Below are 90,914 nucleotides of genomic sequence, written 5' to 3'. Positions count from 1 at the left end.
ACCAAGCGGATGGCTTCCGCTTTTTCCTCAGATGTAACAACCCGATATCCCATGATGCGTCCTTAAATCGATGCTCCTACATCATGGTCCAAAAATGTTCGACCATTACACGGCAGCTCCTACAGGGTTTTTCGAACACCTGTAGGAGCTGCCGAAGGCTGCGATCTTTTGATCTTCAGCCCTTGTAGTGCTGCTGCCCCCAGGCCAGCAGCCCTTGCAGCAATTCCTTCAACACCACCCGCGTAGGCTCCGCCAGATCCGCCCGATAACGGAACGGCTCGAACTCTTCCATATAGGTGCACTGCCCGAGTTCCAGTTGCACAGCGTGGATGTTCTCGCCCGGGTTGCCGTAATGACGGGTGATGTGGCCGCCCTTGAAGCGTCCGTTCAACACATGGGTGTAGTTGTCGTGACGCGCGCAGATCGCTTCCAGCTGACTGGCCAACTGTGGATCGCAACTGGCGCCATTGAAGGTGCCGAGGTTGAAGTCCGGCAGCTTGCCGTCGAACAGATGCGGGATGATCGAGCGGATCGAGTGTGCGTCGAACAGCAGCGCGTAGCCGAACTCGGCCTTCAGTCGCGCCAGTTCCTGCTGCAGGGTGCTGTGGTACGGCGTCCAGATCTTTTCCAGATAGGTCGCACGCTCTTCTTTCGAGGGCTCCATGCCCTCGCGGAATAACGGTATGCCGTCGAACAGCGTGGCCGGATACAGGCCGGTGGTCGCGCCCACATACAGCGGCTTGTCGTCGGACGGACGGTTCAGGTCGATGACGAACCGCGAATACTCGGCAGCCAGGGTGCTGGCGCCCAATTCATTGGCGAAGTCATACAACTGCGGAATGTGCCAGTCGGTGTCCGGCAGGCTTTTCGCGTCGGGGATCAATCCAGCCTCGACCGCAGGCGTCAGACGTACGCCTGCGTGAGGCATGCTGATCAGCAGCGGTACGCGGCCTTGTTTGAAGTTAAGTACCTTATCCACAACGGCTCTCCTACAGATGTGTCTCGACGCCGTGGCGCACGACGCGTTTTTCCAGGTCGCCGCCCAGCCAGTACGACAGGTCGGCCGGACGATCGATTTGCCAGGCGACGAAATCCGCGACCTTGCCGGCTTCCAGCGAGCCGTGGGTATCGGCCATGCCCAGCGCGGTAGCGGCGTGAATCGTGGCACCCGCCAAGGCTTCTTCCGGGGTCATGCGGAAGCAGGTGCAGGCCATGTTCAGCATCAGGCGCAACGACAGTCCCGGTGAGGTGCCCGGGTTGAGGTCGCTGGCGATGGCGATTTTCACGCCGTGCTTGCGCAGGGCATCCATCGGCGGCAATTGGGTTTCGCGCAGGAAGTAAAAGGCCCCGGGCAATAACACCGCGACGGTACCGGACTCAGCCATGGCGATGGCGTCGTCTTCGGTCATGAACTCCAGGTGATCGGCGGACAACGCGTGGTAACGCGCCGCCAGGCTCGAGCCGTGCAGCGACGACAATTGTTCGGCGTGCAGCTTCACCGGCAAACCCAGTTCCCGGGCGGTGATGAATACGCGCTCGACCTGCGCCGGCGAGAACGCCAGGTATTCACAGAATGCATCCACCGCGTCGACCAGCCCTTCGGCCGCCAGGGCCGGGAGCATGTCAGCGCAGATGTGATCGATGTAGTCGTCGGCGCGATCGGTGTATTCAGGCGGCAAGGCGTGAGCGGCCAGACAAGTGCTGCGCACGCTGACGGGCAGTTCGGCGCCGAGGCGACGGGCCACACGCAGCATCTTGCGCTCGTTGGCCAGGTCCAGGCCGTAGCCGGACTTGATTTCGATGCTGGTGACGCCATCGCGCATCAGGCTTTTCAGGCGCTTGGCGGCACTGACGAACAGTTCGTCTTCGCTGGCCGCGCGGGTGGCGCGCACGGTGCTGGCGATGCCACCACCGCTGGCGGCGATTTCCGCGTAGCTCACGCCTTGCAGGCGCTTTTCGAATTCACCGCTGCGGTTACCGCCGAACACCGTGTGGGTGTGGCAGTCGATCAGTCCCGGGGTGACCCAGGCGCCTTCAAGATCGTTGACGGCCGGGTAATCCCCCGCCGGCAGTTCAGCGCGCGGGCCGATCCACTCAATGAGCGCGCCTGACGTCACGATGGCCGCATCCTCGATGATCGAGTAGACGCCTTGCGCCATGGTTGCGACGTGACAGTGTTGCCAGAGCGTTTTCATCCTTGGCCTCCGTTAGGTTATCGATGAGAAAAAGTCGGGTCCGGCGTCACCAGGGCAGCCTGGCCTGCCGCCGGTTTCACCCAGGTCAGGTAGGCCAGCACCAGCAGCACGATCCACACCACGCCGACCATCAGGGCCGCCTGGGTGTCCGGGAAGTAGCCCAACACGCCGAAGACGAACAGCATGAAGACAATTGCCGCTATCGGTGCATAAGGCCAGAACGGTACCGGGAATTTCAATTGTGCGACCTGCTCGGCGCTCATGGAACGACGCATGGCCACCTGGGTAAACAGAATCATCAGCCAGACCCAAACCGTGGCAAAGGTCGCGATGGAGGCGATCAGCAGAAACACGTTTTCCGGGATCAGGTAGTTCAGCAACACGCCCAGCAACAGCGCGGCGCTCATCACCACAACGGTCATCCATGGCACGCCGTTGCGCGACAACCGCGCGAAGCCCTTGGGTGCGTGGCCCTGCTGAGCCAGGCCGTACATCATGCGGCCAGCACCGAAGATGTCACTGTTGATGGCCGAGATCGCCGCCGAGATCACCACGATATTGAGGATGGTCGCCGCCGAGCTGATGCCCAGATTGTCGAAAATCTGCACGAACGGGCTGCCCTGGCTGCCGATCTGCTGCCATGGAAAGATCGACATCAGCACCAGCATCGTCAGGACGTAGAACAACAGGATGCGCAACGGCACGGCATTGATCGCCCGGGGCAGCACATGCTGCGGGTCTTTGGCTTCACCGGCGGTCACACCGATGATTTCAATCCCGCCGAACGCGAACATCACCACCGCGAACGAAGCGATCAGACCGCCCACGCCATTGGGCATGAAGCCGCCATGGTTCCAGAGATTGCTGATGTCGGTCGCCTGGGCGCCGGGCGCCGTGCTGATGCCGAACAACATGATGCCGAAGCCACCCAGGATCATCGCGACAATGGCCCCGACCTTGAGCAGCGACAGCCAGAACTCCATCTCACCGAAGACTTTGACGTTGCACAGGTTCAGGCCGCCTACCACCGAGACGATGCCCAGCACCCAGATCCAGCGGGAAACCTCCGGGAACCAGAAGCCCATGTAGATACCGAATGCAGTGACGTCGGCCATGCCGACGATGACCATTTCGAATGCGTAGGTCCAACCGAGGATGAAGCCCGCCATTGGCCCGAGATAGGTGCTGGCGTACTGGCCGAAAGAGCCGGCCACGGGATTGTGCACCGCCATCTCACCGAGGGCGCGCATGACCATGAACACCGCCGCGCCACCAATCAGGTACGCGAGCAGCACCGCAGGCCCGGCCATTTGAATGGCCGAGGCAGAACCGTAAAACAGCCCGGTGCCGATTGCCGACCCCAGCGCCATGAAGCGAATATGTCGGGCAGAGAGCCCGCGTTTCAAACCCTTTGCTGGCTGTTGCATTGCTCGTCCTTAATTGTTGTTATTCGACGCAAAATCGAATCGCTGGCAAGCCAGCTCCTACAGGTTCAAGGCGATCCATGTGGGAGCGGGCTTGCTCGCGAAGGGGCCCTTACAGGCTAGGCAGCAACTTCGCCGAAACCAGCTCGTTCAAGCAACGCGAGGCCAACAACTCGGTCGCGGCATTGATGTCCGGCGCAAAGAAGCGGTCCTTCTCATAGAACGGCACTTCGTTACGCAGGATGGCGCGGGCCTTTTCCAGCTTCGGCGAAGTCTTCAGGCCGTTGCGCAGGTCAAGGCCCTGAGCCGCGGCCAGCCATTCCACGGCGAGAATCCCGCGGGTGTTCTCGGCCATTTCCCACAGACGCTTGCCAGCCGCCGGCGCCATCGACACGTGGTCTTCCTGGTTGGCGGAGGTCGGCAGGCTGTCTACCGAATGCGGATGGGACAGCGCCTTGTTTTCGCTGGCCAGTGCCGCGGCGGTCACCTGGGCGATCATGAAGCCGGAGTTCACGCCGCCGTTGGCCACCAGGAACGGCGGCAGTTGCGACATGTGCTTGTCCATCATCAGCGAGATGCGGCGCTCGCTCAGGGAGCCGATTTCGGCGATGGCCAGGGCCATGTTGTCGGCGGCCATGGCCACCGGCTCGGCGTGGAAGTTGCCACCGGAGATCACGTCACCTTCGGCAGCGAACACCAGCGGGTTGTCGGAGACGGCGTTGGCCTCGATCGCCAGCACTTCGGCGGCCTGACGGAACTGGGTCAGGCAGGCGCCCATGACTTGTGGCTGGCAACGCAGGGAGTACGGGTCCTGGACCTTCTCGCAGTTCTCGTGGGAGTCGGAGACTTCGCTGCGCTCGCCCAGCAAATCGCGATAAGCGGCGGCCGCGTCGATCTGGCCTTTCTGGCCACGGGCCGCGTGGATGCGGGCGTCGAACGGCGAGCGAGAGCCCAGTACCGCTTCCACGGTCAGGCCGCCCAGTGCCAGGGCGCCGGCGAACAGGTCTTCACCTTCGAACAGGCCACGCAGGGCAAACGCGGTGGACACCTGAGTGCCATTGAGCAGCGCCAGGCCTTCTTTCGCGGCCAGGGTCAGTGGCGTCAGGCCGGCGACTTTCAGCGCTTCGGTGGCTTCCATCCACTCGCCCTTGTAGCGCGCCTTGCCTTCGCCCAGCAGCACCAGCGACATGTGGGCCAGAGGCGCGAGGTCACCGGAAGCACCGACCGAACCTTTCAGTGGAATGTGCGGGTACACCTCGGCGTTGATCAGGGCGATCAGCGCGTCGATCACCACGCGGCGGATGCCGGAGAAACCACGGCTCAGGCTGTTGACCTTGAGCACCATGATCAGGCGCACCAGCTCATCGCTGATCGGCTGGCCGACACCGGCGGCGTGGGACAGAACCAGCGAGCGCTGCAGGTTTTCCAGGTCTTCGCTGGCGATACGGGTCGAGGCCAGCAGGCCGAAACCGGTGTTGATGCCGTAGGCGGTGCGGTTCTCGGCGAGGATCTGCTCCACGCAGGCCACGCTGGCTTCGATCTGGGCTGCAGCGCTGTGATCGAGGGTGATTTTGACCGGTTGCTGATAGACATCACGCAGTTGGGCAAGGCTCAGTTGGCCGGGAATCAAATTAAGCGCAGTCATGTTCATTCTCCTTTTGAGAGTTTGTTGTTAACTACCAGACGCTCCGGAAATATCCGTTGTCCGTCGCTTCCCCCTTCTTGAGGGGGCTGGCGCCTTGGCACGCTGGTCTTGTTTGGAAATCAGTTCAAGTTCGGTAAGGTTTTTTGCAGCAAAGCAGGGTCTTTCAGAACGCCGGCAGCAGCAGCGATGTCCGGTGCCAGCCAGCGATCCTGGTCATAGGCAGGAACGTGCTCACGCAGCAGACGCCAAGCGGCATCGGTGCCCGCGCCGAAGCGTTGCTCTTTCAAGAATTCGAACGCCTGGGCCGCCAACAGGTACTCGATGGCGAGGATCTGCGTGCAGTTTTCCAGTGCGCGATGCAGCTTCAGCGCAGCGTTGGTGCCCAGGCTCAGGTGGTCTTCCTGCAAGCCCGACGTCACGTAGTTATCCAGCACCGCCGGTTGTGCCAGCTGACGGTTTTCCGCACACAGGGACGCGGCCACGTATTGCACGATCATCATCCCGGAGTTCACCCCCGGGTTGGCCACCAGGAACGCCGGCAAGCCGCTGACGTGCGGGTTGATCAAGCGGTCCAGGCGACGTTCGGCAATGGAGCCGATTTCCGCCATGGCAATCGCCAGCAGGTCCGCGGCCATGGCCACGGACTGGCCGTGGGGGTTGGCCTGGGATACCACGCGATAGTTGTCCGCAGTGCCCAGCACCAGCGGGTTGTCGGTGGCGCCGTTGAGTTCGGTTTCGATCTGTTTGGTCGCGTGCACCAGTTGATCGCGCGCAGCGCCGTGGACTTGCGGGATCGAGCGAATGCTCAGGGCGTCTTGCGTGCGAATGCCTTTGCTCTGGGCAATCACTTCGCTGCCGTCGAGCAAGGCACGCAGGTTGATCCCGACCTGTTGCATGCCAGGGTGCGGCTTGAGCGCGATGATCTCGGCATCGAACGCGTCGATCTGCCCGCGCTGGGCTTCGAAGCTCATGGCGCCGATCACGTCGGCCCATTCCAGCAGGCGCGTAGCGTCGGCAATGGCCAGGCAGCTCAGCCCGGTCATGCACGGCGTGCCGTTGACCAGGCACAAACCGTCCTTGGCGCCAAGCTTGACCGGCTGCAGGCCTTCTTCGGCCAGCGCCTTTTGCGCGGCAACGATCTGCCCGCGATAGCTGACATTGCCCACGCCCAGCAGCGCAATGCCGATGTGGGCCATGTGGGTCAGGTAGCCCACGGACCCCTGGGACGGCACCTGCGGGGTGATGCCGCGGTTGAGCAGCGCCAGCAGCGCTTCGACGACCTGACGGTGCAAGCCGGATTTGCCGTGGCTGTAGTTGACGATGGCGGCGCACATGATCGAACGAGTCTGCTCGTCGGCCAGTGGTGCACCCACACCACAGGCATGGCTGAGCAAGGTATTGCGCGATAATTGGCTGAGTTGTTCGTCCTGCAGCGAGACGTTGCACAGCGCGCCCAGGCCGGTGTTGATGCCGTAGGCACGTTCGCCGCTGGTGACGATGCGCTGGACGATGGCCTGGGCGTTTTCGATGCGCGCCCAGATCGGCGCCGACAGCTCAAGCTGCGCGCCATGACGAGCGACGGCGACCACATCCTGCCAAGTGACCTGCGCTTCGGTGATAACGATTTTTTCAGCCTGGGACATCTTCAACCTCTGCGTACAACCTGAATATTGATACAGCTTCACTGACGCCTTCGCGGGCAAGCCCGCTCCCACAGGGTTTTGTGAACACCGGAGATCCACTGTGGGAGCGGGCTTGCCCGCGAAGGGGCCCGCCCAGCCACCACAAACCTCTTAAACCACCGCCGCCCGACGCTGCACAAAGCGGTCGACATACTCATCCGCCGGCGAGTGCAGGATCTCTCTCGGCGTGCCGACCTGGATCAGGCGGCCGTCCTTGAGGATCGCGATGCGGTTGCCGATGCGCACGGCCTCGTCAAGGTCGTGGGTGATGAAGACGATGGTCTTGTGCAGGGTCTTTTGCAGTTCCAGCAACTGGTCCTGCATCTCCGCACGAATCAGCGGGTCGAGGGCACTGAAGGCTTCGTCCATCAGGATGATGTCGGTGTCCGCCGCCAGGGCGCGGGCCAGGCCCACACGCTGGCGCATGCCGCCGGAAAGCTGATGCGGGTATTTGTTTTCGTAGCCCTTGAGGCCCACGGTGTTGATCCAGTGCAGCGCACGCTCGGCGCACATGGCTTTGCTTTCGCCACGGATTTTCAGGCCGTAGGCGACGTTGTCCAGCACGCTCTTGTGCGGCAACAGGCCGAAGCTCTGGAACACCATGCTGATCTTGCGCCGGCGAAATTCGCGCAGGGCTTCCATGTCGTATTGCAGGATGTCCACGCCGTCCACCAGGATCGCGCCGCTGGTCGGGTCGATCAGGCGGTTGAAGTGGCGTACCAGGGTCGACTTGCCGGAGCCCGACAGGCCCATGATCACGAAAATCTCGCCGCTGCCGATGCTCAACGACAGGTCGTTCACGCCGACCACGCAGCCGGTTTCGGCCAGCACCTGATCCTTGGTCTTGCCCTGGCCGACCATGGCCAGCGCGTCCTTGGCACGGTTGCCGAAAATCTTGAAGACGTTCTTGACTTCGATCTTGCTCACGGTTGCGTTGTTCATTTGCTCACCTCATGCCGTGCACGACCGTACGCCTGTGTAATGCGGTCGATCACCACAGCCAGAATCACGATCGCCAGACCGGCTTCGAGGCCACGTCCGACGTTCAGGGTCTGAATCCCCACCAGCACGTCTTCACCCAAGCCACGGGCACCGATCATCGAGGCGATCACGACCATCGACAGGGCCATCATGGTGGTCTGGTTGATGCCCGCCATGATGCTCGGCAGGGCCAGCGGCAGTTGCACGCCGAACAGTTGCTGCCAGCGGTTCGCACCGAAGGCGTTGATCGCTTCCATCACCTCGCCGTCGACCTGGCGAATGCCCAGATCGGTGAGGCGGATCAGCGGCGGCGCGGCGTAGATCACGGTGGCGAAAATCGCCGGGACCTTGCCCAGGCCAAACAGCATCAGCACCGGGATCAGGTACACGAAGCTCGGCATGGTCTGCATGATGTCCAGCAACGGCATCAGCACCGAACGCAGGCGATTGCTGCGTGCCGAGAGAATGCCCAGCGGAATGCCGATCAACACCGAAATGATCGTCGCCACCATCATCAGCGCCAGGGTCTGCATCAGCTTGTCCCAGAGGCCGACCGCACCCACCAGGAACAGCAGGCCGACGATCACTGACGTGGTCACGACTTTACGGGTCGCGTGCCAGGCCACGCCCGCCACGATCGCCAGCATCAGCCACCAGGGCGCTGCACGCAGCAGGCTTTCAAGATTGACGATGGCCCACAGCAGCGTATCGGAGATGTGCCGGAACACGTCGCCGTAGTTGGTGACCAGCGAATCGACCCAACCGTTGACCCAGTCGGCGATGGAAAAGGTAAAGCTTTCGGGAAACATAAGAGACTCTCAATCAAGGGGTTGCGATCAAGCGTCCGACTGCCGTTGCCGGCAGCCGGAGAAGCCCAACCTACAAGGCCGCGTCGATTTTCTTGGCTGCGTCTTCGCTCACCCACGCGTGCCAGACTTCAGGATGTTCCTTCAAGAAGATCTTGGCCAGTTTTGGCGACTCGATCCGCTCTTTGGTCATGCGTCCCAGGTTCTGGTTCAGCAGGTCGATCGGCACGTTGACCTTTTCCAGCACGGCCACCAGTTCCGGGGCTTCGTCGTGGAAGGTCTTGGACAGGCCGACCTTGATGGTCACCGTCTTGTTCACGCCTGGTTTCTCTTCGAGTTTCACCACGTCGACCTGGCCCATCAGCGGGGTTGGCGACCAGTAGTAGAACAGGATCGGCTCGCCACGCTTGTAGCTCGACAGCACGGCGGCATCCAGCGCCGGGCCGGTGCCTGGGCGGAAGTTGGTGTAGGTGCTTTCCAGGCCGTAGCTCTTCAGCATTTCGCTGTTGTCGAGTTCACAGGTCCAACCGGCCGGGCAGTTGTAGAAACGCCCCTTGGACGGCTCTTCGGCGTCCTTGAAGATCGCCGAATATTTGCCCAGGTCAGCAATGTTCTTCAGGTCCGGCGCCTTGGCTTCCAGCTTGCGCTTGGCGTCGCCTTCGATCACGTAGCGCGGCACGTACCAGCCTTCGATCGCACCCACCACTGGCGCGCCGACACCGACGACCTTGCCGGCCTTCTCAGCCTTGTTCCAGACTTCGCTACGGCCGACCCATTCTTCGGCAAACACTTGAATATCGTTGCTGCTCAGGGCGTTTTCCATGGTGATGGAGTTGCCCGGCAGGCTGTCAGTCTTGCAGTCGTAGCCTTTCTCCAACACGACTTGCATCACGTCGGTCAGCAGCATGGCGCTTTCCCAGTTCAAACCGGCGAATTTCACCGGTTTGCCCGACTCGCACCAACCCGCCGCCTGAGTGGCGCCAGCGCTGGCCAGCAGGCCCATGGAAAGCAATGTGGTCAGCAGGGTCTTGTTCGATTTCATTGTTGTGACGCTCCTAATCATGAATTGGCTTACGGCAGTCAAGAGGCATCCAGCCCTGTCCACGTCCAATCAGGCCTGCGCCGCAGCGCGACCGACATTCAGCTTTTGTTCGGTGATCGCGTCCTGCTCGACCGGCAGGATCAAACGATCAGGCACTGTGCCGTGCCATTTTTTCGCACACAGGTAATACAGGGCTGCGGGAATCACCAGACCGATGATCCAGGAAATATCCACATCACCCAGGGCCGCCACCAGCGGACCGGTATAGAACTTGGTGGAGATGAACGGCAGTTGCACCAACACGCCGAACACATAGACGCTGATACCGAGAAGATTCCAACGACCGTAGCGACCTTTCGGATCGGCCAGCGCCGGCACGTCATAGCGCTCGCGAGTGATGCAGTAGTAGTCCACCAGGTTGATCGCACTCCATGGCGTGAAGAATGCCAGCAGGAACAGGATGAAGGACTTGAACGCACCGAGGAACGAGTGCTGGCCGAGCAATGCCATCAGGGTCGCAGCACCGACGATGACCAGCACGAAGACCAGACGCTGCAAGCGCGTGACCTTCAGGTCTCCACGGAAACCGCTGATGATGGTCGCGATGCACATGAAGCTGCCATAGGAGTTCAGTGTGGAAATGGTGACCTTGCCGAACGCGATGCTGAAGTACAGCAGCGCAGCGGTGACACCGGTACCACCCAGACCCACGATGTACGCCACTTCGTGGCCGGCGAATTGCCCGTTGGCCGAAGCGGCAGCGAACACGCCGAGGACCATCGCCACCTGTGCACCAATGACCGAACCTGCACCTGCGGCAAAAAAGGTTTTCACCGAGGAAATCTTGCTCGGCAGGTAGCGAGAATAGTCAGCCACATAAGGGCCGAAGGCGATCTGCCAGGACGCCGCGAGCGACACCGCGAGCAAGAAGCTGCTCCAGCTGAAATGGCGGATTTGCAACAGAGCGCCAACGTCAACCTGGCTCATCAGACGGCTGAACAGATAAACAAAGGCAATCACACCAATGACGCTGGCCACACGGCCGATCCAATGGATCACCCGATAACCGAGCACCGTGACCAGCACGATGACACTGGCGAAAAGGAGGATACCGACGGTGTCGCTGACGCCAAACAACTGGCCCAGCGCCTGGCCGGATAACACGGTTCCCGTTGCGGTGAAGCCCAGGTACATCAAGCAGACCAGTACGATCGGGATGGCCGCGCCGTACACGCCGAACTGTACCCGGCTGGAAATCATCTGCGGCAGGCCAAGCTTGGGGCCTTGCGCCGCATGCAACGCCATCACACCGCCACCGAGCAATTGCCCGATCAGCAGGCCGATCAGCGACCAGAACACATCACCGCCCAGCACCACGGCGAGCGCCCCGGTGACAATCGCGGTGATTTGCAGGTTGGCACCCATCCACAGGGTGAATTGGCTAAACAGACGACCGTGTCTTTCCGCTTCCGGGATGTAGTCGATCGAGCGTTTCTCGATCAACGGTTTACTGCCTGCACGCTCGCTGTTGACAGCCATGGTTCAACCTCTATGGATTGTTATTCTTGTTAACTCAATCCCTGTAGGAGCTGTCGAGTGAAACGAGGCTGCGATCTCTTGTTTTTAAAAGATCAAGATCAAAAGATCGCAGCCTTCGGCAGCTCCTACAGGGAAAGCATTATTTACCGGTAATCATCGGCAGGTTCAGACCTTGTTCCTTGGCGCAATCGATGGCGATCTGGTAACCGGCATCGGCATGACGCATAACGCCAGTGGCCGGGTCGTTGTGCAGCACGCGAGCGATACGCTCGGCCGCTTCGTCGGTACCGTCGCAGACGATCACCATGCCCGAGTGCTGGGAGAAGCCCATGCCGACGCCGCCGCCGTGGTGCAGGGACACCCAGGTCGCACCGCTCGCGGTGTTGAGCAGGGCGTTGAGCAGTGGCCAGTCGGACACGGCGTCGGAACCGTCTTGCATCGATTCGGTTTCGCGGTTCGGGCTCGATACCGAGCCGGAGTCCAGGTGGTCACGACCGATCACGATCGGCGCCGACAGTTCACCGCTGCGCACCATTTCGTTGAACGCCAGGCCCAGCTTGGCGCGCAGGCCCAGGCCAACCCAGCAGATACGTGCCGGCAGGCCCTGGAAGCTGATGCGCTCGCGCGCCATGTCCAGCCAGTTGTGCAGGTGGGCGTCGTCCGGGATCAGCTCTTTGACTTTAGCGTCGGTCTTGTAGATGTCTTCTGCGTTGCCCGACAGCGCAGCCCAACGGAACGGGCCAATACCGCGGCAGAACAGCGGACGGATGTAGGCCGGTACGAAGCCAGGGAAGTCGAATGCGTTTTCCACGCCTTCTTCCTGGGCCATCTGACGGATGTTGTTGCCATAGTCGAAGGTTGGCACGCCCATTTTCTGGAAGTCCAGCATCGCTTTGACGTGCACGGCCATCGATTGCTTGGCGGCCTTGATCACAGCGGCAGGTTCAGTCTTGGCACGAGCGCGGTACTGGTCCCAGGTCCAGCCGGCCGGCAGGTAACCGTTGAGCGGGTCGTGGGCGCTGGTCTGGTCGGTGACCATGTCCGGACGCACACCGCGCTTGACCAGTTCCGGCAGGATTTCAGCCGCGTTACCCAGCAGCGCGATGGAGATCGCCTTGCCTTCTTTGGTGTACTTGTCGATACGCGCCAGCGCGTCGTCGAGGTCTTTGGCTTGCTCATCGACATAGCGGCTTTTCAGACGGAAATCGATGCTGACCTGCTGGCATTCGATGTTCAGCGAGCAGGCACCGGCCAGGGTTGCCGCCAGAGGCTGGGCACCGCCCATGCCGCCCAGACCAGCGGTCAGGACCCACTTGCCCTTGAGGTTGTCGTTGTAGTGCTGGCGACCGGCTTCGACGAAGGTTTCGTAGGTGCCCTGGACGATGCCCTGGCTGCCGATGTAGATCCAGCTGCCGGCGGTCATCTGGCCGTACATGGCCAGGCCTTTGGCGTCGAGTTCGTTGAAGTGTTCCCAGCTCGCCCAGTGCGGTACGAGGTTGGAGTTGGCGATCAGCACGCGCGGGGCGTTGGCGTGGGTCTTGAACACGCCGACCGGCTTGCCGGATTGCACCAGCAGGGTTTCGTCTTCGTTGAGGTTGGTCAGGCTTTCGACGATCTTGTCGTAGCATTCCCAGTTACGGGCAGCGCGACCGATACCACCGTAAACCACCAGTTCCTTAGGGTTCTCGGCGACTTCCGGGTCGAGGTTGTTCATCAGCATGCGCAGCGGCGCTTCGGTCAGCCAGCTCTTGGCGGTCAGCTTGTTACCGCGGGCAGCGCGGATTTCAACGTCACGAAATTTAGTCACGAAAAGAACTCCTCAGCAATCAATCCAAAACCAACCCAGGCAGTGGGCGAGCAAGCCAATGGGCATCAGTGCACACCGGCGAATCAGTGGACGATGGTTGAGTCCTCGTGACTCATACGCATACGTCTTTACTTGTACATACAAGCATATGCAATCAAGCGGCCAACTTGTTGGATGAGCATTCAAGAAAAACTCTGAAACGGCTGGAGAGCTCTTGGAACAAGGGTTCTGGGGAAGATGAAATATTTTTCGGGGAGTTTTTGTGGCGAGGGGACTTTGTTACTTGAGCGGGGTTTTGCGCCACGCTGGGGCGTTCGGTAACACCTGATGCCCAATTAAGCGCATTCCAGAAACACCCTACAACATCATCAGAAACATCTGACTCCACCTCAATCAATCCTCGCCGACTTCACGAGCAAGCCCCCTGATGTCACTTCTGCGAGGAACCCGTAATGAAACAGTGGAAAGTCCAAACCCACCTGCTCCTGCTTGCCGGCATTCTCCTGAGCAGCCTGACCGGCATCGGCGCACTCGGCCTGTACGGAATGCGCGCTACGGTCCAGGGACTGGAGACGGTTTACCTGGACCGGGTCATTCCGCAACAGGACCTGAAGAAAATCTCCGAGCTGTATTCAGTCCGGATCGTCGACGCTATCCACAAGGCCCGCGATGGCATCCTCAGTGGCGTCGATGCAGCGCAGCAGATACGGCAAGCGATGCTTGAAATCGAACCGCTCTGGCGCACCTTCCTGTCGACCCGACTGGTTGATGAAGAGGTGCAACTGATCAACGAAATCACACCGCTGATGCAGGCGACCAAAGTACCGCTCCAGCGTTTGCAGGCGGCCTTGAACCGCAACAACGCCGCCAGTCAGAGCCTGGAGCAGTTCGCAACACACCAGCTTTACCCCTTGATCGACCCGCTGACCTCACTGTTCTCGCAGCTGACGGATGCTCAATTGAAAGAAGCCCGCCATCAGTTCGAGCACAGCCAGGCACTCTATGAGATCAATATGAGGCTGATGGCCGTGGTCCTGGCTCTGGCACTGTTGTTTGGCAGTCTTTATGCCCTGCTGTTCAGCGCCAGGCTGGCGCGATACCTGGGCGCCGAGCCTCACGAACTGGCCAGTATCAGCACAAAGATTGCCCAGGGCAGGCTCGGCGATCCGGTGAACAGTAACGCGAAGTCAACGGGTGTCATGCAATCGGTCGAGGCCATGCGGCGCAGCCTGGCCAGCATGATCGGCAAGGTGCGCGAGGCCTCGCAGCAAATCGAATCCTCTACCCTGAACCTGAGCATCTCGTCTGAACAAGGCCTGAAACAGGCGGCCGAGCAAAATGGCGCGGCCTCTTCCATTGCCGCCGCCGCGGAACAGATGTCAGCCAACATTACACACATCGCCGAGAACGCCGCGCAGGCGCACGACACCACCCTAAAGGCCGAACAGATCACCGCTTTCGGCATTGCCACCATGGAACGCTCTATCCTCGAGATGCAGCAGATCGCCCAACTGGTGACCCAGACGTCGGATGAAATCGACCAATTGACCCTGCACTCCAACGCCATCGGGAAAATTGTCGGCATGATCCACAGCATTGCCGAACAGACCAATCTGCTCGCACTCAATGCCACCATCGAAGCGGCGCGGGCCGGTGAACAAGGACGCGGGTTTGCCGTGGTGGCTGACGAAGTGCGGGAGCTGGCAACCCGCACGACCCGCTCTACCGCCGAGATTGTGGTGCTGGTGAGCGCCATTCAAAGCGGCATGAGAAAGGCCAACAGCAGCATGAACACTGGCCGCGAGCGCGTACTTCAGGGCCAACAATTGATCGACAGCGCCGGCGCGTCGATGAGTGATGTCAAGACCGCGCTCAGCGCGTCACTCAATGCAGTCAGCCAGATCTCCAATGCCTTGCAGGAACAGCGTGAAGCCAGCGAAGACGTGGCGCGCAATGTGGAAAGCGTGGCGCAGCGGGTCGAGGAGAATGTCGCGGCGCAACAAGAGGCGGTACAAACCATCCAGGCACTCAAGCAGATGTCGAGTGAGCTGGAGGCGACCGTTCGAGGTTTTACCCTCGAACGGGAATGACCGGGATCAGTCGCGCGAGGTCAGTTCGATCACGCAGCACAGCCCTTTGATGGCGACATCCAGTAATCCGGCATCAGCCTCCAATTGCAGGCAATCATGACGACCCAATTGCTGGTCGTTGTTATCGACCGACACCTCAACCTGCTCACTCATGCTGAACACCAACACCGTGCCCGCCGAACTGAAAAACCGCTGCTCGCCCGACAACCACTGCAACCGCGCGCTATAACGCTGCGGCGCGTAAATCAGGTTGAAATCGCGGATCGGACCACCGAGCAATATGCAGGACACCTTGCTTTCACCGCTGAAGGCAAACGGGTCCAGCGGTAACAGTGGCCGTGTGCTCTGGCCATCCACCGTCAGGGTCATGCCGTCGCCCTGCAACACGGTGATGATCCGCTCGTAACCGGCAAAAGTGGAAAACCCGCCCGACTCGCCAATGTCGGCAATCGACAGGCGCCAGCCGAAGCCATCCAGCCCAGTGCCAGCATCGCGGGTGATTTCTTCGGTGCTGCCGCCGCCGTTTTTCCACGGCATGCGCGGGTAATCCTTGGCGCGTAAAACCTTTGCGTTACTCATTTATGGCTCTCTATTTATGAAACCGACCTTCCAGGCGATGACGGGAACCAGGGTGGATCAAGCGAGCGGCGGTCACCGGCTGGCGGCCGGACCAGGTGCGGCGACGGATCAGCAGGCACGGCTCGCCTTTTTCAATCTGTAGCAATTTGCATTCGGACGGCTCGGCCAGGATCGCCTCGACCACGTGCTCGCCTTCGGTCAGCGGCGCGACCTGGTTCAGGTAGGCGTAGGGCGTTTGCAGGGTGAAGTCCTGCTTGAGGTAATCCGGCGCCACCAGCGCGTTGACGAAACGGTCTTCGATCTGCACCGGAATATCGTTTTCGAAATGCACGATCAGCGAATGGAACACCTTCTGCCCTTCGCGCATGTCCAGGGCCAGGGCGCGCTCGGAGCCGGCGGCCTCTTCTTCAAGGGTGATGACCTTGCAGGTGTGGCGATGACCGCGGGAAGCGATTTCGTCGGCGATGTTGTGCACTTCGAACAGCGCGGACTGGCTTTTCGGCTCGGCGACGAACGTACCGACGCCTTGCATGCGCACCAACAGGCCATCGGCGGTCATCTCGCGCAGGGCACGGTTGATGGTCATGCGGCTGAAGCCCAACTGGCTGACCAGCTCACTTTCCGACGGAACGCGGTAGTGCGGCGGCCAGTTTCCACTGTCGATTTGCTGGGTGATCATTTGTTTGACGCGGGCGTACAAGGGCGCCGGACTGTCGCCCATGTTCGCGGCCAACGGAGAGACTGGAGGCGGAGTCGGCACGGTTAATCCTTGGTCGTTTGGATAGGGTTGCTAGCTTGCCGGAGTTTACCGGGCAGGCAAACGTCTGTATATGTATATACAAATAACACACGATGGGGTGCTTAACCATGTCCGCCTTCTTTGCCGAACGCGCGCTGCTGCCTAGTGGATGGGCCAACAATGTACGTCTTGAGGTCAGCGCCGATGGCGTATTGACCCATATCCAGGCCGATTCTCATGCAGATGGCGCCGAGCGGTTGAGCGGTCCGCTGCTGCCTGGCATGCCGAACCTGCACTCCCACGCCTTCCAGCGGGCCATGGCCGGGCTGGCGGAAGTGGCGGGCAATCCGAACGACAGTTTCTGGACCTGGCGCGATCTGATGTACCGCCTCGTCGGAAAAATCAGCCCGGAGCAACTCGGCGTCATCGCCCGTCAGCTGTACATCGAAATGCTCAAGGCCGGTTACACCTCGGTCGCGGAATTTCATTACGTACACCACGACATCAGCGGCCAACCTTATGCCGACCCGGCTGAACTGGCCCTGCGTATCAGCCAGGCCGCAGGTTCCGCGGGCATCGGTTTGACCCTGTTGCCGGTGCTCTACAGCCACTCCGGTTTCGGCGGACAGACCCCGAACGAAGGCCAGCGCCGCTTCATCAACAGCACCGAAAACTACCTCAAGCTGCAATCGCGCCTGCAACCGGTCCTGACGCAGCAACCGGCGCAAGCCCTGGGCCTGTGTTTCCACTCGTTGCGCGCGGTCACGCCGCAGCAGATCAGTGAAGTGCTGGCAGCCAGCGACAAGCAGTGCCCGGTGCACATCCACATCGCCGAGCAGCAGAAAGAAGTCGACGACTGCCTGACCTGGAGTGGCCGTCGTCCGCTGCAATGGCTGTACGAGAACGTCGACGTCGATCAACGCTGGTGCCTGGTCCACGCGACCCACGCCAACCCGGAAGAAGTCACGTCGATGGCCAAGAGTCGCGCCATCGCCGGCCTGTGCCTGACCACCGAAGCCAACCTCGGCGACGGGATCTTCCCGGCGGTGGACTTCCTCGCTCAGGGCGGCCGCATGGGCATTGGTTCCGACAGCCATGTGTCATTGAGCGTGGTGGAAGAATTGCGCTGGCTGGAATACGGCCAGCGACTGCGTGACCAACGGCGTAATCGTTTGTATGGCGCGGAGCAGCCGATGGTCGGGCGCACCCTGTTTGATGCCGCGCTGGATGGCGGCGCCCAGGCACTGGGCCAGCCGATTGGCGCGCTGGAAGTCGGCAAGCGCGCCGACTGGCTGGTACTGGACGGCAACGATCCGTATCTGGCAACAGCCAGCGGCGACGGGATTCTCAACCGCTGGCTGTTTGCCGGTGGCGATCGTCAGGTGCGGGATGTGCTGGTGAACGGCCAGTGGGTAGTGCGTGACGGGCGCCATGCTGATGAAGAAGAAAGCAATCGCGCCTTCACCCAAGTCCTGCGCGAACTTTTAGGCTGACACTCAAAGAAAATGTGGGAGCGAGCCTGCTCGCGAAACCGGTGTATCAGTCAACAACTCAGTCAACTGACATACCCTCTTCGCGAGCAGGCTCGCTCCCACATTGGTTTTGCGTATTTGTCAGTTGGACGTCTTGGCCATCTGCTGTTCCGACGCCCGCCAGATCAACCGGGTGGTGTCATAACCCTGCTGACGCGCCTTGCTCAGCAGTTCCTCGCGCACCACTCCATTCACGGTCGGTGTGCGCGACAACAGCCACAAATATTTCCGGCTCGGATCACCGACGATGGCAGTCTTGTAGTCATCGCTGACGTACAGCACCCAGTAATCGCCCTTCGCCGTACCCGGGATCAGCCTGGAAAACCAGGTATCGAACTCGACCTTCAGCTTGTCGTTCTTGCCCGGCACCTCCGGATAAGCCGTGCCCTTGACCTCCTCCCATTGCCACTGCGCTGTCAGGCAGCGGTTCAATACCGCGACGTTGCCATCGGGTTTCAGCGTGTAATGGGCCTCGGATTGCGCGCAGTCTCGCTGGAAGTACATGGGCAGACGGGCCAACTCGTACCAGGTGCCCTGGTAGCGCTTGAGGTTGACGTTTTTGGCCGTCTTGGGCGCCAAAGGGTCCGGGCCAGACGTGGCACAGCCAGCCAACACCAGGCCGGCAAAAAGGATGATCAATAACCGCTTCATTATTTTTCTCCCGTGGGCGATCGCCCCGGTTTACTTCAGGCCTTGGCCGGAAAACATCAACACTTTGTCACCGGCGAACTGCACGCTGATAAAGCTGTTCTTGTCGCCCCAGGTGCAACTGGACATGCCGAGCGCGCCTGAACAATCGGCGGGTTTGCCCAACAGGGTCTCCACATCGGCCTTGGCCATGCCGGCGGAGAGCTTCGAGTAGTTTTCCTGATTGACCTTGCTGCAGGCAGCGAGCAATACGCAGAACGAAAGCAGGGCGATGGAACGCAGCGACATGGTGAAACTCCGGGGGGCGTAGGGGATTGGCATGGCTGCCAAGCTGAAGCTTAGAAGAGAAAACCCCTGTCTGGTTCCCTGCCCGGCAGGCTATTTATCGGGCCACTCGTCTGCCTTTTGCCGAAAATCAACCACTTTCCTCGTTCACCAAGCATTTCGTCGTTTTTCAGAATAATCCGCCTAATCTTTGGCGCCGTTCAGTCGACATAGATGCAATGCAATGCCACGTCGGTGGCATTTGCTCCCCCATTTTGTAGAACAGCCCCTCTGCGGTAGCTCATCCCATGACCAGAAACATGAAGTTCAGCCACAAGATCTTGCTGGCTGCCGCCCTCGTGGTGGCCGTCGCATTCGCTTGTTTCATCCTGTTCAACGACTATCGCCAGCGCGAAACCCTGCGCAACAGTACCGAAGCCTCGATGCAGGAACTCGGCAGCCTGACTACCAGCAACATCCAGACCTGGCTGGAAAGCCGCATGCAGTTGCTGCAATCGATGGCCCAACAGGTCAGCGCCGATGGCAATGCCCCCGCCGGTCTGAAACGGATCATCGACCTGCCCGCCTACACCGGCAACTTCCAGCTGAGCTACTTCGGTGGCGCCGACGGCGTGATGTTCTCGGTCCCGGCCGGCAACCGCTCGGCGGACTACGACCCACGTGCCCGTGGCTGGTACAAAGCGGCCAATAGTGCACAACAGACCATCGTCACCGAACCGTATATCGCTGCGTCCTCCGGCAAGCTGGTGATCACCGTGGCCACTCCGGTGCAACACCAGGGCCAGATGATCGGCGTCGCCGGCGCCGACATCGATCTGTCCAGCGTCAGCGCGATCATCAACTCGCTGAACTTCGGTGGCCACGGTCATGCGTTCATCGTCGGCGCCGACGGCAAGATCCTGATTCACCCGGACAGCAAGCTAGTGCTCAAGAGCCTGGCCGAGGCCTATCCGAGCGACACGCCGAAAGTCAGCCCAGGCCTGAAAGAAGTCGAGATCGACGGCAAACGCCAGTTCATCTCCTTCATCCACGTCAACGGCGTGCCATCGGCGGACTGGTACGTGGCACTGGTGCTCGACCAGGAAACGGCGTTCTCGATGCTCAGCGAATTCCGCACCTCGGCGATCATCGCCATGGTGATCGCCGTAGTGATCATCATCGCCCTGCTGGGCATGCTGATCAGCCTGCTGATGCAGCCGCTGCTGGCCATGGGCCGCGCCATGCACGACATCGCCGAAGGCGAAGGTGACCTGACCAAACGCCTGACTATTCACGGTCACGACGAATTCGGCGCGCTGGGGCTGTCGTTCAACCGCTTCGTCGAACGCATTCACACCTCGATCATCGAAGTGGCCTCGGCCACCGGGCAGGTCAACGAAGTAGCGCTACGTGTAGTGGCCGCGTCGAACTCGTCGATGTACAACTCCGACCAGCAAGCCTCGCGCACCAGCAGCGTGGCCGCGGCGATCAACCAGCTCGGCGCCGCCGCGCAGGAAATCGCGCAGAACGCCGCCCTCGCCTCGCAGCACTCCAGCGACGCCCGCAGCCTGGCCGAAGACGGCCAGCAGGTGGTGGATAAAACCATCGCGGCGATGCAGCAGTTGTCGGCGAAGATCAGCGACTCGTGCGGCAACATCGAAACCCTCAACAGCAACACGGTCAACATCGGGCAGATCCTGGAAGTGATCACCAGCATCTCCCAGCAGACCAACTTGCTGGCGCTCAATGCCGCCATCGAAGCGGCCCGCGCCGGTGAGGCCGGTCGCGGTTTTGCCGTGGTGGCCGATGAGGTACGCAACCTCGCTCACCGCACCCAGGACTCAGCGCAGCAAGTGCAGACGATGATCGAAGAGCTGCAAGTCGGCGCCCGCGCAGCGGTGGGCATCATGACCGACAGCCAGCGCCAGAGCGAAAGCAGCGTCGGCATCGCCAACCAGGCCGGCGAACGCCTGGGCAGCGTGACCCAGCGCATTGGTGAGATCGATGGCATGAACCAGTCGGTCGCCACCGCCACTGAAGAACAGACGGCCGTGGTGGAGTCGATCAACGTCGACATCACCGAAATCAACACGCTGAACCAGGAAGGCGTGGAGAACCTGCAGGCGACCTTGCGTGCGTGTGCCGATCTTGAGCAGCAGGCGGCGCGGTTGAAGCAGCTAGTCGGAAGCTTCAGGATCTAAGGCGCACTCACCGGCCCCTTCGCGGGCAAGCCCGCTCCCACAGGGATCTACGGCGGTCACAAGTTTTGTGTCCAACCAAATCAACTGTGGGAGCGGGCTTGCCCGCGAAGGCGACATCAGCCGCCATGAAGATCTAGAACCTCGACCCAGGCTTCGACAGAAACGCCAGTTCCTCAGCCGTACTCTCGCGCCCCAACACCGCATTCCTGTGCGGAAACCGACCGAATTGCGCAATCACTTTCTGATGCCTTTCGGCGAAATCCAGATAGTCGGCAAACAATGCCCGACCCTCTTCCGGCAACTGTGAAATCAGATTGATATAGCGCGAGACGCCTTCGTTCTGCACCGCCAGGTTCTCGCTGTGCTCGAACACCAGGTAGATGAACACCCGCTGAATCGGCTGCAACTGCCGGTCGAAATCCGCGGCAATGCCTTGCGCCACCAGTGCCTGAGCCCTGATGTCACCGGAAAAAGCCTTGGGAGAATCGCGAAAGATCATTCGCGGGAGTTGATCGAGCAACAGCACCAGGGCCAGCCAACCTTCGGGACGTTGCATCCACTCGGTCAATCCGCCGGCCAGTGCCTGCTCGACCCAGTCCCCGAAACGCTCACGCGCTTCGAGGTCCTGGCTGTCGCGCTTGCCGAACCATAACTTGCCCTTCTGCGCCGCCACTTCGCTCGCCGATCCGGAGCTTCCGAACCACCAATCAAGCAACGGCTGCCAGGGCGCGGTCATGGTTTATTCCTTGTGGTAAGCCGTGACGCGGGCCACTTCTTCTTTCGAACCGAGGAACACCGCCACACGCTGGTGCAGGCCTTCGGGCTGGATGTCGAGGATGCGCTGATGGCCGTCGGTGGACGCGCCGCCCGCCTGCTCCACCAGGAACGACATCGGGTTGGCTTCGTACATCAGGCGCAGCTTGCCCGGTTTGGACGGCTCGCGGCTGTCACGTGGGTACATGAACAGACCGCCGCGGGTCAGGATGCGGTGCACGTCGGCTACCATCGCGGCGACCCAACGCATGTTGTAGTTCTTTTTCAGCGGGCCTTCATCGCCGGCCAGCAATTCGCTGACGTAGCGCTGTACCGGTGCTTCCCAGTGACGCTGGTTGGACGCGTTGATGGCAAATTCCTGGGTACTTTCGGGAATGGTGATGTTCTCGTGGGTCAGTACGAAACTGCCCATTTCACGGTCCAGGGTGAAGCCTTTCACGCCGTCGCCCAGGGTCAGGATCAGCATGGTCTGTGGACCGTAGATCGCGTAACCGGCGGCCACTTGCTGGGTGCCTGGCTGCAGGAAGGCCTTTTCATTCAAAGGCTCGTTCTGGCTCAGGTACTCGTTCGGGCAACGCAGTACCGAGAAGATAGTGCCGACAGGGGCGTTGATGTCGATGTTCGACGAACCGTCCAGCGGGTCGAATACCAGCAGGTACGCGCCTTTCGGGTATTTGCCCGGGATCTGGTAGGCGTTGTCCATTTCTTCGGACGCCATGCCGGCCAGGTGACCGCCCCATTCGTTGGCTTCGAGCAGGATTTCGTTGGAGATCACGTCGAGCTTCTTCTGCACTTCGCCCTGGACGTTTTCAGTGCCCATGCTGCCCAGTACACCACCCAGGGCGCCTTTGGACACGGCGTGGTTGATCTCCTTGCAGGCACGCGCCACCACTTCGATCAGGAAGCGCAGATCGGCAGGAGTGTTGTTGCTGCGGGTCTGCTCAATCAAATAGCGACTCAAGGTAACGCGGGACATGGAAGGCTCCGGTGGAATGGGGGGCTAAAAACCCGCGCAGTTTAACGCGAGTCGGGGCGCATTTCCTCCTATCAGACGTGATCCGCCGAAGAGAGTTCATGCGCGGGGTTGAGCGTAGATGGAAATGGGCGGGGTGTGAGCCGGAAAGTAGCGCTCATCTCAGCATTTTTATTGACTGATATACCGCTATCGCGAGCAAGCCCGCTCCCACAGGAACAGCGCAATACCTGTGGGAGCGAGCTTGCTCGCGATTGGGTGCGCAGCACCCACGGTCAGGATTTGACAGAAGGCTTGCGCAGCAAACTGAAAGCCATCGCCGCCAGAAACACCACACAGAGCAGCAACACCGCCCACAACCCGAATTTCTTCCAGTGGCTGTCGACCGGCGCAGACGTGGCGCCAGCCGACGGCTGCGTCGCCACCGCCCCGACATCCACCAGGGCCCGACCCAGGGTCGCCAGCTTCTGCGGGCTGTAATCCGGAATCAGCGTCGACAGCGGCAAGTTCGCCGCCTTCGCCGCGGCATTCCCCACCACCAGCGTGTAAGGCCCCGGTCCACGTGCCAGAAACACCAGTTGCGTGGCGCGCATGGCAAACTTCAGCGTCGGCGCCTGATCACCCAGGCCGCCGCCGCGTTCGTCCACGGTCAGTTTCAATTGCTGGACGATTTGCCCAGACAACTGCAATTGGTTTTGCACCACGTCCTGACCATTCTGCGTCAGGCGATAGAGCAAACCGCTGCCCAACGGCTGCCATGGCAGGCTGCTGTCGCGCCGGCCGGCCAGGCTCACTGGCGCCAGGCTGTTGGGCTGGCTCAACTCGACCTGCACCCGCTCGACATTCAGCCCCATCGGCAACTGCCAGGTGTATTCACCCGCCTTCTCGGTGCTGCCGGCCAATGCCTGGGACCAGACCAACGGCAGCGGCAGGCTGCGGGTACTGGCGCTTTGCAGTTGCGCCGAAGTCAGTGTCGGCGCCGAATGCGGGGTGATCCACAGCAACCGCAGGTAACGCGCCGACTGGCCCGGCAGGTTGACCTCATGCTGTTCGACCCGCTCGTCGGAAAAGGTCAGGCGCGCTACCTGCCCTTCGCCCCAGGACTGCCAATGCTGCAGATCATCGCTGGCTTCGACGGTGAAACGCTGGAAGCCGTCGCGTTCGCTGGTCCAGTCGAGAATCAATTGCTGCAATGGCGCCTTGATAGCGGACGCGTCCAGCAACCAACCGCGCAACTCCTCCTCACCCGCCTCCAACTGACTGGAGGGCTGCACCTCGACCAAGGTGCCGTTGGTGCTCGATTGCACCCGCACACTCGGCGCCGTTTCAGTGGCGTCCACCGAGTTGTACAGCGGAAACCATTTCACCTCGGTCAAGGTACGCGTTTCATTGCTCCGCGCCGCCTCCCGGGCCAAGGCATAAGCCTGGACTTCACCCACGACGTTGAATACACGCACATCGCTCAGGTCAGCCTGCCGTGCATTCAGTTGTACGCTCAGGGGCAGTTCAAGGCGATACCAAGGTCCTTCGCCCGTTACCGACAAAGGCACTTGGGTGGTGAAGTCCGCCGGTTTTTCCTGGGCAACTGCCGACAACACCACACCCATGGCAACAATGCCCAGCCAACCCAGGTTCAGCTTCTGACTCAAGACGACACTCCTTGTGATTCCGGGACCGGTTTCCCGCTATCCGGCACGGCTTCGGCACGTTTGGGCGGTAGCGGAGCGAAATAACCCACCACCAGCAACAACACGCCAACACCAATAAACGACACGATCCGCGCCAGCCCGCCGCGATTGCTCAATTCGATAAAAAACAGCTTGGCCACGACCACGCCAATCAAGGCCGCACCGATCAGCCAGACTTCGCGACGGCGACGCAAATGGCCGCCGATCATCAGGCTCAGGGCCATCAAGGTCCAGACAATGGAAAGGCCGGCTTGTACCCGCATCGACTCCAGCAACAGATCCAGCTCGAACGGCACCGCGCTCCAATGGTGCGCCGTGCGCATCACCAACACCGTAAAGAACGCGAACAACGAGGCACCTGCGACCCCTTGCGTGGCGATGGCGGCGTAATCCTTGCGGACAGCCAGTTGGGGCATGGCGCTGCGCGACCAGACATAGACGCCGAACAACGCAAACAACAGGCCCAACTCCAGCGGGTTGATCAATGGCACGTAAGGCAGTGGCTCGGCGTTGCCCTCACTGGCGATATTTGCCAGCCAGAACCAGCCGAGCATCAGCAAGGCCAGCGGCGCAGCGGCGTACACGCGGTATTCCCGAGGATAGGCCGACACCGGCCAAGGCCATGCGCGAGGCGCTGCCATCAACACCAGATACAGGCTTGGCAGAATCGCCCAGCCCAACCAGCGCCAGGCGTTGTATTGCTCGGACAACACCAGCAAGGCGTAACGCAGTTCCAGCGCCAGCACGCCCATCAACAGCCAGCAACCGAGCACATGGGCGACGCTCAGTACGGGCGCTGGCAGCATGGGCGCCAGGCGTCGCAGGGAGATGAAATGCACGACGAACACGGCGGCCCACGCCAGCCAGCCGAAGTTGGCCGCCGGGTGATAACGCGAGTGCCAGGCCGCGAGCAGCACCAACGCCGCAGCGGGAATCAACACCGTGCCGAGTCCCCCCAGTGACGGCCATTTCAGGCGGAGCGCCAATACCGTCCACAGCGCAACACTCACGGCAGCGATGCCCAACAACAAAGTCGCCTGCATCGACTGCGGCGCAAAATGCAGCACTTCGATAACCCAGGCCAGCGCCCACCAGCCTGCACCCCACACCAGCAACGCCTGGGACAATCGCAACAGACTCAGCCCTGCGAACGCGGTGAACGAATGGCCGATCTGCAAACGCCAGGCCCCGACCATCGCGGCCAGCCCCAGCACCAGCGGCGCCCAGAACCCGCCATGGGCCAGGGGCTGCAGACCGTCACTGAACTGCGGCCCTGCCGTCAGGAACAGCGCGCCACCCAACAATTGCACAGCGAGCGCGGTGAATACGAACGTGCGCGATTGCAGGTACAAACCAACAAACAGCGTGAGCGCCCCGGCCAAGGCCCAACTGATCACCGTGCCGTGGCTGAAGAAAAACAAGGGTGCCAGCAAATAGAGAAACGCCAGCCCGAGACAAGCCAATACCGGCAGACCATTGAGCTCCCATGGCCTGATCTGCTGCGGCAAGGCTTTACGCAATTGGTAGAAGCTGAACAGCAACGCGACGCCCAGTAACAGCGCACCTAGCGGTACGCCGCCGAGCAGGCTGCTTTCACTGTCGTGCAGCTCGCTGAGAAACGCCAGCGCCGCCCCCAATTGCAGCAGCAAGGCAAAGGCCCGGCCCAGTGGCCTTTGTTGGCGCAGACCGAGCCAGAAGATCCCCGCGCCTTCCACCGCCCATGCGGCCGTCGTCCAGCGCGCATCGAGCCCCAGCGGTATCGCCAGGCTGGCGAAGATCACGCCCAGGGCCAGGCAGGTTTCCCCCAACAACAGCGTGCGCCCGACCATCAGCCAACGGGCAAGCCCCATGTAAATCATGCCCATTGCCAAGGCACTGAATGCAGCAGCGAATTCCAGATGCTGCACCAGCGCGAACTGCAAGCCGAAACCCGCCAGTGGCGGGCCGAACAGCAGCGTGCCGTCGACGTAGTCACCCTTGCGCGCCGACCAGCGCAGCAGTGCTTCGCGACTGTCGTCTGCGGGTGTATCGCCCATTTCCATCAATCTGCGCCGGGCGAACAGCAGACCAATGGCCAGGTACATCAGGAAAAACAAGATCAGAAACGGCTCGGTGCTCCACAACAGCTCCGGCGAGTAGGAGCGCAGGCCCCAGGCGAATCCGATGCCGAAGGTGCCGGTGAAGCCGATGACATTCAACAGACGCCAGGCCTTGAACCAGGCGATGGCGAAGATGCCGGCGTTGAGCAGGGTAAAGTAGCTGAACAGTGCGACATGGCTGCCGGCGCCGGTGGAGGCCAGGAGGGGCGCGGCGAATCCGCCCAGTGCGGCCGCGGCGGCCAGCCCCAGGGAATCCTGGGCAATGGCGAGAATCGCCGAACAGACCGTCACCGCCACCAGCAAGCCAAACCCCGCCGAGGGATCGAGCAACGGATGCAGGCGCATCGCGGCAAACACCGTCAGGTACATCACGGCGATCCCGGCACCCTGCAGGATCAACGCGTAACTGCTGTTGCGGGCCCTCAACCACCAACCCAGCCCGAGCAGCCCCAGTGCTGTGGCAGCCACGCCTGCGTAGCGCAACTCAACCGGCACCACCACGCCTTCAGTGGCATAGCGCAGCAGAAAGGCCAGGCCGAGGAACAGCAGCACCACGCCGACGCGCAACACGGTATTGCCGCCGAACAACCAGGCGCGGGCGCGACTGATGGCACGATCGATGAGATTAGGGCCACGCGGGGAGCCAGGCGATTGTGCTTCGCGAGCGGTCGGTTCTGGCTTCCAGGCATCGGCGGCCGGACGCCTGATTTCGCTGGCCGCTGCCTGGATCGGCTCGAGTTCGGGCGGCAGTTCCCAGATCAATTCCGTGGCTGCGGCAGGGGCTTCATCAAGGAAGGTTTCAGGTGAGACAAGCGGTTCGCGGGTTTCCGGCACCTTGACGCCCGATGCTTCGAGCAGCGTCAGCCGTTGCTCGACCGCCTGCAGGGCTGCCTGCGCCTGCTCCAGCAAACGCCGCTGCTCGACGGCCTGCGAGTCCATGCGCGCCAAGCGAAGGGCCTGGCCGATACCCAATCCGAGTAATGCGCCCAGCAGCGCATCGCTGAATGACTCGTCGAGTATCCAGCCGAGCACCAGCCCTATCAGCATGAACATCCATTGCATGGTCGATATCCCTAAGCGCATTGGCCAATCCGGAAAGATTAGCTCAGCCGTATCCATAAAGATCGCAGCCTTCGGCAGCTCCTACAGGATGGGTGTAGGAACTGCCGAAGGCTGCGATCTTTTCCGGCGCGCCAGTATATCCACCTGCCTGAAGACTTACTCCAGCGCCTTCCAGATTTCCGTGGCGTACTCGCGAATGGTCCGGTCCGACGAGAACCAGCCCATCCGCGCCGTGTTCAACACCGCTGAACGCCACCATTCCTTCGAGTCGTGCCAATGGGCTTCGACACGCATCTGCGCGTGCCAGTAGGAATCGAAGTCGGCGCAGACCAGGAAGCGATCGTAATCCACCAGCGAATCGATCAACCCGGTGTAACGCGACGGATCATCCGGCGAGAACACCCCGCCACGAATCGCTTGCAGCACATCGTTCAGGCGATGGGACGCGGCGATGTCCGGTACGGCACTGAACTCATGGTTCTGCTTGCGCGCCTCCACCTGCTGCGCGCTGAGGCCGAAGATGAACATGTGCTCGGCACCGATGCGGTCGCACATTTCCACGTTGGCCCCGTCCAGGGTGCCGATGGTCAGCGCGCCGTTCAGGCCGAACTTCATGTTGCTGGTGCCTGACGCTTCGAAACCGGCGGTGGAAATCTGCTCGGACAAATCCGCCGCCGGAATGATGCTCTCCGCCAGGCTGACGTTGTAGTTGGGCAGGAACACCACTTTGAGCAAGCCGCGCACGGTGGGGTCGTTGTTCACCACCCGGGCGATGTCGTTGGTCAGCTTGATGATCAGTTTGGCCTGGTGATAACTCGCGGCTGCCTTGCCGGCGAAGATTTTCACCCGTGGTACCCAGTCGATTTCAGGTTCGGCGCGGATCGCCTGGTACAACGCCACGGTGTGCATCAGGTTGAGCAATTGGCGTTTGTACTCATGGATGCGCTTGACCTGCACGTCGAACATCGCCGCCGGGTTGACCGCCACGCCCAACCGCTCATGAATCAGGTACGCCAGGGCTTTCTTGCTGTGCAGGCGTTGCTCGGCGAACGCCTTGCGGAACGCGCTTTTCTCGGCAAATGGCTCGAGGGCGAGCAAACGCTCTTCCGGGTTGTCCAGCACCTCGGGGCCCAGGGCATCGACCAGCATCGAGGTCAGCTCGGGGTTGGCCTGGTACAGCCAGCGGCGGAAGGTAATGCCATTGGTCTTGTTGTTGATTCGCTCCGGGTACAGCTTGTGCAGTTCGGAGAACACCGTCTTGCGCATCAGTTGCGTGTGCAAACCGGACACGCCGTTGACGCTGTGGGAGCCGAGAAACGCCAGGTTGCCCATGCGCACCCGGCGTCCATTGTCTTCCTCGATCAGCGACACCGCGCGCAGCACGTCGAAGTCGTGGATGCCTTTGGCCCGCAGGGAGTCGATGTGGTGGGCGTTGATCAGGTAAATGATCTGCATGTGCCGCGGCAACATGCGCTCCATCAAGCCGACCGGCCAAGTTTCCAGCGCTTCGGGCAGCAAGGTGTGGTTGGTGTAGGACAGCGTATCGACGGTGACCTGCCACGCTGCATCCCATGCCACGTCATAGACGTCGACCAGTTGCCGCATCAGTTCAGCCACGGCGATCGAGGGGTGAGTGTCGTTGAGCTGGATCGAAGCGTGATCGCCCAGGGTCAGCACCGAAGTGTGCATGTTGCGATGGCGGCGCAGCAGATCCTGCAACGAGGCGGCAACGAAGAAATACTCCTGGCGCAGGCGCAACTCCTGGCCGGCCTCGGTGCTGTCCGCCGGGTACAGCACCCGGGAGATGCTTTCGGCCCGGGCCACTTCGGCCACGGCGCCCAGGTGGTCACCGGCGTTGAAACGCTCCAGGTGCAGATCTTCCATGGCCCGGGCGCGCCACAGTCGCAACGTGTTGACGCTCGCCCCGCGCCAGCCGACCACCGGCGTGTCGTAGGCAATCGCCCGCACGGTTTCCGCCGGGGACCAGACTTGCCGGGATTTGCCGGTGTCGTCGGTCAAGGTCTCGACACTGCCGCCGAAACCGATGGTGTAGACCACTTCCGGCCGCTCGAACTCCCACGGGTTGCCGAAATCCAGCCAGTGTTCGGTCTGCTCCTGCTGCCAGCCATCGACAATCGCCTGGCGGAACAACCCGTGCTCATAGCGGATGCCATAGCCATGACCGGCGATGCCGAGGGTCGACATGCTTTCCAGGAAACACGCCGCCAGACGCCCGAGGCCGCCGTTGCCCAAGGCCGCATCGGGCTCCAGCAGACGGATGCGCTCAAGGTCGACGCCGAGTTCGGTCAGGGCTTCGCGCGCCACGTCGAGCAGGCCGAGGTTGCTCAGGCTGTCGAACAGCAGCCGGCCGATGAGGAATTCGAGGGAAAGGTAATAAACGCGCTTCTGGCCTTTGCGGTAGATCTGCCTCGTGTGGTCCATCCAGTGCTCGACCATGTGATCCCGCGCGGCCAGGGCAATGGCTTCGAACCAGTCATGGTCGAAGGCGTGATCCGGATCTTTACCCACTGCATAAGTGAGCTTGGTCAAGACGGCGTCGCGGAATGCGGCCACCTCTGCTTCGCGAACAAGTGGTTCTTGAGTCATCGATAGGACCTCGAGCGAGCTTGGAGTTGTCTGAGCCTAGACGGTCTGACAGGCGGTACAGGCTCTGGTTCGGCAGTTTTTCCTGTAAGTGCGAATCGGGTCGGCAATACATTGTCGAGTACCTGATTCAATGCAGGGGCCGTGCCGGATTAGCGGTTTATTGGCCGGCAGTGAAAAAATCTGGCGAAAGGTTGTTCAAAAATCCACCAGTCCCGGTATGATCGCGCGCCCTGATGCACACGCTGGTAACAAACGATGATGAAGCCGAACCTGATCGCTGCCGCAGAGATCGACCGCCTCGATACCTGGGCCAAGTACTCTGCCCCGATGTGCGGCTCGTGCATGTCCAGCTGCTGCACCCTGCCCGTCGAGGTCAAGATCAAGGACCTGATCCGCATCGGCGTGGTCGACGAGTTCGAGCTGGGCGATCCGCCGAAGAACATCGCCAAACGCCTGCAAAAGGAAGGTCTGGTCGAGCGTTTCAACCAGAAGTCGGGAATCTTTACCCTCCAGCGCATGAGCAACAACGATTGCCTGTATCTGGATCGTAAGAGCCGTCTGTGCACTATTTATGATAAGCGCCCGGATACTTGCCGCAACCACCCGAAAATCGGCCCGCGGCCGGGGTATTGCGCGTACAAGCCGAAGGAAGTGGAGCGCGAGCGGAATTCGCGCAGTATCGAGCGGTTCTGATATTTCCTGAGATTTTCGGTGGCTGATCGGCCGCCTTCGCGAGCAGGCTCGCTCCCACAGGGGTTCTGTGGTGTTCACACAATTTGTGGTTCACCTCGAACACTGTGGGAGCGAGCCTGCTCGCGATGAGGCCGGCACAATCACCACACAAACCCCAGACAAACAAAAACGCCCCCGGCCTTTCGACCGGGGGCGTTTTCGTTCAGCCGGGGCTAAATCTTATGCCTTGGCTTTCTTGGCAGCGCGGGTACGCTCGCTTTCGTCCAGGATCTTCTTGCGAAGACGGATGGACTTAGGCGTCACTTCACACAGCTCGTCGTCCTGGATGAATTCCAGAGCCTGTTCCAGGGTGAAGCGAACAGGTGGAACCAGAGCGATGGTTTCGTCTTTACCCGAAGCACGCATGTTGTCGAGCTTCTTGCCCTTGGTAGGGTTGACGCCCAGGTCGTTGTCACGGCTGTTCAGACCAACGATCTGACCGTTGTAGATTTCCTGACCGTGTTCAACGAACAGCTTGCCACGCGCCTGCAGGGTTTCCAGGGAGTAGGTCAGTGCCTTGCCGGTTTCAACCGAAACCAGAACGCCGTTCTGACGGCCGGACATGTCGCCGGACTTCATCACGTCGTAACGGTCGAAGATCGAGGTCAGGATGCCAGCGCCGTTGGTCAGGGTCAGGAACTGGTTACGGAAACCGATCAGACCACGAGCAGGGATGTTGTATTCCAGACGTACACGGCCCTTGCCATCCGGCACCATGTTGGTCAGGTCGCCCTTACGCAGGCCCATCTCTTCCATCACCTTGCCCTGGGATTCTTCCGGCAGGTCGATGGTGACGTTTTCGAACGGTTCGTGCTTCACGCCGTCAACCAGACGGATGATCACTTCCGGACGGCCTACAGCCATCTCGAAGCCTTCGCGACGCATGGTTTCGATCAGTACCGAGAGGTGCAGTTCGCCACGGCCGGAAACCTTGAACTTGTCAGCCGAGTCGCCTTCTTCAACGCGCAGTGCAACGTTGTACAGCAGCTCTTTGTCCAGACGTTCCTTGATGTTACGGGAAGTCACGAACTTGCCTTCTTTACCGCAGAATGGCGAGTCGTTTACCTGGAAGGTCATGGAAACGGTTGGCTCGTCGACGGTCAACGGCTTCATCGCTTCAACGGTGTCCGGGTGGCACAGGGTGTCGGAGATGAACAGCGAGTCCATACCGCTGATGCATACGATGTCGCCTGCAGCAGCTTCTTCAACGTCTACACGGTGCAGACCGTGGTGACCCATCAGCTTCAGGATACGACCGTTACGCTTCTTGCCGTCGGCGCCGATAGCCACAACCGGGGTGTTCGGCTTGACGCGACCGCGAGCGATACGGCCAACGCCGATAACACCCAGGAAGCTGTTGTAGTCCAGTGCGGAGATCTGCATCTGGAACGGACCGTCACGGTCGACTTTCGGCGCCGGTACGTTGTCGACGATCGACTGGTACAGCGGGGTCATGTCTTCAGCCATTTCGGTGTGGTCCAGACCGGCAATACCGTTCAGGGCCGAGGCGTAGACGACTTTGAAGTCCAGCTGTTCTTCGGTGGCGCCCAGGTTGTCGAACAGGTCGAAGATCTGGTCCAGAACCCAGTCCGGACGCGCGCCTGGACGGTCAACCTTGTTGATGCACACGATTGGACGCAGGCCGGCTTCGAAAGCCTTCTTGGTCACGAAACGGGTTTGCGGCATAGGGCCGTCTTGAGCGTCAACCAGCAGCAGAACGGAGTCGACCATCGACATTACGCGTTCAACTTCGCCGCCGAAGTCGGCGTGGCCCGGGGTGTCCACGATGTTGATGTGGTAACCGTTCCAGTTGATGGCGGTGTTTTTCGCCAGAATGGTAATACCGCGCTCTTTTTCCTGGTCGTTGGAGTCCATCACGCGCTCGTCGTTGAGCTCGTTGCGCTCCAGGGTGCCGGATTGACGCAGGAGTTTGTCTACCAGGGTGGTTTTACCATGGTCAACGTGGGCAATGATGGCGATGTTGCGTAGATTTTCGATCACTTGTGTATCTCGATCAGAGGATTCGGTGTGCTGACAAGTCTTGGCAGCGATTAACAGTAGCGTCCGTGAAAGCCGTTACAGCTTGACGGTGGCGTCGGGGGGCCGGTGACGCAGGCCACAGGCAAACAGCCCCGGGCACTTAGCTCGGTCGATAAACGCGCACATTGGCATGCCCCTCACTGAGCAAATGGTGGGCATGCAGGCGACTCATCACGCCTTTGTCGCAATACAGCAGGTACTGGCGAGTAGGGTCCAGTTCCTTGAAACGAGCGTTCACTGCATAAAACGGCATCGTTTGTACCTCGATGCCAGCAAGTTCCAGCGGGTCGTCTTCAGCGGCATCCGGGTGACGGATGTCGATGACGATCTGACCGGCCAGCGCTTCGCTGACTTCTTCAATCTGCAAGTCCTGGCCCAATTCGTCGATCACGCGATCGATCGGCACCAGCTTGGCGTTTTCGAGCGCACGCTCGAGCACCGCCATATCGAATTCTTTCTCTTCGTGCTCGACACGGTAGCGCTTGGCGGCGGTCTTCGGATTGACCGAAATGACCCCGCAGTACTCCGGCATGTGCCGGGCGAAATCGGCGGTGCCGATCTCGTTGGCCGTGTCGATGATGTCCTGCTTGTGCGCGACGATCAGTGGACGCAAGACCAGTTTGTCGGTCACGCAATCGATCACTGACAGGTTTGGCAGCGTCTGGCTCGACACCTGGGAGATCGCCTCACCGGTGACGAGGGCCTCGATGTGCAGTCGATCGGCAATCCGGGAGGAAGCGCGCAACATCATACGCTTCAATACTACGCCCATATGACTGTTATCGACTTTGCCGAGAATTTCGCCCAGCACTTCCTCGAATGGCACACTGACAAATAGCACGCGTTGGGAGCTGCCGTACTTCTTCCAGATGAAATGCGCGACTTCCATGACGCCCAGTTCGTGGGCACGTCCGCCCAGGTTGAAGAAGCAGAAATGCGCCATCAGGCCGCGGCGCATGATCTGGTAGGCCGCCACGGTGGAGTCGAAGCCGCCGGACATCAGCACCAGAGTCTGCTCCAGGGCGCCCAGCGGATATCCGCCGATGCCGTTGTGCTGGCTGTGGATCACGAACAACCGTTGGTCGCGAACTTCGATGCGGACTTCGATTTCAGGCTTTTTCAGGTCGATCCCGGCGGCACCGCACTGACGGCGCAACTGGCTGCCGACATATTTCTCGATATCGATCGAGCTGAACGGGTGCTTGCCGGCTCGCTTGCAGCGCACCGAGAAGATCTTGCCGGCCAGTGCATCACCGTAGTGCTGCTTGCACTTTTCAACGATGTCGTCGAAATCACCCAGCGGGTACTCGTCGATCTGCAGGAAGTGCGCGACGCCCGGCATGCAGCTCAGGCGCTCGCCCATCTCCTTCAGGGCCCTGGGGTCGCTGACGCGGGTTTCCAGCTCGAGGTTGTCCCACACACCGTTCACCACCACGGCCGGGTCCAGATCGCGGAGCACGGCACGGATGTTCTTGGCCAATTGGCGGATGAAACGCATCCGTACCGGGCGGCTCTTGATGGTGATCTCGGGGAAGACTTTTACGATTAATTTCATGGAAACAGCGCGCGCAGGGCCTGCCGAAAAAGGGGGGCGCGGATTATAGCGGAAATTGCTCAAGGTTTAACCAGTTAATGTGCAGAAGGTTTTGCGCGCACCAAAACGGGTCATTTATTCATTTTGACGCCACATTACGGGGCGGTATTTTCGCCTTTAAAGCGCATTAATGGCTGATAAGCGTGTTTTTGGGGCAAAAAACCCATGCTGGGGCACTGGCATGCAATTTGCTCCCTTGTGAGGCAGGTTGCCTTGGCAGAGTATTCGCGCCGGCATCACCCACATTTAAGGGCATCCACTACTAGCCCGAAGCCACCCGGAGGACACTATGTCGAAGTCGGTTCAACTCATCAAAGATCATGACGTCAAATGGATTGATCTGCGCTTCACGGACACCAAAGGCACTCAGCACCACGTGACCATGCCGGCTCGCGATGCGCTGGATGACGACTTCTTCGAAGTCGGCAAAATGTTCGACGGTTCCTCCATCGCTGGCTGGAAAGGCATCGAAGCCTCCGACATGATCCTGATGCCGGACGACTCCACCGCAGTTCTCGATCCGTTCACCGAAGAACCGACCCTGATCCTGGTCTGCGACATCATCGAGCCTTCGAGCATGCAAGGCTACGACCGCGACCCACGTGCGATCGCCAAGCGCGCCGAAGAGCACCTGAAAGCCACCGGTATCGGTGACACCGTATTCGCAGGTCCAGAGCCAGAGTTCTTCATCTTTGACCAGGTGAAGTTCAAGTCCGACATTTCCGGTTCCATGTTCAAGATCTACTCCGAACAAGGTTCCTGGATGTCCGACCAGGACATCGAAGGCGGCAACAAGGGCCACCGTCCAGGCGTCAAAGGCGGCTACTTCCCGGTTCCACCGTTCGACCACGACCACGAAATCCGTACCTCCATGTGCAACGCACTGGAAGAAATGGGCCTGACCGTCGAAGTTCACCACCACGAAGTGGCAACTGCCGGCCAGAACGAAATCGGCGTCAAGTTCAACACTCTGGTGAAGAAAGCCGACGAAACCCAAACCCTGAAGTACGTCGTGCACAACGTTGCCGATGCCTACGGCCGCACCGCGACCTTCATGCCTAAGCCTCTGTACGGCGACAACGGCTCGGGCATGCACGTGCACATGTCCATCTGGAAAGATGGCAAGAACACCTTCGCAGGCGAAGGCTATGCCGGCCTGTCGGACACCGCTCTGTACTTCATCGGCGGCATCATCAAGCACGGTAAGGCCCTGAACGGCTTCACCAACCCGGCGACCAACTCCTACAAGCGTCTGGTTCCAGGCTTCGAAGCACCAGTGATGCTGGCCTACTCGGCTCGCAACCGTTCCGCTTCGATCCGCATTCCTTACGTGTCGAGCCCTAAAGCTCGCCGTATCGAAGCACGCTTCCCGGATCCGGCTGCCAACCCGTACCTGTGCTTCGCCGCACTGTTGATGGCTGGCCTGGATGGCATCCAGAACAAGATCCACCCTGGCGACGCTGCTGACAAAAACCTGTACGACCTGCCGCCTGAAGAGGCGAAAGAGATTCCACAAGTTTGCGGCAGCCTGAAAGAAGCCCTGGAAGAGCTGGACAAAGGTCGTGCGTTCCTGACCAAAGGCGGCGTTTTCAGCGACGACTTCATCGACGCTTACATTGCTCTGAAAAGCGAAGAAGAAATCAAAGTACGTACCTTCGTACACCCACTGGAATACGAGCTGTACTACAGCTGCTGATCCGGTAGCGCTGCAGCACGCGGCGTGACAAAAAGAGGCCTCCTTCGGGAGGCCTTTTTATTGCCCGGATGTTTAGCAACTTGGGTTAACCGCCCTGCCTGACCTATGCTGCAACCCAACGCTTTCGCTTCCGGTCGATTCCATGGGTCGTGGTTTTCTGTTCATCCTGCTGCTGATCGCCCTGCCCGCCATGGCGCAGATCTACAAATACACAGACGCCAACGGCGCCACTGCGTACAGCAATCAACCGCCTGACGGCACCAGCGCCCAACCGGTCGACTTGCCACCCCTCAACAGCATTGAGCGTCAGCCTCCCGGTGAAGCCGCGCCTGTTGCTGAAGCCGCCGCGAATGAGCAACCCCAAAAGCCCTATGAAGTGCTGGAGCTGACCGGCCTGCCCAATACCGAAGCTCTGCGCGCCAACAATGGCACCTTCACGATAAACGTACTGATCAAGCCGCGCCTGCAAGCCCCCCACCTGATGCGCCTGCTGCTGGACGGCCAGCCCTACGGTCAGCCAGTCAATGTGCCGATCCTGCAACTGGTGAACATCGATCGCGGTGAGCATCGCCTCGCCGTGCAAGTGATCGATGGCGAAAACGTTGTGCAGCAGAGCCTCACCACAACCTTCAGCGTGCAACGAGTGCACATGCCTTGAAGGCCTGGCTACTGATCGCCTGCTTCATTGCGCTGCCCACGTCGGCGCAGGTCTTTACTTATATTGACCCCCAAGGCAATCGGGTTTTCACCGACCAGCCCGAACCCGGCAACGCCACGCGTATACCGCAGGTAAATAGCAATCGAATGGCCGCTAGCCCAACCCGTGCAGCACCGTCAAATGCAGAAGACAGTCCCGAAGTACAAGCGCCGTTCCACTATGACCTGTTGCGCATCCTGGTTCCGGAACCCGACGCGACCATCCGCAGCAACGTCGGTGAAATCATCGTCAGTGCCACCAACGAACCCACCCTGCAACCCGGTCACCGCTACCGTTTACTGCTCGACGGCCAGCCCACCGCTGAACCCGGCCTGAGCCCGGTGTTCCCGTTGAGCAACATCGATCGCGGCAGCCATACCCTGTCCGTGGAAATCCTCAATGAGCAGGGGCGCATCATCGAACGCACCGCCAGCCAACCCTTCCATATGCAGCGCACGTCTCTCGCCCAGAAGCGCAAGATCAAACCCTGCACCTTCGATGACTACGGCCAACGGCCGGAATGCCCGCCCGGCGACAAACCCGCCGAAGAAAAAAATCCTTTCCTGCGAATTTTTTAACCTCATTCAGGTTTGCGCACTATATTGGTGCAACCGCTTGCACCGTACTCACATTCCAACCCATTTTGGTTCGAAATTACCCGTGAACGCCGGCAGAACGCCATGCAAGCGAGCGTCATACGCCCGTTTCAGGCCTTTGGCGCTTCTTTTCGGAGCCTTGGTTTGGTTTTTGCATTTTCCCCGTATCAACGCTTGTTTCTTGCGCATGCTCCGCCCCAAAAGAGGTCCCGATGACCATTAGCGACGCACTCCACCGTTTGCTACTCGACAACCTCACCACCGCCACCATTCTGCTCGATGCCGAACTGCGCCTCGAGTACATGAACCCGGCGGCGGAGATGCTGCTGGCCATCAGCGGCCAGCGCAGCCATGGGCAGTTCATCAGTGAACTGTTTACCGAATCGACTGAAGCGCTGAACTCCTTGCGCCAGGCTGTCGAACAGGCCCACCCGTTCACCAAGCGCGAAGCCATGCTCACCGCCCTGACCGGCCAGACCCTGACCGTCGACTACGCGGTAACGCCGATTCTGAGCAACGGCGACACGATGCTGCTGCTTGAAGTCCACCCGCGTGACCGCTTGCTGCGGATCACCAAGGAAGAAGCACAGCTTTCCAAGCAGGAGACCAGCAAGATGCTGGTGCGCGGGCTCGCCCATGAAATCAAGAACCCCTTGGGCGGGATTCGTGGCGCGGCGCAATTGCTGGCCCGGGAACTGCCGGAAGAAAGCCTGCGCGACTACACCAACGTCATCATCGAAGAAGCCGACCGGCTGCGTAACCTGGTCGATCGCATGCTCGGCTCCAACAAGCTGCCGTCACTGGCCCTGTGCAATGTCCACGAAGTGCTGGAGCGCGTCTGCCAACTGGTGGAAGCCGAAAGCCAGGGTTGCATCACGCTGGTGCGCGACTACGACCCAAGCATTCCCGACGTATTGATCGACCGCGAACAGATGATTCAGGCCGTACTGAACATCGTGCGTAACGCGATGCAGGCCATCAGCAGCCAGAACGAGCTGCGCCTGGGCCGAATCAGCCTGCGCAGCCGTACCATGCGCCAGTTCACCATCGGCCATGTGCGCCATCGCCTGGTAACCAAGATCGAGATCATCGACAACGGTCCGGGCATCCCTGCGGAACTTCAGGAAACCATCTTCTTTCCCATGGTCAGCGGACGCCCGGACGGTACCGGGCTCGGCCTGGCCATTACCCAGAACATCATCAGCCAGCACCAGGGCCTGATCGAATGTGACAGCCACCCCGGCCACACCACTTTCTCGATCTTTCTGCCACTGGAACAAGGAGCCACATCGACATGAGCCGTAGTGAAACCGTGTGGATCGTCGATGACGACCGTTCTATCCGTTGGGTCCTGGAAAAAGCCTTGCAACAGGAGGGCATGACCACGCAGAGCTTCGACAGCGCCGATGGTGTGATGAGCCGCCTGGCGCGCCAGCAACCGGACGTGATCATTTCCGACATCCGCATGCCCGGCGCCAGCGGCCTGGACCTTCTGGCGCGGATTCGCGAGCAGCATCCACGGCTGCCGGTCATCATCATGACCGCTCACTCCGATCTGGACAGCGCTGTCGCGTCCTATCAGGGCGGCGCCTTCGAATACCTGCCCAAGCCGTTCGATGTCGATGAAGCGGTTTCCCTGGTCAAGCGCGCCAACCAGCACGCCCAGGAGCAGCAAGGCCTGGAAGTCGCCCCGACACTGACCCGCACCCCGGAAATCATCGGCGAGGCGCCGGCGATGCAGGAGGTGTTTCGCGCCATCGGCCGCCTGAGCCACTCCAACATCACCGTGCTGATCAATGGCGAATCTGGTACCGGTAAGGAGCTGGTGGCCCACGCCCTGCACCGTCACAGCCCGCGCGCCGCTTCGCCTTTCATCGCGCTGAACATGGCGGCGATCCCCAAGGACCTGATGGAATCCGAACTGTTCGGCCACGAGAAAGGCGCGTTCACCGGCGCGGCCAACCTGCGTCGCGGGCGTTTCGAACAGGCGGACGGCGGCACGCTGTTCCTCGATGAAATCGGCGACATGCCCGCCGACACCCAGACCCGCCTGCTGCGGGTGCTGGCCGATGGCGAGTTCTACCGCGTCGGCGGCCATGTGCCGGTGAAGGTCGATGTGCGCATCATCGCCGCGACTCACCAAAACCTGGAAACCCTGGTGCATGCCGGGAAATTCCGCGAGGACTTGTTCCATCGCCTCAACGTGATCCGCATTCATATCCCGCGCCTGTCGGATCGTCGCGAAGACATCCCGACCCTGGCCAAGCACTTCCTCAGCCGCGCAGCCCAGGAGCTGGCAGTCGAGCCCAAGCTGCTGAAAAGCGAAACCGAGGAATACCTGAAGAACCTGCCGTGGCCCGGCAACGTGCGCCAACTGGAGAACACCTGTCGCTGGATCACGGTCATGGCTTCGGGTCGCGAAGTGCACATCGGCGACCTGCCGCCGGAGTTGCTGAGCCTGCCGCAGGATTCGGCACCGGTCACCAACTGGGAGCAAGCCCTGCGCCAATGGGCCGACCAGGCGTTGGCCCGCGGTCAATCGAGCCTGCTCGACAGCGCCGTGCCGGCCTTCGAGCGGATCATGATCGAGACCGCCCTCAAACATACCGCCGGTCGCCGCCGCGATGCCGCCGTTTTGCTGGGTTGGGGGCGTAATACCCTGACACGCAAGATCAAGGAGTTGGGGATGAAGGTGGATGGCGGGGATGATGATGAGGGGGATGAAGGTTAAGTTCGGCTTCGGTATTTAGTCGTCAGTGAAAAGATCGCAGCCTTCGGCAGCTCCTACAGGTGCCGGAGGCTGCGATCTTTTTTTGCCCGGCGTGCACCGACTGGATGCACCGTGAACCGCAATCGCGCACGGCGACCGATTCCGAGTCCCGCCAACGTTCACAATCGAATCCCTATCGAAAAAACACGAAAGCCCCGGATTACGGGGCTTTCGACGTTTATACGTGGGTTTCTGTTTCAACTTGTTAAAACCTGGCACGCCCTCTGCAATAACCCTTTCAAGTGATTCAGATCACCGACCCGGTTTCGGGGACCTTGGTACAGGCAGGCCGGGGATTCCCCTCTTTACACCGGGCTCACACCGCAGCCGCGACGAGCCCAGCCGTTTTGGGGCCCTTGATACAGGCAGGTCAGGGGTTCCTTCTTTACACCAGGCTCACACCGCACTCGCGACGAGCCTCCCGTTTCGGGAACCTTGGTACAGGCAGGCCGGGGATTCCCTCTTTTATTGCTCCCGGAGATGGATCTCCAGCCGCCAGCGGTCATCGACCTCGCTACCGGCCCACTCGCCCTGCAAGGGCCGGGCCGCCACCAGCGTCAGCAGCAACCCTCCATCACTCAAACGTACCCGCCAGTTCACATCCTTGCCGCCAAGCTTGAGCTGGCCTTTCTGCGCCTGGCCCTCGGCGCCAAACAGCAGCGCGACACTGCCGTCGACGATTTCGCCATGGACCTTGGGTTCGTTGTTGAACCACACCACCAGCCCGTCGCCCGTCACCTCTACCTGCTGCAACTGACTCGGGTCTGGCGTGGTCAGGCGACCGATCATCAGGCCGATCATCATCCCGACGATCGCCAGCGAACCCATCACCTGCAGGAATAGTTTCGAATGCACGCCTGCTTGCGGCGTAGAATGCGCGTCATCTTTACCTTCGGAGCCGTGCATGTTTCACGTCATCCTTTTCCAACCAGAAATTCCGCCGAATACCGGCAACGTTATCAGGCTGTGCGCCAACAGTGGCTGCCACCTGCATTTGATCGAGCCGCTGGGCTTTGAGATGGACGACAAGCGCCTGCGCCGCGCCGGCCTCGACTACCACGAGTATGCCACCCTGCAACGTCACGCCGACCTCGCCAGCTGCCTGGAAAGCCTCGGTCATCCACGCCTGTTCGCCTTCACCACCAAGGGCTCGCGGCCATTCCACGATGCCAGCTTCGCCCCTGGCGATGCGTTCCTGTTCGGCCCGGAAAGCCGGGGCTTGCCCGCCGAGGTCCTGGACGCCCTGCCCCCTGAGCAACGCCTGCGCCTGCCAATGCGCGAAGGCTGCCGCAGCCTGAACCTGTCGAACACCGTGGCGGTGGCCGTGTACGAAGCCTGGCGCCAGAACGACTTCAAGTAACACCACGACCCAATGTAGGAGCTGCCGAAGGCTGCGATCTTTTGATCTTGATTTTTAAGATCAAAAGATCGCAGCCTTCGGCAGCTCCTACAGGGGGCAGTGCATCCAGCGGTTTCGTTTGCTCCATGAAAAAAGCGCCTTCAGAGGCGCTTTTTTCATGGAGCAAACGAAGCTTTTACTGAACGGTCGGCGTCTCGCCGGCAGCCTGCATGCGTTGCAGCTCTTGTGCGTACAGCGCATCGAAGTTCACCGGGGCCAGCATCAGTGCCGGGAACGAACCGCGGGTCACCAGGCTGTCCAGGGTTTCGCGAGCGTACGGGAACAGGATGTTCGGGCAGAACGCACCCAGGGTGTGGCTCATCGAAGCATCGTCCAGGTTCTTGATCAGGAAGATACCGGCCTGCTGCACTTCAGCGATGAACGCCACTTCGTCACCGTTTTTCACGGTAACCGACAGGGTCAGCACGACTTCGTGGAAGTCCGACTCCAGTGCCTTTTGGCGGGTGTTCAGATCCAGGGCGACGCTCGGCTCCCACTGCTGGCGGAAGATCGCCGGGCTTTTTGGAGCTTCGAAGGACAGGTCACGCACATAAATGCGCTGCAAGGAGAATTGCGGTGCAGTTTCTTCTTCGTTCGCAGCAGTGTTCTGTTGGTCAGTCATCGCAGATCCTTCTTGATCCAGGGTTCTTTTAGGTTTGCTTGTTTGGGGTATTGCCGTCAGGCCCTGAGCAGCGCGTCGAGCTTGCCGGCGCGCTCCAGGGCGAACAAATCATCACAACCGCCCACGTGGGTACTGCCGATCCAGATTTGCGGTACGGACGTACGTCCGGCCTTCTGGGCCATCGCAGCGCGCACCTGCGGCTTGCCATCGACCTTGATCTCTTCGAAGGCCACGCCTTTGTTCTCGAGCAAGTATTTGGCTCGCGAGCAGTAAGGGCAGTAATCGCTGGAATAGACGACGACGTTGCTCATATCACTTCACCAGCGGCAGATTGTCGGCTTTCCAGCTGGAGATACCGCCGGACAGCTTGGCGGCGGTGAAGCCGGATTTCATCAATTCGCGGGCGTGGGTGCCGGCGGTCTGGCCCATGGCATCGACCAGGATGATGGTCTTGGCCTTGTGCTTTTCCAGCTCGCCAACGCGGGCGATCAGTTTGTCCTGGGGAATGTTCAGCGCGCCGACAATGTGACCGGCGGCGAAATCCTTGGTTGGACGAATGTCGATCACCACGCCTGCGTCCTTGTTGACCAAACCGGTCAGTTCGCCAGTGCTCAGGCTACGGCCGCCGCCCTGCATTTGATAGGCAATCAGCAACGCCAGCAGTACGACGAAGATACCGACGAGAATGTAGTGGTTAGTGGCGAATTCAATCAGGTGAGCAACCATCGAAGGAGGTTCCAGGGCGTTAAAATGTCGGCCAGTATACACAGCCACTATGGTGGGCCAAACCCCGTCCGGCGGTGACGCGGCCGGAACTTCGCTTTAAACTGCGACTCCCTTTTCCATCGCCCCTTTTTACTTGAGCCAGAGCGAATTCCATGACTACCACGCCTAAACCTTTGGTCCTGATGATTCTCGACGGCTTCGGTCACAGCGACAACCCCGAATCCAATGCCATTTTCGCGGCGAAGAAGCCTGTACTGGATCGTCTGTGGGCCACCGTGCCAAACGGCCTGATCTCGGGCAGCGGCATGGACGTCGGTCTGCCGGACGGCCAGATGGGCAACTCCGAAGTCGGCCACATGAACCTGGGCGCCGGCCGCGTGGTGTACCAGGACTTCACTCGCGTCACCAAATCGATCCGCGACGGTGAATTCTTCGAGAACCCGACCATCTGCGCCGCCGTGGATAAAGCCGTCGCTGCCGGCAAAGCCGTGCATTTCATGGGCCTGCTGTCCGATGGCGGCGTGCATAGCCACCAGGATCACCTGGTCGCCATGGCCGAACTGGCCTTCAAGCGCGGTGCTCAAAACATCTATCTGCACGCCTTCCTCGACGGCCGCGATACCCCGCCGAAAAGCGCGCAGTCGTCGATCGAACTGCTCGACGCGACCTTCCAGGCCCTGGGCAAAGGCCGGATCGCCAGCCTGATCGGCCGTTACTACGCCATGGACCGCGACAACCGTTGGGACCGCGTGTCCCAGGCCTACAACCTGATTGTCGATGGCCAGGGCGAATTCAACGCCGCCACCGCCCAGGAAGGCCTGCAAGCAGCCTACGAGCGCGGCGAGAGCGACGAATTCGTCAAAGCCACCTCCATCGGTGAGCCGGTAAAAGTCGAAGACGGCGATGCCGTGGTGTTCATGAACTTCCGCGCCGACCGCGCCCGCGAGCTGACTCGTGTGTTCGTCGAAGACAACTTCAGTGAGTTCGAGCGTGCCCGCCAGCCGAAACTGGCCGGTTTCGTCATGCTGACCCAATACGCCGCGAGCATCCCTGCGCCGTCGGCCTTCGCTGCCGGCAGCCTGGAAAACGTGCTGGGCGACTACCTGGCGAAAAACGGCAAGACCCAGCTGCGCATCGCCGAAACCGAAAAATACGCCCACGTGACCTTCTTCTTCTCCGGCGGTCGCGAAGAACCGTTCCCGGGCGAAGAACGCATCCTGATTCCGTCGCCGAAAGTCGCCACCTATGACTTGCAGCCGGAAATGAGTGCGCCGGAAGTCACCGACCGCATCGTCGACGCCATCGAAAACCAGCGTTACGACGTGATCGTGGTCAACTACGCCAACGGCGACATGGTCGGCCACAGCGGCGTGTTCGAAGCGGCGGTCAAGGCGGTTGAATGCCTTGACCAGTGCGTGGGCCGCATCGTCGATGCCCTGGAAAAAGTCGGTGGCGAAGCCTTGATCACCGCCGACCACGGCAACGTCGAGCAAATGTCCGATGCAACCACCGGCCAGGCGCACACTGCGCACACCAGCGAGCCGGTGCCGTTCATCTATGTCGGCAAGCGCGACTTGAAAGTCCGCGAAGGTGGCGTGCTGGCGGACGTGGCGCCAACCATGCTGAAGTTGCTGGGCCTTGAGCAACCGGCGGAAATGACCGGGAGTTCGATTCTGGTATAACCGGGCCACTCAAACACCGCAAAACCAAAGTGGGAGCGGGCTTGCTCGCGAAGGCATTGTGCCAGTCGACATTAATGTTGCCTGACACGCCGCTTTCGCGAGCAAGCCCGCTCCCACATTGGTTTGGGGTGTTTTCAAGGGCAACTTCGCTCCAGTTATCACACAGTCAGAAATGGGCATTTTTTTTGCCGCCCATGGCGGGCATACTAGGCCGTCCCTTTCCCTGGTGCCGCCCGCCCCTATGCTTCGCGTCCTGATAGCCCTAGCCCTGACATGCCTGCTCCAACCGGCCTTTGCTGACGAGCGCGCAGACACCCAACAACAGTTGGACGCCACGCGTCAGGACATTGCCGAGCTGAAGAAGCTGCTGGGCAAGCTGCAGGAAGAAAAATCCGGCGTGCAGAAAGAGCTCAAGGGCACCGAAACCGAAATGGGCAAGCTCGAGAAGCAGGTCGAAGCCCTGCAAAAAGAGCTGAAGAAAAGCGAAGCCGAGCTGCAGCGACTCGATGCAGAGAAAAAAAAACTCCAGAGCGCGCGCATTGAACAGCAACGACTGATCGCCATTCAGGCCCGCGCGGCCTACCAGAACGGTCGCCAGGAATACCTCAAGCTGCTGCTCAACCAGCAGAATCCGGAAAGATTCGCCCGCACCCTCACCTATTACGACTACCTGAGCCAGGCTCGCCTGGAGCAGTTGAAGAACTTCAACGAAACCCTGCGCCAACTGTCCAATGTCGAGAAAGACATCGCCATGCAGCAGGCGCAACTGCTGGTGCAGCAAAGCAGCCTCGACACCCAGCGTGACGAGCTCGAGAAAGTCCGCAAGGAGCGCCAGCAAGTCCTGGCCAAGCTCAATGACGACGTAAAGGCTCGCGATCAGAAACTGGCGGCGCGCGAGCAGGATCAGGCAGACCTGTCTAAAGTCCTTAAAACCATTGAAGAAACCCTGGCCCGCCAGGCCCGTGAGGCAGAAGAAGCGCGACAGAAAGCGCTGATTGCCCAGCAGGAAGCCGAAAAAAAGCGTTTACGTGAGGCCCAGGCGCAGGCAGATGCCAGCGATGACGCCCCACGCAAACCGGTCAAATCGACTCCCGGCGCACTGGTTTCCAGTTCCGGCGAGACCTTTGGTGGCCCGTTTGCGTCAACCCGCGGCAAACTCCCCTGGCCTGTCGATGGTCGACTGCTGGCGCGCTACGGTGAAAGCCGTGGCGACGACGCCCGGACCAAGTGGGATGGCGTGATGATCGGCGCGTCTGCCGGCAGCACCGTGCATGCGGTGCATGGTGGTCGCGTAGTGTTTGCCGACTGGCTGCGAGGCGCCGGGTTGCTGGTGATCCTCGACCACGGCAACGGTTTTTTGAGTCTTTATGGTCACAACCAGACGCTGCTCAAGTCTGCGGGTGATGTGGTTAAAGCCGGCGAGTCCATCTCCACTGTCGGCAACAGTGGCGGGCAGGACACGCCAGCGCTGTATTTTGCTATTCGTCAGCAGGGTCACCCGAGTGATCCGGCGCAATGGTGCCGCGCGCAAGGATAAGCGCGTTACCTAATTCAGGAGTTTGTTAGACATGCTGCATTTGTCCCGCCTTACCTCGCTGGCCCTGACGATCGCCCTGGTGATCGGCGCGCCTCTGGCGTTTGCCGCTCAACCGGCCCCGGCGGTTGCGCCTGCGGGCACTGCTGCGACCACCAAGGCGCCACTGCCGCTGGATGAGTTGCGCACCTTTGCCGAGGTGATGGACCGGATCAAGGCCGCTTATGTCGAACCGGTGGACGACAAGACCCTGCTGGAAAACGCCATCAAGGGCATGCTCAGCAACCTCGACCCGCATTCGGCTTACCTCGGCCCTGAAGATTTCGCCGAGTTGCAGGAAAGCACCAGCGGCGAATTCGGCGGCCTGGGCATCGAAGTCGGCGCCGAAGACGGCTTCATCAAGGTGGTGTCGCCGATTGACGACACCCCGGCTTCCAAGGCCGGTATTCAGGCCGGCGACTTCATCGTCAAGATCAACGGCCAGCCCACCCGCGGCCAGAGCATGACCGAAGCCGTCGACAAGATGCGCGGCAAGATCGGCCAGAAAATCACCCTGACCCTGGTGCGCGACGGCGGCACGCCGTTCGACGTGACCCTGTCCCGCGCCGTCATCCAGGTCAAGAGCGTGAAGAGCCAGCTGCTGGAATCGGGCTACGGCTACATCCGCATCACCCAGTTCCAGGTCAAGACCGGTGAAGAGGTTTCCAAGGCGCTGGCCAAGTTGCGCAAGGAGAACGGCAAGAAGCTCAACGGCATCATCCTCGACCTGCGCAACAACCCGGGTGGCGTGCTGCAGGCGGCGGTGGAGGTGGTCGACCACTTCATCACCAAGGGCCTGATCGTCTACACCAAGGGCCGCATCGCCAACTCCGAGCTGCGTTTCTCGGCCACCGGCAAGGACGAAAGCGAAGCCGTGCCAATGGTCGTGCTGATCAACGGCGGCAGCGCCTCGGCATCGGAAATTGTCGCTGGCGCCCTGCAGGACCAGAAACGCGCCGTGGTGATGGGCACCACCAGTTTCGGCAAGGGCTCGGTGCAAACCGTGCTGCCGCTGAACAATGACCGCGCATTGAAGATCACCACGGCGCTGTATTACACGCCGAACGGCCGCTCCATCCAGGCCCAGGGCATCGTCCCGGACATCGAAGTGCGCAAGGCCAAGATCACCAGCGAGCAGGACAACGACTACTTCAAGGAAGCCGACTTGCAGGGTCACCTGGGCAACGGCAACGGCGGTGCGGACAAACCGACCGGCTCCAGCAAGGCCAAGCCGATGCCACAGGACGATGATTACCAACTGGCCCAGGCCCTGAGCCTGCTCAAAGGGCTGAGCATCACGTCCGGCCGTTGAGGATGCGCCTGCGGTACATTCTCGGTCTGCTTTGCTGTCTGGCGGGTGTTGTTCACGCAACACCCGCCGCGACCACCCCGCAAAAAGCCTACCTGACCCTGATCATCGATGACCTGGGGCAGAATCTGCCCCGGGATCGCCGCGTATTGGCCCTGCCCGGCCCGGTGACCACGGCTATCATGCCCGACACGCCTCACGCTACCGAATTCGCCCGCGAAGCCCATCGCGCCGGCAAGATCGTCATTCTGCACATGCCCATGGACCCGGCCACCGGACCGTTCGCCTGGCATCCCGAATTGCCTGTCGAAGAGCTGGAAAAGCGCCTGAACGCCGCCTTCAAAAGGGTCCCGTACACCAGCGGCATCAACAATCACATGGGCAGCCGCATGACCGCACAACCCGCGGCCATGGCCTGGTTGATGGCAGACTTGCAACAACGGCACAAATTCTTCGTCGACAGCCGCACCAGCGCCCGGACCGTGGCCGCGGCCGAAGCGCAAAAGATCGGTCTGGCCAGCGTTTCGCGGGATGTTTTTCTCGACGATGAACGGACCGAAGCAGCAATCTTCGGCCAGTTGCAGACAGCGATCAGCCTCGCGTGCAAGCAGGGTTCGGCGGTGATGATCGGGCATCCGTATCCACAGACGCTCGCGGTGCTGGAGCGGGAGTTGCCGAAGCTGAAGGCTCAGGGAATTGAGTGGATCGATATCAGGCAGATGATCAGTGTGCGCGGGAATCGGGCGACTGCGGCGCATGGGAAGGATGGGGTGTACCGCTAAAAGATCGCAGCCTGCGGCAGCTCCTACATGGAGCTGCCGAAGGCTGCGATCTTTTGATTTACCCTACAAATACCGCGCCATGATCTCGTCGACCTTGCCTTCCTTGCGCATCTGGTCCAGCGCCGTCTGGAGCTTGGCCACCGTCTCGTCCGGCACGTCCTTGTTCAGTGCCAGGTACAGCTCGGCACTGTTGAAACGCAGTACGGTTTTCAACCCGTTGACCCCTTCCTGACGCGCCAGGTAGCGCCCGGCCGGGTCACCGGTGGCCCACAGATCGATCTGCCCGTTGACCAGTTTTTTCGCGTTGTCCTGATCGCGCAGTACAACAATCGGATTGAGCCCCTGCTTGGCCAGCGTCTCGGCAATCGCGTCGCCCTTGTAGGCGCCGATCTTGTACTTGCGCGCGTCATTCAAGGTTTCGAGGGTGATCTTGCTGTCAGCCTTTGCCAGCATGATCCAGTCGTCCGGACCGATTGGACCGACCCATTTGAACAGCTTCTCGCGATCCGGCAACCGCGCCATGACGAACACGCCATAGCCGGGTTTTTCCAAGGTGAGCTTGTAGATTCGCTCCCAAGGGAAACGCAGCGTCAGGCTGTAGGTAATGTTGGCGCGCTTGAATATCTCGCGGACGATATCGGTGGCAATGCCATCGATGTTCTCGTCCTGAGCGAAGTTCTTGCCATTCTTCGCCATGTTGTAGGGCGGGAAGTTTTCAGTCAGCAACACCATGTCGGCATCGGGACTGTCTTTTGCGTGGGCTCCGCTGATGAACAACAGAGAAGCGCTGGCAAGGACGAGAAGAAAGCGTTTAAGCATGTCTGGCTACCGAAATCCATGGCGTACCCAAGAGTGCCTTGGGCACGCCATGATGTCCACTGGCCTGCATTGGTTTATTCAGCGCATCACAATTCCGCGATGGGCCATATAAGCCTTGGCTTCCTGCACGGTGTATTCGCCGAAGTGGAAAATACTCGCCGCCAGAACCGCGCTGGCGTGACCTTCGATAATGCCGTCGGCCAGGTGTTGCAGGTTGCCGACGCCACCGGAAGCAATCACCGGAATACCCAGCGCATCGCTGATGGCGCGGGTGACGCCCAGGTCGAAACCGTTTTTCATGCCGTCCTGGTCCATGCTGGTCAGCAGGATCTCGCCGGCACCCAGGCCTTCCATTTTTTTCGCCCACTCAACGGCGTCGAGGCCGGTTGGCTTGCGCCCGCCATGGGTGAAGATTTCCCAGCGCGGGGTTTCGCCCGGCCCGGAAACCTTCTTCGCGTCGATCGCAACCACGATGCATTGCGAACCGAAATGCTGCGCGGCTTCGCCGACGAACTCAGGGTTGAACACCGCAGCGGTGTTGATCGAAACCTTGTCCGCGCCGGCATTGAGCAGGTTGCGGATGTCCTGCACGGTGCGCACGCCACCGCCCACGGTCAGTGGGATGAACACCTGGCTGGCCATGCGCTCGACGGTGTGCAGCGTGGTGTCGCGGCCATCGACGCTGGCAGTGATGTCGAGAAAGGTAATCTCGTCGGCGCCCTGCTCGTCATAGCGACGGGCGATTTCCACCGGGTCGCCGGCGTCGCGGATGTTTTCGAATTTCACACCCTTGACCACCCGGCCGTTGTCCACGTCCAGGCAAGGGATGATGCGTTTGGCCAGCGCCATGATCAGTCCTCAGCCTTTGTACGAATCGCAGAAAGCTTGCGCTTCGGCGACATCAAGGGTGCCTTCGTAAATCGCACGGCCGGTAATGGCGCCGATAATGCCCGGCGCCTTGGCGTCGAGCAGGGTCTTGATGTCGCCCAGGTTGTGGATGCCGCCGGAAGCGATCACCGGGATCTTCGTTGCAGCAGCCAGCGCAGCGGTGAACGGTACGTTGCAGCCCTGCATCATGCCGTCTTTGGCGATGTCGGTATAAACGATCGCGGAAACGCCGTCGGCTTCGAACTGCTTGGCCAGGTCGATCACCTGAATGGTGCTGATTTCAGCCCAGCCATCGGTGGCGACGAAGCCGTCTTTGGCGTCCAGGCCGACAATCACCTTGCCCGGGAATGCGCGGCAGGCTTCGGCAACGAAGGCCGGATCTTTCACGGCCTTGGTGCCGATGATCACGTAGCTAACGCCCGCTTTCACGTAGTGCTCGATGGTTTCCAGGGAGCGGATACCGCCGCCGATCTGGATCGGCAGGTTCGGATAACGCTTGGCGATGGCGGTGACCACTTCGCCATTGACCGGCTGGCCTTCGAACGCGCCGTTCAGGTCGACCAGATGCAGACGGCGGCAACCGCCCTCCACCCACTTGGCAGCCATGCTCACCGGGTCATCGGAGAACACTGTGGAATCTTCCATGCGGCCCTGGCGCAGACGAACACAGGCACCGTCTTTAAGATCGATAGCGGGAATAATCAGCATCTGGCAAACCTTCAAATTTGAATGTTCAGCTTGGCTCGGAAATCAGTTTTTCTCGAGCGCCCACAGGTCGCTTTCGATGCTTTCGAACCTCTCTTTGAGGTGCGCCTGCACATCGAAAATCGCCCTGTTGTAATAGTGCGGAGCAATTTCACGGGTAAACAGCTCAAGAATCTCCGCCGCCTCGAACGAGCCGAGGTCGAGTTCAAAGCGGTCTTCCATGAAACGCTTGATCTTGCGATTGGCCTCGCTCTCCTGCTCGGGAGTGAGGGTCAGAATCGGCGGTTTCTTCTTGACGGCCATTTACCAGCGACCGTCCCACGCAGCGAAGTTCTGCAGCAACTGCAGGCCATGGGTATGGCTTTTCTCCGGGTGGAACTGCACGGCGAAACGCGAGCCTTCGGCCAGCGCCGCAGCGAAATCGACACCGTAGTGACCGCCACCCACCACCTGCCGCGCGTTGGCGGCGGCGATGTAGTAGCTGTGCACGAAGTAGAAACGCGCCAGGTCCGGAATGTCGTGCCACAGCGGGTGACTGACCTTCTGCTTCACTTCGTTCCAGCCCATGTGCGGGACTTTCAGGTGTTCGCCGTCTTCGACCAGATCCTTGCCGAAGAACTTCACCGCGCCCGGGAACAGGCCGATGCAGTCGACGCCATCGTTCTCTTCGCTGGTGTCGAGCAAGGCTTGCATGCCGACACAGATGCCGAGGAACGGACGGTCCTGGCTGACTTCACGCACCAGCGAATCGAAACCGAGACGACGGATCTCCGCCATGCAATCGCGAATCGCGCCAACGCCGGGGAAAACCACCCGGTCGGCTTCGCGAATAACGTTGGCATCGCTGGTGATCAGCACCTTGCCGGCACCGACGTGCTCAAGGGCCTTGGCCACCGAGTGCAGGTTGCCCATGCCGTAATCGATAACCGCGACTGTCTGCATTACAGGACGCCCTTGGTCGAAGGCATTTGCCCGGCCATGCGGTCATCAAGTTCGACGGCCATGCGCAGGGCGCGACCGAAAGCCTTGAACACGGTTTCGATCTGGTGGTGGGTGTTGTGCCCACGCAGATTGTCGATGTGCAAGGTGACGTTGGCGTGGTTGACGAAGCCCTGGAAGAATTCCTGGAACAGGTCAACGTCGAAGCCACCGACGGTGGCACGGGTGTAGGGAACATGCATCTGCAGGCCTGGACGGCCGGAGAAATCGATCACCACGCGCGACAGCGCTTCATCGAGCGGCACGTAGGCGTGACCGTAGCGACGGATGCCTTTCTTGTCGCCGATGGCTTTGGTGAAGGCCTGGCCGAGGGTGATACCGACGTCTTCCACCGTGTGGTGGTCATCGATATGCAGGTCGCCCTTGCTGACAATATCCAGGTCGATCAGCCCGTGACGGGCGATCTGGTCCAGCATGTGCTCAAGAAAAGGTACACCGATATCGAATCGGGCCTTTCCGGTGCCATCGAGGTTGATCGAGGCTTTGATCTGGGTTTCCAGAGTGTCGCGCTCGACAGACGCCTTACGTTCGGCCATCACCAGCTCCGCAAAATCATTGGGCGAAAAAGGCAGCCATTATAGGCGTGCGGGCGCCAAACAGAAACATCAGAGGTGATATGGCTGACGGAGTGAATCCAATGCAGCCGGGGGTGTACCTGTCATGACAAGCAAAAGATCGCAGCCTCCGGCAGCTCCTACAGGGCTATGTGTACACCTGTAGGAGCTGCCGAAGGCTGCGATCTTTTATGGCATGAGCCAATACTCTTAGTGGAACAGTACCGCTGTTTTCTGCAAGGTCACCCACACACCCCACGCCAACGGAATTCCCACCACCAGCCATGCCGCCACCGCCAGCGGCTTGCTGCCAGGCGCGGCTTTCCACTCCAGCACGGTGCTGCTGTCAGCGCCTTTGTCATGGCCCAGCGCCTGTTCGGCGGCCAGTTCGGCGTCGGTCATGAAGTACTTGTCGGCCACCGGGCGCACCAGCAGATTGCACAGGAAACCCAGCACCAGCAGGCCGGCGAGGATGTACAGCGTGATGTCGTACGCGGCTGCACGCTCGACACCGATGCTCAACTGATACTCACGCAGGTAGTTCACCAGCACGGGACCGAGCACACCGGCAGCCGCCCACGCCGTCAGCAGACGACCGTGAATCGCACCGACCATTTGCGTGCCGAACAGGTCCGCCAGATACGCAGGAACAGTCGCGAAACCACCGCCGTACATCGACAGGATGACGCAGAACGCCGCCACGAACAGCGCGATACTGCCCAGGTGGCCGAGGTTCGGAATCAGTCCGTACAGGGCAAAGCCCAAGGCGAAAAACACGAAGTAGGTGTTTTTGCGACCCAGGTAATCCGAGAACGAAGCCCAGAAGAAACGTCCGCCGATGTTGAACAGGCTCAGCAAACCGGTGAAACCGGCCGCGATGGCGGCGATCGAAGCCAGTTGCGAAGCGTCGAGTTGGCCGAACGCCAGGTCATTGCCCAACAACTTGCCACCGAACACCTCCTGCAGCAGCGGCGACGCCATGCCGAGGATGCCGATACCGGCCGATACGTTCAGGCACAGCACCAACCACACCAGACGGAACTGCGGCGTCTTCCAGGCCACATTCACGTGAACATGACGATGAGTAATCATTGCGTTCGAGGCTTTTTTCGCCGGGGCGGTCCAGCCTTCAGGCTTCCAGCCGGTTGGCGGGACGCGGTAGGACAATGCGCCACCGATCATGAACACGAAGTAGATCGCGGCCATGACCAGGAAGCTCTGCCACACGCCGACGCTGGTTGGCGAAGCGAAATGCCCCATCAGCGCTGCCGCCAGTGGAGCACCGACCATCGCACCACCGCCGAAGCCCATGATCGCCATGCCAGTGGCCATGCCACGCTTGTCCGGGAACCACTTGATCAGGGTCGACACCGGCGAGATGTAGCCCAAGCCCAGGCCGATACCACCAATGACCCCGGAGCCGATCCACATCAGCCAGATCTGGTGGGTATACACGCCCAGCGCCGAAATCAGCAGACCACCGCACCAGCACAGCGCCGATACAACCCCGGCCTTGCGTGGCCCGGCATGTTCCAGCCAGCCACCCCAGATGGCGGCCGAGCAACCCAGGAAGATGAAGAACAGGGTGTAGATCCAGCCGAGCATCGAGATCGGCCAGTCACACTGGGACGAAAAGACCTGCGCGATAAAACCCGTGTCCGCTGCGCAGGCCACTGGCGCCGTGATGCCCAGCGCCTTGGACAGCGGCAACCAGAACACCGAAAAGCCGTAGGCCATGCCGATGCACAAGTGAATGGCCAGCGCGGCCGGTGGCACCAGCCAACGGTTGAAACCAGGCTTGGCGATGATCCGCTCCTTGGACAGGAACGCGGGCTGGTCGGCGCCGAGGCCGTCCGCCGTGATGCTCGTGGTCATTGTATTTCCCCCAATTATTAGTAGGGTTCGCCAGCCACGGTTCACTCCCGGCCTTTATGCACGCAGACATGACCGTTTTTTGCTGGAGTGCCTTGTTGTGCGACAACAGGTCGCAGAAGGACGGACGAACGGGCAAAGGTTACCATCTGCCAGTGACAGAAAAACCAAACTGACATCACCTTTTGTACGTCGTCCGATCTCCATCGCTTCATGACCCCACAGGAATCACCATGCCGATCATTGTCGAGCCGCTCAACCAAGCCACGTCCCAGGATCGGCAGGATCTGCAGAAGATCTACCGCGACGCTCCAGACTGGTTGTTCGCCCCGTTTTCCGGCGAGGCGCAGTTGATCGAGGACTGTTTGCGCGACGGCACACTGATCGCCGGACGCTTCAACGATCGCCTGCTGGGCGCGGCCCGCTTGCAAAGGCACCAAGACGCTTGGCATTTGTCACAAATATGTGTGCGAAAAATTACCCGTCGCCGTGGTGTTGCCGAGCGACTGGTGGCCGAAGCGCAAAAAATGGCCGCTCAATCGGGCATGACGCTACGCCTGTTGGCGCCTGCCGGGCACCTGGAGGCGCAGGCGCTGGCCGCCAAGCTGAAACTGCCGCTGGATGTGCTGCCGGAGTGATCGCTGACCGGTCGTCCGTTCCGGAGCGCTATACTCCCCGGCTAAATTTTGAATTCGACTAATTACAAGGACTCGCCCATGAAAGCGTTCGGCAAAATCCTGGGTCTGGTACTTCTCGGGCTGTTGCTGATCATTGTGGCGCTGGGCTTTGCCCTGACCCACCTCTTCGATCCCAACGACTACAAAGACGAGATTCGCCAGATTGCCCGCGACAAAGCCCACATCGAGCTGACGCTCAATGGCGATATCGGCTGGAGTCTGTTCCCGTGGCTGGGCCTGGAGCTACACGACGCCAGTGTCGCGACCATGGTCAAACCGACCGAACCGTACGCCGACTTGCAGATGCTCGGCCTGTCGGTGCGCGTACTGCCGCTGCTGCGCCGTGAAGTGCAGATGAGCGACGTACGTGTCGAAGGCCTGAACCTGCGCCTGACCCGCGACAAGGAGGGTCATGGCAACTGGGAGGACATCGGCAAGCCGCCTGCAACGGCCGGCACCGACACGACCGGCACCCCGCCAGCCGCTACCGAACCCGCGCCCGAAACCGGCACCGTGGCGGAAAAACCGCCTCAGCCGATCCGCCTGGACATCGACAGCCTGACCGTGAACAACGCACGGGTTGAATACACCGACGAACGAACCGGCAAGACCTTCAGTGCCGAAAGCATTCAGTTGAGCACCGGCGCGGTCCACGACTCCGTCAACATTCCGCTCAAGCTCACGGCGTTCCTGTCAGCCAACCAGCCGGCACTGCGCGTGCGTACCGAACTCAACGGTGAGTTGCGCATCGCACGTGCACTGCAGCGCTATCAGTTCGAAGACATGAGGCTGTCGGGTGAAGTGACCGGCGACCCCTTGCAAGGCAAGGCCGTGACGTTCTCTGCCCAGGGCCAGTTGGTGCTGGACAAGGCCGCCAACGTGGCCGAGTGGACCGGCATCAAGGTTTCTGCCAACCAGTTGCGGGCACTGGGAGAACTGAAGGTCAACGATCTGGACAAGACTCCACAGGTCAGCGGCGGCATCTCGATTGCCCAGTTCGACCTGGCGAAATTCGTCGACAGCATCGGCCAGAAACTCCCGACCATGGCCGAAGGCAGCCTGAGCAAAGTCGAGCTGGTCAGCCGGTTGGCCGCGACCCCGACCAGCCTGGCGCTCGACGACCTCAACCTGAAAGTCGACGACAGCACCTTCAGCGGCCGCATCGCCGTCGAAGACTTCGCCAAGCAATCGCTGCGCGCCGTGCTCAAGGCCGACACCCTCAACGTCGACCGTTACCTGCCGCCGAAATCCGCCGAGGCCAATAGCGCGACACAAGTGCGTCAGGCCGAAGTCGCCAGCACCGAAGCCGATGCCATGGCCGGCGCCGGCAGCACGCCGTTGCCACCCGCGCCGACCAAGGACGCGTGGAGCAGCGAGCGCTTGTTGCCAGTGGAACGCTTGAGCAAGCTCGATGTGGACGCCGACTTGACCTTCGGTCAGTTGACCCTGCAAAAACTGCCGATCCATAACGCTGCGCTCAAGGCCACCGGCCAGGGCGGCCTGCTGACGCTGGCCAACCTGCGCGGCGACCTGTACGAGGGCAACTTCGAAACCACCGGCACGCTGGATGTGCGCCAGCCAGTGCCGGCGCTCAATCTGCAGACGAAGATCAGCCGGGTACCGGCGGAAAAAATCCTCGAAAGCCAGGGCAAGAATCCACCGGTCAAGGGCCTGGTCACGCTCAACAGCAACCTGACCGGCAACGGCAACAGCCAGAAGGCGCTGATCGAAACCCTCAACGGCAACGCCAGCCTCATCATCAACAATGGCGTGCTGCTCAACGCCAACCTCGAGCAACAGCTGTGCAAAGGCATCGCTACGCTCAACCGCAAAACCCTCAGCGGCGAGCCGCGCGGCAAGGACACTCCGTTCCAGGAGCTCAAGGGCAACCTGACCTTGCGTAACGGTGTCGCCAGCAACCCGGACCTGAAAGTGCGTATCCCGGGCATGACCGTCAACGGTGACGGTGACATCGATCTGCGCGTGCTGGGCATGGACTACCGCGTCGGCATCATCGTCGAAGGCGATACCAGCGCCATGCCAGACCCGGCCTGTCAGGTCGGCGACAAGTTTGTCGGCATCGAGTGGCCACTGCGCTGCCGCGGCCCACTGGAGCTGGGTGCCAAGGCCTGCCGTGTGGATAACGAACGCATGAGCCAGGTCGCGACCAAGTTGGCTGGCGACAGGATCAGCGAAAAAATCGATGAAAAATGGGGCGACAAAGTCGACCCGAAACTGAAAGACGCGCTCAAGGGGCTGTTCAAGCGATGAGAGCCGAGCAGTTTTCAACGGCGGTGCTGGACTGGTTCGACCGCCACGGCCGTCACGATTTACCCTGGCAGCAGGACATCACCCCGTATCGGGTATGGGTCTCGGAAATCATGCTGCAGCAGACCCAGGTCAGCACCGTGCTGAACTACTTCGACCGCTTCATGACCTCATTGCCAACGGTCGAAGCCCTGGCCGCGGCACCGGAAGACGAAGTGCTGCACCTATGGACCGGTCTGGGTTACTACACCCGCGCGCGCAATTTGCAGAAGACCGCGAAGATCGTCGTCGAGCAGTACGGCGGCGAATTTCCCCGGGACGTGGAAAAGCTCACGGATCTGCCGGGGATCGGCCTGTCCACCGCCGGCGCAATTGCCAGCATCAGCATGGGCCTGCGCGCACCGATCCTCGACGGCAACGTCAAGCGCGTCCTGGCGCGCTTTACCGCGCAAGAGGGCTACCCGGGCGAGCCGAAGGTCGCCAAGCAGCTCTGGGCCAACGCTGAGCGCTTTACGCCGCACGACCGGGTCAACGCCTACACCCAGGCGATGATGGACCTCGGAGCCACGCTCTGCACTCGCAGCAAACCGAGCTGCCTGCTGTGCCCGCTGGAAAAAGGCTGCGAGGCGCACATGCTCGGCCTGGAAACCCGTTACCCGATCCCCAAGCCGCGCAAGGCCATCCCACAGAAGCGTACGCTGATGCCGATGCTGGCCAACGCCGAAGGTGCCATCCTGCTTTACCGTCGCCCCTCTACGGGCCTCTGGGGCGGCTTGTGGAGCCTGCCGGAACTCGACGACCTCGAGGACCTGTCACACCTGGCCGCGCAGCACTCGCTGGAACTGGGCACCCAACAGGCATTGCCGAGCCTGGTGCACACCTTCAGCCATTTTCAGTTATCCATCGAACCCTGGCTGGTTCAGGTCCAGGAGACCGGCCATCACGTGGCCGAGGCCGACTGGCTCTGGTATAACCTCGCCACCCCGCCGCGCCTGGGCCTTGCCGCCCCGGTCAAGACCTTGCTCGAGCGCGCGGCCGCCGTATTGAACGCAGGAGAGTCGTCATGACCCGCACCATCATGTGCCGCAAGTACAAAGAAGAATTGCCAGGCCTGGAGCGCGCTCCCTTCCCGGGCGCCAAAGGCCAGGACATTTTTGACCACGTCTCGGCCAAGGCCTGGGCCGACTGGCAAAAACACCAGACCCTGCTGATCAATGAAAAACGCCTGAACATGATGAACGCCGAAGATCGCAAATATCTTCAGGGCGAAATGGACAAGTACTTCTCCGGCGAGGATTACGCCAAGGCCGAAGGCTACGTACCGCCGTCGGAATAACCCCGATTTATCGGGGGTCGGAACGTAAGCGACGGTAATAATTAAAATTTTTTTGAAAACTTGCTTGACGACCCCCTGAAAAACCCGTTTAATGCGCCCCGTTGCCCAGATAGCTCAGTCGGTAGAGCAGGGGATTGAAAATCCCCGTGTCGGCGGTTCGATTCCGTCTCTGGGCACCAAAATACCGAAAAACCCCAAGGAACAATGTGTCCTTGGGGTTTTTTATTGCCTGCGATTTTTATGGTCGCTGGACCATTTCTGGACCAAGACGCTTCGATAGAGTGATTGAACGTCATCCAAGGGTTTTACGGGACAGGAATCAAAACTGAATAGTTTTAAGCTGATTTAAATTGTCAGCTTGAGAGCCTCCCTCAGACAAACTGAGACGTCGGCAATACAGTCCGCCCCAGCGCAGCCCTTTCGTTCCCCCTGGCACGCCACAGGGCCTCTGAGCACTCTCGACCGCCTTTCACTCCAGACGCTTACAAGTCACGCGGTATGCGCGGCACGCATAAACCAGTCTCTTGAGTCGAACAGTAGGACAAAATACTGGACCTCCGATGCAACTGGGTAATTGCACGGACTTGCCCACCCATTTGCATTCAACTATTCAGTCATTTGCATCGGCTTTGACCAGTACCCTTCGTGGCCCCGACCGGCAGAGATCGGCCAGAACCGGACTGTCGGCCTGCTGCTCCCAGCTGCGCCGGGGCCAGACTGCGAGCCAGCGCGCATTGCGACAGATTTAATTCCCTAGCGCTTGGCACCAGCGTCGTGCTTTCGAGGGTTGCGACGGTTTTTAGAATTACTTCGAGGCTGACAAGAGCACCTGATTCCGGGTGCCCTCCGCGACAGTTTTTGTTCCATACGGTCAGAAAAGTTGCCGACATGGATTGCCCCATAGTATCGACAAAATTTGCACCATCGGTAATGCAACCGGGAAGTACACTCCCAATCTTTAACCGTTAAACTCAACTCTTTCTTGATGAAGTGAGCGCAGGGAATTGGTCAAATTCATCCAAAAAAACCGTGTTCAAGGCTATGCGTGTTTGTTTGTTCTTGCACTTGGGTTGCTTCAGACGCCTTACAATGTGCAGGCCGCTCAGGAGATTGCAACAACCCAGCAAATGGCCGAGCAGGGCTCCACCGAGGCGCAATTCGAGCTCGGGACCGACTACATCCAAGGCAATGGTGTCGCTAAGGATATGCCGCAGGCAGCTCTTTGGCTCCGCAAGGCCGCAGAACAGGGGCATTCCAATGCTCAGACTCTCCTTGGAAGCTTGTATGCCAACGGCGAAGGCGTCGAGAAGGATACGCAGCAGGCGGTCACATGGTTTCGCAAGGCCACTGAACAGGGAAGTGCCTTCGCCCAGCTCTCCTTAGGGCAAATGTATGAGAGCGGTGAAGGCGTCGAGAAGGACATGCAGCAGGCATTCAACTTGTACCGAAAGGCCGCCGAACAGGGTTTGTCAGATGCCCAGCTCAACCTAGGGTACATGTATGCCAACGGTGAGGGCGTCACTAAGGATATGAAACAGGCAGTTGCCTGGTATCGCAAGGCCGCCGAACAGGGCGTTGCCCAGGCCCAATTTCTCCTCGGGGGAAGCTATGAGTCTGGTGAAGGTATCCCACAAAACTCACAACAGGCAGTAGTCTGGTACCGCAAGGCTGCCGAGCAGGGATATGCCCCTGCACAGTTCAGCCTCGGGACCTACTACGAATTCGGTGCGGGCGTCACCAAAGATATGAAACAGGCTGCGACCTGGTACCGCAAGGCCGCCGAGCAAGGTGACAAGGGTGGCCAGTATGCCCTCGGGTACAGTTACGCCAACGGTGAGGGCGTCGCTCAGGATATGCAGCAAGCCCTCGTTTGGTACCGAAAGGCCGCAGAGCAAGGTAGTGCCGGTGCCCAGTTCGCCCTCGGGGAGGCTTATGAATCGGGCAAAGTTCTTGCGTTGGACTCACAGCAGGCGGTCTATTGGTATCGCAAAGCTGCCGAACAGGGTCACGCCAATGCCCAATACCGCCTCGGCCTCAGTTACACAACGGGTGAAGGTATCGAGAAGGACAGCCAGCAGGCATTAACTTGGTTCCGCAGAGCTGCCGAGCAGGGTCACGCCAAGGCCCAATTTCTCCTCGGGCTCAGTTACACAACTGGTGACGGTGTTACACAGGACGCCCAGCAGGCGATTGCCTGGTACCGAAAGGCCGCTATGCAGGGTGATGTCTCGGCCCAATACGCACTCGGGGCCATTTATTACTACGGCAAAGGTGTCGCGAAGGACATGAAGGAGGCCTTCACCTGGTATCGCAAAGCTGCCGAGCAAGGTGATGTCTCGGCCCAGCACAACATCGGGGTCATGTATGCCCAAGGCGTAGGTGTCATCAAGGACGTTAAGCAGGCGGTCATCTGGTACCGCAAGGCCGCAGAAATGGGCCATGCTAATGCCCAATTCAATCTTGGAGTGATGTATCTCTTGGGCGAGGGTGTCAAGCAGGACAACAGCAATGCTTATGTCTGGCTTTCCGTCGGTGTAGCAAATGGAAGTCCCGATCCACAGGCGCTTCGAGATTCCGTAGCCAAAAAACTATCCCAGCCGCAATTAGCCTCAGCGCAAAAGCTGGCAGGTCAATACTTTGAGAAATACCAATCGCGGAGCCGACGCCAGCCTTTGGTTGAGCCTACTTAAGATTTACAACAAGGCGTGATCGGGCAGGCCGTGCTGCCGTATATGCAGTGCGGCGGCCATCAACTAGTTATTCTAACCAGTCAGGGTCGCGCCGTGCTCGCGATGAACCTCAGCAAAAGTGGCCATATCGCTAGGGTCGCACGATGCCCCCTGCTCAACCTGGAGCCACGGCTCGGGCGACAAGGCTTCCGCCAAAGCCACAGCGCTTTTGCATTCGACCGGACCAGTCACTTGCATTCGTTCTGACCAGCGATTGCATCGGATTTGACCAACACACGTAGTAACCATGATAGGCAGAGAACGGCCAGAAGCGGACATACTCAGTGGTTGGCAAAAGAGAACTGTAGACCATGCCTTATGGAGCACAATATCGGGAAAGATGCCGGGGCTAATTGGGTGTGTTGCATTAGGATTATAGAACATCGAAAGTACTTCACCCCAATGTCAGCAACCACACCTGCTTCAGCGCGGTGTATAGCACACTACCTGTTTAATCACTATCCAAGCGTGATAAGTTAATAAAAGGTCGCTAGCAATAAAAACAGCGACCGTTATATTAACCCGAGACGCTTAAATATTTAAGGGATCACCGGGTGTTACGATTTTTCGTGCCGGATGCTGACTCTTGCTTATCATTAGAGTCACGTACAATAAAACTGACGGAACTTTCAAGTTTCAGCCCAGATCTAATTGACTCGGGCCATTCTTGCATGGCTTGTTGAGCTTTGATGACCTGCTGCGCCAATACACTTGACTTTTTCATGTTCCCCGCTCCGTATTCAGTCTGTTGATAGTTTAACATCCAGTTTCGCAAGAAGGTTTGGAATTTCACGACCGACTATCAGTTGTTCAAGCTGAAGGTAGGTGTCGATATACCGAACGATACGGGGCTGATGACCCATTTCCCGCCAGTCTATGGCCCTCCCATCGTCATCTTTACGCGGCCGACTCGGCTCGAAGATTTCTTGATACTGACGTGGGGCGATGCCTTGGAACGGCTCAAAATTCACCTGTGTTCTCGATGCGGTCGGGGCATCAATGCTAATCGAGTCCTGATGCAACTGCTTGGCTTTGCTCTTCGGATACGGCTCAATATAAACGACACGCTTGATACCACTCGCCACAATATGCCGAGCACACATATGGCAGGGAAATGTCGTGCAGTACAGCGTCGCTCCAGCGACGGACACCCCTAAGCGCGCGGCGGACATCAGCGCAGCCATTTCAGCGTGAACGCTCCTGCCAAACTCTAGGATATTCATTATCCTACTGTTTTTAAGTATTTTTTTGTCTGCCCCGGAAATCAAATTTTGTACCAGTGAGCTAATATCTTTTTCTGTTGCCTTGGCGGAGAGTAAGCCATTTGTATTTAGGCGCTCGAGCATTTCTCCCAAAACCTGTACTCGCTCGTCTGCCATTGAGTCGACACCTTTTTGGAAATCACGGGCGTCATCTTTATCCCCCGGCCAATACAAATCGCCTCCAGACTTAGGGACGTCGTTGCATCCTACCGCAATGATATCTCCCTCTGGTTTCAAGATAGCAGCGCCAACTTGTCGGTTTAGATCTGCTGACCGCAGCGCGGCAGATCTGGCGTGATATATGCCATGCTCGTCGCGTGAGGGTGTGAGGAAGGAATTGCCAAATATGAGTTGTAGAAAACGGCCTATCTGAAAATCTATAGTTGATTTGTTCCTCCCGTCGACAAAGAGGTCAGCTAAGGGAAAAGCATCTTTTACATCTTGGCCGAGAGGGATACTTTCTTCCTGTTCGTCCTTTTGAACTAACGCCTCGGCAATCGCACGTGGGTTAGTTCCCACGCCAAACTGGGATCTGCTTATTTTTTCAGATAAGGCGGTTACGCGGACATCGCGAGGTGAGTAGACCGAAATAAGAAAAAATCCTTTTCCATACACGGCCCGGAGCATTTCAACTTCTTTAGGATGCTTCAACGACCTCAAAATGAACGCGTGCCTTGAGGGCTTCCCACCGCTGTGGTCATCTCGAAGCTGCCGGATTGCTGCTAATCCCAACATCGCTACTGCGGCGCCCTCGTTGCCCTCAACCCTGAGTCTCGTTCCCGCGTCCATGAGCGCAGCTATGCGTTCAGCTTCAGGCTTCGAGTTGTGAGAAGTATCAAAAAAGCTTTCTATCTGTTCGCTGAGCCTCACGACAAGAGGAGTGTACTCGAGGCCATTAAGTTGGCTTTTCAATACTTCGATAACGGGGTCAAGGTTTACGCCAATCGGCCCTACTAACCCAAAGACCAGCTCGGGGTCTTTCTTGGGAGTTAAAGAGGAGAGCTCCACTTCGGCGGGCGAGTCCTGACCAGGTTTTCGCCGATTTCGGTTTCTGCCTTCTGTGGATTTTTCGGCCATCACATCACCAAATCCTTGGTTTTATCGGTCTGAAGGATGCGTCAAAGGAGAGCAGGATGCTCCTTATCGGTTTACGGCACCTGTGTCTCCAACCTTTACCTTAGCTAGTTTTTCTCAAATATCCTGTTTCCGGAAAGCGAATTACCATCGGCTGAGAGAATCTTTCGCTTCTGTTCTTCCAAACCTCGAAAGCGCTCAGTCATGAACGGCTGCTACCGGCCGATTCTGTTGAAAAAGTCGACCCGGCCTGGCTACCCATGCATTGAGCGGTGAAAACGCCTTTTTTGCACGCTGCTACGTGAAATCCGAGTCCGGAACCCTCTGCCAAAAGTAAAGATTTCAATCTCGGGCGCGTACTTTTCTGATGCGCAAACCATGACCGACTTTTTCAACAGAATCGGCCAGAAGCGGTCAGTCACGGTCGCCCACTACTTTTGTCGAGCCGAGGCTATCTTGCCAGCGCCAGGGCTCGGCCTGAACAACAATCGCCGAGAAAATAATAAATTTTAGAAGAGGTTTGAGAGTACAGCCAGAGTTAATATAAGACGATATTGGCTATGCATGGAGCGATACGGCCAGCCCAACACACGCGAACATATCTGCTAGTTATAGCGAATCGTGAATTCAGATCAGAAAACAATTCCACTTCGAAATAAAAATAACTTATTGTAGATACCTCTATAACCTGTGATAACTTACCTTTACACATTGCCCGAGAAATTGAAAAACCCAGCCTTTAATTTCACTGCGCCTTGCCCTACTTAATTCCATCGTCTAGGCTTCCCGGTGGTGTTCTTTTCAAGAGCCCGAAGATAATAAAAAGCATCACAAACGTAGTCAACATGAATAGCACTCACTGGAGACGTAATCTCATGAAGCTACTCACGCATGCCTTATTCCACTTCCAAGCAAATAAAATCATAGAAGTAAAAACGCCAGAAGAGCTTGCTCGCTGGGAGCAGTATATGCTTGAAGAGGTTGGAGTAAGACCGGAGCCAAAAGTATTATCAGGTGCAAAAATCTTAAGCTGTTGCGGAAAATACGGCGAAGATGATTGCGGTTACTCACCGATTTAATCTTTAATCACTGCCCCTGCTGGGGCAGTTCTCATCGAGAAAAAAATGAAGCCAATCGTAATTTTAACAACGAAAGACGATCTTCATGCACTCATTGTACAAAAAAGACTCCTTGATAAATATAACTCTCCTTGCTCGATAATAAACACTGATGATCTTTGTGGAAAAATCAAAGTTTCAATCGATGTAAATAAATCGAAATTCTCACATGCGCCAGATTCAACTTTAGACATCTCGAAAGTAGGAGCAGTTTGGTTTCGAAGAATCGGCAATAAACAAAGAGCATCTTTTGAAAATCCTGCACAATCCGATACCGCTTCTAACGATTGGAGATCAACAATACTAGGGGCGTTTCTCAGAGATTTTGAAGGGGCATGGGTCAGCCACCCGATTAGCACTTTCCTTGCGGAGAATAAAATAACTCAACTTTGCAAAGCTAAAGAAGCTGGCTTAACCATCCCAGACACACTAATCTCAAACTCCCCAGAAGAAATACGACGCTTTTTTAATATTAACCATGGAGGTGTGATTGCAAAACCTCTAGGCGGAACAAGGCTTGAGCAAATAGAAACGATAAACATTTCAGACGCCAACCTACTTAATGAGGAATCGATTCTGGCAGCCCCGATAATTTACCAGCAGTTAATTGAAGGAACAAAACATCTTCGCATCAACATTTTTGGTAGTAGATTTTTCACGTTCTTACTTGAATCACAAGATCTCGACTGGCGCTCTAACTACGACCTAAAATACAAACTCTACGACCTACCAAACAGTATCACTCAAAAATTAACAGACCTTCTTCATAGCTTAAACTTAAAAATGGGTATAGTTGACTGTAAGCTCGACAAGGATGGAAACATTTATTTCCTAGAAATCAATCCTCAAGGCCAATTTCTTTTTTTGGAACCTCTTGCTGGCACCCCCTTATCCGAACATTTTGCAGATTTTTTGTTTCACCAAGCAAACATATAACAACTTACACCACTCAAATTGCACTGGACGGCATAATGGCATACAGCACCATGGATGCAACCTGCCGAAATTAATAATCCGGTGGGGTGAGATGCTCCCTAAACACCAGATTACTAGCGCTGGTTAGCATATGTTAGATACTTTACTTTCTGCTGCCGGATTTTCTCCAGCCCATCGTGCAAACTGCCAGAATCTCTTGTTGCGAACGACGGCTTTGGGTCGACTGCTGCCTTTTCTTACGGGCAGAAATCGCCAAGGATCGGTCTTTGAGCGTCTACGAAACCAGGAGCATTCACACAGGTGCATGGTTTGAGTTCCAACGGCGGATCGAAGGCAATCCCGCCCATGTGGAGACGCTTATATGGACAGTCAACACCTAGGCGCCACCCATTCGGCATTCTATCTTTTAATTTCAAGCCTCCGAGGCTTGGGCCATAATCAAGATATTTCCTTTCAGCATCTGAGATATATACGACAGCCAAATTTTGTCTCATTTCGCGTGCCACATCTTTAATCGACCAGCCCTCCTTAAATAGTGCAACACCACAACGCAATAAGTACTTACGAGGAACTATATGCTCCCCCCAACCTGGGCCGTTCTTTCCGTACCCTTTAGGGATGAAATCCCCAGGGATCAAATTAATAAAACAATCGGTATTCTCAGGAGCCTCTCCTATAGAGACCCGTTGAATGAATCTAGCAAGTCGAATATAGCTTCTTTGAATTTTCGCCTCTAAATCCTTAACCTTCTCGTACCTCAGATCTTGCTCAGCACACAACGCCTCAAGTTCATCTTTGATATCCCCGTATTCCACAGCAGGGGAATAGTTTTCTAGTAGCCAACCTGCGAGGGCGTAAGCGGCACTGAACAGAGAAACATTGGGAGCGTCTTCAAGCACCTTAAATACAGCTTTGCGCTGCTTAACAGGCTCTCCTCTCGTGGGTCCGGCAGGCGAGAGAAGTGAAATCGCTTTTGTATTACCACCATTGTCTTCCTCGTGGCTCTCCCACAGAAAAAGCGTGGTCTCAAAAACAGATCGAATATATTTCTCACGATTGGACATCGCTGGGGAAGGCTCATCTTTCATTTTGTACTCTTGGGTAAGGGTGCGAAATTCGTTGTCATCAAGAGCACTGACCACTCCATTTTTCTCAAGTATGACCATTAAAGATCGGGCAGTACTGTAGCCTAGCTTGAGTCTTCGCTGTAACAACGAAATGGACACCGATTGCTCGGCAACGAGAGCTTCTACCGCCGCAGCCACGATGTCAGGGGAGTGATCTGTCAGGAGTTGACTCACTTATGACGCTCCTAGCGCGCAAATTCATAATGGGGAAACCTTGCGTTTCTGCTTGGCACCCAGCAACAGCCTCCACGCTCTTCTAACCTTTCACTTTTTGAAAATATTTTTCCCAGTTGCTCAGCAACTGGATCGAATCAACTTTTGTAGGCGTATTGAATGACTGCTTCTGGCCGATTCTGTTGAAAAATTCGATCATGGATTACGCACCAGAAAAGCACGCGTCCGAGATTGAAATCTTTACTTTTGGCAGAGGCTTCCGGACTCGGATTTCACGTAGCCGCGTGCAAAAAAAGACGCTTTCACCAGTCAATGATCAGGCAGTTTTAGCAGACCGACTTTTTCAACAGAATCGACCGCTCACTGCCGGTCAAGGTTACGAAGCGTGCTGGTCAAATCCGATTCAAACGGGTGGCCAAGTCAGTGCGATTACACAACCTGGCCTCAAAGCTCCACATCTGCTCAAATCATGGCTCACGAAGGCACGGAAGCCCCTGCACACTCCAATCTAGCGTCATTTAATTTATAGTTTTTAGCAATCAACAGTGAGGACGTCATGTTTCTATCCAATGGACAGTATCTGGACCAAATCCGTCAGTTAGTGGAGAACAGCCAGCAGTTAGCGATAGCTGTAGCGTTTTGGGGGGAGGGGTCGGAAGCCTTGTTTGACCATTGGCAGGGTAATGACCTTCGCATTATTTGTAACCTTGCTAGCGGAGGCACGAATCCATTCGTAATTCGCCGCTTGCAGCGGCTTGAAAACGTCGAACTACGTAGCCTGGAAAATCTGCATGCCAAGGTCATACGCGGAAACAGTGGTGCGGTTGTAGGATCGGCCAATTTTTCAAGTAATGGTCTTGGGCTCGAGGGTAGCGAATCACACCATTGGCTTGAGGCTGGCATTTTTACAGATGAGGTCACACAGATCCAAAGCATTGACGCCTGGTATAAAGAGGTTTGGAATAAGGCATTTGAAATCGATGAAAACGCCTTGTGCGCTGCAGAAAAGGACTGGCAAGCCCGTCGCAACGAGCGGCCGGCACATAAAGGTGATATCCGCTTTATCAATGCCCCAATCGAAGCACTGAAAGATCGGCACATTTACCTTGCCGTGTACTGGGAAAACTTAACAGAAGTGGCCGATGCGGCTTTGTCTGAGGTCCAAGAGACATTTAAGCTCACGGAGCAACAGCGTCGCCAGGCGTTCGATTGTTTTGAAGACTGGCCTGATGGGCAAGAAAACAGCTTGCCTATCGACAGGACGATCATCGTTGTCTACTACGGAAGTAGTGGTGCAATTAAAGTACAAAATGCATGGAGGCGCATCCCTAGACTAGATAAACCTAGAGTAAAAATGCTCCAAAGGGAAAATACAGTCGCTGACTGGTCGTTCTCTTCAGCCGACCAAAAAGAGTTCGCCAAGCGTCTTCGGCCTTGGCTTGAAGCTTTAGACATAGAGGACGCCTACTCAGAGGGAGCATTGTGCCGTCCTTTAAATGATTTCTTGGCCTGGCAAAGACAGAATGATCTACGCTCGCAATCATAGGAACGGCATTGGCCCTGTATAGCCTTCTCGCTTGAGTATGGTGTCCACTCAATTTGATTTGTCCCAAAAGTTTGGACACCATCGCCCTTAATGCTGGAATCAGGAAGGTGCATTTGGCAGACGCTTACCTTCCTTAGCCAAATAGTTAATTTGAACACACAAGTAGCCCTAGACAGTCCTCCAAGCGTTTCTTTCCTTTAACCACCTTGAACAATTGGTTAATTTTTGCGTGCTTTTGTGATTCATAGGTACGAATAGCCAACCGGGTTAGTTCTGGCAACTTTCTAGCTAACATTCGCCCCAAACTTCGGGCGCGTCGATTCTTTTCTTTGTCCGAAAATTCCGGAGAAGCAAAACAGTAAAAACTTGCGAACACGCTAACATTAGTGGCCTCGGGGTACATAAAAGCAATCGATTCCCGAATTATGTCCTCCACAGTAGCAAGGTCGAACGCATCACGAACCTTTGCGTTCACCAACTCATAAAGCATTGTCTTTTTCACTTCAAAGATCCTTTTTCAAAAATCAGCTTTTTTGTAAGCTCTCTATAGTTTTGTTCAAAAAAACCGACCTCTCAGGTTTCCCCTTGTATATCCAAGGGGAAACGCCTAACACCTGCTCGACCGTGGAAATCCTGGGCATAACCGTATTTGCGTCAAAAATACGTAGATATATTTATATGACCCCAACACTTCGTAGGGTGAATATTCAGGAGATACCTATGTGCACATGCAAAAACCCTTGGATTTCCAACACAGTCGACACCGCCCGAAAAATCCCTGATCCAAGAGTCCAGGTCGCAATTAGCGTCTACGACCTATTCTGCACGTTATGTCGCGAAAAATAGGCGGTTAAACAAGGTTAAGCCGAAAGCTTAAGTTATGCATGCGCGACAGCTTAACCACCGTTAACACCCTCAAATCTAAGCGATTAGAGTTCAATCGAACGATGTTTGTTAGTGCGATTACGGCGCAACTCTGCCTGACAGAAAGCGTTGACCTCTACACCCTTTGTGCCAACACACTACGGAAATAATATGAGCAGAACCAAAACTATCCAGCCCAGCTTTATGGATCTACTGGCGGTGAAGGAAGGGCAAGCCTCGAAACTGAGCTCGGGCTCCGAGGGAAAGATCACCTATCAACTAGCCCTTTCAGCTGACAAGAAACAGGTATTCATCGCACTGATCGACAGCGGTAGCCAGGGCTACTTCAGCCGTGAGTGGATCAACTCCGATACCATCCTTGAAATACTGGAAAATCTTGGCCAGCGCGCAGATGCATTCCCGAGCAAGGTACTGCTCCCAGTGTTTGTGGGGCGCTCCAGCAATAATGCTCCATTCCTTGCCGCTGCACTGCTGGCTGAAAAGCTACTGTGCAGGGATGGGAAACATGAATCTAAATTGCGAGTAGTCGGAGACGTTTCCAACTGGAAAAAAGCAGTACTTGGATTGAAAGGTAAACCCATCCGCGTTCGGCTCGATGGTAAGCCGATCATCTCAGCAGCGCAGGAGCGCAATTCTTCCTCTGAGCTAAACACGGAGCAAGGGAAAAAACAGGAGACAGAGCATGCTGCTGATTCGTCAGAGTGAAGCTACTGCCCAAATCCAGGACACTGATATGCGCCAATGGGTGGAGAACCAGTTCCGGGTTCTACAAGGTTACGGCACACAGTGGCAACCCGATGAACTCGGCTGGTTTGCCGTCTGGGGCGAAGGCGATGATCCCTACGACAAAGGGCTATTCCTTGGCGTTAGAAGCTTCCTACACAGCCCCTATGATCCGGCAGCCTCATTTGAAATTGTCGAGGACCACGGTCACTTCTATACCGCCGTCATCCTCCTGTCTGACCTGCTCTCGGTGGAAGTACTGATTCCGAAAGGACTCAATCTTCAATCAGAGATGAGCACGCGACTCGCGCAATGGAGTTCGCATTGACCGGCAGCACCACCGAAAGCACCGGAAATGAACCGGAGCGGCGGACGCAATCAACCGCGCCAAGTTAACCATCCCATTCACCCAACCCTACCGACCACTGATGATTTCCCTGGCTCAGCTTTCTGGGCTGACTCAGGGATAGTCCAAACTCGTGTCGAAAAAGGTGCCCTATGAGCAAGCTCATCCGCTTTTCCAAGCGTTTGATCGACGCACTACCACCGCAACCAACAGATGCCAAAGCCAGGGAGAGTGAATATTCAGATACCGAGGTTTCAGGCCTGAAACTGCTGATCAACAAACAAGGCCGCAAGTTCTTCTATCTGCGTTACCGACATGCCGGGCGACAGCGAAGCATGAAGCTGGGAAATTATGGTGAGCTGGAAATTGGCGATGCGCGCTTACTGGCCCTCAAACACCGGGCTCAGCTTTCAAACGGCATTGATCCACAAGAAACGATCATTGAATCAGGGATGACCTTTCGCCGTTTCATCGATGACCACTACCTGCCCCACGCCTATGCTAGCAAGCGCAGTGCAAACAGCGATGACTCAAAGTTCAAAACACACCTCTTCGAGATGTTTGGTGCTCGCCCACTGACCTCCATCAGCCGACAGGAGATCCAACGCTACCACGACGAACTCATCAGCCGTAGATCCCCAGCAACGGCAAACCGGCATCTCGCCCTTCTCAAACGGAGTTTCAACCTCGCCATCTTATGGGGTTACCTCGACACCAACCCGGCGACGGGTATCCGCATGCACACCGAGAACAACCAATCCCAGCGCTTCCTCAGCATCGATGAGGCGAAGCGGTTGTGGGCCGTACTCAGCACCGAGCAAAACCAGATCGCGGCAAAAGCCATCAAGCTGATGTTGCTCACCGGTGTACGGCGCGAAGAAGCGTTACAAGCCCGATGGGAGGACATTGACCAAGAACGGTTGCTTTGGAACCTCCCGATCACCAAGAGCGGTCGGCAACGCTTTGTGATGCTCAGCGAACCGGCATTGGCCGTCATCAACGAATTACCGGGCAAAGGTAGTGGCCATTATCTCTTCCCCGGCGCTAAACCCGGAAAGCCACTTAACAACGCCCGCAAATGCTTTCAACGCGCGTTAAAAGTCGCCGGACTGGCTCAACTACGCATTCACGACTTACGCCACACCTTCGCCTCATTGGCCATCAACAACGGGGCCAGCCTGTATGAAGTCCAGCACCTGCTGGGTCACGCCAGTAACAAAACCACTCAGCGCTATGCCCATCTGGCCTCCGAAAACCTCCGGCACGCCTCTAATCGCGTCAGTGATCTCGTGACGGCAACCACCTAGCCAATGCCCGTCATCACCTGTCGGGCAGCCTTGGCATCCTTTCAACACCATGACATTCAACAGTTCCTCAGGAGTTCACCATGCAAAAAATCGTTCTTGCTGCCGCCGTTACCACATCACTGCTATCGATCAGCGTTCAGTCCCACGCCAGTAGCCTGATGTCACTTTCAGGTATGCAGTACTTCGCCAAAACGTGCGAAAAGAAAGGCGGTACCAGCTATGTCAGCAACGACCAAGGCCGATCGATGCAGCCTTACAGCTATCGAGATATCGCCGCTACCCTGAAGCACTCAAAAACCACCGCATTGCTGGAAGCAAGCATGAATGGGCAACGCGCCTCAGAAGCGGAGCTCGACAAGTACCTGGTGCAAACTGAGAAAGCTGAAGCAAACAAGATGGAAAGCACCGGTACATTGCGATGCCAGCGCTAAAGCCATCAGAAACATGACGTCATAGACGGTATTGGAAAGGCTCAGCGATTGGCTGAGCTTTTTTCTTTTTTGATTCAAAAGTCACGCGGTGCGTGCGGTATAGCCCGCCCTTGTAAACCATACTTTTTCGCCGCAATTTCGGGACCGCATCCACAAAACAACAGTAAGACAAACTCGACAAGTATCTGAATGACAATCAGAAAAACGAAGCTAACAAAAATGGAAAGTTCAGGCACTCTACAATGTCGCCACTAGACTCAGCCGATCAAAATAGAAAGCAGATTAGAAGCCCAGCTAAACGCTGGACTTTTTCTTAAATCACTCAGCATGCGCATTAACTAGCAATTTTCTTAACTGAATTAACCGTCGCTCTTAAAAAAGCACTCATCATCTTCCGACCAATAGACACCATGATCCACCAGCCAATTTGTACGCAAATGATAATAGGGGTCTTTGCCCACCGTATTACGACCGGAGTCAGAACGCACAAGAAGCCCGTCCTCCTTCAGGCGCGAGCTGATAATCTCCACTCGACCGCTCCCTGGAAATATCTCTTCCAAACAATACTTGGAAACCATAAGGGTCGGCATACCATCAGACTCGTCCTTATGGCGGTATATATCAAGCCTTGATTTTGGAGAGCCGATAGCTATATGCGACTTGGATAACAGAAACCCCTCCAACACCTGTAGGTGATTCCACCGAGTTGTATACCAAAGCCATGTGCAGACTAAAACGCCGTGCATAAGAGTCTCTTCATTTACATGCTTACCACTAAACACATTATTTCTCAGCGCGACCTTACCCGCTAACGCAGACAGTGCAAATCGAACGACAACTCGCTTAGCCCCATCACGAGCGACATAGCTTGGTAAAATTTCAAGAATATCTGAGACCAATGCTTTAAGCTCACCGTCCCAAGCTTGGTTAGTCATTTCATCTAGCAGCGCTTTTATGAATGCTGGTGCAACTGTGCCGTATTGCTTTTGAATGCCTACAGAGACTGCACTCTTAATCGCGTCTGGAACAAAGGCAAAGTCCTCATCGTCTTGCCCCTCAAAACTGACATGCCCACCACCAATATTGATATCCACCCCCCTATCTAAAACCCCTTGGGGAGCATTACGAGTAATCAAAGAAATAATGGGTTTCTCACCAGAGGTCATGCCAAACAATGTTTTTGGCACTGACTCCTGAACGTCCCCCGAGCTGTTGAGTCGGGTACGATTGCTCCCGTTCCCCATTTCGTACACGAACGTGTCCAGATCTCCATAGCGGTTACTACCGATCTCATCCACCAATAAAGGGCCGAGAGAAAGCTGCTGGCCCTTGGCTTGAAGCGCTCGCTGCGTCGAACCGAACGTCTCAATCATGGATTTCCCGACACGGCCCACAGTACTTTGGCCTGGCGCGGCAGTGTTGCCATACAGACTGGCAACCGTTGAAAGTAGTAATGTTTTACCGCGACCTGCACCACCAAAGAAATTAAAAATGCATGATGAAATCCCAGGTAGAAAATCAACCATAGATGCCGCTAACCCAAGCTGCAAAGCGCCCGTAAGAATGGGGTTTTTACTTGCAGGAGCGAGCACCATATCGTTCCAACTATCAAGTGTCCCTAGCTGCGAAAGTCGAGGATAAACTATGTCTACAAAGAACTTATCTGACGCGACATTAGGAGCGCAAAACAATTTATCACCGACTGCACATACTTCGATATTCGATTTGTCATCGCGCTGCCAGCCCTCAGAGCGAACCCAGATGCGGGCCTCAAACTCATTGAAGGCATCGCGGAGCAAATGAGGAATAAACTGCCCCAAAGATTTCCTATCAACTACGCTGGGAGTAACCGACAGCACCCACTCAGTTAACACTTTTACGTCTTGAACATCACTATTTGGAATCGCTTTAGACACGACTCTATACTTCTTACCCGAACGACTAAGAATTTTAATCCGTGTAAAGACGAGCCCAGTTTCTGAATCACGCAACACCTGATCGACCCAGATGCTAGGAGCAATGTCCTTGACTACATCCTTTTTTCGAAACCGCACGGTATCAAGCGATAGTTCAAACCCCGGATAGTCTCGACCACCATACATCGACTCAAGCAAGCCGACATTTATGGCTTCAATTACGCGAAGGAAATCAAACGGGTCCGACTTAGGTTCTAAATCGTTGACAGGAACGATCCAAGAACCATGCTCTGTTGGCTCCTGAATGTTACCAACGCACATACCTATTTTTATGCGAGCGAGCGCTTCTTGAAAAAATCGCAGAACCTCTTCGCCTTCAAAATTTGACTTGACGAACGGGAAAAATATTTCCTTACTGGTACTGAATATTAAGAAATGCTTTTCTAGAGTTTTTATTAAAATCGAATAATCACGGTGAATCTTTGGAATAGAGAAGATAACCGTGGCCTCACCAAATTCAACGGACATAACACCCGTTAATTGTTTAGGATCACCGTCTAGTGCTTTGCCACCTGCGAAAAGCGCAGCGTCAACGATCTCAGCACCTAGTTCATTGGTCGAGAAAAACCGCTTCATGCCGAGACCTCCTGATCTGAACCCAGGAAGCACGAAACCGACTGGCTTGCCTTCAGTAAGTCCGAGGATGCCAGACTCGAATATTTTTCGGTCATGCGGATAGAGGAATGGCCGAGTAAGCCCTGAACGGTGTAAAGCGGAATTCCAGTCTTAACGCAAGCTGATGCAAAAACATGGCGAAGATCATGGAAGCGAAACGACTTCGGCAACCCGGCTGCTTTGCAGGCTTCTTTCCATGGGCGCACTGGGCGCGTCATATGGCAATTGTTGTATGACGATGGAAAAACCCAGCCATCATCTGGGAAATCCCCCGTAGCCAATGCTAGACATTCAAGTACGTCAAAGCACTTCTCGCTGATCGGCACATGCCGCATGCGACCCGTCTTGGTGATTCTTAAAGTAACGCGGCAAAGAGTCTGATCAAAGTCAGTCCACTTTAGACTCAATGCCTCACCTAACCTCATGCCAGTAAGAAGCAGAAATTCCACCAGACACGATGTAAGGGGATAACGAGGCTCAAGCCATTTGACAGCATAGTTAAGCCGATTAATGAGGTCAGCATTTACCTCATAGAGCTTAGCAGGTAGTTCACGCTTGAGCTTTAGTTTACGAGTCGGATCTTTGTCGCAATAACCAATATCCACCGAGAATCTAAAAAAAGAGCGAAGCATCGATAAATAACGATTTTTGGTTGCATCACTAAGTGTTGGACGCAACGAATCCATCACCTCCTGTATATGGGATAGCTTGATGCCCTTGATGTCTTTCCCATCTAGGATGGGTGCAACCACCGAGTCGTAACGCTTGCGTTCTCGCGACATCGAACGCTTACCGCTGTAATTGCCGGTTTTCTCGTACGCCTCAAAAGCCTTGTCGACGGTTACGATGGCCTGACAACCAGAGCTCATCATCTCGATTGCTTTTATGCGGGCATCTTGCAAAGTCAGCTCTTTGGATGTGCCTAACTTTATCCGGCGGCGGCCATAAGCTTGAGCACGAACGTAATACGTAGAATTACCCGACTTGGGATACTTAACGACAATCAGGCACTTATACGCCTGATCCCGGACTTCGACTTGTTTCGGCAACTTTATAACAGACATGACAATACGCCTCGCGAATACGTGAAAAAAATTGATTCATAAATTTTGACCTAATAGAAGTGGGACTAGCCCATAGAATATTAATAGAGAAGCTATTATAAAAACTTTCGAATATTAGTTTGAAGCTGACCGTCTATACTCAAGCGACTGACAAAAACTTACCTCAAGAAGGTCAACTTGTGAACCAAATTAAATTTCAAAAAATGCAGAGACACACTGATTAAGAGGTAATTACGAGTGCGTGAAACCTACCTAAAAACTGTTTTCCCAAGGACATCCTTGCCAGAATTACTTGAGCAAATTTCGTTCCAGCCCTTGGCGAAGCCTGACGAAAAACCCGACGAACGGTCATCCTTCTTCCCTGGGGTTAAAGGGAAAACCTATGCTTTTTACTAAGACACAGCGCTAGCAACACGTTACCTCCCGCTTGCCTGACAGCACCCAGTCAGTCACTGGGCGGGTTCGAGTCACCTTGATGACCACCTTCGATGAAGGAAACTGAATCGCCCAGGATTTTCTAGACACCTTGAAAACTCATTGAGTAACGCTTTTCAAACTATACCGGTGCAGCGATGATGATCGCTTACACTCCTACCCTAAAACCGTCCCACTCAAGGAAGAAAGTTTGAATAATTTGTTCATGTACGCCACCAAGGAACTCAGTACAGATGCTTTTCTAGCTTGGTTTTTTAAAGAATTAGAGATCAACTCAGACATCGCGAATTATCGCTCTCGAGTATTCCACGCTCTGGGACTCATTGCAGAAGGCGAAACGCCCGTAAAAATTGATCCGGTGCTCCAATCTGGCAATGTCGATTTGCTCTTGAACTTTGAAGTCAACGAAACGCCCCGCCGCATTCTCTTCGAGAACAAAACTTCATCGACCTTTCACTCTGATCAACTCAATCGGTACCGGGAGCGCTTTCCGAGCGACAAATACATTTATTTTAAGCTTGGCTACGTCGATACATGGGAACGGCAGAATCTACAGGGCTATCAGCTGATATCCGCCCATGATTTCCATCAGGCTGTCAGCTTTCTAGCACCACACCACCCAATTATTTACCAGTATTGTGAGTACCTGAAAAACGCTTGGATTTCCAAGGAAGAAAAGATCTTCAAGCGCTTGGCCATCTCCTGCCCAACAGCTTTTAAAAGTGCCATAGGTCAACGGCACCTCATCGGTGAGCTCTACGACCAGCTCAGGAATAGCGACCCCTCGTTGAAATTCAAGAGGGGCTCCAACATCAACGGGTCACCTTGGACGCAGTTAGATTTTTGCAGGCGTACGGAGTACTACCAGGGGAAAAACGAGACGTTATTTTGGCGAGTGGATTCCCGCGACGGTAGAACCTATCTACGAATCAACCAGTATGCTGCCATTCCCATGGATCGCCCTGAAATTGCTGCCCATAAAAAGCGACGCCTACAGGCTTTGCGTGAGTTAGCGTCCGGTATCAGTACCCAATACGACCTGAAACCCGGCAAACTATCGAACAAGGGTGTGAAAGAAAGCGAGGTCATCATTTATTTTTTTGACGAGAACCCTTACGGCGTTCTCAAAAAGCTGCTGCCAGAATTTACAACCAAGCTCCAGGCTCTGTACTACAAACTGGAATAGAACCTATGAACAGTTCACTTAGGTACGCTAATAGGAGACTCAGCATAAAATGAGCCTACTCAAAATATTAATGGACGCTAGCATAACATCCCCCATTGTTAGAAGACCAGACCAAGACAAAATTGACGCAGCGAAAAGAAGAACGAGACGAAGCTCTATCAACACAATTGTCGAGGAAATCTTTGGCTCTCAATGCACTCTACGTCCAGGGTGTATTGTGGCCTGCGACCTTGCCGGCGGACTTGATCACACTGGAATTTATATCGGAAGAAATCGAATTATTGAACGAAATGGAGACGGGTCGATAAAAAAAGTTTCAATAAAAGAGTTCATTAATTCATCATTACATAGAACCGGAGTGACGCTATACGTGGCTTGCGCGAATGGTAAAATCATTGCCAGTCCTGAAATTGCAAAACGTGCAAGGGATGCAGTCGGGACAGACTTCGGCTATCACTTGATCCGCAATAATTGCCATAAGCTAACAGCATATCTAGCAACCGGTAGACGCCATGATATCACCACATTTTCAGCGCTGGCTTCGATACTTGACACGAAACACCCAGGACTAGAGTGGAAATCCGCAATAGTTAGATACGACTAAAGAAACATCTGTTCGCAACCACTCGATTGTTACGCGACACGAACGATTTTGATGTATTGGTGGCTTTTCTTGCTTGCTCAAATGTCACGCGGTACGCGCGGTCCATCGAACAACTGCGGAAATGGCCCGCGCGCTTTCACACAGCCTAGACCCAAAACGATGCACAACTTAACATTCGCCCACGCCATCAACCTTGCGCCCGGAGTTGCAATGTCCGTTCCTACCTACGACCAGTTCATTGAACCGATACTTCGCTACCTGGCAGCTACACCCGAAGGTGCGATCGCTCGTGACGTTCATGAAGCCGCTGCTGGGGCGCTAAATCTGTCGGAAACACAACGTCAAGAGTTGATTGCGAGCGGCCAGGCCACCTACAAAAACCGTGCGGGTTGGGCCCACGATCGCCTCAAGCGCGCTGGCCTCTCCACTAGCGCTAAGCGGGGTTATTGGAAGCTAACTGACGCGGGGATTACCTACACTTCACAGCACCCCTATCCCTTGAGTACGAGCAAGGTAGAACAGCTCGCGATTGGCTTTATGGACGTAAAGCTCAAGAGCCCGACTGACGCCTTCCCACTCGACGGACAAGAGCAAGTTGCTCAGTTAGCGAGTTCTGCCACTGTCAGCCCAGACGACCGGCTCGAGCAGGCTTTGCGTGAGCTGCGCGAAGCCACTGCCGCCGACCTACTGGACAGCCTTCTGCAAGTCAGCCCTAATCGCTTCGAAGTCATAGTGCTGGATGTCTTGCATAGCCTTGGATACGGCGCGAGTCGCAATGACTTGCAACGCGTGGGCGGGAGCGGAGATGGCGGAATCGATGGGGTGATCTCTCTCGACAAGCTTGGACTGGAAAAAGTTTACGTCCAAGCCAAACGCTGGAAAGGCACGGTTGGCCGCCCTGAGTTGCAAGCCTTCTATGGCGCTCTTGCCGGACAAAAAGCCAAGCGCGGCGTGTTTATGACCACCTCAGGCTTCACTGCACAAGGTATCGACTTTGCCCGTTCAGTGGAGGGTATGGTGCTGGTTGATGGAAACCGGCTTGTTAACCTGATGATGGATCACGAAGTCGGAGTAACGTCGCGGCTGCTCAAGTTGCCGAAACTGGATAGCGACTACTTCGATGAAGAATGAGGCTATTAAATTGCGCCTAGCTTTCGTAGACACCACCACGGCCGTCATGGGGTGGTAGTTGCCTTTCACGACTGACCGATTTGGCCGCTCTCTGCCGGTCGCTACGGGTAGCCGTCGGCCAAAAGCAGAAGGGCAAACCCTGTCCGATTCAAGCCAAAACCAGTGAGACGGATGCGCCATACAATTGAGGGGCGATCCAAGGATGTGGTAAAAACCAACAATTACGGGCAGAGAGGCAGAATATGGCCAGTAAAATAACCAACAAAAGCGTATTTACTTAACTTTGTGCCTGATACGTTCGGCTTATTTTATTCAACTGCAGAGATTCAACAGCTTTTTTGTGAAAACTACCACTTCATCTCAAAATAAATCTCTAAATCAGGCCGTACTCCTAAGTGTTTTCCAAGGGTTTCGATAATTCTCTCTTCTGCTCTAAATAATCTTAAGGATAAGCAACCCCCAATGAATATAAATACAATGATCGTTTGTGATACCTGTGGGGCTGAGACTCATTGCCGCATAGGCATGTCCAATAGAAAATTTCAACCCCTATCTTTTCTATGTGAAGGATGTGGCGTAGCTATTGAGATAGATGTTAAAGATATGGTTGGTAGCGCCTTGCGTAATGCCAAAGAAATACCGTTCGAAAGAGATTCTCTCGAACAAAAAAAGCGCTTTTTCATTGATCTGCATTTGGATTTTCCAATCTGGAGCCAAACCTACGTGATGGGTAAAACCCCATATTTGGTAGCATGCGGAATGGTCGACAAAGACAAAATCCATATCAATGGAATCCCAGCTGTAGAAATATTTCGAATCAGACTCGATTTTTTGAATCATTTCGGCGAAAGATTTAACGAAGTTAAGCAGCTACTTAAGCTGTACCCTCGAAGCAACAAGGAACTTTTCAGGAAAAAGGCGATAGAGTTTCTGGAGGGAGAACATACTAACTCTTTAGCGCCTCAGGATATTAACGCCCTACTTTATACCGTACTTTCAAGGGTTTCACTGGCTTTTCTTGAGGAGGAAACTGTCCGCGAAGTCACCAGTCGCTACCCTGAAATAATAATTCACCTTGCACAAACTCGCCGTGAGAAGCTTGATGAATTTTATAACTATATAAAAGATACAGGATTCCTTAATGGTCTCCAACGCGACTGCCTAAGCCTTTATGGGCGTATTTTTGAGCTTGAGCTTTATTTGCGACCTGCCATATTCCTTGATTTCTGCACAGGTCAGGAGAGCAAGAAAAGCTCTGCAAAAATCTCAAAACTAGGATTTGATAGCTGCAAAGATATGTATAAAGACCTATCGGAGATAGTTGGGAGGCAATTAGCTTTGGTGGCGGGAGTAAACAATCTAATTCACCGTGGCGACCATAATTCTTTCTTGCCAAGCAAAGATGGTCCAGCACTTTCCAGTCTCGACAAGTTTGCAAATAAGGTTCTCTCCGAAAAACTGAAATACCTGGATGACTGTTGGTACAAGCTTGATGAAGGGCTATTGGATACAGATATTAGAAACTCAATTGCTCACTATACCTTTGAGTATGATGATTCAACGCAGATGATCACTTGCTACCCTAGCAAAGAGGGGCTGCGCCAAGAAAATAAGGTAGAGATAAATTTTTTAAATTTCATGCGAATGATACTAATTCAGTTTCGCGAAATGCATTATTTACATCATCTTATTAAAGCACTTTATTACTATGAGTACCTAATTATTAACAAGTGACGGTTTAACTGCGGTTCGGCTCGTGAGCCCCAAGAATAGCAGTCGAAGGCGTTGGCGAGAATGAATGCTCGAGCAATTCGGTTAATCATAGGTTGTATAAATGTCAGCTTTTGGCCGATATCTGCCAGTGTCGGCCGTCCACTGAGGGTCGACTTCTGCCGGTCGCGACAGGCCGCAGTCGACCCAAGCTGTCATTCACTAGCGCTCCCGTTCAGCCGCCTGATTCACAAAAGGCGAGAGCGGCTGCAACGATTGATTAAGCCAATTATGATTCCGTGTGGCATAACCTATAAGCCAATAGCGATCCCGTTTTCCATGGCGTAACAGACCTTAGGGTCACGAATTTCGTAAATCACAGCTCCCCCCTGAGCCTTTTGTGCTGTTTTCCGAATTAGCCCCATGTTTTCCATTGCCACTACGTAGTTGTTAGTAGAGCTGCCTGTGCCGGCCTTGTCATTGAGTCGGTCTTTTGTGAATTGAGCGCTATCAAGTTTAACCAAGTGTTTTATGTATGAGTAAACATCCATAGAATTAGCGCGAGCGCTTGACTTTCGCGGGTAATATTCATAGTAATTAAACTCCGTCACATAGCGATTTACTCCCTGCTCAATCGCCAGGTCACTTATCCGACGACTCGGATCAAGGATGAACTGCTCTTTAAAGCACTTGTCAACTATGTGCCATAGGTCTCTCGGATTGCTGTTGCACATTCTAAAAAGTAGCTCGATATTATTTGTGGAGCAGCTATCAAAAAGATCCGAGATCTGAGAGACAGCCCCATCCGAGTAGGCCTGCATCCTACGAATTATTACGCGCTCAAGCTGTGGGCGACTCCACTCAAGCTGCTGGAAGGTAAGCTTTTGAGTGCGCACGCTACTACGAATATAGTTGAAAGGCGTGCTCCACATGAAGAGCACTACGTGAAACTCTTCATTGGTCAGGACTTTATTGTTAGACGCGATACCCACAATAAACTCAGACACATTGTCTGCATCATTTTCGAATCGAGAATCCTCGTCTACCTTGTCTACTACTATATATATTTTTTTGAATGCATGTTTCTTGACTAGCTTACAAAGTCGCATCAAATAATAATATTGCAGCTTGTTTTGGGCGAAGGTGTCGTCTATGTGCTCTTCAATTTTCTTGAAATACTCGGCGTCACCAGAGTCGAACTCCGGCAGAGAGGAGAAATGCTTTGAGATTGCGTCGCCGATGGCCTTTGTTGCGGCTTTTAGCCCATAATTAAGAACCACTCGCCCATAGTTATACGCATTAACCGACCAGCGCTTAATTACTCCATTTTGAATCTTATTTATCTTCTCTCGAAGTAGCTCCCTGCTTGAGGCGCTGACATAGACGTGTAGATACATAGAAAGATCGATCCGCTCCTCCTTTGTATAGCGCCATAAAATGCTTGGACTCTCAGTTACTTTAAGAAAAAACGCTGCCGCAACTTCCTCAGTTAAGAAACGATACAGATCATCTTCGTCAAAATTTACTTTGAGTCTAGTAAATTCCTCGACACGGACCATGAGTTGGTCATCAGCTGCAAGCTCGCTCTGTAGACTCAAACTGAGCGCCGTCTTTCCGGTGCCTCGTTCACCAGTCACTATGGCCGATGTGCTTCTGAGCCCCTCGACTATTATGGAGTAATTATCTGGCCTCAGAAAAAGAGCAGTTAGATCTTTTTTTTCCCCTTCTGATGTAAATACACCAAATGGATATCTAGAGAATCCAAGTCCCTTGTAGTAATCCTCAAAGTTCATATGACTCCTCATGCGTTCTGTGCCATTGCATTTCAGCTGCAATCGCGAAGATAAAGATATAAATGTACATTGCACCCTGGCATGGATCTACGGGAAATCATCACGGATGAATACACGAAGTTTGGGCAAACCGACTTTCTCAACAGCATCGGCCGATTTCTGCCAGACACAACAGGCCGCACTGGGTCGCTTTTTCAACATTACTTTGGTCAGTGCCTAGCCAATCAAGCCGCGATAAGGCCCTAGGAAAACACGGCGGGCGGTCATCCTTACTCTCACCAGACGCGCCCTAAAAACTGAAATAGCATTTTTTGCTTGCAAATGTCACGCGGTACGCGCGGTGCGTCGAAAAACAGCGGCAATCCGCCTACCCCGCTCCGGTGCTCCTCCGGTTCGTCCGGAAGCTTTTCAGGCCATCTGGCCCGTTTCTGGCCGGGGTTTACCGCGCCGCTTTTGAGATAGGCCCAGGAAAACCAGCCGTTTTGCTAATGGGTAAGGACTTTCACAGGTTTTGAAAATCCCCGTGTCGGCGGTTCGATTCCGTCTCTGGGCACCAAAATACCGAAAACCCTGAATCGCAAGATTCAGGGTTTTTTTATGCCTGCGATTTGATCAGGCACTGGCCCGGTCACCTTCAAAGCGACAATTCCCCCCCTATCACCACACCTGCCAGCATCCGCAACGGTTGCCGGAGCCGAGCCCCGAAAAGCTTCAGGCATTGGAGGCCAGCCCTTCCTGGCAGTCCTTGGTCTGTAAGAACGCTCCGTATGCTTTAACGGAAACGGATGACATACGCCAATCTTCGGTTTGCGCAAAATCGAAAGAGGAACTGCCGCATAACCGGAAGCAGATACACAACAGAGATGTAGACAATGACTGACGCCATCAAACCAGACGTCGAAACCGCTGAGTTTTTTACTGAACAAGAAATCAGAACTTTCAGCTTTGATACTCAGCAGTCAACACTGCTTCACAAATTCGCCAAAGAACTGGCCGCCATCGGCGGGCCGCAAGCACCAGGAGCCAAGTCCAAAGCGTCTCTGGCAGCCACCGAATTAAAGTTCTCGTTTTCGAAAAACCAATGTGAACTGCTGAGTGCCTATTCCGATGGCCTTGTTTCGGTTTTGATTTTTGAAGGGCTGCAAAAAATCACCGATGCCAGCCCTCCAAATGAACTGCCAGATCTGGCATCCCTGGAAACTCGTTACGACGTACTTTGCCTGGCCGCCCGTAATCAGATCCTGTTGAAACTGGTGGATAACAGTGCCTTTGCCTATGACATGGACAATGAAGGAAAACTGGTTCGACTGGTGGCCAACTTCAAAGGTGGCGGGCTCATAAAAATCAATGCCGAGCCGGAAATCAAAGAACTGAGCTCCCATTCCGGCCTCGCGCTTGGCCCACATACAGAGGCGCCTTACTGGTGCGCCGTGAACGCAAAAGACGAGCACTCGCCCTCTCCATCGTCGCTCATACTTTCCGCCTTGTGGAACCCAAGCCTGGAACCTACGCGAGTCATTCCACTACCCCCCATACTCGAAAAAATCGGCATCACCAACTGCCTCGCACTGACCACGGGCAACTTCCAGTTCACTCGTAGTGACTCCTTTGTCAGTGGCAAAGGGGAGGATGGCCGCAACGTTTCGATTCTGGAGTTCGACGATAAGGCAGGGTTCGCAGCCCGCTTTAACTCATATCGTTTTTCGGTCAATGACAACGCCTCGACCTTTGTGAAAACGGCTTACACCGCCCTTTGCCAGGGGGTGGATGAAGCAACTCCGGTCGAATGCACGCTGACCCAGGAATCGGCCATGGTCATCAATAACATCCGGGCTCTGCACTGTCGCGATGTCATCAGAGACAACAGACGAGTCTTGGTTCGTATTTTCGGACTTTCAAAATTTTCTACCCCCATCGTCGTTCAGATGACCCGTTAGTGCTGCAGGGCTGATTCCTTATGTGATCAGGCTGTTGAACGACCCGTCATGTGATGACCGGCCAATAACCATAACGAGAGAATGCAATGTCCTTGGATGTAATTGGCATGTTGGCGCTCGTCGCTTTTTGCGCTGGCTTTTTTGATGCGATTGCCGGTGGGGGCGGTTTGATCACCCTGCCTGCATTGTTTCTGGCAGGTGTAGATCCGATCAGTGCAATTGCAACGAACAAGTTCCAGGCCGCTTCGGCCACTGTTTCGGCAACGGTGACCTTCGCTCGCAAAGGAATGATCGAGTGGCGCGAAGGCCGTTTCCTGGTTATTTGCGGATTTATTGGTGGCGCCAGTGGTGCCTTGCTGGTCAGCTCTATTGATAAACACTACCTGGAAGTTTGCGTGCCTATCATGCTGATTCTGGTAGCCATCTATTTTGCGTTTTCTCCAAAGCTGGCCAACGAAGATCGACGCAAGAGAATTGGTGTTCTGCTCTTTTCCTTTACCGTGGCGCCGATCCTGGGCTTTTACGACGGTATATTTGGCCCCGGCGTGGGCTCTTTCTTCATTGTCGGATTTGTACTGCTCTGCGGCCTGGGCATGATGCGGGCCATGAGTTTTACCAAGCTTGCCAACGCCTCTTGCAATCTCGGCTCTCTGTCGGTCTTTATCACCAAAGGTGTGATTATCTGGCCGGTAGCCATAGCCATGGCTTTGGCGGCCTTCATCGGCGCTCAATTGGGTGCACGGGCCGCTGTTCGGGTCGGACCACGGCTGATCAAACCCATGTTGATCGTGGTCTGCTGCGCCTTGGCCATCAAGCTGCTGAGTGTAGAAACCAACCCTTTGCGCGTTGCTCTCCTCCAAGCGTACGCGGGCGTTAATAACGAAAAACCCTGAGTCGCAGGACTCAGGGCTTAGAGCCTCTCGCTAACTCGCATCATTCCAGTGAAAAACCAGGTTACGGGCCGCACCATTGCCAACATCGGCAACGTCCTGTCGGGTTTCGCCCTTGCGCGTCGCAATGACCGTGTATTTACCGGCAGGCAGCTTCACGTAAACCAACGGACCGGCGTCATTGAGTGTCAGCACGGTTTGCCCCGGGGCTTTCTGGATGACCACGCTCACGTCAGGAATGTATTCATTTCCCGTCCCGACAGAGAACGTCATGTGCAGGTTATAGCCGGTAGTCTGCTGGATGGCCCTGGACTCATCCTCGCCGATACCGCCGGACAGGTAGGCGATGCCGTTTTGCTCCTGGCGCTGCACCTGCACGCCAGTGCTGTCGACTGGATCAAGGCTGGCGGCGGGTGATATCGATGGAAACATCAGCACGCCGACGGCGGTGAGTGGTAACAGGAGTGAATGGAGGTACTTCATGATGACGACTCCCGGGTTCTGCCGAACCCAATCGCTACACTCTTTGGATTTCCAGTCGCAGGGAGGTGTTTTAGATTGATTTGGCCTGAGTACGAAACGTACTACGCCATTTGCTCCTCAGCCCTCGCCTGCCCTCCGACACGTCCTGCCAGTGAATCCGGTTTTCCCTTCCTGTTTTTCAGTCACTCCCGGCAGCTTCGAAGGGGGCTCACTGGTCATTCTCTTTCGCTAATCCAATCTGCGGCGGAAGACCATGACAGCCCTCACACCCAACGACACTCACGATCCCTATCTGGTTTCACTGCTTGGAAACCTTGGCAAATCGATCCATCAGGCACGTCAGAAGGTGCTTCGGGCGGTCGATACCGTTCAGGTGCAAACCTGTTGGCAGATCGGGCGACATATCGTCGAGTTCGAGCAGGAAGGCGCTCGGCGGGTGAGGTATGGCAAAGAGTTACTGTCGACCCTGGCAAACAGGCTTACTGCAGAATTCGGGAAAGGCTTTGACGAAACCAATCTGCGAAAAATGCGCCAGTTTTATCAGGCGTTTCCAGTTCGCGACGCACTGCGTCACGAATTGAGCTGGACCCACTATCGCCACCTGCTTCGAGTCGACAACGACAGCGCTCGTCTCTGGTACATGAACGAATCAGCCACCCAAAACTGGTCAAGCCGCGCCCTGGAACGCCAGATCAATACGCTGTACTACGAACGCCTGCTGGCGAGCCGCGATCGCGGCAGTGTCAAGCAGGAGGCCGCCACCAACATTCAAAACATGAAGGCCAGCCCTCGGGACTTCATCCGTGATCCGGTGGTCCTGGAGTTTCTGGGCTTGTGCAATGCCGGCAAACTTCAGGAGAACGAGATCGAACAGGCGCTGATCGAACAACTGCAAGGCTTCTTGCTGGAGCTGGGCAAGGGCTTCGCGTTCATAGCTCGCCAGCAACGCATCAGTACCGACAGCAAAGACTTCTACATCGACCTGGTGTTCTACAACTACTTGCTCCAGTGCTTCGTCATCTTCGATATCAAGCGCGGTGAACTGACCCATCAGGATGTGGGGCAGATGGACATGTACGTGCGCATGTACGACGACCTCAAACGCGGCGTGGAAGACGGCCCCACTGTCGGCATCATTCTCTGTGCGCAAAAGGATGAATCCGTGGTGCGTTACTCGGTGCTTGAAGGAAACGAACAGCTGTTCGCCAGCAAGTACAAGCCCGTCCTGCCGAGTGAAGAGGAACTCCGTAACGAACTGGATCGGGCGGCTCTTGAAGAACGACTGCTCGATCATTCACTGCGTTGAGGCCAATGGATTGTTCATCAACGCCATCAAGACTATCGTTGGCAGCTACCCGCAAAGGTCCGACGCCGATGAATTTGCAGGACACGCCTTCACTCGCTCCAACTCAAATCGAGTTGCCATTGCAATGCGTCGCGTCCGGCGAACCATTCAAGGAAATCGCTGCAGACGGCTTTGTCCTCGGTGGCTTCACCTGGCGACACCCTTCTCACGATGCCGCTCGTCCGGTCGTGATCATCAATGCCGCCACCTCGGTTCGTTGTCGTCATTACTCGCGCTTCGCCGACTATCTGTCCGATCATGGCTTCGATGTCATCACCTATGACTACCGTGGTATCGGCGAGTCGCGGCCGGCATCGCTCAAAGGTCTCAAGGCTTCATGGACCGATTGGGGAGCGCTGGATTTCGAGGCGATGCTCAAGCGCGCACAGCGTGAGTTCCCCGGACAACCTGTCGATGTGGTCGGCCACAGCTTTGGCGGCTGTGCAGCGGGCTTGGGGGCGTCCGGGCACCTGATCCGGCGTCTGGTGACGGTCGGAGCGCAATTCGCCTACTGGCGCGACTATGCGCCCGCCCATCGCTGGGGGATGTTTGCCAAGTGGCATGTGCTGATGCCACTGGTGACGATGATCTACGGCTACTTTCCGGGCAAACGCCTCGGATGGCTCGAGGACACACCCGCTGGCGTGGTCCGTGACTGGAGCCTGTCCACTGCCCGTTACGAAAAACGCTCCAGCGGCCGCGCGATCAGCACAACAAGCGGGCAACTGCCCTTTGCCGATGTCACCGCACAAACCCTGGCCATCAGCATCAGCGACGATCCCTACGGCACGGTCCCGGCCATCGAACGCCTGCTCGGCTACTTCACCGGCAGCACAAACTCCCACCTGCGTATCCATCCCGAAGACATCGGCGAAGAAGAAGTCGGACATTTCGCCTTTTTTCGCAGCCCATACCAAGCCACACTATGGCCCATTGCATTGGCCTGGCTGCAAAACGGCGAACTGGCCCCCGATACCCCCGGGCGGCGAGTGCCGCGCAGCTAAGTCAGTTGCCCTTTCAACGAATACGGAACGACGCCCATGGCCTCCGCCAACAAGCAGCAAAAACGCGCCTCCCGCGCCAAGGCCAAGGCCAAGCAGAACCGCACCCAGCGGGCCGCCGCGCCGGTCGAACTGGACCCGAACGACGATCGCATCGACTTCGAATCGGTGGACCTGACCGAACTGTTCAAAAAGATGATCGACGCCGAAAAGATCAGCCAGCAAGCCATGTGCACGGCCTTCCTCGAAGACCCGTTGCTGGAAGTGGTGTATGAGCAGGAAGGCGAAGAAGGCGCGATGGACTTCATCCTCGCCGCGCTGATCGAATATCGCCAATGGTCGGCCGAAACAGACGAAGCCGGCGCCCTGGCGTGGATCGAATCTCCGGCCTTCCAGGCCGACTATGTGGCGGCGTCCGACGCCATTGCCGCGCAAACCCAACAGAAACCGAACTGAGTTCCCATGGCCTCCCTGAACAAGCAACAGAAACGCGCCAAGCGTGCAAAAGCCAAAGCCAAGCAAATCCGCATGGTCGGCAGAAAATCCATCGTGGATCAGGACCTGCCCGATTTCCCCGAGCCGATCCCGGAATACACCCTGGCGATGTTCAGCAAAATGCGCGACGCCGAAGCCGTCAGCCGCAGCGAAATGCTCTCGGTCCTGCTGACGAACCTCGCCTTTATCATCGTCGACCACCCAGAACTGCTGGACATGGAAAACGCCGACGACGAAGGCATGGCCGCCACCCACCTGGCCGCCGACATGCTGATCGACTACCGCATGTGGGCCGACGGCATGGACCGCGACGCCGCCCAGGCATGGCTGAGCGAGCCGCAGTTCATTACCGACTTCGGCACTGCGCTGGACGCCTACCGCGAATCGCAGGAAACGCCGGAAGAAAAAGCCGAGTAAAGGTTACAGCGCAAACAAAAACGGCCGCTTGTCATCACTGACAGCGGCCGTTTTGCATTACGCGATATGGATCAGCTCAGCACTACCGCGCCACGCTTTTCCAGTTTGCGACGGCGAGCCACCAGCAAGCCGGCCGCTACCACCAGGGCGCTGAGCAAGCCGGTCGCGAGGATTTCCACACGATGGGCATCCTGGAACAGCATGATGGTCAGGGCCGCAACGATGAAGACGATCACCGCGTAGGTCAGGCCCGGGAACAGCCACATGCTGAAGACGATTTTCTCACCACGGGCCATACGCTGCTTGCGCATGCGCAGTTGCGAAATCGCGATCACCAGGTACACCAGCAGCGCGATGGCGCCGGAGCTGGCCAGCAGAAATTCGAACACGGCAGCCGGGGCCACGTAGTTGGCGAATGTTGCCAGGAACGCAGCGCCGGTGGACAACATCACCGCCCAGTAAGGTGTGCCACTTTTGTTGGTGCGCGTGGACATGGCCGGTGCATCACCGCGCTTGCCCAGGGAGAACAGCATCCGCGACGAGGTGTAGAGCGCCGAGTTCAGGCAGCTGGTCACAGCAACCAGTACCACGATGTCGACAATCATCTTGGCGTTCGGGATGCCCATGCGCTCAAGCACGGTCTGGTAGGAGCCGAGGCTTGCCAGTACCGGGTCGTTCCAAGGCACCAGGGCTACAACGATGAAGATCGACACGAGGTAGAACAAGCCGATCCGCCAGATCACCGAGTTGGTGGCCTTGGAGATTTGCTTGCCAGGGTTCTTCGATTCCGCGGCCGCGATGGTCACGATCTCGGTGCCCATGAAGGAGAACATGGTGGTCAGGATCGCGCCCAGTACCGCGCCCATGCCGTTTGGCAGGAAGCCCTGGGTGTCGAACAGATGCGAAACGCCGCTGACCTGGCTGTTCGGCAGGAAGCCGAAGATCGCCGCTACGCCGAGAATGATGAAACCGATGATGGCCAACACTTTGATCAGAGCGAACCAGAACTCGAATTCACCGTAGTTCTTCACGCTGAACAGGTTGGTCACGGTCAACAGCATCGTGATGACCAGGGCGAAGGCCCAGATGTCCACGCCAGGGAACCATGCGTGCAGGATGGTCGCGGCAGCGTTGGCTTCCAACGGGATCACCAGAACCCAGAACCACCAGTACAACCAGCCGATGGTGAAGCCAGCCCAGTGACCGATCGCGCGGTCGGCGTAAGTCGAGAACGAACCGGTGTCCGGCGAGGCAACGGCCATTTCGCCGAGCATGCGCATCACCAGCACCACCAACATGCCGGCGGCGGCATAAGCCAACAGAACAGCCGGACCTGCAGCGGCGATGGCGTGACCCGAGCCGACGAACAAGCCGGCGCCGATAACCCCGGCAATCGACAGCATGGTCACATGACGCGGTTTGAGCCCCTGTTCGAGGCCGTTAGAGCTTTGGGTACTGCTC

At 57.0% G+C, this 90,914-nt stretch carries 76 protein-coding genes, 2 tRNA genes and 2 pseudogenes (1 of these 80 running past the window's edge); 39 read left to right on the top strand and 41 right to left on the bottom strand.

Annotated features, from left to right (window positions below; genetic code table 11):
* Positions 1-175: 175 nt before the first annotated feature.
* The 10 genes from hutG to hutU all read right to left on the bottom strand — a co-directional run bounded on the left by hutG (position 176) and on the right by hutU (position 13,121).
* Complete coding sequence (gene hutG / locus KW846_RS25030; RefSeq protein ID WP_218485896.1) at positions 176-979, bottom strand: N-formylglutamate deformylase; 804 nt, start codon at positions 977-979, stop codon at positions 176-178.
* A gap of 10 nt (positions 980-989) precedes the next feature.
* Entirely contained in the window at positions 990-2,195 is a 1,206-nt protein-coding gene (gene hutI, locus KW846_RS25025) for an imidazolonepropionase (protein WP_007975549.1), read from the bottom strand.
* Positions 2,196-2,212: 17 nt separating this feature from the next.
* Positions 2,213-3,622: an amino acid permease gene (locus tag KW846_RS25020; protein ID WP_218485895.1), complete on the bottom strand. Its 1,410-nt coding sequence runs from the start codon at positions 3,620-3,622 to the stop codon at positions 2,213-2,215.
* A gap of 109 nt (positions 3,623-3,731) precedes the next feature.
* On the bottom strand, positions 3,732-5,264 hold the full coding sequence (hutH, locus tag KW846_RS25015; protein WP_218485894.1) for a histidine ammonia-lyase: 1,533 nt from the start codon (positions 5,262-5,264) through the stop codon (positions 3,732-3,734).
* 119 nt (positions 5,265-5,383) lie between these two features.
* Positions 5,384-6,907, bottom strand: a complete 1,524-nt coding sequence (gene hutH / locus KW846_RS25010; RefSeq protein WP_218485893.1) for a histidine ammonia-lyase — start codon at positions 6,905-6,907, stop codon at positions 5,384-5,386.
* 150 nt (positions 6,908-7,057) lie between these two features.
* Complete coding sequence (locus KW846_RS25005) at positions 7,058-7,888, bottom strand: glycine betaine/L-proline ABC transporter ATP-binding protein (protein WP_007975542.1); 831 nt, start codon at positions 7,886-7,888, stop codon at positions 7,058-7,060.
* Entirely contained in the window at positions 7,885-8,736 is an 852-nt protein-coding gene (locus KW846_RS25000; RefSeq protein ID WP_007975541.1) for a proline/glycine betaine ABC transporter permease, read from the bottom strand. Before KW846_RS25000 ends, KW846_RS25005 begins: the two co-directional genes overlap by 4 nt.
* Before the next feature lie 70 nt (positions 8,737-8,806).
* Positions 8,807-9,775, bottom strand: coding sequence for an ABC transporter substrate-binding protein (locus KW846_RS24995; RefSeq protein WP_104451133.1), 969 nt, complete (start codon positions 9,773-9,775; stop codon positions 8,807-8,809).
* 69 nt (positions 9,776-9,844) lie between these two features.
* Entirely contained in the window at positions 9,845-11,314 is a 1,470-nt protein-coding gene (locus KW846_RS24990; RefSeq protein WP_218485892.1) for a cytosine permease, read from the bottom strand.
* Between the two features lie 139 nt (positions 11,315-11,453).
* A complete protein-coding gene (gene hutU, locus KW846_RS24985) occupies positions 11,454-13,121 on the bottom strand; it encodes a urocanate hydratase (RefSeq protein WP_218475790.1) in 1,668 nt (555 codons plus the stop codon).
* Between the two features lie 452 nt (positions 13,122-13,573).
* Between hutU and KW846_RS24980 the strand changes: the two genes are divergently transcribed.
* Positions 13,574-15,211, top strand: coding sequence for a methyl-accepting chemotaxis protein (locus tag KW846_RS24980; protein ID WP_218485891.1), 1,638 nt, complete (start codon positions 13,574-13,576; stop codon positions 15,209-15,211).
* A gap of 6 nt (positions 15,212-15,217) precedes the next feature.
* On the opposite strand, the gene KW846_RS24975 is transcribed toward KW846_RS24980, so the two are convergent.
* Positions 15,218-15,790 carry a HutD family protein gene (locus tag KW846_RS24975; protein WP_218485890.1) on the bottom strand — a complete coding sequence of 191 codons (573 nt, stop codon included), beginning with the start codon at positions 15,788-15,790 and terminating at the stop codon, positions 15,218-15,220.
* A gap of 10 nt (positions 15,791-15,800) precedes the next feature.
* Entirely contained in the window at positions 15,801-16,511 is a 711-nt protein-coding gene (gene hutC / locus KW846_RS24970) for a histidine utilization repressor (RefSeq protein ID WP_162135916.1), read from the bottom strand.
* A gap of 146 nt (positions 16,512-16,657) precedes the next feature.
* Between hutC and KW846_RS24965 the strand changes: the two genes are divergently transcribed.
* Positions 16,658-18,022 carry a formimidoylglutamate deiminase gene (locus KW846_RS24965; protein WP_218485889.1) on the top strand — a complete coding sequence of 455 codons (1,365 nt, stop codon included), beginning with the start codon at positions 16,658-16,660 and terminating at the stop codon, positions 18,020-18,022.
* A gap of 120 nt (positions 18,023-18,142) precedes the next feature.
* Here the strand turns inward: KW846_RS24965 and KW846_RS24960 are convergent, their stop codons facing one another.
* Positions 18,143-18,712: a lipocalin family protein gene (locus KW846_RS24960; protein WP_218485888.1), complete on the bottom strand. Its 570-nt coding sequence runs from the start codon at positions 18,710-18,712 to the stop codon at positions 18,143-18,145.
* 30 nt (positions 18,713-18,742) lie between these two features.
* Positions 18,743-18,997 (bottom strand): hypothetical protein, encoded by a 255-nt coding sequence (locus tag KW846_RS24955; protein WP_007975531.1) that lies wholly within the window; start codon positions 18,995-18,997, stop codon positions 18,743-18,745.
* Between the two features lie 284 nt (positions 18,998-19,281).
* Here KW846_RS24955 and KW846_RS30575 point away from each other — a divergent pair.
* Positions 19,282-20,316 (top strand): annotated as a pseudogene (locus KW846_RS30575) (cache domain-containing protein); the annotation flags it as partial.
* A 93-nt stretch (positions 20,317-20,409) separates the two neighbouring features.
* A complete protein-coding gene (locus KW846_RS30570; protein ID WP_371317842.1) occupies positions 20,410-21,174 on the top strand; it encodes a methyl-accepting chemotaxis protein in 765 nt (254 codons plus the stop codon).
* Between the two features lie 133 nt (positions 21,175-21,307).
* Here KW846_RS30570 and KW846_RS24945 read toward each other — a convergent pair whose 3' ends face one another.
* From KW846_RS24945 to KW846_RS24925, 5 genes are all read right to left on the bottom strand, one after another.
* Positions 21,308-21,910, bottom strand: coding sequence for a DUF924 family protein (locus KW846_RS24945; protein ID WP_218485886.1), 603 nt, complete (start codon positions 21,908-21,910; stop codon positions 21,308-21,310).
* A 3-nt stretch (positions 21,911-21,913) separates the two neighbouring features.
* On the bottom strand, positions 21,914-22,924 hold the full coding sequence (locus KW846_RS24940) for a class 1 fructose-bisphosphatase (protein ID WP_034148565.1): 1,011 nt from the start codon (positions 22,922-22,924) through the stop codon (positions 21,914-21,916).
* A gap of 272 nt (positions 22,925-23,196) precedes the next feature.
* A complete protein-coding gene (locus tag KW846_RS24935; protein WP_218485885.1) occupies positions 23,197-24,570 on the bottom strand; it encodes a DUF3999 domain-containing protein in 1,374 nt (457 codons plus the stop codon).
* The gene (locus KW846_RS24930; protein WP_218485884.1) at positions 24,567-27,770 is read right to left on the bottom strand and encodes a DUF2339 domain-containing protein; all 3,204 of its coding nucleotides are present in this window, start codon (positions 27,768-27,770) and stop codon (positions 24,567-24,569) included. The genes KW846_RS24935 and KW846_RS24930 overlap by 4 nt, the downstream gene beginning before the upstream one ends.
* 156 nt (positions 27,771-27,926) lie before the next feature.
* Complete coding sequence (locus KW846_RS24925) at positions 27,927-30,377, bottom strand: glycogen/starch/alpha-glucan phosphorylase (RefSeq protein ID WP_102702598.1); 2,451 nt, start codon at positions 30,375-30,377, stop codon at positions 27,927-27,929.
* A 255-nt stretch (positions 30,378-30,632) separates the two neighbouring features.
* Between KW846_RS24925 and KW846_RS24920 the strand changes: the two genes are divergently transcribed.
* Positions 30,633-31,070, top strand: coding sequence for a YkgJ family cysteine cluster protein (locus KW846_RS24920; protein WP_007970630.1), 438 nt, complete (start codon positions 30,633-30,635; stop codon positions 31,068-31,070).
* A gap of 219 nt (positions 31,071-31,289) precedes the next feature.
* On the opposite strand, the gene typA is transcribed toward KW846_RS24920, so the two are convergent.
* Entirely contained in the window at positions 31,290-33,110 is a 1,821-nt protein-coding gene (gene typA / locus KW846_RS24915; RefSeq protein ID WP_007970631.1) for a translational GTPase TypA, read from the bottom strand.
* Positions 33,111-33,249: 139 nt separating this feature from the next.
* Positions 33,250-34,704, bottom strand: coding sequence for a tRNA uracil 4-sulfurtransferase ThiI (thiI, locus tag KW846_RS24910; protein WP_007970633.1), 1,455 nt, complete (start codon positions 34,702-34,704; stop codon positions 33,250-33,252).
* 328 nt (positions 34,705-35,032) lie between these two features.
* Here thiI and glnA point away from each other — a divergent pair, with 328 nt between their 5' ends.
* The 5 genes from glnA (at position 35,033) to ntrC (ending at position 40,463) form a co-directional block, all read left to right on the top strand.
* Positions 35,033-36,439, top strand: a complete 1,407-nt coding sequence (gene glnA / locus KW846_RS24905) for a glutamate--ammonia ligase (RefSeq protein WP_007970634.1) — start codon at positions 35,033-35,035, stop codon at positions 36,437-36,439.
* Positions 36,440-36,581: 142 nt separating this feature from the next.
* Entirely contained in the window at positions 36,582-37,097 is a 516-nt protein-coding gene (locus KW846_RS24900; protein WP_218485883.1) for a DUF4124 domain-containing protein, read from the top strand.
* Positions 37,094-37,714: a DUF4124 domain-containing protein gene (locus tag KW846_RS24895; RefSeq protein WP_218485882.1), complete on the top strand. Its 621-nt coding sequence runs from the start codon at positions 37,094-37,096 to the stop codon at positions 37,712-37,714. Before KW846_RS24900 ends, KW846_RS24895 begins: the two co-directional genes overlap by 4 nt.
* A 230-nt stretch (positions 37,715-37,944) precedes the next feature.
* Entirely contained in the window at positions 37,945-39,030 is a 1,086-nt protein-coding gene (gene glnL / locus KW846_RS24890) for a nitrogen regulation protein NR(II) (RefSeq protein WP_007970636.1), read from the top strand.
* Positions 39,027-40,463, top strand: coding sequence for a nitrogen regulation protein NR(I) (gene ntrC / locus KW846_RS24885; RefSeq protein ID WP_056852210.1), 1,437 nt, complete (start codon positions 39,027-39,029; stop codon positions 40,461-40,463). The genes glnL and ntrC overlap by 4 nt, the downstream gene beginning before the upstream one ends.
* Before the next feature lie 504 nt (positions 40,464-40,967).
* Here the strand turns inward: ntrC and KW846_RS24880 are convergent.
* The gene (locus tag KW846_RS24880; RefSeq protein WP_218485881.1) at positions 40,968-41,408 is read right to left on the bottom strand and encodes a hypothetical protein; all 441 of its coding nucleotides are present in this window, start codon (positions 41,406-41,408) and stop codon (positions 40,968-40,970) included.
* On the opposite strand from KW846_RS24880, the gene KW846_RS24875 reads away from it, so the two are divergent.
* Positions 41,407-41,862 carry a tRNA (cytidine(34)-2'-O)-methyltransferase gene (locus KW846_RS24875; protein ID WP_015093085.1) on the top strand — a complete coding sequence of 152 codons (456 nt, stop codon included), beginning with the start codon at positions 41,407-41,409 and terminating at the stop codon, positions 41,860-41,862. The genes KW846_RS24880 and KW846_RS24875 overlap by 2 nt on opposite strands.
* A 175-nt stretch (positions 41,863-42,037) precedes the next feature.
* Here KW846_RS24875 and secB read toward each other — a convergent pair whose 3' ends face one another.
* Genes secB through KW846_RS24860 form a run of 3 tightly spaced genes read right to left on the bottom strand, consistent with a single transcriptional unit; the run spans position 42,038 to position 43,249 of the window.
* Positions 42,038-42,523 (bottom strand): protein-export chaperone SecB, encoded by a 486-nt coding sequence (gene secB / locus KW846_RS24870; protein ID WP_015093084.1) that lies wholly within the window; start codon positions 42,521-42,523, stop codon positions 42,038-42,040.
* Between the two features lie 56 nt (positions 42,524-42,579).
* A complete protein-coding gene (gene grxC / locus KW846_RS24865; RefSeq protein WP_007972741.1) occupies positions 42,580-42,834 on the bottom strand; it encodes a glutaredoxin 3 in 255 nt (84 codons plus the stop codon).
* Position 42,835: 1 nt separating this feature from the next.
* On the bottom strand, positions 42,836-43,249 hold the full coding sequence (locus tag KW846_RS24860) for a rhodanese-like domain-containing protein (protein WP_007972742.1): 414 nt from the start codon (positions 43,247-43,249) through the stop codon (positions 42,836-42,838).
* Between the two features lie 152 nt (positions 43,250-43,401).
* On the opposite strand from KW846_RS24860, the gene gpmI reads away from it, so the two are divergent.
* From gpmI to KW846_RS24840, 4 genes are all read left to right on the top strand, one after another.
* Complete coding sequence (gpmI, locus tag KW846_RS24855) at positions 43,402-44,931, top strand: 2,3-bisphosphoglycerate-independent phosphoglycerate mutase (protein ID WP_218485880.1); 1,530 nt, start codon at positions 43,402-43,404, stop codon at positions 44,929-44,931.
* Between the two features lie 241 nt (positions 44,932-45,172).
* Positions 45,173-46,468 (top strand): murein hydrolase activator EnvC, encoded by a 1,296-nt coding sequence (locus KW846_RS24850; RefSeq protein ID WP_033047655.1) that lies wholly within the window; start codon positions 45,173-45,175, stop codon positions 46,466-46,468.
* Positions 46,469-46,499: 31 nt separating this feature from the next.
* Positions 46,500-47,816 carry a S41 family peptidase gene (locus KW846_RS24845; RefSeq protein ID WP_015093079.1) on the top strand — a complete coding sequence of 439 codons (1,317 nt, stop codon included), beginning with the start codon at positions 46,500-46,502 and terminating at the stop codon, positions 47,814-47,816.
* A gap of 2 nt (positions 47,817-47,818) precedes the next feature.
* Positions 47,819-48,595, top strand: coding sequence for a divergent polysaccharide deacetylase family protein (locus KW846_RS24840; RefSeq protein WP_218485879.1), 777 nt, complete (start codon positions 47,819-47,821; stop codon positions 48,593-48,595).
* 63 nt (positions 48,596-48,658) lie between these two features.
* On the opposite strand, the gene KW846_RS24835 is transcribed toward KW846_RS24840, so the two are convergent.
* The 7 genes from KW846_RS24835 to KW846_RS24805 form a co-directional block, all read right to left on the bottom strand.
* Complete coding sequence (locus KW846_RS24835; RefSeq protein WP_218485878.1) at positions 48,659-49,414, bottom strand: ABC transporter substrate-binding protein; 756 nt, start codon at positions 49,412-49,414, stop codon at positions 48,659-48,661.
* A gap of 78 nt (positions 49,415-49,492) precedes the next feature.
* Positions 49,493-50,263, bottom strand: coding sequence for an imidazole glycerol phosphate synthase subunit HisF (hisF, locus tag KW846_RS24830; protein ID WP_007972752.1), 771 nt, complete (start codon positions 50,261-50,263; stop codon positions 49,493-49,495).
* Positions 50,264-50,272: 9 nt separating this feature from the next.
* Positions 50,273-51,010, bottom strand: a complete 738-nt coding sequence (gene hisA / locus KW846_RS24825) for a 1-(5-phosphoribosyl)-5-[(5-phosphoribosylamino)methylideneamino]imidazole-4-carboxamide isomerase (RefSeq protein WP_007972753.1) — start codon at positions 51,008-51,010, stop codon at positions 50,273-50,275.
* Between the two features lie 42 nt (positions 51,011-51,052).
* Positions 51,053-51,310, bottom strand: coding sequence for a DUF2164 domain-containing protein (locus KW846_RS24820; protein WP_007989200.1), 258 nt, complete (start codon positions 51,308-51,310; stop codon positions 51,053-51,055).
* Positions 51,311-51,949, bottom strand: coding sequence for an imidazole glycerol phosphate synthase subunit HisH (gene hisH / locus KW846_RS24815; RefSeq protein ID WP_007972757.1), 639 nt, complete (start codon positions 51,947-51,949; stop codon positions 51,311-51,313).
* Positions 51,949-52,542: an imidazoleglycerol-phosphate dehydratase HisB gene (gene hisB, locus KW846_RS24810; RefSeq protein ID WP_003186751.1), complete on the bottom strand. Its 594-nt coding sequence runs from the start codon at positions 52,540-52,542 to the stop codon at positions 51,949-51,951. Before hisB ends, hisH begins: the two co-directional genes overlap by 1 nt.
* A gap of 228 nt (positions 52,543-52,770) precedes the next feature.
* Complete coding sequence (locus KW846_RS24805) at positions 52,771-54,435, bottom strand: OFA family MFS transporter (protein WP_218485877.1); 1,665 nt, start codon at positions 54,433-54,435, stop codon at positions 52,771-52,773.
* Between the two features lie 230 nt (positions 54,436-54,665).
* Between KW846_RS24805 and KW846_RS24800 the strand changes: the two genes are divergently transcribed.
* From KW846_RS24800 to KW846_RS24775, 6 genes are all read left to right on the top strand, one after another.
* Positions 54,666-55,070, top strand: a complete 405-nt coding sequence (locus KW846_RS24800; RefSeq protein ID WP_218485876.1) for an acetyl-CoA sensor PanZ family protein — start codon at positions 54,666-54,668, stop codon at positions 55,068-55,070.
* Between the two features lie 78 nt (positions 55,071-55,148).
* Positions 55,149-57,380 carry an AsmA family protein gene (locus KW846_RS24795; RefSeq protein ID WP_218485875.1) on the top strand — a complete coding sequence of 744 codons (2,232 nt, stop codon included), beginning with the start codon at positions 55,149-55,151 and terminating at the stop codon, positions 57,378-57,380.
* Complete coding sequence (mutY, locus tag KW846_RS24790; RefSeq protein ID WP_218485874.1) at positions 57,377-58,444, top strand: A/G-specific adenine glycosylase; 1,068 nt, start codon at positions 57,377-57,379, stop codon at positions 58,442-58,444. The genes KW846_RS24795 and mutY overlap by 4 nt, the downstream gene beginning before the upstream one ends.
* Positions 58,441-58,713: an oxidative damage protection protein gene (locus tag KW846_RS24785; protein ID WP_007972770.1), complete on the top strand. Its 273-nt coding sequence runs from the start codon at positions 58,441-58,443 to the stop codon at positions 58,711-58,713. The genes mutY and KW846_RS24785 overlap by 4 nt, the downstream gene beginning before the upstream one ends.
* A 103-nt stretch (positions 58,714-58,816) precedes the next feature.
* Positions 58,817-58,892: transfer RNA gene (locus KW846_RS24780), tRNA-Phe, on the top strand.
* Positions 58,893-59,717: 825 nt separating this feature from the next.
* Positions 59,718-61,403, top strand: a complete 1,686-nt coding sequence (locus KW846_RS24775; protein WP_218485873.1) for an SEL1-like repeat protein — start codon at positions 59,718-59,720, stop codon at positions 61,401-61,403.
* 586 nt (positions 61,404-61,989) lie between these two features.
* On the opposite strand, the gene KW846_RS24770 is transcribed toward KW846_RS24775, so the two are convergent.
* Positions 61,990-62,166, bottom strand: coding sequence for a hypothetical protein (locus KW846_RS24770; protein ID WP_218485872.1), 177 nt, complete (start codon positions 62,164-62,166; stop codon positions 61,990-61,992).
* A 16-nt stretch (positions 62,167-62,182) separates the two neighbouring features.
* On the bottom strand, positions 62,183-63,781 hold the full coding sequence (locus KW846_RS24765) for an anti-phage dCTP deaminase (RefSeq protein WP_218485871.1): 1,599 nt from the start codon (positions 63,779-63,781) through the stop codon (positions 62,183-62,185).
* Positions 63,782-64,653: 872 nt separating this feature from the next.
* On the opposite strand from KW846_RS24765, the gene KW846_RS24760 reads away from it, so the two are divergent.
* A complete protein-coding gene (locus tag KW846_RS24760; protein WP_218485870.1) occupies positions 64,654-64,857 on the top strand; it encodes a hypothetical protein in 204 nt (67 codons plus the stop codon).
* Positions 64,858-64,902: 45 nt separating this feature from the next.
* Entirely contained in the window at positions 64,903-65,832 is a 930-nt protein-coding gene (locus KW846_RS24755; RefSeq protein ID WP_218485869.1) for a RimK family alpha-L-glutamate ligase, read from the top strand.
* A gap of 236 nt (positions 65,833-66,068) precedes the next feature.
* Here the strand turns inward: KW846_RS24755 and KW846_RS24750 are convergent, their stop codons facing one another.
* On the bottom strand, positions 66,069-67,133 hold the full coding sequence (locus KW846_RS24750) for a DNA translocase FtsK (RefSeq protein ID WP_218485868.1): 1,065 nt from the start codon (positions 67,131-67,133) through the stop codon (positions 66,069-66,071).
* Between the two features lie 556 nt (positions 67,134-67,689).
* On the opposite strand from KW846_RS24750, the gene KW846_RS24745 reads away from it, so the two are divergent.
* The gene (locus KW846_RS24745; RefSeq protein WP_218485867.1) at positions 67,690-68,679 is read left to right on the top strand and encodes a phospholipase D family protein; all 990 of its coding nucleotides are present in this window, start codon (positions 67,690-67,692) and stop codon (positions 68,677-68,679) included.
* 145 nt (positions 68,680-68,824) lie between these two features.
* Here the strand turns inward: KW846_RS24745 and KW846_RS24740 are convergent, their stop codons facing one another.
* Positions 68,825-69,181 carry a hypothetical protein gene (locus KW846_RS24740; RefSeq protein WP_218485866.1) on the bottom strand — a complete coding sequence of 119 codons (357 nt, stop codon included), beginning with the start codon at positions 69,179-69,181 and terminating at the stop codon, positions 68,825-68,827.
* Positions 69,182-69,714: 533 nt separating this feature from the next.
* On the opposite strand from KW846_RS24740, the gene KW846_RS24735 reads away from it, so the two are divergent.
* The 4 genes from KW846_RS24735 to KW846_RS24720 all read left to right on the top strand — a co-directional run bounded on the left by KW846_RS24735 (position 69,715) and on the right by KW846_RS24720 (position 72,371).
* A complete protein-coding gene (locus tag KW846_RS24735; protein ID WP_218485865.1) occupies positions 69,715-70,269 on the top strand; it encodes a hypothetical protein in 555 nt (184 codons plus the stop codon).
* The gene (locus tag KW846_RS24730) at positions 70,247-70,615 is read left to right on the top strand and encodes a hypothetical protein (RefSeq protein WP_218485864.1); all 369 of its coding nucleotides are present in this window, start codon (positions 70,247-70,249) and stop codon (positions 70,613-70,615) included. Before KW846_RS24735 ends, KW846_RS24730 begins: the two co-directional genes overlap by 23 nt.
* Positions 70,616-70,785: 170 nt before the next feature.
* A complete protein-coding gene (locus KW846_RS24725) occupies positions 70,786-71,940 on the top strand; it encodes a site-specific integrase (protein WP_218485863.1) in 1,155 nt (384 codons plus the stop codon).
* Positions 71,941-72,020: 80 nt separating this feature from the next.
* A complete protein-coding gene (locus KW846_RS24720) occupies positions 72,021-72,371 on the top strand; it encodes a hypothetical protein (protein ID WP_218485862.1) in 351 nt (116 codons plus the stop codon).
* 359 nt (positions 72,372-72,730) lie between these two features.
* Here the strand turns inward: KW846_RS24720 and KW846_RS24715 are convergent, their stop codons facing one another.
* Together KW846_RS24715 and KW846_RS24710 are read right to left on the bottom strand one after the other, a co-directional pair.
* Positions 72,731-74,923 carry a DUF927 domain-containing protein gene (locus tag KW846_RS24715; RefSeq protein ID WP_218485861.1) on the bottom strand — a complete coding sequence of 731 codons (2,193 nt, stop codon included), beginning with the start codon at positions 74,921-74,923 and terminating at the stop codon, positions 72,731-72,733.
* The gene (locus KW846_RS24710; RefSeq protein ID WP_218485860.1) at positions 74,920-76,026 is read right to left on the bottom strand and encodes a tyrosine-type recombinase/integrase; all 1,107 of its coding nucleotides are present in this window, start codon (positions 76,024-76,026) and stop codon (positions 74,920-74,922) included. The genes KW846_RS24715 and KW846_RS24710 overlap by 4 nt, the downstream gene beginning before the upstream one ends.
* A 625-nt stretch (positions 76,027-76,651) precedes the next feature.
* Between KW846_RS24710 and KW846_RS24705 the strand changes: the two genes are divergently transcribed.
* From KW846_RS24705 to KW846_RS24690, 4 genes are all read left to right on the top strand, one after another.
* Entirely contained in the window at positions 76,652-77,647 is a 996-nt protein-coding gene (locus tag KW846_RS24705) for a hypothetical protein (RefSeq protein ID WP_218485859.1), read from the top strand.
* Positions 77,648-77,696: 49 nt separating this feature from the next.
* Positions 77,697-78,251, top strand: coding sequence for a lecithin retinol acyltransferase family protein (locus tag KW846_RS24700; protein WP_218485858.1), 555 nt, complete (start codon positions 77,697-77,699; stop codon positions 78,249-78,251).
* Positions 78,252-78,461: 210 nt separating this feature from the next.
* Positions 78,462-79,382, top strand: a complete 921-nt coding sequence (locus KW846_RS24695; protein WP_218485857.1) for a restriction endonuclease — start codon at positions 78,462-78,464, stop codon at positions 79,380-79,382.
* 462 nt (positions 79,383-79,844) lie between these two features.
* Complete coding sequence (locus KW846_RS24690) at positions 79,845-81,116, top strand: hypothetical protein (protein WP_218485856.1); 1,272 nt, start codon at positions 79,845-79,847, stop codon at positions 81,114-81,116.
* 287 nt (positions 81,117-81,403) lie between these two features.
* Here the strand turns inward: KW846_RS24690 and KW846_RS24685 are convergent, their stop codons facing one another.
* Positions 81,404-82,885 (bottom strand): ATP-binding protein, encoded by a 1,482-nt coding sequence (locus tag KW846_RS24685; RefSeq protein ID WP_218485855.1) that lies wholly within the window; start codon positions 82,883-82,885, stop codon positions 81,404-81,406.
* Between the two features lie 462 nt (positions 82,886-83,347).
* On the opposite strand from KW846_RS24685, the gene KW846_RS24680 reads away from it, so the two are divergent.
* The 3 genes and pseudogenes from KW846_RS24680 to KW846_RS24670 all read left to right on the top strand — a co-directional run bounded on the left by KW846_RS24680 (position 83,348) and on the right by KW846_RS24670 (position 85,715).
* Positions 83,348-83,441 (top strand) — tRNA-Ser (locus tag KW846_RS24680).
* A gap of 316 nt (positions 83,442-83,757) precedes the next feature.
* A pseudogene (locus tag KW846_RS24675) lies at positions 83,758-84,836 on the top strand (hypothetical protein).
* A gap of 72 nt (positions 84,837-84,908) precedes the next feature.
* Positions 84,909-85,715: a TSUP family transporter gene (locus KW846_RS24670; protein WP_007972773.1), complete on the top strand. Its 807-nt coding sequence runs from the start codon at positions 84,909-84,911 to the stop codon at positions 85,713-85,715.
* 30 nt (positions 85,716-85,745) lie between these two features.
* Here KW846_RS24670 and KW846_RS24665 read toward each other — a convergent pair whose 3' ends face one another.
* Complete coding sequence (locus KW846_RS24665; protein WP_218485854.1) at positions 85,746-86,195, bottom strand: carboxypeptidase regulatory-like domain-containing protein; 450 nt, start codon at positions 86,193-86,195, stop codon at positions 85,746-85,748.
* A gap of 253 nt (positions 86,196-86,448) precedes the next feature.
* On the opposite strand from KW846_RS24665, the gene KW846_RS24660 reads away from it, so the two are divergent.
* From KW846_RS24660 to KW846_RS24645, 4 genes are all read left to right on the top strand, one after another.
* Positions 86,449-87,501, top strand: coding sequence for a YhcG family protein (locus tag KW846_RS24660; RefSeq protein WP_218485853.1), 1,053 nt, complete (start codon positions 86,449-86,451; stop codon positions 87,499-87,501).
* Between the two features lie 68 nt (positions 87,502-87,569).
* The gene (locus KW846_RS24655; protein ID WP_218485852.1) at positions 87,570-88,544 is read left to right on the top strand and encodes an alpha/beta fold hydrolase; all 975 of its coding nucleotides are present in this window, start codon (positions 87,570-87,572) and stop codon (positions 88,542-88,544) included.
* 36 nt (positions 88,545-88,580) lie between these two features.
* Positions 88,581-88,997 (top strand): hypothetical protein, encoded by a 417-nt coding sequence (locus tag KW846_RS24650; protein WP_218485851.1) that lies wholly within the window; start codon positions 88,581-88,583, stop codon positions 88,995-88,997.
* Between the two features lie 6 nt (positions 88,998-89,003).
* Positions 89,004-89,453 (top strand): hypothetical protein, encoded by a 450-nt coding sequence (locus KW846_RS24645; protein WP_218485850.1) that lies wholly within the window; start codon positions 89,004-89,006, stop codon positions 89,451-89,453.
* A gap of 71 nt (positions 89,454-89,524) precedes the next feature.
* Here the strand turns inward: KW846_RS24645 and gabP are convergent, their stop codons facing one another.
* Positions 89,525-90,914: the 3' portion of a GABA permease gene (gene gabP / locus KW846_RS24640; RefSeq protein WP_218485849.1), read on the bottom strand. Its footprint extends 2 nt past the window's final position; only the last 1,390 of its 1,392 coding nucleotides appear in the window; only part of the start codon is in view: it crosses the right edge, with 1 base visible at position 90,914; its stop codon occupies positions 89,525-89,527.

It is taken from the genome of Pseudomonas sp. PDM32 (genome assembly GCF_019219225.1).
GTDB classification, from domain to species: Bacteria; Pseudomonadota; Gammaproteobacteria; order Pseudomonadales; family Pseudomonadaceae; genus Aquipseudomonas; species Aquipseudomonas laurylsulfatiphila.
The sequence above is the reverse complement of the archived record's forward strand: the minus strand, read 5'-3'. Positions and strand labels throughout refer to the sequence as shown.

Bases quoted from the DNA above. Each gene is read 5' to 3' on its own strand.
- KW846_RS24875 (WP_015093085.1), top strand. From the start codon at position 41,407: ATGTTTCACGTCATCCTTTTCCAACCAGAAATTCCGCCGAATACCGGC.
- KW846_RS24700 (WP_218485858.1), top strand. From the start codon at position 77,697: ATGAGCCTACTCAAAATATTAATGGACGCTAGCATAACATCCCCCATT.
- glnL (WP_007970636.1), top strand. From the start codon at position 37,945: ATGACCATTAGCGACGCACTCCACCGTTTGCTACTCGACAACCTCACC.
- secB (WP_015093084.1), bottom strand. From the start codon at position 42,523: ATGACTGACCAACAGAACACTGCTGCGAACGAAGAAGAAACTGCACCG.
- KW846_RS24850 (WP_033047655.1), top strand. From the start codon at position 45,173: ATGCTTCGCGTCCTGATAGCCCTAGCCCTGACATGCCTGCTCCAACCG.
- KW846_RS24845 (WP_015093079.1), top strand. From the start codon at position 46,500: ATGCTGCATTTGTCCCGCCTTACCTCGCTGGCCCTGACGATCGCCCTG.
- KW846_RS24820 (WP_007989200.1), bottom strand. From the start codon at position 51,310: ATGGCCGTCAAGAAGAAACCGCCGATTCTGACCCTCACTCCCGAGCAG.
- KW846_RS24715 (WP_218485861.1), bottom strand. From the start codon at position 74,923: ATGAAGCGGTTTTTCTCGACCAATGAACTAGGTGCTGAGATCGTTGAC.
- KW846_RS24940 (WP_034148565.1), bottom strand. From the start codon at position 22,924: ATGTCCCGCGTTACCTTGAGTCGCTATTTGATTGAGCAGACCCGCAGC.
- hutC (WP_162135916.1), bottom strand. From the start codon at position 16,511: ATGGGCGACAGTCCGGCGCCCTTGTACGCCCGCGTCAAACAAATGATC.
- KW846_RS24785 (WP_007972770.1), top strand. From the start codon at position 58,441: ATGACCCGCACCATCATGTGCCGCAAGTACAAAGAAGAATTGCCAGGC.
- KW846_RS24765 (WP_218485871.1), bottom strand. From the start codon at position 63,781: ATGGCCGAAAAATCCACAGAAGGCAGAAACCGAAATCGGCGAAAACCT.
- KW846_RS24840 (WP_218485879.1), top strand. From the start codon at position 47,819: ATGCGCCTGCGGTACATTCTCGGTCTGCTTTGCTGTCTGGCGGGTGTT.
- hisA (WP_007972753.1), bottom strand. From the start codon at position 51,010: ATGCTGATTATTCCCGCTATCGATCTTAAAGACGGTGCCTGTGTTCGT.
- KW846_RS24690 (WP_218485856.1), top strand. From the start codon at position 79,845: ATGAATATAAATACAATGATCGTTTGTGATACCTGTGGGGCTGAGACT.
- KW846_RS24660 (WP_218485853.1), top strand. From the start codon at position 86,449: ATGACAGCCCTCACACCCAACGACACTCACGATCCCTATCTGGTTTCA.
- KW846_RS24655 (WP_218485852.1), top strand. From the start codon at position 87,570: ATGAATTTGCAGGACACGCCTTCACTCGCTCCAACTCAAATCGAGTTG.
- KW846_RS24975 (WP_218485890.1), bottom strand. From the start codon at position 15,790: ATGAGTAACGCAAAGGTTTTACGCGCCAAGGATTACCCGCGCATGCCG.
- KW846_RS25005 (WP_007975542.1), bottom strand. From the start codon at position 7,888: ATGAACAACGCAACCGTGAGCAAGATCGAAGTCAAGAACGTCTTCAAG.
- KW846_RS24745 (WP_218485867.1), top strand. From the start codon at position 67,690: ATGTTTCTATCCAATGGACAGTATCTGGACCAAATCCGTCAGTTAGTG.
- KW846_RS24755 (WP_218485869.1), top strand. From the start codon at position 64,903: ATGAAGCCAATCGTAATTTTAACAACGAAAGACGATCTTCATGCACTC.
- KW846_RS24685 (WP_218485855.1), bottom strand. From the start codon at position 82,885: ATGAACTTTGAGGATTACTACAAGGGACTTGGATTCTCTAGATATCCA.
- KW846_RS24795 (WP_218485875.1), top strand. From the start codon at position 55,149: ATGAAAGCGTTCGGCAAAATCCTGGGTCTGGTACTTCTCGGGCTGTTG.
- KW846_RS24930 (WP_218485884.1), bottom strand. From the start codon at position 27,770: ATGCAATGGATGTTCATGCTGATAGGGCTGGTGCTCGGCTGGATACTC.
- gpmI (WP_218485880.1), top strand. From the start codon at position 43,402: ATGACTACCACGCCTAAACCTTTGGTCCTGATGATTCTCGACGGCTTC.
- KW846_RS24720 (WP_218485862.1), top strand. From the start codon at position 72,021: ATGCAAAAAATCGTTCTTGCTGCCGCCGTTACCACATCACTGCTATCG.
- KW846_RS24860 (WP_007972742.1), bottom strand. From the start codon at position 43,249: ATGGTTGCTCACCTGATTGAATTCGCCACTAACCACTACATTCTCGTC.
- KW846_RS24990 (WP_218485892.1), bottom strand. From the start codon at position 11,314: ATGGCTGTCAACAGCGAGCGTGCAGGCAGTAAACCGTTGATCGAGAAA.
- mutY (WP_218485874.1), top strand. From the start codon at position 57,377: ATGAGAGCCGAGCAGTTTTCAACGGCGGTGCTGGACTGGTTCGACCGC.
- KW846_RS24925 (WP_102702598.1), bottom strand. From the start codon at position 30,377: ATGACTCAAGAACCACTTGTTCGCGAAGCAGAGGTGGCCGCATTCCGC.
- KW846_RS24980 (WP_218485891.1), top strand. From the start codon at position 13,574: ATGAAACAGTGGAAAGTCCAAACCCACCTGCTCCTGCTTGCCGGCATT.
- hutI (WP_007975549.1), bottom strand. From the start codon at position 2,195: ATGAAAACGCTCTGGCAACACTGTCACGTCGCAACCATGGCGCAAGGC.
- glnA (WP_007970634.1), top strand. From the start codon at position 35,033: ATGTCGAAGTCGGTTCAACTCATCAAAGATCATGACGTCAAATGGATT.
- KW846_RS30570 (WP_371317842.1), top strand. From the start codon at position 20,410: ATGTACAACTCCGACCAGCAAGCCTCGCGCACCAGCAGCGTGGCCGCG.
- KW846_RS24995 (WP_104451133.1), bottom strand. From the start codon at position 9,775: ATGAAATCGAACAAGACCCTGCTGACCACATTGCTTTCCATGGGCCTG.
- KW846_RS24650 (WP_218485851.1), top strand. From the start codon at position 88,581: ATGGCCTCCGCCAACAAGCAGCAAAAACGCGCCTCCCGCGCCAAGGCC.
- KW846_RS24965 (WP_218485889.1), top strand. From the start codon at position 16,658: ATGTCCGCCTTCTTTGCCGAACGCGCGCTGCTGCCTAGTGGATGGGCC.
- KW846_RS24670 (WP_007972773.1), top strand. From the start codon at position 84,909: ATGTCCTTGGATGTAATTGGCATGTTGGCGCTCGTCGCTTTTTGCGCT.
- KW846_RS24735 (WP_218485865.1), top strand. From the start codon at position 69,715: ATGAGCAGAACCAAAACTATCCAGCCCAGCTTTATGGATCTACTGGCG.
- KW846_RS24945 (WP_218485886.1), bottom strand. From the start codon at position 21,910: ATGACCGCGCCCTGGCAGCCGTTGCTTGATTGGTGGTTCGGAAGCTCC.
- KW846_RS24960 (WP_218485888.1), bottom strand. From the start codon at position 18,712: ATGAAGCGGTTATTGATCATCCTTTTTGCCGGCCTGGTGTTGGCTGGC.
- hisF (WP_007972752.1), bottom strand. From the start codon at position 50,263: ATGGCGCTGGCCAAACGCATCATCCCTTGCCTGGACGTGGACAACGGC.
- KW846_RS24920 (WP_007970630.1), top strand. From the start codon at position 30,633: ATGATGAAGCCGAACCTGATCGCTGCCGCAGAGATCGACCGCCTCGAT.
- grxC (WP_007972741.1), bottom strand. From the start codon at position 42,834: ATGAGCAACGTCGTCGTCTATTCCAGCGATTACTGCCCTTACTGCTCG.
- KW846_RS24900 (WP_218485883.1), top strand. From the start codon at position 36,582: ATGGGTCGTGGTTTTCTGTTCATCCTGCTGCTGATCGCCCTGCCCGCC.
- ntrC (WP_056852210.1), top strand. From the start codon at position 39,027: ATGAGCCGTAGTGAAACCGTGTGGATCGTCGATGACGACCGTTCTATC.
- KW846_RS25020 (WP_218485895.1), bottom strand. From the start codon at position 3,622: ATGCAACAGCCAGCAAAGGGTTTGAAACGCGGGCTCTCTGCCCGACAT.
- KW846_RS24760 (WP_218485870.1), top strand. From the start codon at position 64,654: ATGAAGCTACTCACGCATGCCTTATTCCACTTCCAAGCAAATAAAATC.
- KW846_RS24835 (WP_218485878.1), bottom strand. From the start codon at position 49,414: ATGCTTAAACGCTTTCTTCTCGTCCTTGCCAGCGCTTCTCTGTTGTTC.
- KW846_RS24710 (WP_218485860.1), bottom strand. From the start codon at position 76,026: ATGTCTGTTATAAAGTTGCCGAAACAAGTCGAAGTCCGGGATCAGGCG.
- hisH (WP_007972757.1), bottom strand. From the start codon at position 51,949: ATGCAGACAGTCGCGGTTATCGATTACGGCATGGGCAACCTGCACTCG.
- hutH (WP_218485893.1), bottom strand. From the start codon at position 6,907: ATGTCCCAGGCTGAAAAAATCGTTATCACCGAAGCGCAGGTCACTTGG.
- hutH (WP_218485894.1), bottom strand. From the start codon at position 5,264: ATGACTGCGCTTAATTTGATTCCCGGCCAACTGAGCCTTGCCCAACTG.
- KW846_RS24725 (WP_218485863.1), top strand. From the start codon at position 70,786: ATGAGCAAGCTCATCCGCTTTTCCAAGCGTTTGATCGACGCACTACCA.
- KW846_RS24800 (WP_218485876.1), top strand. From the start codon at position 54,666: ATGCCGATCATTGTCGAGCCGCTCAACCAAGCCACGTCCCAGGATCGG.
- KW846_RS24955 (WP_007975531.1), bottom strand. From the start codon at position 18,997: ATGTCGCTGCGTTCCATCGCCCTGCTTTCGTTCTGCGTATTGCTCGCT.
- KW846_RS24880 (WP_218485881.1), bottom strand. From the start codon at position 41,408: ATGCACGGCTCCGAAGGTAAAGATGACGCGCATTCTACGCCGCAAGCA.
- hisB (WP_003186751.1), bottom strand. From the start codon at position 52,542: ATGGCCGAACGTAAGGCGTCTGTCGAGCGCGACACTCTGGAAACCCAG.
- KW846_RS24805 (WP_218485877.1), bottom strand. From the start codon at position 54,435: ATGACCACGAGCATCACGGCGGACGGCCTCGGCGCCGACCAGCCCGCG.
- KW846_RS24645 (WP_218485850.1), top strand. From the start codon at position 89,004: ATGGCCTCCCTGAACAAGCAACAGAAACGCGCCAAGCGTGCAAAAGCC.
- thiI (WP_007970633.1), bottom strand. From the start codon at position 34,704: ATGAAATTAATCGTAAAAGTCTTCCCCGAGATCACCATCAAGAGCCGC.
- KW846_RS24695 (WP_218485857.1), top strand. From the start codon at position 78,462: ATGTCCGTTCCTACCTACGACCAGTTCATTGAACCGATACTTCGCTAC.
- KW846_RS24730 (WP_218485864.1), top strand. From the start codon at position 70,247: ATGCTGCTGATTCGTCAGAGTGAAGCTACTGCCCAAATCCAGGACACT.
- KW846_RS25000 (WP_007975541.1), bottom strand. From the start codon at position 8,736: ATGTTTCCCGAAAGCTTTACCTTTTCCATCGCCGACTGGGTCAACGGT.
- KW846_RS24770 (WP_218485872.1), bottom strand. From the start codon at position 62,166: ATGAAAAAGTCAAGTGTATTGGCGCAGCAGGTCATCAAAGCTCAACAA.
- KW846_RS24665 (WP_218485854.1), bottom strand. From the start codon at position 86,195: ATGAAGTACCTCCATTCACTCCTGTTACCACTCACCGCCGTCGGCGTG.